This is a genomic window from Nocardioides szechwanensis (assembly GCF_900103935.1).
GTDB lineage: Bacteria > Actinomycetota > Actinomycetes > Propionibacteriales > Nocardioidaceae > Nocardioides > Nocardioides szechwanensis.
Genome location: NZ_FNIC01000001.1, coordinates 158,683 through 271,193 on the forward strand (window position 1 = coordinate 158,683; position 112,511 = coordinate 271,193).

General features: G+C 71.3%; 110 protein-coding genes (2 of these 110 only partly in view). 68 read left to right on the top strand and 42 right to left on the bottom strand.

Going from position 1 to position 112,511, the window contains the following annotated elements; genetic code table 11:
• The 13 genes from tsf to BLR90_RS00845 all read left to right on the top strand — a co-directional run.
• Positions 1-76, top strand: partial view of a translation elongation factor Ts gene (gene tsf / locus BLR90_RS00785; RefSeq protein WP_091021681.1) — the 3' end only. 737 nt of this gene lie to the left of the window's left edge; only the last 76 of its 813 coding nucleotides appear in the window; its start codon lies beyond the left edge, outside the window; it ends in the stop codon at positions 74-76.
• 212 nt (positions 77-288) lie between these two features.
• Complete coding sequence (gene pyrH, locus BLR90_RS00790) at positions 289-1,002, top strand: UMP kinase (RefSeq protein WP_091021683.1); 714 nt, start codon at positions 289-291, stop codon at positions 1,000-1,002.
• Between the two features lie 37 nt (positions 1,003-1,039).
• Entirely contained in the window at positions 1,040-1,594 is a 555-nt protein-coding gene (gene frr, locus BLR90_RS00795; RefSeq protein ID WP_218029325.1) for a ribosome recycling factor, read from the top strand.
• A 22-nt stretch (positions 1,595-1,616) separates the two neighbouring features.
• Positions 1,617-2,492 carry a phosphatidate cytidylyltransferase gene (locus tag BLR90_RS00800; protein ID WP_091021686.1) on the top strand — a complete coding sequence of 292 codons (876 nt, stop codon included), beginning with the start codon at positions 1,617-1,619 and terminating at the stop codon, positions 2,490-2,492.
• A complete protein-coding gene (locus tag BLR90_RS00805) occupies positions 2,489-3,004 on the top strand; it encodes a histidine phosphatase family protein (RefSeq protein ID WP_170254225.1) in 516 nt (171 codons plus the stop codon). Before BLR90_RS00800 ends, BLR90_RS00805 begins: the two co-directional genes overlap by 4 nt.
• A gap of 35 nt (positions 3,005-3,039) precedes the next feature.
• Complete coding sequence (locus tag BLR90_RS00810) at positions 3,040-3,357, top strand: hypothetical protein (RefSeq protein ID WP_091021690.1); 318 nt, start codon at positions 3,040-3,042, stop codon at positions 3,355-3,357.
• A 2-nt stretch (positions 3,358-3,359) separates the two neighbouring features.
• Positions 3,360-4,145: a prolipoprotein diacylglyceryl transferase gene (locus BLR90_RS00815; protein ID WP_091021692.1), complete on the top strand. Its 786-nt coding sequence runs from the start codon at positions 3,360-3,362 to the stop codon at positions 4,143-4,145.
• Positions 4,142-5,740 (top strand): radical SAM protein, encoded by a 1,599-nt coding sequence (locus BLR90_RS00820; protein WP_218029321.1) that lies wholly within the window; start codon positions 4,142-4,144, stop codon positions 5,738-5,740. Before BLR90_RS00815 ends, BLR90_RS00820 begins: the two co-directional genes overlap by 4 nt.
• Complete coding sequence (locus BLR90_RS00825) at positions 5,737-6,045, top strand: hypothetical protein (protein ID WP_218029320.1); 309 nt, start codon at positions 5,737-5,739, stop codon at positions 6,043-6,045. Before BLR90_RS00820 ends, BLR90_RS00825 begins: the two co-directional genes overlap by 4 nt.
• A gap of 37 nt (positions 6,046-6,082) precedes the next feature.
• Entirely contained in the window at positions 6,083-6,478 is a 396-nt protein-coding gene (locus tag BLR90_RS00830) for a hypothetical protein (RefSeq protein ID WP_143016066.1), read from the top strand.
• On the top strand, positions 6,475-6,837 hold the full coding sequence (locus BLR90_RS00835) for a hypothetical protein (protein ID WP_091021698.1): 363 nt from the start codon (positions 6,475-6,477) through the stop codon (positions 6,835-6,837). Before BLR90_RS00830 ends, BLR90_RS00835 begins: the two co-directional genes overlap by 4 nt.
• Before the next feature lie 41 nt (positions 6,838-6,878).
• On the top strand, positions 6,879-8,006 hold the full coding sequence (gene rlmN / locus BLR90_RS00840; RefSeq protein ID WP_091021700.1) for a dual-specificity RNA methyltransferase RlmN: 1,128 nt from the start codon (positions 6,879-6,881) through the stop codon (positions 8,004-8,006).
• 87 nt (positions 8,007-8,093) lie between these two features.
• Entirely contained in the window at positions 8,094-9,269 is a 1,176-nt protein-coding gene (locus BLR90_RS00845; RefSeq protein WP_091021702.1) for a glycosyltransferase family 4 protein, read from the top strand.
• 85 nt (positions 9,270-9,354) lie between these two features.
• On the opposite strand, the gene BLR90_RS00850 is transcribed toward BLR90_RS00845, so the two are convergent.
• Both BLR90_RS00850 and BLR90_RS00855 read right to left on the bottom strand, forming a co-directional pair.
• Entirely contained in the window at positions 9,355-10,437 is a 1,083-nt protein-coding gene (locus BLR90_RS00850) for an LOG family protein (RefSeq protein WP_091021704.1), read from the bottom strand.
• Between the two features lie 30 nt (positions 10,438-10,467).
• Complete coding sequence (locus BLR90_RS00855) at positions 10,468-11,352, bottom strand: serine protein kinase RIO (RefSeq protein ID WP_091021706.1); 885 nt, start codon at positions 11,350-11,352, stop codon at positions 10,468-10,470.
• Positions 11,353-11,577: 225 nt separating this feature from the next.
• Here BLR90_RS00855 and BLR90_RS00860 point away from each other — a divergent pair, with 225 nt between their 5' ends.
• A complete protein-coding gene (locus BLR90_RS00860) occupies positions 11,578-13,035 on the top strand; it encodes a M1 family metallopeptidase (protein ID WP_091021708.1) in 1,458 nt (485 codons plus the stop codon).
• 15 nt (positions 13,036-13,050) lie between these two features.
• On the opposite strand, the gene BLR90_RS00865 is transcribed toward BLR90_RS00860, so the two are convergent.
• Positions 13,051-14,406 (bottom strand): NAD(P)/FAD-dependent oxidoreductase, encoded by a 1,356-nt coding sequence (locus BLR90_RS00865; RefSeq protein WP_091021709.1) that lies wholly within the window; start codon positions 14,404-14,406, stop codon positions 13,051-13,053.
• Positions 14,407-14,423: 17 nt separating this feature from the next.
• Positions 14,424-14,897 carry an Lrp/AsnC family transcriptional regulator gene (locus BLR90_RS00870; protein WP_091021712.1) on the bottom strand — a complete coding sequence of 158 codons (474 nt, stop codon included), beginning with the start codon at positions 14,895-14,897 and terminating at the stop codon, positions 14,424-14,426.
• A 159-nt stretch (positions 14,898-15,056) separates the two neighbouring features.
• On the opposite strand from BLR90_RS00870, the gene BLR90_RS00875 reads away from it, so the two are divergent.
• The 5 genes from BLR90_RS00875 to BLR90_RS00895 are packed head-to-tail and all read left to right on the top strand — an operon-like array spanning position 15,057 to position 20,636.
• Positions 15,057-16,277, top strand: coding sequence for a polyamine ABC transporter substrate-binding protein (locus BLR90_RS00875; protein WP_371863146.1), 1,221 nt, complete (start codon positions 15,057-15,059; stop codon positions 16,275-16,277).
• 6 nt (positions 16,278-16,283) lie between these two features.
• Positions 16,284-17,402 (top strand): ABC transporter ATP-binding protein, encoded by a 1,119-nt coding sequence (locus BLR90_RS00880; protein ID WP_091021715.1) that lies wholly within the window; start codon positions 16,284-16,286, stop codon positions 17,400-17,402.
• Positions 17,399-18,313: an ABC transporter permease gene (locus BLR90_RS00885; RefSeq protein WP_245715079.1), complete on the top strand. Its 915-nt coding sequence runs from the start codon at positions 17,399-17,401 to the stop codon at positions 18,311-18,313. The genes BLR90_RS00880 and BLR90_RS00885 overlap by 4 nt, the downstream gene beginning before the upstream one ends.
• A complete protein-coding gene (locus BLR90_RS00890) occupies positions 18,313-19,125 on the top strand; it encodes an ABC transporter permease (RefSeq protein WP_091021717.1) in 813 nt (270 codons plus the stop codon). Before BLR90_RS00885 ends, BLR90_RS00890 begins: the two co-directional genes overlap by 1 nt.
• Positions 19,122-20,636: a CoA-acylating methylmalonate-semialdehyde dehydrogenase gene (locus BLR90_RS00895; protein WP_091021718.1), complete on the top strand. Its 1,515-nt coding sequence runs from the start codon at positions 19,122-19,124 to the stop codon at positions 20,634-20,636. The genes BLR90_RS00890 and BLR90_RS00895 overlap by 4 nt, the downstream gene beginning before the upstream one ends.
• Positions 20,637-20,686: 50 nt before the next feature.
• Here the strand turns inward: BLR90_RS00895 and BLR90_RS00900 are convergent, their stop codons facing one another.
• Both BLR90_RS00900 and BLR90_RS00905 read right to left on the bottom strand, forming a co-directional pair.
• Positions 20,687-21,640 (bottom strand): hypothetical protein, encoded by a 954-nt coding sequence (locus tag BLR90_RS00900; protein WP_091021720.1) that lies wholly within the window; start codon positions 21,638-21,640, stop codon positions 20,687-20,689.
• A gap of 109 nt (positions 21,641-21,749) precedes the next feature.
• The gene (locus BLR90_RS00905) at positions 21,750-23,120 is read right to left on the bottom strand and encodes an aspartate aminotransferase family protein (RefSeq protein ID WP_091021722.1); all 1,371 of its coding nucleotides are present in this window, start codon (positions 23,118-23,120) and stop codon (positions 21,750-21,752) included.
• A gap of 112 nt (positions 23,121-23,232) precedes the next feature.
• Here BLR90_RS00905 and BLR90_RS00910 point away from each other — a divergent pair, with 112 nt between their 5' ends.
• The 3 genes from BLR90_RS00910 to BLR90_RS00920 all read left to right on the top strand — a co-directional run bounded on the left by BLR90_RS00910 (position 23,233) and on the right by BLR90_RS00920 (position 27,700).
• Positions 23,233-24,864: an amidohydrolase gene (locus tag BLR90_RS00910; RefSeq protein WP_091021724.1), complete on the top strand. Its 1,632-nt coding sequence runs from the start codon at positions 23,233-23,235 to the stop codon at positions 24,862-24,864.
• Positions 24,865-24,934: 70 nt separating this feature from the next.
• Positions 24,935-26,368: a gamma-aminobutyraldehyde dehydrogenase gene (locus BLR90_RS00915; RefSeq protein ID WP_091021726.1), complete on the top strand. Its 1,434-nt coding sequence runs from the start codon at positions 24,935-24,937 to the stop codon at positions 26,366-26,368.
• A 123-nt stretch (positions 26,369-26,491) separates the two neighbouring features.
• Positions 26,492-27,700: a saccharopine dehydrogenase family protein gene (locus BLR90_RS00920; RefSeq protein ID WP_091021728.1), complete on the top strand. Its 1,209-nt coding sequence runs from the start codon at positions 26,492-26,494 to the stop codon at positions 27,698-27,700.
• A 6-nt stretch (positions 27,701-27,706) separates the two neighbouring features.
• On the opposite strand, the gene mraY is transcribed toward BLR90_RS00920, so the two are convergent.
• Positions 27,707-28,792 carry a phospho-N-acetylmuramoyl-pentapeptide-transferase gene (gene mraY, locus BLR90_RS00925; RefSeq protein WP_091021730.1) on the bottom strand — a complete coding sequence of 362 codons (1,086 nt, stop codon included), beginning with the start codon at positions 28,790-28,792 and terminating at the stop codon, positions 27,707-27,709.
• A 191-nt stretch (positions 28,793-28,983) separates the two neighbouring features.
• Here mraY and BLR90_RS00930 point away from each other — a divergent pair, with 191 nt between their 5' ends.
• From BLR90_RS00930 to BLR90_RS00950, 6 genes are all read left to right on the top strand, one after another.
• Positions 28,984-29,544, top strand: coding sequence for a hypothetical protein (locus BLR90_RS00930; RefSeq protein WP_091021732.1), 561 nt, complete (start codon positions 28,984-28,986; stop codon positions 29,542-29,544).
• 65 nt (positions 29,545-29,609) lie between these two features.
• Positions 29,610-31,079 carry an amidohydrolase family protein gene (locus BLR90_RS00935; protein ID WP_091021733.1) on the top strand — a complete coding sequence of 490 codons (1,470 nt, stop codon included), beginning with the start codon at positions 29,610-29,612 and terminating at the stop codon, positions 31,077-31,079.
• Between the two features lie 40 nt (positions 31,080-31,119).
• Positions 31,120-31,407 carry a globin domain-containing protein gene (locus tag BLR90_RS21360; RefSeq protein ID WP_245715080.1) on the top strand — a complete coding sequence of 96 codons (288 nt, stop codon included), beginning with the start codon at positions 31,120-31,122 and terminating at the stop codon, positions 31,405-31,407.
• Positions 31,404-31,586 (top strand): globin family protein, encoded by a 183-nt coding sequence (locus tag BLR90_RS21365; RefSeq protein WP_245715081.1) that lies wholly within the window; start codon positions 31,404-31,406, stop codon positions 31,584-31,586. The genes BLR90_RS21360 and BLR90_RS21365 overlap by 4 nt, the downstream gene beginning before the upstream one ends.
• Positions 31,587-31,639: 53 nt before the next feature.
• The gene (locus tag BLR90_RS00945) at positions 31,640-35,146 is read left to right on the top strand and encodes an ATP-binding cassette domain-containing protein (protein ID WP_091021734.1); all 3,507 of its coding nucleotides are present in this window, start codon (positions 31,640-31,642) and stop codon (positions 35,144-35,146) included.
• 146 nt (positions 35,147-35,292) lie between these two features.
• Entirely contained in the window at positions 35,293-35,667 is a 375-nt protein-coding gene (locus tag BLR90_RS00950; RefSeq protein WP_091021735.1) for a PaaI family thioesterase, read from the top strand.
• A gap of 141 nt (positions 35,668-35,808) precedes the next feature.
• Here BLR90_RS00950 and BLR90_RS00955 read toward each other — a convergent pair whose 3' ends face one another.
• The 4 genes from BLR90_RS00955 to BLR90_RS00970 all read right to left on the bottom strand — a co-directional run bounded on the left by BLR90_RS00955 (position 35,809) and on the right by BLR90_RS00970 (position 39,974).
• Entirely contained in the window at positions 35,809-36,369 is a 561-nt protein-coding gene (locus BLR90_RS00955) for a hypothetical protein (protein WP_218029319.1), read from the bottom strand.
• A gap of 311 nt (positions 36,370-36,680) precedes the next feature.
• On the bottom strand, positions 36,681-37,235 hold the full coding sequence (locus BLR90_RS00960) for a M15 family metallopeptidase (protein ID WP_091021736.1): 555 nt from the start codon (positions 37,233-37,235) through the stop codon (positions 36,681-36,683).
• Between the two features lie 137 nt (positions 37,236-37,372).
• Entirely contained in the window at positions 37,373-38,557 is a 1,185-nt protein-coding gene (locus BLR90_RS00965) for a saccharopine dehydrogenase family protein (protein WP_091021737.1), read from the bottom strand.
• Between the two features lie 28 nt (positions 38,558-38,585).
• Complete coding sequence (locus BLR90_RS00970) at positions 38,586-39,974, bottom strand: serine hydrolase domain-containing protein (RefSeq protein ID WP_091021738.1); 1,389 nt, start codon at positions 39,972-39,974, stop codon at positions 38,586-38,588.
• Between the two features lie 88 nt (positions 39,975-40,062).
• On the opposite strand from BLR90_RS00970, the gene BLR90_RS00975 reads away from it, so the two are divergent.
• On the top strand, positions 40,063-40,674 hold the full coding sequence (locus BLR90_RS00975) for a TetR family transcriptional regulator (protein WP_091021739.1): 612 nt from the start codon (positions 40,063-40,065) through the stop codon (positions 40,672-40,674).
• Positions 40,675-40,730: 56 nt separating this feature from the next.
• On the opposite strand, the gene BLR90_RS00980 is transcribed toward BLR90_RS00975, so the two are convergent.
• A complete protein-coding gene (locus BLR90_RS00980; protein WP_143016067.1) occupies positions 40,731-41,648 on the bottom strand; it encodes a hypothetical protein in 918 nt (305 codons plus the stop codon).
• The gene (locus BLR90_RS00985; RefSeq protein WP_091021741.1) at positions 41,635-42,375 is read right to left on the bottom strand and encodes a hypothetical protein; all 741 of its coding nucleotides are present in this window, start codon (positions 42,373-42,375) and stop codon (positions 41,635-41,637) included. Before BLR90_RS00985 ends, BLR90_RS00980 begins: the two co-directional genes overlap by 14 nt.
• 228 nt (positions 42,376-42,603) lie before the next feature.
• Between BLR90_RS00985 and BLR90_RS00990 the strand changes: the two genes are divergently transcribed.
• The 3 genes from BLR90_RS00990 (at position 42,604) to BLR90_RS01000 (ending at position 45,373) form a co-directional block, all read left to right on the top strand.
• Positions 42,604-43,122, top strand: coding sequence for a Dps family protein (locus BLR90_RS00990; protein ID WP_091021742.1), 519 nt, complete (start codon positions 42,604-42,606; stop codon positions 43,120-43,122).
• Positions 43,123-43,219: 97 nt separating this feature from the next.
• The gene (locus BLR90_RS00995) at positions 43,220-44,449 is read left to right on the top strand and encodes an HNH endonuclease signature motif containing protein (RefSeq protein WP_091021744.1); all 1,230 of its coding nucleotides are present in this window, start codon (positions 43,220-43,222) and stop codon (positions 44,447-44,449) included.
• Positions 44,450-44,485: 36 nt separating this feature from the next.
• Positions 44,486-45,373: a M15 family metallopeptidase gene (locus tag BLR90_RS01000; RefSeq protein WP_245715082.1), complete on the top strand. Its 888-nt coding sequence runs from the start codon at positions 44,486-44,488 to the stop codon at positions 45,371-45,373.
• A gap of 163 nt (positions 45,374-45,536) precedes the next feature.
• Here the strand turns inward: BLR90_RS01000 and BLR90_RS01005 are convergent, their stop codons facing one another.
• The gene (locus tag BLR90_RS01005; protein ID WP_091021746.1) at positions 45,537-47,345 is read right to left on the bottom strand and encodes an N-acyl-D-amino-acid deacylase family protein; all 1,809 of its coding nucleotides are present in this window, start codon (positions 47,343-47,345) and stop codon (positions 45,537-45,539) included.
• A 69-nt stretch (positions 47,346-47,414) separates the two neighbouring features.
• Between BLR90_RS01005 and BLR90_RS01010 the strand changes: the two genes are divergently transcribed.
• Genes BLR90_RS01010 through BLR90_RS01020 form a run of 3 tightly spaced genes read left to right on the top strand, consistent with a single transcriptional unit; the run spans position 47,415 to position 50,318 of the window.
• Complete coding sequence (locus tag BLR90_RS01010; protein ID WP_091021748.1) at positions 47,415-47,687, top strand: DUF3311 domain-containing protein; 273 nt, start codon at positions 47,415-47,417, stop codon at positions 47,685-47,687.
• Complete coding sequence (gene mctP, locus BLR90_RS01015) at positions 47,684-49,372, top strand: monocarboxylate uptake permease MctP (protein WP_281245365.1); 1,689 nt, start codon at positions 47,684-47,686, stop codon at positions 49,370-49,372. Before BLR90_RS01010 ends, mctP begins: the two co-directional genes overlap by 4 nt.
• Positions 49,373-49,412: 40 nt before the next feature.
• The gene (locus BLR90_RS01020; protein ID WP_091021750.1) at positions 49,413-50,318 is read left to right on the top strand and encodes a homocysteine S-methyltransferase family protein; all 906 of its coding nucleotides are present in this window, start codon (positions 49,413-49,415) and stop codon (positions 50,316-50,318) included.
• A 1-nt stretch (position 50,319) separates the two neighbouring features.
• On the opposite strand, the gene gabT is transcribed toward BLR90_RS01020, so the two are convergent.
• Positions 50,320-51,639 carry a 4-aminobutyrate--2-oxoglutarate transaminase gene (gene gabT, locus BLR90_RS01025; protein ID WP_091021752.1) on the bottom strand — a complete coding sequence of 440 codons (1,320 nt, stop codon included), beginning with the start codon at positions 51,637-51,639 and terminating at the stop codon, positions 50,320-50,322.
• Between the two features lie 30 nt (positions 51,640-51,669).
• On the opposite strand from gabT, the gene BLR90_RS01030 reads away from it, so the two are divergent.
• The 5 genes from BLR90_RS01030 (at position 51,670) to BLR90_RS01050 (ending at position 57,671) form a co-directional block, all read left to right on the top strand.
• Entirely contained in the window at positions 51,670-52,773 is a 1,104-nt protein-coding gene (locus tag BLR90_RS01030) for a 1-deoxy-D-xylulose-5-phosphate reductoisomerase (protein ID WP_218029318.1), read from the top strand.
• The gene (locus BLR90_RS01035) at positions 52,770-54,131 is read left to right on the top strand and encodes a M50 family metallopeptidase (protein ID WP_091021754.1); all 1,362 of its coding nucleotides are present in this window, start codon (positions 52,770-52,772) and stop codon (positions 54,129-54,131) included. The genes BLR90_RS01030 and BLR90_RS01035 overlap by 4 nt, the downstream gene beginning before the upstream one ends.
• A gap of 177 nt (positions 54,132-54,308) precedes the next feature.
• Positions 54,309-55,460 carry a flavodoxin-dependent (E)-4-hydroxy-3-methylbut-2-enyl-diphosphate synthase gene (gene ispG / locus BLR90_RS01040; protein WP_091021756.1) on the top strand — a complete coding sequence of 384 codons (1,152 nt, stop codon included), beginning with the start codon at positions 54,309-54,311 and terminating at the stop codon, positions 55,458-55,460.
• Positions 55,461-55,479: 19 nt separating this feature from the next.
• Complete coding sequence (locus BLR90_RS01045; protein WP_091021758.1) at positions 55,480-55,965, top strand: hypothetical protein; 486 nt, start codon at positions 55,480-55,482, stop codon at positions 55,963-55,965.
• Positions 55,962-57,671, top strand: coding sequence for an NAD-binding protein (locus BLR90_RS01050; protein ID WP_091021760.1), 1,710 nt, complete (start codon positions 55,962-55,964; stop codon positions 57,669-57,671). Before BLR90_RS01045 ends, BLR90_RS01050 begins: the two co-directional genes overlap by 4 nt.
• On the opposite strand, the gene BLR90_RS01055 is transcribed toward BLR90_RS01050, so the two are convergent.
• Positions 57,661-61,329 (bottom strand): tetratricopeptide repeat protein, encoded by a 3,669-nt coding sequence (locus tag BLR90_RS01055; RefSeq protein WP_091021761.1) that lies wholly within the window; start codon positions 61,327-61,329, stop codon positions 57,661-57,663. The two genes, BLR90_RS01050 and BLR90_RS01055, sit on opposite strands and share 11 nt — an antisense overlap.
• Before the next feature lie 73 nt (positions 61,330-61,402).
• Here BLR90_RS01055 and BLR90_RS01060 point away from each other — a divergent pair, with 73 nt between their 5' ends.
• The 3 genes from BLR90_RS01060 to BLR90_RS01070 are packed head-to-tail and all read left to right on the top strand — an operon-like array spanning position 61,403 to position 64,467.
• Positions 61,403-62,251, top strand: a complete 849-nt coding sequence (locus BLR90_RS01060; RefSeq protein WP_091021763.1) for a GNAT family N-acetyltransferase — start codon at positions 61,403-61,405, stop codon at positions 62,249-62,251.
• A gap of 20 nt (positions 62,252-62,271) precedes the next feature.
• Complete coding sequence (locus BLR90_RS01065) at positions 62,272-62,634, top strand: DoxX family protein (protein ID WP_091021765.1); 363 nt, start codon at positions 62,272-62,274, stop codon at positions 62,632-62,634.
• Positions 62,635-62,694: 60 nt separating this feature from the next.
• Positions 62,695-64,467, top strand: a complete 1,773-nt coding sequence (locus tag BLR90_RS01070) for a proline--tRNA ligase (protein ID WP_091021767.1) — start codon at positions 62,695-62,697, stop codon at positions 64,465-64,467.
• A 61-nt stretch (positions 64,468-64,528) separates the two neighbouring features.
• On the opposite strand, the gene BLR90_RS01075 is transcribed toward BLR90_RS01070, so the two are convergent.
• Together BLR90_RS01075 and BLR90_RS01080 are read right to left on the bottom strand one after the other, a co-directional pair.
• A complete protein-coding gene (locus tag BLR90_RS01075) occupies positions 64,529-65,224 on the bottom strand; it encodes a DUF8091 domain-containing protein (RefSeq protein WP_091021769.1) in 696 nt (231 codons plus the stop codon).
• Positions 65,221-65,823, bottom strand: coding sequence for a TetR/AcrR family transcriptional regulator (locus tag BLR90_RS01080; RefSeq protein ID WP_091021771.1), 603 nt, complete (start codon positions 65,821-65,823; stop codon positions 65,221-65,223). The genes BLR90_RS01075 and BLR90_RS01080 overlap by 4 nt, the downstream gene beginning before the upstream one ends.
• A gap of 54 nt (positions 65,824-65,877) precedes the next feature.
• On the opposite strand from BLR90_RS01080, the gene BLR90_RS01085 reads away from it, so the two are divergent.
• The 3 genes from BLR90_RS01085 (at position 65,878) to BLR90_RS01095 (ending at position 68,512) form a co-directional block, all read left to right on the top strand.
• Entirely contained in the window at positions 65,878-66,732 is an 855-nt protein-coding gene (locus BLR90_RS01085) for an alpha/beta fold hydrolase (RefSeq protein WP_091021772.1), read from the top strand.
• 10 nt (positions 66,733-66,742) lie between these two features.
• On the top strand, positions 66,743-67,447 hold the full coding sequence (locus BLR90_RS01090; RefSeq protein ID WP_091021774.1) for an HAD family hydrolase: 705 nt from the start codon (positions 66,743-66,745) through the stop codon (positions 67,445-67,447).
• A gap of 147 nt (positions 67,448-67,594) precedes the next feature.
• Positions 67,595-68,512, top strand: coding sequence for a zinc metalloprotease (locus tag BLR90_RS01095; RefSeq protein WP_091021776.1), 918 nt, complete (start codon positions 67,595-67,597; stop codon positions 68,510-68,512).
• Between the two features lie 142 nt (positions 68,513-68,654).
• Here BLR90_RS01095 and BLR90_RS20820 read toward each other — a convergent pair whose 3' ends face one another.
• Both BLR90_RS20820 and BLR90_RS20825 read right to left on the bottom strand, forming a co-directional pair.
• Positions 68,655-69,089 (bottom strand): ferritin-like domain-containing protein, encoded by a 435-nt coding sequence (locus BLR90_RS20820; RefSeq protein WP_170254224.1) that lies wholly within the window; start codon positions 69,087-69,089, stop codon positions 68,655-68,657.
• Complete coding sequence (locus BLR90_RS20825; RefSeq protein ID WP_170254223.1) at positions 69,086-69,595, bottom strand: hypothetical protein; 510 nt, start codon at positions 69,593-69,595, stop codon at positions 69,086-69,088. Before BLR90_RS20825 ends, BLR90_RS20820 begins: the two co-directional genes overlap by 4 nt.
• A gap of 91 nt (positions 69,596-69,686) precedes the next feature.
• Between BLR90_RS20825 and rimP the strand changes: the two genes are divergently transcribed.
• Positions 69,687-70,193: a ribosome maturation factor RimP gene (gene rimP, locus BLR90_RS01105; RefSeq protein WP_091021780.1), complete on the top strand. Its 507-nt coding sequence runs from the start codon at positions 69,687-69,689 to the stop codon at positions 70,191-70,193.
• Positions 70,193-71,173, top strand: coding sequence for a transcription termination factor NusA (nusA, locus tag BLR90_RS01110; protein ID WP_091021782.1), 981 nt, complete (start codon positions 70,193-70,195; stop codon positions 71,171-71,173). The genes rimP and nusA overlap by 1 nt, the downstream gene beginning before the upstream one ends.
• 87 nt (positions 71,174-71,260) lie before the next feature.
• Here the strand turns inward: nusA and BLR90_RS01115 are convergent, their stop codons facing one another.
• Entirely contained in the window at positions 71,261-71,860 is a 600-nt protein-coding gene (locus tag BLR90_RS01115) for a histidine phosphatase family protein (protein WP_091021784.1), read from the bottom strand.
• Between the two features lie 92 nt (positions 71,861-71,952).
• Between BLR90_RS01115 and BLR90_RS01120 the strand changes: the two genes are divergently transcribed.
• The 6 genes from BLR90_RS01120 to BLR90_RS01145 all read left to right on the top strand — a co-directional run bounded on the left by BLR90_RS01120 (position 71,953) and on the right by BLR90_RS01145 (position 78,582).
• Positions 71,953-72,234 carry a YlxR family protein gene (locus BLR90_RS01120; RefSeq protein WP_091021786.1) on the top strand — a complete coding sequence of 94 codons (282 nt, stop codon included), beginning with the start codon at positions 71,953-71,955 and terminating at the stop codon, positions 72,232-72,234.
• 124 nt (positions 72,235-72,358) lie between these two features.
• Positions 72,359-75,181, top strand: a complete 2,823-nt coding sequence (gene infB, locus BLR90_RS01125) for a translation initiation factor IF-2 (RefSeq protein ID WP_091021788.1) — start codon at positions 72,359-72,361, stop codon at positions 75,179-75,181.
• Positions 75,182-75,262: 81 nt separating this feature from the next.
• Positions 75,263-75,739: a 30S ribosome-binding factor RbfA gene (gene rbfA, locus BLR90_RS01130; RefSeq protein WP_091021790.1), complete on the top strand. Its 477-nt coding sequence runs from the start codon at positions 75,263-75,265 to the stop codon at positions 75,737-75,739.
• The gene (gene truB, locus BLR90_RS01135) at positions 75,736-76,602 is read left to right on the top strand and encodes a tRNA pseudouridine(55) synthase TruB (RefSeq protein ID WP_091021792.1); all 867 of its coding nucleotides are present in this window, start codon (positions 75,736-75,738) and stop codon (positions 76,600-76,602) included. The genes rbfA and truB overlap by 4 nt, the downstream gene beginning before the upstream one ends.
• A 29-nt stretch (positions 76,603-76,631) precedes the next feature.
• Positions 76,632-77,567, top strand: a complete 936-nt coding sequence (locus BLR90_RS01140) for a bifunctional riboflavin kinase/FAD synthetase (RefSeq protein ID WP_091021794.1) — start codon at positions 76,632-76,634, stop codon at positions 77,565-77,567.
• 1 nt (position 77,568) lies between these two features.
• A complete protein-coding gene (locus BLR90_RS01145) occupies positions 77,569-78,582 on the top strand; it encodes a hypothetical protein (RefSeq protein ID WP_091021796.1) in 1,014 nt (337 codons plus the stop codon).
• Here BLR90_RS01145 and BLR90_RS01150 read toward each other — a convergent pair.
• From BLR90_RS01150 to BLR90_RS01165, 4 genes are read right to left on the bottom strand one after another with little or no spacing between them, the layout of a single operon-like run.
• Positions 78,579-78,836, bottom strand: coding sequence for an HPr family phosphocarrier protein (locus tag BLR90_RS01150; RefSeq protein WP_091021799.1), 258 nt, complete (start codon positions 78,834-78,836; stop codon positions 78,579-78,581). The two genes, BLR90_RS01145 and BLR90_RS01150, sit on opposite strands and share 4 nt — an antisense overlap.
• Before the next feature lie 26 nt (positions 78,837-78,862).
• Complete coding sequence (locus tag BLR90_RS01155) at positions 78,863-80,929, bottom strand: PTS fructose transporter subunit IIABC (protein ID WP_091021801.1); 2,067 nt, start codon at positions 80,927-80,929, stop codon at positions 78,863-78,865.
• Between the two features lie 5 nt (positions 80,930-80,934).
• Positions 80,935-81,894 (bottom strand): 1-phosphofructokinase family hexose kinase, encoded by a 960-nt coding sequence (locus tag BLR90_RS01160; protein ID WP_091021802.1) that lies wholly within the window; start codon positions 81,892-81,894, stop codon positions 80,935-80,937.
• A complete protein-coding gene (locus tag BLR90_RS01165; RefSeq protein WP_245715083.1) occupies positions 81,891-82,664 on the bottom strand; it encodes a DeoR/GlpR family DNA-binding transcription regulator in 774 nt (257 codons plus the stop codon). Before BLR90_RS01165 ends, BLR90_RS01160 begins: the two co-directional genes overlap by 4 nt.
• Positions 82,665-82,757: 93 nt before the next feature.
• Here BLR90_RS01165 and ptsP point away from each other — a divergent pair, with 93 nt between their 5' ends.
• The gene (gene ptsP / locus BLR90_RS01170; protein ID WP_091023138.1) at positions 82,758-84,449 is read left to right on the top strand and encodes a phosphoenolpyruvate--protein phosphotransferase; all 1,692 of its coding nucleotides are present in this window, start codon (positions 82,758-82,760) and stop codon (positions 84,447-84,449) included.
• 315 nt (positions 84,450-84,764) lie between these two features.
• Here ptsP and BLR90_RS01180 read toward each other — a convergent pair whose 3' ends face one another.
• Positions 84,765-86,921, bottom strand: a complete 2,157-nt coding sequence (locus BLR90_RS01180) for a molybdopterin-dependent oxidoreductase (RefSeq protein ID WP_245715084.1) — start codon at positions 86,919-86,921, stop codon at positions 84,765-84,767.
• Positions 86,922-87,093: 172 nt separating this feature from the next.
• Between BLR90_RS01180 and rpsO the strand changes: the two genes are divergently transcribed.
• From rpsO to BLR90_RS01195, 3 genes are all read left to right on the top strand, one after another.
• Entirely contained in the window at positions 87,094-87,369 is a 276-nt protein-coding gene (gene rpsO, locus BLR90_RS01185) for a 30S ribosomal protein S15 (protein WP_091021809.1), read from the top strand.
• Between the two features lie 259 nt (positions 87,370-87,628).
• Complete coding sequence (locus BLR90_RS01190; protein ID WP_091021811.1) at positions 87,629-89,878, top strand: polyribonucleotide nucleotidyltransferase; 2,250 nt, start codon at positions 87,629-87,631, stop codon at positions 89,876-89,878.
• Between the two features lie 116 nt (positions 89,879-89,994).
• Positions 89,995-91,272 (top strand): M16 family metallopeptidase, encoded by a 1,278-nt coding sequence (locus BLR90_RS01195; protein ID WP_245715085.1) that lies wholly within the window; start codon positions 89,995-89,997, stop codon positions 91,270-91,272.
• A gap of 4 nt (positions 91,273-91,276) precedes the next feature.
• Here the strand turns inward: BLR90_RS01195 and BLR90_RS01200 are convergent, their stop codons facing one another.
• From BLR90_RS01200 to BLR90_RS01210, 3 genes are all read right to left on the bottom strand, one after another.
• A complete protein-coding gene (locus BLR90_RS01200; RefSeq protein WP_091021815.1) occupies positions 91,277-91,813 on the bottom strand; it encodes a hypothetical protein in 537 nt (178 codons plus the stop codon).
• Entirely contained in the window at positions 91,810-92,424 is a 615-nt protein-coding gene (locus BLR90_RS01205; RefSeq protein WP_091021817.1) for a sigma factor-like helix-turn-helix DNA-binding protein, read from the bottom strand. Before BLR90_RS01205 ends, BLR90_RS01200 begins: the two co-directional genes overlap by 4 nt.
• Before the next feature lie 83 nt (positions 92,425-92,507).
• Complete coding sequence (locus tag BLR90_RS01210; RefSeq protein WP_091023140.1) at positions 92,508-93,023, bottom strand: class I SAM-dependent methyltransferase; 516 nt, start codon at positions 93,021-93,023, stop codon at positions 92,508-92,510.
• A gap of 111 nt (positions 93,024-93,134) precedes the next feature.
• On the opposite strand from BLR90_RS01210, the gene dapB reads away from it, so the two are divergent.
• Both dapB and BLR90_RS01220 read left to right on the top strand, forming a co-directional pair.
• Positions 93,135-93,890 carry a 4-hydroxy-tetrahydrodipicolinate reductase gene (gene dapB / locus BLR90_RS01215; RefSeq protein WP_245715086.1) on the top strand — a complete coding sequence of 252 codons (756 nt, stop codon included), beginning with the start codon at positions 93,135-93,137 and terminating at the stop codon, positions 93,888-93,890.
• 137 nt (positions 93,891-94,027) lie between these two features.
• Positions 94,028-95,632 (top strand): M4 family metallopeptidase, encoded by a 1,605-nt coding sequence (locus tag BLR90_RS01220; protein WP_091021819.1) that lies wholly within the window; start codon positions 94,028-94,030, stop codon positions 95,630-95,632.
• Between the two features lie 228 nt (positions 95,633-95,860).
• Here the strand turns inward: BLR90_RS01220 and BLR90_RS01225 are convergent, their stop codons facing one another.
• A complete protein-coding gene (locus BLR90_RS01225; RefSeq protein WP_091021821.1) occupies positions 95,861-96,919 on the bottom strand; it encodes a zinc-dependent dehydrogenase in 1,059 nt (352 codons plus the stop codon).
• A gap of 255 nt (positions 96,920-97,174) precedes the next feature.
• Here BLR90_RS01225 and BLR90_RS01230 point away from each other — a divergent pair, with 255 nt between their 5' ends.
• Positions 97,175-99,088 (top strand): PTS mannitol transporter subunit IICBA, encoded by a 1,914-nt coding sequence (locus BLR90_RS01230; RefSeq protein ID WP_245715087.1) that lies wholly within the window; start codon positions 97,175-97,177, stop codon positions 99,086-99,088.
• A 32-nt stretch (positions 99,089-99,120) separates the two neighbouring features.
• Here the strand turns inward: BLR90_RS01230 and BLR90_RS01235 are convergent, their stop codons facing one another.
• The 5 genes from BLR90_RS01235 to BLR90_RS21375 form a co-directional block, all read right to left on the bottom strand.
• Positions 99,121-99,420, bottom strand: a complete 300-nt coding sequence (locus BLR90_RS01235; protein WP_091021824.1) for an AzlD domain-containing protein — start codon at positions 99,418-99,420, stop codon at positions 99,121-99,123.
• The gene (locus tag BLR90_RS01240) at positions 99,417-100,118 is read right to left on the bottom strand and encodes an AzlC family ABC transporter permease (protein ID WP_091021826.1); all 702 of its coding nucleotides are present in this window, start codon (positions 100,116-100,118) and stop codon (positions 99,417-99,419) included. Before BLR90_RS01240 ends, BLR90_RS01235 begins: the two co-directional genes overlap by 4 nt.
• Positions 100,115-100,660: a GNAT family N-acetyltransferase gene (locus BLR90_RS01245; RefSeq protein WP_091021828.1), complete on the bottom strand. Its 546-nt coding sequence runs from the start codon at positions 100,658-100,660 to the stop codon at positions 100,115-100,117. The genes BLR90_RS01240 and BLR90_RS01245 overlap by 4 nt, the downstream gene beginning before the upstream one ends.
• A 23-nt stretch (positions 100,661-100,683) precedes the next feature.
• A complete protein-coding gene (locus BLR90_RS21370; RefSeq protein WP_245715088.1) occupies positions 100,684-100,983 on the bottom strand; it encodes an AAA family ATPase in 300 nt (99 codons plus the stop codon).
• A 93-nt stretch (positions 100,984-101,076) separates the two neighbouring features.
• Positions 101,077-101,424: an AAA family ATPase gene (locus tag BLR90_RS21375; protein ID WP_245715089.1), complete on the bottom strand. Its 348-nt coding sequence runs from the start codon at positions 101,422-101,424 to the stop codon at positions 101,077-101,079.
• Between the two features lie 51 nt (positions 101,425-101,475).
• Between BLR90_RS21375 and BLR90_RS01255 the strand changes: the two genes are divergently transcribed.
• Positions 101,476-102,483: an aldo/keto reductase family protein gene (locus BLR90_RS01255; RefSeq protein WP_091021829.1), complete on the top strand. Its 1,008-nt coding sequence runs from the start codon at positions 101,476-101,478 to the stop codon at positions 102,481-102,483.
• Here BLR90_RS01255 and BLR90_RS01260 read toward each other — a convergent pair.
• Both BLR90_RS01260 and BLR90_RS01265 read right to left on the bottom strand, forming a co-directional pair.
• Positions 102,480-103,286, bottom strand: a complete 807-nt coding sequence (locus BLR90_RS01260) for a hypothetical protein (protein WP_091021831.1) — start codon at positions 103,284-103,286, stop codon at positions 102,480-102,482. The two genes, BLR90_RS01255 and BLR90_RS01260, sit on opposite strands and share 4 nt — an antisense overlap.
• On the bottom strand, positions 103,283-103,867 hold the full coding sequence (locus BLR90_RS01265) for a DUF3043 domain-containing protein (protein WP_091021833.1): 585 nt from the start codon (positions 103,865-103,867) through the stop codon (positions 103,283-103,285). Before BLR90_RS01265 ends, BLR90_RS01260 begins: the two co-directional genes overlap by 4 nt.
• Before the next feature lie 150 nt (positions 103,868-104,017).
• Between BLR90_RS01265 and BLR90_RS01270 the strand changes: the two genes are divergently transcribed.
• The 3 genes from BLR90_RS01270 to pspAB all read left to right on the top strand — a co-directional run bounded on the left by BLR90_RS01270 (position 104,018) and on the right by pspAB (position 106,369).
• The gene (locus BLR90_RS01270; protein ID WP_091021835.1) at positions 104,018-104,779 is read left to right on the top strand and encodes a PspA/IM30 family protein; all 762 of its coding nucleotides are present in this window, start codon (positions 104,018-104,020) and stop codon (positions 104,777-104,779) included.
• Positions 104,780-104,856: 77 nt separating this feature from the next.
• The gene (htpX, locus tag BLR90_RS01275; protein WP_091021837.1) at positions 104,857-105,786 is read left to right on the top strand and encodes a zinc metalloprotease HtpX; all 930 of its coding nucleotides are present in this window, start codon (positions 104,857-104,859) and stop codon (positions 105,784-105,786) included.
• 10 nt (positions 105,787-105,796) lie between these two features.
• Complete coding sequence (gene pspAB, locus BLR90_RS01280) at positions 105,797-106,369, top strand: PspA-associated protein PspAB (RefSeq protein ID WP_091021839.1); 573 nt, start codon at positions 105,797-105,799, stop codon at positions 106,367-106,369.
• Between the two features lie 6 nt (positions 106,370-106,375).
• Here the strand turns inward: pspAB and nadA are convergent, their stop codons facing one another.
• Together nadA and BLR90_RS01290 are read right to left on the bottom strand one after the other, a co-directional pair.
• Positions 106,376-107,560, bottom strand: a complete 1,185-nt coding sequence (gene nadA / locus BLR90_RS01285) for a quinolinate synthase NadA (RefSeq protein ID WP_091021840.1) — start codon at positions 107,558-107,560, stop codon at positions 106,376-106,378.
• A gap of 29 nt (positions 107,561-107,589) precedes the next feature.
• Positions 107,590-108,471 (bottom strand): GNAT family N-acetyltransferase, encoded by an 882-nt coding sequence (locus tag BLR90_RS01290; protein ID WP_091021842.1) that lies wholly within the window; start codon positions 108,469-108,471, stop codon positions 107,590-107,592.
• A 34-nt stretch (positions 108,472-108,505) separates the two neighbouring features.
• Here BLR90_RS01290 and BLR90_RS01295 point away from each other — a divergent pair, with 34 nt between their 5' ends.
• The gene (locus BLR90_RS01295; protein ID WP_091021844.1) at positions 108,506-109,591 is read left to right on the top strand and encodes a glycerate kinase family protein; all 1,086 of its coding nucleotides are present in this window, start codon (positions 108,506-108,508) and stop codon (positions 109,589-109,591) included.
• A gap of 175 nt (positions 109,592-109,766) precedes the next feature.
• Positions 109,767-110,129 (top strand): iron-sulfur cluster insertion protein ErpA, encoded by a 363-nt coding sequence (gene erpA, locus BLR90_RS01300; RefSeq protein WP_091021845.1) that lies wholly within the window; start codon positions 109,767-109,769, stop codon positions 110,127-110,129.
• A gap of 120 nt (positions 110,130-110,249) precedes the next feature.
• Here the strand turns inward: erpA and BLR90_RS01305 are convergent, their stop codons facing one another.
• On the bottom strand, positions 110,250-110,480 hold the full coding sequence (locus BLR90_RS01305) for a hypothetical protein (protein ID WP_091021846.1): 231 nt from the start codon (positions 110,478-110,480) through the stop codon (positions 110,250-110,252).
• A gap of 63 nt (positions 110,481-110,543) precedes the next feature.
• Here BLR90_RS01305 and BLR90_RS01310 point away from each other — a divergent pair, with 63 nt between their 5' ends.
• The gene (locus tag BLR90_RS01310; protein WP_091021848.1) at positions 110,544-111,524 is read left to right on the top strand and encodes a carbohydrate kinase family protein; all 981 of its coding nucleotides are present in this window, start codon (positions 110,544-110,546) and stop codon (positions 111,522-111,524) included.
• A gap of 4 nt (positions 111,525-111,528) precedes the next feature.
• Here BLR90_RS01310 and BLR90_RS01315 read toward each other — a convergent pair whose 3' ends face one another.
• On the bottom strand, positions 111,529-111,765 hold the full coding sequence (locus BLR90_RS01315) for a sulfurtransferase TusA family protein (protein WP_091021850.1): 237 nt from the start codon (positions 111,763-111,765) through the stop codon (positions 111,529-111,531).
• Positions 111,762-112,511: the 3' portion of a cysteine desulfurase family protein gene (locus BLR90_RS01320; protein WP_091021852.1), read on the bottom strand. Its footprint extends 396 nt past the window's final position; the window shows 750 of its 1,146 coding nt (coding positions 397-1,146); the start codon falls outside the window, past its right edge; the stop codon is at positions 111,762-111,764. Before BLR90_RS01320 ends, BLR90_RS01315 begins: the two co-directional genes overlap by 4 nt.

Here is a 112,511-nt window from a genome sequence, read left to right on the forward strand (position 1 = left end):
GAAGAGCGTCAAGACCGTCCTCGACGAGTCCGGCACCACCCTCAAGCGATTTGCTCGCTTCGAGGTCGGCGCGTAACCGAACGCACCTGGGCACGCACTGGGCTCGTTGTCGTCGGTCGACGGGGGGCTCCGCCCAAACCTCGCCTTCCCTCCTCCGCCTTGCCCAGCACGCACCCAGGCACGTTCGGCGATAGGGTCAGGGCACCAGACCATGCACGACAAGGAGGCCGGTTCGATGAGTGGAAGTCAGCTCATCGGACCGGCCTCACTCATGCGAAGGGAACCTGTGTGACCGGCTACAAGCGTGTCCTGCTCAAGCTCTCCGGCGAGGTCTTCGGCGGCGGCAAGGTCGGCGTCGACCCGGACGTCGTCCAGGGCATCGCCCGTGAGATCGCCGCCGTCCAGCGCGCCGGCATCCAGATCGCCGTCGTCACCGGTGGCGGCAACTTCTTCCGCGGCGCCGAGCTGCAGCAGCGCGGCATGGACCGCGTGCGTGCCGACTACATGGGCATGCTCGGCATCGTCATGAACTGCCTGGCGCTCCAGGACTTCCTCGAGAAGATGGGCATCGACACCCGGGTCCAGACGGCGATCACGATGGGCCAGGTCGCCGAGCCCTACATCCCGCGCCGCGCGATCCGGCACATGGAGAAGGGCCGCGTCGTGATCTTCGGCGCCGGCATGGGCATGCCCTTCTTCTCCACCGACACCGTCGCGGTCCAGCGCGCGCTCGAGAGCCGCTGCGAGGTGGTGCTCTACGACAAGTCGGGCGTCGACGGCATGTACACCGCCGATCCCAAGCTGGACCCCACGGCGACCAAGATCGACGAGATCACCTACGACGAGGCGATCCTCCAGGGCCTCCAGATCATGGACCAGACGGCGTTCACGCTCGCCAGCGAGAACAAGCTCCCGATGATCGTGTTCGGCATGGCCGAGGAGGGCAGCATCCTGCGCGCCGTGCAGGGTGAGAAGATCGGGACCCTGGTCCACCCGGGCTGACCACGAGCGCGACGCGACGAGCAAAGGAACCACCGTGATCAACGACATCCTCAACGAGGCCGACAGCAAGATGGACAAGTCGGTCGAGGCCACTCGCGAGGAGTTCGCGGCCATCCGGGCAGGTCGCGCGCAGCCCAGCATGTTCAGCAAGATCGTCGTCGACTACTACGGGTCCCCGACGCCGCTCCAGCAGCTGGCGTCGTTCACCGCACCCGAGGCGCGGATCATCCTGGTCGCCCCCTACGACATCGGCGCGATCGGCAACATCGAGCGGGCCATCCGCGACTCCGACCTCGGCGTCAACCCGTCCAGCGACGGCAAGATGCTGCGCTGCGTGTTCCCCGAGCTGACCGAGGAGCGCCGCAAGGAGTACATCAAGATCGCCAAGGCCAAGGCCGAGGACGGCAAGGTCGCGATCCGCAACCTGCGCCGCACCGCCAAGCAGAACCTCGAGAAGCTCGAGAAGGACGGCGACGTCGGCAAGGACGACGTCACCGGCGCGGAGAAGCGGCTCGACGCGACGACCAAGAAGCACACCGACGCCATCGACGAGATGCTCAAGAACAAGGAGGCCGAGCTGATCGAGGTCTGAGACCTCCTGGGCTCCACCTCCGATGACAGACACCTCCCCGGCGGCTCCTCCGCAGAAGGACCACGGTCGCGCGGGCCGGGACCTGCCGGCGGCGATCGCCTCCGCCGTCGTCCTGCTCGCCGCGATCGCGGCTTCCCTGTTCTTCTGGAAGCCCGCCTTCATGGTGATCGTCGTGATCGCCGTCGTCGTGGCGATCTGGGAGCTGCGCCGTGGGCTGTCGGCCAAGGGGATCGACATCCCCGAGGAGCCGCTGATGCTCGGCGGCGCGGTGATGGTCGTGGTCGCCTACCTGTACGGCGCGCCGGCGCTGGTGACCGCCACCGCCGTCACCGCCCTGGTCACGATGCTGTGGCTGCTGCGCCGCGGCATCGACGGCTACGTCAAGAACGCCAGCGCCTCGGTGTTCACCCTGGTCTACGTGCCGTTCCTCGGCTCGTTCGTCGCCCTGCTGCTCGCTGAGGGTGGCCTCGGCGGCGCCGGGCTGGACGACGACGGCGTCGCCGGCATCATCACCTTCATCCTGGTCACGATCTGCTCCGACACCGGCGGCTACGTCGCCGGCGTGCTGTTCGGGAAGCACCCGATGGCGCCGGTGATCTCTCCGAAGAAGTCCTGGGAGGGCTTCGCCGGATCTCTGCTCGCGACCATCGGCGCCGGCATCGTGCTCGTGGTCTACCTTCTCGACGGCGACTGGTGGGTCGGCGCGTGCCTCGGCGTCATCGTGGCCGTGATGGCGACCCTGGGAGACCTCTGCGAGTCGGTCATGAAGCGCGACCTCGGAATCAAGGACATGAGCCAGGTGATCCCCGGCCACGGCGGCCTGATGGACCGGCTCGACTCGTTGCTGGCGACGATCGCCCCGATCTGGCTGCTGCTGCACTACCTCGTCTTCGCGTGACCCTGTTCCTGGTCCGCCACGGGCGTCCGCTCGTCGACCGCGACCGTCCGGCCGCGGAGTGGGAGCTCGACCCCGCCGGCTTCGACGACGTCTGGGCGCTGCGCGAGTCGGAACGACTGCCGCGCCGCGCGACGTGGTTCTGCTCCCCGGAGCCCAAGGCGATCGGCACCGCCCAGCTCCTGACCGAGGGCGAGGTCGGCGTCGTCGACGACCTGCGCGAGCACGAGCGGCTCTCCACCGACTGGATAAGCGACTTCGAGGCCGTCGTACGGCGGGGGTTCGCCCACCCCGACCTGTCGGCCCACCCCGGCTGGGAGCCGCTGAGCTCCTGCCGCGACCGCGTCGTGCCCGCCGTACGACGGATCCTCGACGTGCACTCCGGCGAGGACGTCGTGCTGGTCGGGCACGGCACCGCGTGGACGGTGACCGTCGCCGACCTCACCGGCAGTGCGCCCGACCTGGACCGGTGGGCGGCGCTGTCCATGCCGGACCTCCTCGTCGTCCCGATCTGACGGTCTCGGCGCCCTCCGGGTGCCATGCTGAGCGCATGACGCAGCCCCTGCCGGAGCCCAAGCAGATTCGCGCCTGGCCGATCATCGGTGGGTTGGTCCTGGGTGTGGTCGTCTGCTGGGTCTGGATCACCGTGGCGCTCTTCGTCGGCTTCGGCGCCTCCTACGGCTACGACAACAACGCGGCTGCCATCGCGGCGGTCGCGCTCGCGGGCCTGCCGGTCGTGCTCGGCATCGTGTTCCTGGTCGTCCCGCGGACCCGGCAGCTCGGAGCCGGGTTCCTGATGGGCATCTCGATCGGCTTCATCGCCGGTGCCGGCGTGTGTGCCTCGTTGTTCGTGCCGGGGACGTTCTGAGGATGTACCCCACCCTCGGGCCCGTCCCGACCCACGAGCTCTTCGTGCTGCTCGGTGTCCTCGCCGCCGGTGCCGTCTTCGCCGTCGAGGCGCGCCGACGCGGCCAGACCGACGAGCGCCTCGCGTTCGTGATCCTCGGTGCGGTCCTCGGCGGCGCGATCTTCATGCGGATGGGCACCTGGCTCCAGCATGTCGACCTGCGCGACAACGCCTCGCTCGCCGAGCAGTGGCTCTACGGCAACCGCTCCATCCTCGGTGGCCTCGTCGGCGCGTGGCTGGGGGTCCACGTGGCCAAACGCCTCACCGGCTACCGCACCCGCACCGGCGACCTCTTCGCACCCGCGGTCGCGCTGGGCATGGTGATCGGCCGGGTCGGCTGCCTGCTCACCGAGACCCCCGGCACCCCCACCGCCGGCGGCTGGGGGATCACCATCGACGCGGCCGCCGCCGAACGCACCGGCGCCCCCGCCGGGGTCGGCCTGCACCCGTCGTTCGTCTACGAGATCGTCTTCCACCTGGTCGCGTTCGCCGTCCTGTGGTTCTGGCTGCGCCACCGTTCGCTGCCGCCGGGGGAGTCGTTCGTCTGGTACGTCGCGTCGTACGGCGTGTTCCGCTTCCTGGTGGAGTTCGTCCGCGGCAACGAGGTCGCCTGGGAGGGCCTGACCCGGCCGCAGCTGTTCCTGCTCGCGACCGTCCCGCTGGTGCTCGCCCGGATCGCCTACCAGGTATGCCGTGGTGCCTACCGTGACGCGCTCGCCCCCGCCGACCGAGAGCGGGTCCCCGCATGACCACGCCCCCCGAAGCCCAGGTCACGCAGGTGACCAGGGGAGCCGGGATGCCGCTGCGCGGCGACCGGATCCACCGCTACGTCAACGCGTTCTGTCCGCTGTGCCACGAGGAGAAGCCCGACCGGGCGCTCGCCGACGTGCGCCGCCTGTCGGGCTGGCTGGTGGAGCGCGGCGACCGGATCTGGCTCGAGCGCGGCTGCCCCGACCACGGCCTGGTCCGCACGATGTACGACGAGTCGCCCGAGATCCTGCGCTACCTCGAGGAGTGGACCGCGCCCACCAAGGTCCACGAGCCCGACCTGCGCGGCAACTTCAAGCCGGTGCCCTCGGCCTACGAGGACGGGCTGCCGGAGATGCAGACCCAGCACACCTGCATCCTGCTCGAGGACCTCCTCGACCACTGCAACCTCAAGTGCCCGACCTGCTTCGCCGAGTCATCGCCGGCGCTCGCGTCGGTCGCCTCGCTGGAGCAGGTGCTCGCCTCGATCGACGCGCGCCTGGCCCGCGAGAACGGCCGGATCGACGTGCTCATGCTCTCGGGCGGCGAGCCGACGCTCTACCCGCAGCTCGCCGAGCTGCTCGACGCCGTCACCGCCCGGCCCGTCGTACGGATCCTGATCAACACCAACGGCCTGCTCGTCGCCCAGGATGACGCCCTCCTGGCGCTGCTCACCAAGCACCGCGAGCGGGTCGAGATCTACCTCCAGTACGACGGCGGGTCGGCCGAGGCGTCGACCTACCACCGCGGTGCCGACATCCGGCGCTTCAAGGACCGCGCGATCGAACGGCTGTCGGCCGCGGGCATCTTCACGACGCTGACGATGACGGCCGCGCTCGGGGTCAACGACGACGAGATCGGGTTCGTGCTCAAGCGCGCCCTCGACACGCCGTACGTCGGTGGCGTCACCATCCAGCCGGTCTTCGGCAGCGGGCGCTCGGGCACGATCGACCCCCTCGAGCGGCTGACCCACACCGGGGTGCTGTCGCGGCTGGAGGCGCAGACCAACGGCGTGGTCACCTGGCGCGACCTCACGGCGCTGCCGTGCTCGCACCCGCACTGCTGCTCGGTGGGCTACCTGATGCGCGACGACTCCGGCACGTGGAGCTCGCTCACCAAGCTGATCGGGCACGACCGGCTCAAGCAGTGGCTCGACCTCGAGCCCGACCTGCTCGCCAACCGGATCGCCGACGACACCATCCCCGACGCCATGCGGCAGATCGTGAAGGGCTCGCTGCTCGACCTGCTCTCGGAGCAGTCGTCGCTCTCGCACCCCTCGATGGGCACGATCTGGCGCGACATCTGCCAGAACTGCGACCTCGGCATCGGCACCCTCACCGCCCTCGCGTCCAGCAAGCTGCCCGGTCAGCACCAGCGGCTGCGCCGGATGCTGGGGGAGCGGGTGCTGCGGGTGACGGTCAAGCCGTTCATGGACATGGACACGATGATCGAGGAGCGGCTCACCCAGTGCTGCGTGCACGTCGCCACGGTCCACGAGGAGACCGCCGCCCACCAGTGCGCGCCCTTCTGTGCCGTCCAGGCGTGGGCGCCGCTGAGCCGGACCCGCATCTCGACCGCGACCGGCGGCCGGCCGTGAGCCACGACCCCCGCATGGTGGAGCCGCAGCGCGTGGCCGCCGGCGACGGGCCGGGCGACGAGGCGCCGTACGACCCGCTGCGGCTGTGCATCTTCGCCACCGTCGCGCTCATCGCGTGGCTGCTGGGCCCGGTCGCCGTGGTCGGCTTCGCCGCGGTGGGCTTCGCCGGCTACTGGCGGGCGCGCCGGGCCGGGCTGCTCCGGTCGCGCTGCAAGCTGGGCGACACCCGGATCGTGCTGGTCTACCTGGCCGCCGTGGCCGCCGTCGGCGCGGCCGGGATCGCGCTCGGCTGGTGGGTGTGGTGACCCCGGCTCCCGGCTCCACCGGACCTAGAGTGAACGCGTGAGCGACCACCCCCCTCCGCCGTACGGCGGTCCGCCGCCGGGCCAGTGGGGCCCGCCCGGCCAGTGGGGCGCTCCGCCGCCCCCGCGACCGCCCGGTGGGCTGCCGGTGTGGGGTCAGGTGCCGACCGGCGCCGGGATCGGGCTCGTGATCCGCGGGGTGCTGATGGGTGTGGTGCTCGCGATCCTGGCCACGAGCGGCTCGGCGGACATCTCCGGCGAGACCATCTTCGCGCTCGTCGTGCTCGTCCCCCTCGCGTGCCCCGTGCCACTGTTGTTCTTCCGCCACACGCGGATGTGGGCCGTCGGCCTGCTGATCGGCATCGGCCTGACGACCATCTCGCTCGCGGGTGCCTGCGCGCTCATCATCAACGGACTGTCGGAAGGCGCCGTATGACCACCGACCACCCTCTCGACAACGGGATCGACGACGAGCCCACGACCCGACCGCCCGACTGGTGGCACCGCGACCACCCGACGTTCACCGCCCTGACCGGGTTCTTCACCGGGCTGGCGTTCGTGATCGTGATCCCCGGGGCGTTCGCTGCGATCCTGAGCGCGCTCTTCGACTACGAGACCGCCGAGGACCTCTTCCCGTTCGTGGTGCTCACGCTGGCCGTGCCGATCGGGCTGCTGGTGGCGCCGCGGACGCGACGCTTCGGGCGCTACCTGCTGATCGGCATGGTGACCACGCTGCTCGTCGTAGTGGGTGTGGCCGCGTTGGTGCTCTGGGTGCTGGTGAGCCGCGAAGGCTGACGTTTTCGCCGGGTCCTCGCGCGGTGGGACACTGGTCGCCTATGTCCGAGCCGATCAAGACCCTCCCGCTCGTCTTCGACGAGCCCCGCGGCCGCAAGAAGCCTCCGCGCCACCTCGCCGACCTCACGGCCGTCGAGCGCAAGGAGCTGCTGGAGGAGCAGGGACTGCCGGGCTTCCGCGCCAAGCAGCTCTCGACCCACTACTTCTCACGCCTGGTCGACGACCCGGAGCAGATGACCGACCTCCCGGCCGGCCAGCGCGCCGAGCTGGTCGAGGCGCTGCTGCCGACGCTGATGACGCCGCTGCGCACGATGGAGGCCGACAAGGGCACCACCCGCAAGACGCTGTGGCGGCTCTTCGACGGTGCGCTCGTCGAGTCGGTGCTGATGCGCTACCCCGGTCGGGTCACGATGTGCGTGTCCAGCCAGGCCGGCTGCGGCATGGCCTGCCCGTTCTGCGCGACCGGCCAGGGTGGCCTCCAGCGCAACATGTCCACCGCCGAGATCGTCGAGCAGGTCCTGGCGGGCGCCCGTGCGCTGGCCCGCGACGAGGTGCCCGGTGGCCCCGGACGCGTCTCCAACGTGGTCTTCATGGGCATGGGTGAGCCGCTGGCCAACTACAAGGCCGTGATCGGCGCCGTACGCCGTCTCGTCGACCCCTCGCCCGACGGCCTGGGCATGTCCGCGCGTGGCATCACCGTCTCGACCGTCGGCCTGGTGCCGCGGATCAACCAGCTGACCGAGGAGGGCATCCCGGTCACGCTCGCGCTGAGCCTGCACGCGCCCGACGACGAGCTGCGCAACGAGCTGGTCCCGATCAACACCCGCTACTCCGTGGCCGAGACGGTCGAGGCCGCCTGGAACTACGCCCGGGTCACCAAGCGCCGCGTCTCCATCGAGTACGCCATGATGCGCGGCATCAACGACCAGGCCCATCGCGCCGACCTGCTCGGCGACGTCCTCAACTCCTACGGCGACTGGGGCTGGGTCCACGTCAACTTGATCCCGCTCAACCCGACGCCCGGCTCCAAGTGGACCGCGTCCGACCCGGCCGACGAGCGCGAGTTCGTCCGCCGGCTCGAGGCCAAGGGCATCTCGACCACCGTGCGCGACACGCGTGGTCGCGAGATCGACGGCGCCTGCGGCCAGCTGGCCGCCACGGAGGCCTGAGCCGCACCACCGTCGTACGGGCGACGTTCACGCGACAGCCACGCGGGGCTCGACCGCTGTTGCGGGGGCGCTCCTAGCGTCAGAGCCATGGCCGAGCTGCTCGCGCTGCCCTCCCAGACCGCCCTCACCGACCGACCCCTCCGCGTGCTCGTGGTCGCGGAGTCCTTCCTGCCGCAGGTCAACGGCGTCACCAACTCGGTCCGGCGGGTGCTCGAGCACCTCGAGGCCGAGGGTCACCACGCCGTGCTCGTGGCGCCCACGGGTCCGGAGTCCTACTCCGGCTTCCCAGTGGTCCACGCCCGGGGCGCCAACCTGCCGCTCTACCCCGACTTCCGGATCGGGCTCGAGACGCGTCGTCGGCTGAGGTCGGTGATGGAGCGGTTCCGTCCCGACGTGGTCCACATCGCCTCGCCGGCGACGCTCGGCTACCAGGCGGCGAAGGCCGCCCAGCACCTGGGGATCCCGACGGTGGCGATCTACCAGACCGACCTGGTCGGGTTCGCCGAGCGGTACGACGTACCGGGTGGCGCGCGGGCGATGGCGGCGCTGACCCGGCGGATCCACACCCGGGTCGACCTGACCCTGGCGCCCTCCTCGGCGAGCCTCGCGCAGCTGCGCGACCTCGGGATCCCGGGCACCTCGTTGTGGCCGCGCGGCGTCGACGCCCAGACCTTCCACCCGGTGTGGCGCTCGCCGGAGCTGCGTCAGCGGCTCGCCCCCGACGGCCGGCTGCTCGTGGGCTACGTCGGCCGGCTCGCGCCCGAGAAGGAGCTCCACCTCCTGACCCACCTGGCGGACGACCCGCGCTACGCGCTCGTGGTCGTCGGCGGCGGCCCGGAGGAGCAGCGGTTACGCACCCTGCTCCCCGGTGCTGCCTTCCTCGGCGTCCTGCACGGCGAGGACCTGAGCCGCGCCTACGCGTCCCTCGACGTCTTCGTGCACACGGGCCGGCACGAGACCTACTGCCAGTCCGCGCAGGAGGCGCTCGCCTCCGGCGTCCCCGTCGTGGCGCCGCGGGCCGGGGGACCGGTCGACGTCGTCCGGGACGGGGTCGCGGGCTACCTCTACGAGCCCGGCGACGGCCGCGACCTCGCGGCGTACGTCGACCGCCTGGCCTCCGACAAGCTGCGCCGCCGGGTCATGGGCCTGGCCGCCCGTCGCAGCATCGGCGACCGCACCTGGGGCTCGGTCAACACCGCACTCGTCGACCACTACCGCGATGTCGTCGCCACCCGCCGTACCCCCCAGCGCCTCGTCGGTTGACCCGTCACAAACTCGCAGGATCTCCCATTGACCCGTCCGAAACTTTCGGGCGGGTCAACACGAATTTGCGTCAGTTTGTGACGGGTCAACCTGTTACCACGGCGACCGCCTCGTCCACGGTGTCGACGAGGTGCACGTGGTCTTCCATGGCGCGGCCGCGGGCGAGCCGCTTGAGCAGCGGCCAGGCGGGGACGGTCTCGGTCCAGTGCTCGCGGCCGACCAGGACCATCGGGGCGACCGAGGACTCGTCGGCGTAGTAGTTCTCGCAGCCGTCCTGGAAGATCTCCTGCACCGTGCCGCCGGCGCCGGGCAGGAAGACGATGCCGGCGTCGCAGACCTCGAGCAGGATCGCCTCACGGGTCGAGTTGCGGAAGTACTTCGCGATCGCGGTGGCGAACAGGTTGGCCGGCTCGTGGCCGTAGTGCCAGGTCGGGATGCTGAGGCTCTCGCAGCCCGCGCCGAACCGGTCGAGCACCGCGCGGGCGCTCGTGACCCAGGCGTCGACCGAGGGGTGGTACGACGGCGCGGCAGCCAGCAGCGACACCGCCTCGTCCAGCGCCTCGGCCGGGTGCTGCGCGAGGCGCGCCCCCAGGTTGCCGGCCTCCATCGCGCCCGGGCCGCCGCCGGTCGCCACCACCAGGTCCCGGCCGAGCCCGGCACCGAGCCGCACCGCCTCGGCGTACGTCGGCTCGCCCCGCACCAGCGCGTGCCCGCCCATGACCCCGACCAGTCGGCGTCCGCTGGTCCACGCGAGCAGGGCGTGGTCGATGGCGTGGTCGTGCAGGGCCCGGGCGAGGGTGGCGTCCTGGCCCGGGTCCTCCTGCGACCAGGCGTAGGCGGTGGCGTCGAGACTGGCGGCGTAGGGCGTGGCGTCGTAGAGCTCGTCGGGCGTGTAGAGCTCGCCGCGGTAGACGTCGACCGGCACCCGGCCGATCGCGGGCAGCACCAGCGCGCCCGCGGCCTCGACCTGCTCGGCCGCACCGGGTGCGAACGTGCAGCCGAGGAACGTCGCTCCCGACAGGTCGCGCGCGAGCAGCGCGCCGGACCTCTCGGTGAGGTCCAGCGCGTGCAGCCGCCAGCCGGAGAGCTGCCGCGCGCCCTCGGCCAGGCGCCGGTCGAGATCGGTCAACGACTCGACGCGGACGCCGCGGCCTCGGGTGCGCTTCACACCGGCGAATCTACTGTCCGGGGCCGCCGGTCAGAACGCGTGTGCCATCAGCTCCCCGAACAGCTCCTGCTCGTCCACGGCGAGTCCCTTGTGGCGGAACCAGCCGCAGATGTTGGTGCAGTCGCGCATCAGGAAGTCCAGACCCGCGGCGTTGCCGACGAGATCGACGACCTGAGGAAGATCGATGATCACGAGCCGCTCGCCCGCGGCGAGGATGTTGTACGCCGACAGGTCGCCGTGCACGACGCCCTGCTGCACCATCGTCGCCATCGCGTCCCGCAGCTGCTCGAAGTACGACGTCAGCAGTGCGGGAGACGGCCGGGTCTGGGCCAGCCGCGGGGCGGTCTCGCCGTCGACGGTGACCCACTCCATCAGGATCTCGGTGCCGTCGATCTGGACGGGGTAGGGGACCGGCAGCCCGGCCAGCCACATCCGGTTGAGCGCGTTCCACTCCGAGACCGCCCACTCGCCCGCGGCGACCTGCTTGCCCCACGTCGACTTGCGCTTGAGCGCGCGCTCGTCGCGGGACCGCTTGGTGCTGCGGCCCTCCGTGTAGGTCGCGGAGCGGTGGAACGTGCGGTGCTCGCTGCTCCGGTAGCGCTTGGCCGCCATCACGACCGAGCGTTCCGGCTCCAGCGGATCGCAGCGCTCCAGCAGGAAGACGTCGGCCTCCTTGCCGGTCTTGAGGATGCCGAGGTCGGTGTCCACGGCGCCCTGGGAGGTGACCAGCCAGTCGGGCCGGGGTTCCGGGCCGCGGCACAGCGGCTCGACGGAGAGCCAGGTGGACCAGCGCTGGGCGGGGTCCTCGAGCTCGTCGTACGTCGCGAAGTCGAAGACGAAGGACGGGTCGAGCTCGTCGGGGGTGGGTTCAGCGATCGGTGGAAACGTGAAGGGACTGTCGTCCGGGAGAGACATGGGTGTCGGTGCTCCAGAGATTCGAGAGGGAGTGGTCTGCGGACAGGCCAAGGACAGTCATGGACATGTCAGCTCCTCTCGACGAGCACCGGCACAGCGCCGACAGCTGGCACCAGGGTGATCCACGGTCGTCCCCCCGGGCAACTGATTTAAGGAAAGTTTCGGAGGGCTCGGGACCGGTGTGTCAGGGAGCAGGTGGGTCCCCGGCTTCGCTAGGTTCGGGTCATGCAGCCTGACGGGTCGGGCGCGCGTGGCCGGCGGCTCTCGGCGTACGCCGTGGCCCTGCCCCTTCTCCTCGCGCTCGTCACGTCTATCGGGCTGGGGCCGACCTCGGCCTCGCTCGCGGACGAGCCGGCGCCGGTCGGCGGCTCCGGCATCGGCGACGGCTACTTCCCGCTCGACGGCAACGGCGGCATCGACGTCCAGCGCTACGAGGTCCACGACCGCTACGAGTTCCTCAGCCGGCGGCTGAGCGGCTGGACCCGGCTGACCGTCACCGCCACCGAGCCGTTGGCCGCGTTCAACCTGGACCTGCTGCTCCCCGTGCGCTCGGTCTCCGTCGACGGCGCGGAGGCCCCGTGGTCGCGCCCCAACCGGCACGAGCTCCAGATCGCACCCGTGACGCCGATCGCCACCGGCCAGACCTTCGACGTCGTGGTGGAGTACGTCGGTCGCCCCGGCCGGATCGGTTGGCGCGGTGAGTCCAACTGGGTCGCCAGCGACCACGAGGTGGTCGCGGTCAACCAGCCGCACATGGCGGCCTGGTGGTTCCCCTCCAACGACCATCCCCGCGACAAGGCGGTGATCGACGTCTCGATCACCGTGCCGCGGCGCAAGAGCGTCGTCTCCAACGGCGAGCTCGTCGGCCGGGTGGTCCACGACGGCCTGGCCACGACCCGGTGGCGCTCCGAGCAGCCGATGGCGCCCTACCTCGCGTTCTTCGCGGCCGGCCCGTTCCAGGTCGAGCGCGGCACCCACCAGGGTCTTCCCTGGCTGGTGGCGGTGTCGCGGTCGGTGCCGGTCGGCGACTTCGAGCGGTCCCTGCGTCTCATGCGGCGCTCCGCGCGGCTGACCCGGTGGCTGGAGTCCCAGCTCGGCACCTACCCGTTCGGCTCGGTCGGCGGCGTCACCACCAGCCTCAACCCCGGCTTCGCCCTGGAGAACCAGGGCCGGCCGGTCTACCCCGTCATGGCCGGCGGCGGCCGCACGATCGTCGTCCACGAGCTCGCCCACCAGTGGTTCGGCAACTCCGTGTCCGTCCAGGACTGGAGCGACATCTGGCTCAACGAGGGGGCGGCGACCTTCATGGAGGTCCGCCACGCGGAGACGCACGGCGGCCCCAGCGGCCAGCAGTGGCTGGAGTCGCTCTACGACGAGTGCTTCCACGACACACAGTTCTGGCGGCTCCGGCTCGACGACCCCGGCCCCGGCCGGATCTTCGACACCGCGGTCTACGAACGCGGGGCGATGACGTTCCAGGCTCTGCGCCACAAGATCGGCGAGGAGCCGTTCTGGCGCCTCATGCGCCGCTGGGTCGCCGACAACCGCGGCGGCAACGCCTCGACGGCCGACTTCGAGGCGCTCGCCGAGCAGGTCGCCGGCACTCCGCTGGACGAGTTCTTCGACGTCTGGCTGCGCGGTACGACGCGCCCGGGCCGCACCGCGGCCAACGGCCTCGGCTGAGCGGCGTCTCAGGAGTCAGCCGAGCAGCGGCGCGACGGCCCTTGCCACCACGCTCTGACGTCCGGTCAGACGCTCCTCCGCGTCGGCGACGGTCATCGCGCGCAGCCCGGCGTTGATGCCGAGCCACCGCAGCGGCTCGGGCTCCCACGCGCGCGAGGCGTGCCCGACCCACGGCAGCCGGGTCAGCTCGGTGTCGCGGCCGAGCACCAGGTCGCGCAGGGTCCGCCCGGCGAGGTTGGACGTCGCCACCCCGTCCCCGACATAGCCGCCGGCCCAGCCGAGACCGGTGGCCGGGTCGACGCCGACCGAGGCGCACCAGTCGCGCGGGATCCCGAGTGGCCCGCCCCACGCATGGGTGACCTGGGTGCCGGCGAGCACCGGGAACAGCTCGACCAGCGTCTTGAGCAGCCGCGCGTGCACGCCCCGGTCACGGTCGTAGCCCGGCCTGATCCGCGACCCCAGGTGGTACGGCGCCCCACGGCCGCCGAACGCCAGCCGCCCGTCGGCGGTGCGCTGGCCGTAGATGATCAGGTGCCGGTGGTCGGTGAAGGTCTCGCGCTCGCGCAGCCCGATCTCGTCCCAGACGGCGTCGGTCAGCGGCTCGGTCGCGATCATCAGCGAGTAGACCGGCGCCACCGCCCGCCGTCGCCCGGGGAGCAGGGCGGTGAAGCCCTCGGTCGCCCGCAGCACGTGCCGCGCCCGTACCGTCCCCCGGTCGGTCACCGCGGCCCCGGGCTCGATCGAGGTGACCCGCGTGCCCTCGAAGACCTCGACGCCGCGGCCCTCGACCGCGCGGGCCAGCCCGCGCACGAGCCGGGCGGGCTGGATGACCGCGCAGTCGGGCGTGTAGGTCGCCCCCAGGATCGCGCTCGCCCCGACCCGGGCCGAGGCCTCCGCCCCCTCCATCAGCCGTACGTCGGTCTCGTCGCGGCCCCAGGTGCGCGCGGCCGCGACCTCCTGCTGTGCCCGCTCCCACTGGGGCCCGCTGCGGGCCAGGGTGATCGTGCCGCCCTTGGCGACGTGCGCGTCGATGCCCTCGGCGGCGGCGACCCGCACCACCTCGTCGACGGTCGCGCGCATCGCCGCGTGCTGCGCCAGCGCGCCCGCGCGGCCGCCCAGCCCGGCGAGGGTGGCGGGCGAGGCCGGGAAGAGCGCCGAGCACCAGCCGCCGTTGCGCCCGGAGGCACCGAAGCCCGCGACCTCGCTCTCGAGCACCGCGATCCGCAGCGCCGGGTCGGCCTCGGCGAGGTAGAAGGCGGTCCAGAGCCCGGTGAAGCCGGCCCCCACGATGGCGACGTCGACCTCGCGGTCACCGTCGAGCGGCGCCCGGGGAGCCCAGGACTCACCGGCGGTCGCGTGCCACAGCGACAAGCCGGCGTACCGAGAGCTCAGCGAACGCCCCAGGAGTAGGTCTGCTTGCGGAGCTTGAGGTACATGAAGGTCTCGGTGGACACGACGCCCTCGAGGGAGCGGATCCGGCTGGAGATCAGGTCGAGCAGGTGCTCGTCGGTCTCGCAGACGACCTCGACCAGCAGGTCGTAGCGCCCGGCCGTGATCACGACGTAGTCGACCTCGTCGAGCTCGGCCAGGGCGTCGGCGACGCCCTCCAGGGGCCCGCTGACGGTCACGCCGATCATCGCCTGGCGCGCGAAGCCGAGCTGCAAGGGATCGGTGACGGCCACGACCTGCATGACCCCGCTCTCGACCAGGCGCTGCACGCGCTGGCGCACCGCGGCCTCGGAGAGCCCGACCACCTTGCCGATCGAGGCGTAGGAGCGCCGGCCGTCCTGCTGGAGCTGCTCGATGATCGCCTTGGAGACCTCGTCGAGGGCCACGCCGGTCCGCTCCTGCTTGCGCGTCATGGCGCCGATCCTTGCAGTCGCGTCGCCAGGGGCCAAGAAGTACGCAGGAATTCGTTGCGATCGTGTTTCGTGCCAACGGTTTCCCTTGTTTGCGGTGCCTGCCTCTGAAACTATCCACTCTCAGAGGCCCCGATCGCCACAGGAGGTACGTGCATGTCCGTGGATCCGGCACGAATGGACGCGCTGATGCGTCTGGCCCGTCTGAGCAACGGCGACCGCTCGGGTGTCGGACGGCGGACGTTCCTGCGGGGCGCGTCCCTCTCCGCGCTGGCGGTGGGCGTGCCGGGGCTGCTGAGCGCCTGCGGCACCGACTCCCAGACGCAGACCACCGACAGCTGCAAGAGCACCGACATCTCCGCCGACGAGCCGGTCCTCAACTTCGCCAACTGGCCGGAGTACATCGACGTCAAGGGCAAGGCTATGCCCAGCCTCCAGGCGTTCGAGGGCGAGTCGGGCATCACGGTCAACTACAACGCGGAGATCAACGACAACAACGAGTTCTTCGGCAAGGTCAAGGACCAGCTGGGTGCCTGCGAGCCCACCGGCCGCGACATCATCACGCTGACCGACTGGATGGCGGCACGCCTGATCGGCTACGGCTGGATCCAGGAGCTGGACAAGGCCAACCTTCCCAACGTCGAGGCCAACCTCAAGGCAGACCTGAAGTCGCCCACCTGGGACGAGGATCGCGCCTACAGCGTCCCGTGGCAGAGCGGCCTGACCGGTATCGCCTACAACGCCAAGTACACCGGCGAGATCTCCAGCTTCGAGGAGCTCATGACGCGCCCCGACCTCAAGGGCAAGATCAGCCTGCTCTCGGAGCTGGGCGACACGATGTTGTTCATGCTGCTGCTGGAAGGGGCCGACCCGAGCGACTTCGACTCCGAGGAGTGGGACGCCGCCATCGCGCGGCTCGAGGGCTACGTGGGCTCCGGCCACATCCGCAAGTTCACCGGCAACAACTACATCCGCGACCTCAACGCCGGCAACCTGGTGGCCTGCGAGGCGTGGTCCGGCGACGTGATCGCCATGCAGTACGACAACCCCGACATCAAGTGGGTCGTACCCGAGGAGGGGCTCGGCATCTGGTCCGACAACATGCTGGTGCCCAACCGCGCCGACCACAAGGCCAACGCCGAGAAGCTCATGAACTACTACTACGAGCCGGAGGTGGCGGCCACGCTGGCCGCCTGGGTCAACTACATCTGCCCGGTCGAGGGCGCCCAGGAGGCGATGGAGAAGATCGACCCGTCGCTCGTCGACAACCCGCTGATCTTCCCGGACGACGAGTTCCTGGCCAACGCCTACGGCTTCATGGGCCTGGAGGACAAGGTCCGACAGCAGTACGACAAGGACTTCGCCCGGGTCATCGGGGCCTGAGGACAGATGAGCGGCGACCTGACCCTGACGTCCGTCACCAAGTCGTTCGGCAGGTTCACCGCTGTCGACGACCTCTACCTCACCATCCCCGAGGGGTCGTTCTTCGCCCTGCTGGGGCCGTCCGGTTGTGGAAAGACCACGACCCTGCGGATGGTGGCCGGGCTCGAGGAGCCCACGGCCGGCACGATCACGTTGGGCGAGCAGGACATCACCCGGCTGAAGCCCTACAAGCGGCCCGTCAACACGGTGTTCCAGAGCTACGCGCTCTTCCCGCACCTCACGATCGCGCAGAACGTCGCCTTCGGCCGTCGCCGCCAGGGCCACAAGAACGTGGACTCCGAGGTCGAGAAGATGCTGGAGCTCGTGGAGCTGCAGGCGATGGCCAAGCGGCGGCCGGCCCAGCTCTCCGGCGGCCAGCAGCAGCGCGTCGCCCTGGCTCGTGCCCTCATCAACCAGCCGCAGGTCCTGCTGCTCGACGAGCCCCTGGGCGCGCTCGACCTCAAGCTGCGTCGTCAGATGCAGATCGAACTGAAGCGGATCCAGACCGAGGTGGGGCTCACCTTCGTCCACGTCACCCACGACCAGGAGGAGGCCATGACCATGGCCGACACCGTGGCCGTGATGAACGGCGGGCGGATCGAGCAGCTGGGCGCGCCCGAAGAGCTCTACGAGGCGCCCGCCACCACCTTCGTCGCCAACTTCCTCGGCCAGTCGAACCTCGTGGCCGGCAAGGTCGTCGGCCGGGACGGCTCCGTCATCCATCTGGACGTGGAGGGCACCGCCATCACGGCGGGATCCGCCCGCGCCCGCTCCGACGAGGGTGACGTCTGGGTCGGCGTACGGCCCGAGAAGGTCTACATCAGCGAGAAGGACGAGGAGCGCGGCGACGAGCTCAACTGCCTGGTGGGAGGTGTCGTGAGCGACGTGAGCTTCGTGGGAGTCAGCACCCAGTACCTCGTGCGCATGCCTTGGGGTCAGGAGCTCACCGTCTTCGAACAGAACACCGGCAACCGCGAGCGCTTCCGACCCGGCGACCCCGTCGACCTGCTCTGGCGCCCCGAGCACACCTTCCTCCTCGACGCCTCCCAGGACGCGGCCGCCGGGGTGGACCGGGAGGGCGAGTGAGCGGCGCCAGGGACCTGCCGGCCGCGCCGGTCGACAAGGCCTTGCCCGGGCACAGCGACGAGGACACCCGTCGCCGGGGGCCGGCCGGCTACCTGCTGATGCTGCCCGGTGGGCTGTGGCTGGCGCTGTTCTTCGTCGTGCCCACCGTCACGCTGGTCAGCACCAGCCTCTACGACCCCTCGGGGTCGCTGGCCCTCGGCTACCAGATGACCGGGCACTGGCAGAACTACACACAGTCGCTCTCCGACTACTCGCCCCAGATCGTCCGGTCCTTCCTCTACGCCCTCATGGCCACCGCCGCCTGTGTGCTGCTGGGCTTCCCGCTCGCCTACGCGATCGCCTTCAAGGCCGGCCGCTGGAAGTACGTGATGCTGGTGGCGGTGATCGCCCCCTTCTTCACCAGCTTCCTCGTGCGCACCCTCGCCTGGCAGTACCTCCTCGGCGACAACGAGTTCCTGGTCTCGATGCTGCGCAAGGTCCACATCCTCGGGTCCGACGGCTACCTGCTCGACACGCCGTTCGCGGTGGTGACGGGGCTGACCTACGGTTTCCTGCCGTTCATGGTGCTGCCCCTCTACGCGTCGCTGGAGAAGATCGACCCGCGGCTCCTCGAGGCCGGCGCGGACCTCTACGCGTCACCCCTGTCCGTCTTCCGCCACGTGACGCTGCCGCTGGCGATGCCGGGCCTGGTCGCCGGCACGCTGCTGACCTTCATCCCCGCGTCGGGCGACTACATCAACGCCGAGCTGCTGGGCAACCCGCGCACCCGCATGGTGGGCAACGAGATCCAGGACCTCTTCGGAGCCGGTGACTACCCCACGGCGGCGGCGCTGTCGGTGACGCTGATGGTGGCGATCGTCGTACTGGTCCTGGTCTACGTACGGCGCGCCGGTACCGAGGAGCTGCTCTGATGGGCCGCGCCGGACGCTGGCTGGGAGAGCACCTCCTGCTCTTCCTGGGACTGCTCGTGCTGCTCTACATGTTCGTGCCGGTCTTCGTCGTGATCCTGATGTCCTTCAACGATCCGGCCAGCCGCAACAGCTACACCTTCGACGGGTTCACGCTGCACAACTGGGCCAACATCTGCGAGCCCTACCAGATGTGCTCCTCGCTCGCCCTCAGCCTGCGGATCGGCTTCTTCGCGACGCTCGGCGCGACGCTGCTCGGGACGTTGATGGCGTTCGCGATGGCACGCCACCGCTTCCGCGGCCGCGGCGCCGTGAGCCTCTTCATCTTCCTGCCCATGGCCACCCCCGAGATCGTGATGGGCTCCTCGCTGCTGGCGCTCTTCGTGAGCAGCGGGGCCGCGGGGATCCTCGGCTTCTGGACGATCTTCATCGCCCACGTGCTCTTCTGCCTGTCCTTCGTGGTGGTCACGGTGAAGGCCCGGCTGGCCGGGCTCGACCCGCGCCTGGAGCAGGCCGCGATGGACCTCTATGCCAACGAGTGGCAGACGTTCTGGCGGGTGACCTTCCCCCTGGTCTTTCCCGGCATCCTCGCCGCGGCGCTGTTGTCGTTCTCGCTGTCCTTCGACGACTTCATCATCACCAACCTCAACGCCGGCCAGGAGGTCACGTTCCCGATGTTCGTCTGGGGCGCGGCCCAGCGGGGCATCCCTCCTCAGATCAACGTGATCGGCACGATCATGTTCGTCGTCGCGCTGGTGATCGTCGCGTCCGGCGAGCTCGGCAGTCGCCGCCGCGCGGGCAAGCTGGGGACATGACGAAGCCGAAGCTGTACGACGTGGTGCCGCACTGGCGGGCCGGCTCGGCGTGGGCGGGCTCGGGTGAGCGCCGTGGCGATGTCTACGACCCGGCGACCGGTGCGGTCGCACGGCAGGTCGCGTTCGCGTCGGGTGACGACGTCTCCTCGGTGGTGGCGGCCGCCGTCGACGCGGGCCGGGAGTGGGCGGCGGCGTCGCTGACGCGGCGTACGTCGGTGCTGTTCGCGTTCCGCGAGGTGCTCGCGAGGCGGCGCTCGGAGGTGGCCGCGGCGATCACCGCCGAGCACGGCAAGGTGCTCGACGACGCGCTCGGCGAGGTACAGCGCGGCCTGGAGGTCGTGGAGTTCGCGTGCGGCGCGCCGCACCTGCTCAAGGGGTCGTTCAGCGACGGGGTGTCCGGCGGCGTCGACGTCTACTCGATCCGCCAGCCGCTCGGTGTCGTTGCAGTGATCTCGCCGTTCAACTTCCCGGCGATGGTGCCGCTGTGGTTCGTGCCGGTCGCGATCGCGTGCGGCAACGCGGTGGTGCTCAAGCCGTCGGAGAAGGACCCGTCGGCCTCCCTGCTGCTGGCCGAGATGTGGGCCGAGGCGGGCCTGCCGGCCGGGGTGTTCTCGGTGCTCCAGGGCGACAAGGTCGCGGTCGACGGGCTGCTCACGCACCCGGACGTGAAGGCGGTGTCGTTCGTCGGGTCCACCCCGATCGCCCGCTACGTCTACGAGACCGGCACCACCCACGGCAAGCGAGTGCAGGCTCTCGGCGGCGCCAAGAACCACATGGTCGTACTGCCCGACGCCGACCTCGAGGCCGCCGCCGACGCCGCCGTCTCGGCCGGCTTCGGGTCCGCGGGGGAGCGGTGCATGGCGATCTCCGCGCTGGTCTGCGTCGACCCGGTCGCCGACGCGCTGGTGCCGCTGATCGCCTCGCGGATGGCTGCGTTGGTGACCGGTGACGGCCGGAGTGGCTGTGACATGGGGCCGCTGGTGACCGGCGCCCACCGCGACAAGGTGGCCGGCTATGTCGCTGCTGGCATCTCTTCCGGGGCTTCGCTGGTGGTCGACGGGCGCTCGGTCGTGCCGTCGGGGTCGTCGGGCGGGTTCTGGCTGGGGCCGACGCTGTTCGACCGGGTGACGCCCGGGATGTCGATCTACGACGAGGAGATCTTCGGCCCGGTGCTGTCCGTCGTCCGGGTGGCGACGTACGACGAGGCGCTCGCGCTGGTCAACGCCAACCCCTACGGCAACGGCGCCGCGATCTTCACCCACGACGGCGGCGCCGCCCGGCGTTTCCAGCGCGAGGTCGAGGTCGGCATGGTCGGCATCAACGTCCCGATCCCGGTGCCGATGGCCTACTACTCCTTCGGCGGCTGGAAGTCCTCGCTCTTCGGCGACACCCACGCCCACGGCACCGAGGGCGTCCACTTCTTCACCCGCGGCAAGGTCGTCACCTCCCGCTGGCCGTCGCCCGACTCCCCGCGCCCCGGCGTCGACCTCGGCTTCCCGCAGCACACGTGACTGACCGCCGAGTCGGCGTAGATCTCCCGCCGAGTCGGCGTAGATCTCCTTCAGACGAAGTAGCGACGTGCGCCCAGTGACGCGCGGGCGATGTCGTAGGCGGCCCGCAGGCGCTGCTCGGCGTCCTGGTGGTGCCCGAAGACGTTGTTGCGTCGGAGGACCTCGACCATCCATCCGCGTTCAGAGCTGAGCCACGCGCGCCGCTCGGTGTCGTGGGCGACCTGGCCCGGGCTGCTGTGCCATTGCTCGCCGTCGTACTCGGCGGCGAGCAGAAGGTCCTCCAAGCCGAAGTCCAGGATGAAGACGACGACACCGTCGACGATGACCGGGATCTGCGTCGTGGGTCGTGGAAGGCCGGCAGCGTTCCAGCGTCGACGGGAGGCGCTCTCGCCGAACGACTGCGAGCCCCCGTCCGCCTGCGGAGCGAGCCCGCGCAGGCCGACTACACCGCGTCGCCGCTTGAACCTCTCGATCTCGGAAAGCAGCTCCTGATGGTCAACGCCCAGCGCGAGCATCGCGTCCATGCCCGCGAGACGCAGGTCGTCGGTGGGTTGCAGCCGGCCGAGGTCGAGAGCCGTGCGCAGCGGTGTGGTCACGACGATGCCGTGCACGACCATGAGGTCGCGCTCGAGCATCTCGCGCTCCCCGCTCACAGTCAGCTCGTTGCGCAGGCGTCCATGGTCGCTGGGCCGGAAGCAGGACACGGGCGGTACAGCGAGGTGCTCATTCGGTGCCATCGCGTTGGGGGCGCCGTGGAGCCAGGCTGCGGTCCGATCGGTCATGACGCAGTCGCCCGGCACGACAAGTGCGAGTGCGTCGCAGCGAAGCTCGATCGAGTCCGGCACGGCGTCAGCGACGTACACCCCGGCGACCAGACGGCGTAGGTAGCCGGTCTGCGTGAGTGCGTAGAGCAACTTGTCCTTGACGCCGGCTTCGCGAGCGTCCTGTGTGGTGAACGGTCGGTCCAGCGGCAGCAGCGTCGGTGCGTCGTCGTACGAGGTCATCCTCTGGACGTGCCCTGCGAGCGCCGTCGATACGCCACGAGTTGGTCGGCCTGTGGACAACCCTCGGACTGGCAGGGAGATCTGCGCCGACTCGGCGGGCACTAACAGGTCAGAGCAGCGACCCCGCCTTGTCGAGGACGACCCGCAGGATCTGCTCGATCTCGTCGAAGTGGGACTGGTCGCAGATGAGCGGGGGAGACAGCTGGACGACGGGGTCGCCACGGTCGTCGGCGCGGCAGTAGAGGCCCTCGGCGTAGAGCGACTTGGAGACGAAGCCGAACAGCAGGCGCTCGCACTCCTCGGCGGTGAACGTCTCCTTGGTGTCCTTGTCCTTGACCAGCTCGATGCCGTAGAAGTAGCCGTCGCCGCGGACGTCGCCGACGATCGGCAGGTCCTTGAGCCGCTCGAGCGTCGCGCGGAACCCGTCCTGGTTCGCCAGCACGTTGTCGAGGACCTTCTCCTCCTCGAAGATCCGCAGGTTCTCCAGGGCGACCGCGGTCGAGACCGGGTGCCCGCCGAACGTGTAGCCGTGGGCGAACATCGCGCCCGGCTCCAGGAACGGCTCCATCAGGCGGTCGGAGGCGATCATCGCGCCCAGTGGCGCGTAGCCCGAGGTGATCCCCTTGGCGCAGGTGATCATGTCGGGCAGGTAGCCGTAGCGCTCGGCGCCGAACATGTGCCCCAGCCGCCCGAACGCGCAGATGACCTCGTCGGAGACCAGCAGTACGTCGTACTCGTCGCAGATCTCGCGGACCCGCTGGAAGTAGCCCGGGGGCGGCGGGAAGCAGCCGCCGGCGTTCTGGACCGGCTCGAGGAAGACCGCGGCGACGGTGTCGGGGCCTTCGTTCTCGATCGCGACCGCGATCTGGTCGGCGGCCCACAGGCCGAACGCCTCCAGGTCGTCGGCCCGCTCGGGCGCGCGGTAGAAGTTGGTGTTGGGCACCCGGAACGTCGAGGGCACCAGCGGCTCGAACTGCTGCTTGAGCCCCGGCAGCCCGGTGATCGAGAGCGCGCCGGCGGTGGTGCCGTGGTAGGCGATCGCGCGGCTGATGACCTTGTGCTTCATCGGCTTGCCGGTGAGCTTGAAGTAGTTCTTCGCGAGCTTCCACGCGGTCTCGACGGCCTCGCCGCCGCCGCTGGTGAAGAAGACCCGGTTGAGGTCGCCGGGGGCGTACGACGCCACCTTCTCGGCGAGCTCGATCGCGTTGGGGTGGGCGTAGGACCACAGCGGCATGAACGCCAGCTCCTTGGCCTGCGCCGCCGCGGCCTCGGCGAGCTCGGTGCGCCCGTGGCCCAGCTGGGAGACGAAGAGCCCGGCGAGCGCGTCGAGGTACTTCTTGCCCTTCGCGTCCCAGATGTAGGCGCCCTCACCGCGCACGATCACCGGCACGTCGGCGTCGGCGTAGGAGCCGTGCCGGGTGAAGTGCATCCACAGGTGGTCCTTGGCGGCGCGCTGCAGGTGGTCGTAGTCCAACGTCATGCCCCCATGGTGCTGCCCTCCCGGCCGAGTCGCAAGTGAATCCTCTGTGAAACGGCCGAATTTCGACGGAATCCGTTGCCGCGAGGTAACAAGGGCCTGCTAGACATGCGCCATGTCGACGAACGGGGCAACCACCGTGCTGCGGGGCGGCACCCTCTTCGACGGTCAGCAGTACGTCGGTCCGGGCACCGTCGTCGTCCGCGACGGCCGGGTCGCGGCCGTGCTCGGCCCCGACGACCCGGGCCCGGCGGGCGCCGAGGTGATCGACGTCGCGGGGGGACTGGTCGCGCCGGGGTTCGTCGACGCGCACGTGCACGCGGTGCAGGGCGGGCTGGAGCGGATCCGTTGTGACCTCTCCGAGCTCGACGGCCGCGACGCCTACCTCGACCACATCCGCACCTATGCGACACAGCACCCCGAGCTGCCGTGGATCCTCGGCGGTGGCTGGGCGATGTCGGCCTTCCCCGGAGGCAAGCCGACCGCCGCCGACCTCGACCGCGTGGTGCCGGACCGACCGGTGTTCCTGCCCAACCGCGACCACCACGGCGCCTGGGTCAACACCCGGGCCCTCGAGATCGCGGGCATCGACGCAAGCACGCCCGACCCGCCGCACGGACGCTTCGAGCGGGACGCCGACGGCGCGCCGACCGGCACGCTCCACGAGGGCGCCATGCACGCGGTCGCCCGCCACGCCCCGGCGACCGGCGACGACGAGTACTACGCCGCGCTCCTCGCCGGCCAGGCCTACCTCCACTCGCTCGGCGTCACCGGCTGGCAGGACGCGATCATCGGCGCCTACGCAGGCATGGACGACCCCGGCCCGACCTACCTGCGGGCGGCCCAGCGCGGCGACCTCACCGCCCACGTGGTCGGCGCGCTCTGGTGGGACCGCGAGCGCGGCGAGGAGCAGATCGCCGACCTGGTCAGCCGCCGCGAGGCGTTCACCCACGGCCGCTTCCGCGCCACCAGCGTCAAGGTCATGCAGGACGGCGTCGCGGAGAACGGCACTGCCGCGCTGCTGACGCCGTACCTCGACAGGTGCGGGCACCCCACCACCAACACCGGCCACTCCTTCGTCGACCCGCTGATCCTGCGCCGCGCCATCACCCGCCTCGACGCCGAGGGCTTCCAGGTCCACGTCCACGGCATCGGCGACCGCGGCGTCCGCGAGGCGCTGGACGCCTTCGAGGGGCTCGACCCCGCTGCCGACCGGCGGCACCAGATCGCGCACCTCCAGCTGGTCCACCCCGACGACGTACGCCGCTTCGCCGACCTCGGCGTCGCGGCCGACATCCAGGCGCTGTGGGCCTGCCTCGACGAGCAGATGGTCGACCTGACACTGCCGGTGCTGGGGGAGGAGCGGTCGCGGTGGCAGTACCCCTTCGGCGACCTCCACCGCGCCGGCGCCCGCCTGGTCGCCGGCAGCGACTGGCCGGTCAGCACGCCCGACCCGCTCCAGGCGATCCACGTCGCGGTCAACCGCACGGCGTACGGCGAGAGCGGGCCGGCCGGCGAGCAGCCGTTCCTGCCCGAGCAGGCGATCGACCTGGCCACCGCGTTCGCCGCCTACACGTCCGGCAGCGCCTGGGTGAACCACCGCGACGACGCCGGCCGCCTCGCCCCGGGCGCTGTCGCCGACCTGGTGGTGCTCGACCGCGACCCCTTCACGGGACCGCCGGGAGAGATCGGCGCCGCCCGGGTCGTGTCCACCTGGGTGGACGGAACCCCCGTCTATCAGGCCTGAGCCAACGAAATCCGTGGGATGGACAGGGCAACCCCTACAGATTCCGTTGCTCTGTCATTAGGCTCCCCGCATGACCGACCTGACCTTCAAGAACGTCGTCAACGGTGAGCTCGTCGACTCGGCCTCGGGCGAGACCTACGAGGTCATCGATCCCAGTACCGGCGAGGTCTACGCCAAGGCGCCGATGTCGGGGGCCGAGGACATCGACCGCGCGTACGCCGCCGCCGACGCCGCGTTCGCCGGCTGGGGGGACACGACGCCCCAGGAGCGGGCGCGTGCGCTGCTCCACATCGCCGACGCGATCGACGCGCGCGCCGACGAGCTGGTCAAGGTCGAGTCGCGCGACACCGGCAAGCCGCTCGGGCTGACCGCCTCGGAGGAGCTGCCGCCGAGCTCCGACCACTTCCGCTTCTTCGCCGGCGCCGCGCGGGTGCTGGAGGGGAAGTCCGCCGGCGAGTACATGAGCGACCACACCTCCTTCATCCGCCGCGAGCCGATCGGCGTCGTCGGGCAGGTCACGCCCTGGAACTACCCGCTGATGATGATGATCTGGAAGATCGCCCCGGCGCTCGCCGCCGGCAACACCGTCGTACTCAAGCCCAGCGACACCACGCCCGCGTCCTCGACGCTGCTGGCCGAGATCTGCCAGGAGTTCCTGCCGCCGGGCGTGCTCAACGTCGTCTGCGGAGACCGCGACACCGGGCGTGCGCTGGTCGAGCACCGGACGCCGCAGATGGTCTCGATCACCGGCTCGGTGCGCGCCGGCATGGAGGTCGCGGGCGCCGCGGCAGCCGACGTGAAGCGGGTCCACCTCGAGCTCGGGGGCAAGGCGCCGGTGATCGTCTTCGACGACGCCGACGTCGAGAAGGCCGCCGCCGCGATCGCCGAGGCCGGCTACTTCAACGCCGGCCAGGACTGCACCGCAGCCACCCGCGTGCTGGCCGGACCCGGGGTGTACGACGACTTCGTCGCCGCGCTCGCCGAGCAGGCGAAGGGCATCCGCACCGGCATGCCCGACGACGAGGACGTCCTCTACGGCGCCCTCAACAACGCGACCCAGCTCGACCGCGTCGCCGGGATGGTCGACCGCCTGCCCGATCACGCCAAGCTCGAGACCGGTGGCGCGCGCCAGGGCGAGGCCGGCTACTTCTACACGCCGACCGTGCTGTCCGGCCTCAAGCAGGACGACGAGCAGATCCAGGACGAGATCTTCGGCCCGGTGATCACCGTGCAGAAGTTCGGCGACGAGGCCGAGGCGCTGCGCTGGGCCAACGGCGTGCGCTACGGCCTGTCGGCGTCGGTGTGGTCGAAGGACCACGGCACCGCGATGCGGATGTCGAAGCGCCTCGACTTCGGCGTGGTCTGGATCAACACCCACATCCCGTTCGTCTCCGAGATGCCGCACGGCGGCTTCAAGCACTCCGGCTACGGCAAGGACCTGTCCATGTACGGGCTCGAGGACTACACCCGGATTAAGCACGTCATGTCCTACATCGGCGGCTAGGCGCCGTGAAACGCGGCGCCTGGCTGCGTTGTCGTCGCTCGACGGCCCGCTTCGCTCAAAGGCCGCCTTCGCTCCTCCGCCTTGCCATGCACCACGTTTGACGACGCCTAGAAGGGCTACATCATGAGGATTCTCCTGGTCGGCGCCGGCGGCGTCGGCTCCGCGTTCACCGCGATCGCGGCGCGCCGCGACTTCTTCGAGGCGATCGTGATCGCCGACTATGACCCGACCCGCGCCGAGAAGGCGGCCGCCGTGGACCCGCGGTTCACGGCCGGGCAGATCGACGCCTCCGACGCGGCCTCGGTCACCGCGCTGTGCCAGGAGCACGGCATCACCCACGTGATGAACGCCGTCGACCCGATCTTCAACATGCCGATCTTCGAGGGCGCCTTCGCCGCCGGCGCCGACTACCTCGACATGGCGATGTCGCTGTCCAAGCCGCACCCCGAGGCGCCGTACGAGAAAACCGGCGTCAAGCTCGGCGACGAGCAGTTCGCGGTCGCTGACCAGTGGGAGAGCGCCGGACGCCTGGCCCTCGTCGGCATCGGCGTCGAGCCCGGGCTCTCCGACGTGTTCGCGCGGTACGCCGCCGACCACCTGTTCAGCGAGATCGACGAGCTCGGCACCCGCGACGGCGCCAACCTGGTGGTCACCGACGACGACGGCAACGAGATCTTCGCGCCGTCGTTCTCGATGTGGACCACGATCGAGGAGTGCCTCAACCCGCCGGTCATCTGGCAGGACGGTGCCTGGTTCACGACGCCGCCGTTCAGCGAGCCGGAGGTCTTCGACTTCCCCGAGGGCATCGGCCCGGTCGAGTGCGTCAACGTGGAGCACGAGGAGGTGCTCCTGATGCCGCGCTGGGTCGACTGCAAGCGCGCGACCTTCAAGTACGGCCTCGGCGACGAGTTCATCAACATCCTCAAGGTGCTGCACACCCTCGGACTCGACAGCACCGAGAAGGTACGAGTGAAGGGCGTCGAGGTCAGCCCGCGCGACGTGGTCGCCGCTGTGCTGCCCGACCCCGCCACCGTCGGTCCTCGCATGAAGGGCAAGACCTGCGCCGGCCTGTGGGTCACGGGCAAGGGCAAGGACGGCGCCGACCGGTCGACGTACCTCTATCACGTGGTCGACAACGAGGAGACGATGCGCGAGTACGGCCACCAGTGCGTGGTCTGGCAGACCGCGATCAACCCCGTCGTCGCCCTCGAGCTGCTCGCCAACGGCACCTGGAGCGGGGCCGGCGTCCTCGGCCCGGAGGCCTTCGACGCCGTACCGTTCCTCGACCTGCTCACCGAGTACGGCAGCCCGTGGGGGATCAAGGAGCTCTGAGCCGGGTCAGCCCAGCCAGTCGGCGTAGAAGATCCCGAGGCCGGCCACCACGCACAGGCCCGCGATGATCCAGAAGCGGATGACCACGGTGACCTCGTCCCAGCCCAGGTGCTCGAAGTGGTGGTGGATGGGGGCGATCCGGAAGATGCGGCGCCCGGTGCCGGTGAGCCGCCTGGTGAGCTTGAAGTAGCTCATCTGCAGGAGCACCGACATCGTCTCGAGCACGAAGAGCCCCGCGATGACGGCCATCAGGAGCTCGGTCCTCGACATGATCGCCAGGCCGGCCAGCGCACCTCCGATGGCGAGCGAGCCGACGTCGCCCATGATGATCCGGGCCGGGTTGGCGTTCCACCAGAGGAAGCCGATGCAGGCCGTGGCGATGGCGGCCGAGAAGACCGCGAGGTCGAGGGGGTCGCGCGCCACGTAGCACTGGGACTCCACCACGCTCGGCCGGAGCGACCCGCACTGATGGTTGTTCTGCCAGAAGTTCACGACCGTGTAGGCGCCGAACACCATGGCCGAGGTGCCGGCCAGCAGGCCGTCGGCGCCGTCCGCGAGGTTGGCGCCGTTGGAGGTCGCCGTCACGATGAACCAGATCACCAGCAGGACCACGACCAGGGGCAGCTTGATCCCGAAGTCGTGCGTGGCGGAGAGGTACTGCGACGCGGGCCTGACGCCGCGTTCGTCGGCGAAGTACTGCGTCGCCAGGAGCCCGAACCCGAGAGCGACCACCGTCTGCCCGGCCATCTTGACGCGGCTGGTCAGCCCCTGGTTGTGCTGGGTGTAGACCTTGATGAAGTCGTCCGCGAACCCGACGACTCCGCAGCCGAAGAACAGCAGCAGCAGGAGCCAGACACTGGCGGTGGGCCGACTCCCGGTCAGCAGCGTGGCGATGAGGTACGCCGCCGTGGCGCTCGCCAGGACCACCAGCCCGCCCATGGTCGGCGTGCCCTGCTTGACGTGGTGCGTCGTCGGGCCGTCGTCCCGGATCGGCTGGCCGAAGCCGTGCCTCGTGAACCAGCCGATGGCGAGTCGGGTCCCGAGCAGGGAGAAGATCACCGCCAGCGCGCTGCTGAGCAGGATGGCCCGCATGTGGTTTCTCTCTCAGCCTTGGGGATGGTCGACCGCCGCGGGCAGCAGAACCACCCGCGCACATTGTGTGCCATGAAGGTCCCCGGCTCGTCGACCCACACGCGCAACATCCTGGGACGCATCCGCGTCCCAGGGACATGAACGGCTCGCTTACTCCTGCGTGGCTCCTGACCACGGCGTGCCTGTGTGGCGTGCTCACCGGCTGCGCCAGTGAGGGGAACGGCAGCACTTTCTCGCCGACCCTGGCGTCGTCCAACGCCGAGGCTGGAAGCAGTTCGGTCGTCCCGCCGGGAAGCGTCCCGTGGAGCGCCCGTGACGACTTCGACGCGTGGCACCCGCCGTTGCCGCCCGGCCAGGACTTCTGGCCGACAGAGCCGCCCAGCCGCTGGCCAGACCTTCGGGTCCGCCTGGTGATTCCGGACACCGCGTACGCGGGCCAGACCGTCGAGTACGCGGTGCTGATCCGGAACGAGTCCCAGCAGGTCGTCGACCTCCGCCCCTGCGGCGGCTATCGGCAGGAGGTGCAAGTCGTCGGGGCGGGACTGGCCGCCGAGCCCGTGGAGGGCGGCGAGTCGCGGTTTCGCCTGAACTGTGACGAGTCGCCCCGACTCCGGCCCGACGAGCAGCGCAGCTATGCCATGCGCCTCGTCGCACCCGAGGGCCTGTCGGGCGACGAGATCCTGGTCACCTGGGGGTTCATCGACAACCTGCCCGACTTCGAGGCTCAGCAGTGGCTGGTGTTGTCGCACTAACCTGTCGAGCGGGGTTGGTGGGCTTCGCCAAGAGTGCGCGCAGGCCGCTCGCCTAGGTTGGCCGGGTGAGCACCCCCGTCCTGCTGACCGGTGGCACCGTCGTCGACCCCGAGCGCGGTACGACGACGGGCCAGGACGTGCTGGTGCGTGACGGCAAGGTCGCCGAGCTCGGCTCGGTGGCGGCGCCCGAGGGCGCGATCACCCTCGACGTCACCGGCCTCGTGGTCGGGCCGGGCTTCGTCGACCTGCACAGCCACGTGCACTCGGTCGCCGGCCAGCGGCTCCAGGCCTACGACGGCGTCACGACGGCCCTGGACCTGGAGGCCGGGCTGATCCCGGTCGCCCGCGCCTACACCGAGGCCGCGCAGCAGGGACGGCCGCTGCACTACGGGTTCTCGGCGTCGTGGGGCGGCGCGCGCGCCAAGGTGCTGCTCGGAACCGAGCCCGACGCCACCCTCGAGACTGGGCTGGGCGTGCTCGGCGAGCGCGGCTGGCAGCGCGGGTCGAGCCCGCGCGAGCTGGCCGACAGCCTGGCCCTGATCGAGCACGAGCTCGGCGACGGGGCTCTCGGCATCGGCATCCTCCTGGGCTACGCCCCGCGCCTCGACCCCGAGGAGTACCTCGCCGTCGCGCGCCTCGCCGCCGCCGCCAACAGACCGACGTACACGCATGTGAGGGAGCTGGTCGAGGCCGACCCCACGACCCCGATCGACGGCTCCGAGGAGGTCGTGCGCGCGGCCGCCGAGACCGGCGCGGCGATGCACCACTGCCACGTCAACAGCACCTCGCGACGCCACGTCGACCGGGTGCTCGCGACGCTCGAGCGCTCTCGCGCCGAGGGTTCGCGGGTCACCGTCGAGGCTTATCCGTACGGCGCCGGCGCCACCGCCGTCGGCGCGGCCTTTTTGGAGCCGGCGCGGCTCGGGGCCTGGGACATCGGGCCGTCGAGCATCGTGATGCTCGGGACCGGCGAGCGCGTCCGCGACGAGCGGCGCCTGCTCGAGCTGCGTGCGGACTCGCCGGGCGCGCCGTGCATCATCGAGTTCCTCGACGAGACCGACCCGCTCGACGCGGCCCTGCTCCGCCGCTCGCTCGAGCACCCCGACGCGATGGTCGCCAGCGACGCGATGCCCGTCTACTGGCCCGACGGCGCCCGTGACAGCCGCGAGTGGCCGCTGCCGCCGGGCGGTTCGACGCACCCGCGCACGGCCGGCACGTTCCTGCGGGCGCTGCGGATGATGGTGCGCGAGCAGGGCGCCTGGAGCTGGCCGGAGGCGTTCCGCCGCTGCTCCTACCTCCCGGCACAGGTGCTCGCGGAGACCACGGACGCCGTACGCGGCAAGGGCCGCCTGTCCGTCGGCGCCGACGCCGACCTCGTCGTCCTAGACCCCGACGCGGTCACCGACCGCGCGACGTACGCCGACCCCACGCGGCCGTCGTACGGCGTCCGGCACCTGCTGGTCGACGGGCACCTGGTGATCCGCGACGGCGATCTCGACACCTCGGCCTACACCGGTCGCCCGGTTCGCGCTTGAGGGGCGGCGGGCCGCGCTGCCCGCGTGGCACGATCTGGCCATGGTGGACGAGGAGCCGACGCTCTACGACTGGGCCGGTGGCCAGGAGGCGCTGCGGCGCCTGATCGACTGCTTCTACGACCGGGTGGAGGCCGACGACCAGCTGAGCCGGTTCTTCCCTGGCGGGGTCACCGAGGAGCACCGCGCGAACGTCACCGACTGGTGGGCGGAGGTCTTCGGCGGACCGGACGCCTACACCCGCGACCGCGGCGGCTACGAGAACATGCTCGCCCACCACCGCGGCTCGGCATCACCGCCGAGCAGCGGCACCGGTTCGCCTCCACCATGAGCCTGGCCGCCGACGACGCCGGGCTGCCCGACGACCCGGAGTTCCGCGCGGCCCTGGTCGGGTACGTCGAGTGGGGCACCCGGCTCGCGCTCCAGAACTCCCAGCCCGACGCCGACGTCGTCGAGCACGCGCCCGTCCCGCGCTGGGGCTGGGGCGTCGCCCCGCCCTACCAGCCGTAGCCGCCGATATTGGGGCGACGACTGTCGGTGCGGCCACGTAGCGTCGTACCCCTATGACCACGACTCTCGGCGCCGACCGTCCCACGAGCACCCCGGCCGCCGACCATCCCGCGCGGGGGGCGGCTGTCGACTGGCGCCGGCTCCGCGGACCGGTCGCGGTGTGGGCGCTGGTGGCCTGCCAGGTGGCGGCGATCGGTACGTCGCTCGGCTCGCTGGTCGCCGGCAAGCTCGCCGAGGACGCAACGGGTCGGCTGGTCGGCATCCTTGCGCTCTGCGTGGTGGGCGCCGCGGTGCTCGACACGGCTGCGCGCACGCTGTGGGCGGGCGTGGTCGACCGCGCGGAGGGGCACCTGCGCTCCGACCTGCTCGACGCGGCGATGCACCAGCCGCTGTCGGCGCTCACCGAGCAGGCGGTCGGCGAGGTGCTCGACCGGGTTGACGACGACACCCACGAGGTCGGCACCCTGCTGCGGCAGAGCGCCTGGATGGCGATCCGTACGACGCTCGCCGCCGGCCCGCTCTGGATCGTCGCCGGCGTCACGTGGTGGCCGGCGTTCATCCTCTTCCCGATCACCGGGTGGGCGGCGCTGGCCGTCGTCCGCCCCCTGCTGCCGGAGATCTCCACCCGCAAGGTGGTCGAGGAGGCCGCGTGGACCGACCACGCCGCCGCGCTCGAGGAGGGCATCGCCGGACGTGACGACATGCGGGCCAGCGGCGGCCAGGCCCACGTGCTGCGTCGCTGCACCGAGCTCGCTGCCAAGGTGCACGAGCTCTTCGACGCGGTGCTCCGGCTCGAGGCCACGGTCACCCGGCGCACCGGCACGATGCTCCACGCCGTGCTCGCCGCCACCGCGGTGGGCGGCGTCGCGCTCGTCACCACCGACCACCTGTCCACGGCCTCGCTGGTCACGCTGTTCCTGGTGACGACGATGTTCGTCGGCCAGGTCGACCAGCTGGCGCGGCACCTGCCCGACCTCCAGGCCGGCTTCGGGGCCGTGCTCCGGCTGCGCGGCCTGCTCGGCGCGGAGCGCGAGCCCACCGGCGGCCTGCCGGTGCCCGAGGGCCGGCTCGACGTCCACTTCTCCGACCTGCACTTCGCGTACGCCGAGGGGCGGTTCGCCCTGCGCGACGTCGAGCTCGAGGTCCCGGCCGGCACCACCACGGCCCTGGTCGGGCGCACCGGCTCCGGCAAGTCCACGCTGGCCGCGCTGCTGTCCCGGGCGGTCGAGCCCGAGCGCGGCACGGTCTTCCTCGGCAACGTCGATGTACTCGACCTCGACCTCAACTCGCTGCGCTCCGCCGTCGGCGTGGTCACGCAGCGCACCGAGATCCTCGCCGGCACGCTGGCGGAGAACATCGCGCTCTTCGAGGACCTCCCGCGAGACCGCATCGTCGCCGCCGTCGTCGAGCTCGGCCTCGACGACTGGGTCGCCGGACTCACCGAGGGTCTCGACACCCTGCTCGGCCCCGGGGGCACCACGCTGTCGGCGGGGGAGGAGCAGCTGGTCGCGTTCGCCCGGCTGCTGGTGCGCGACGTCAGCGTCGTCGTACTCGACGAGGCCACCGCCCGGATGGACCCCGTCACCGAGGCCGCCGTCGTCCGCGCCTCCGAGCGGCTGCTCTCCGGGCGCACCGGCCTGCTCGTCGCCCACCGCCTCTCGACCACCGAGCGCGCCCAGCAGGTCGCCGTCCTCGACGGCGGCCGCGTGGTGCAGCGCGGTCTGCGCCACGAGCTCGCGGCCGCGGCCGGACCGTTCCGCTCGCTGCTCGAGGCCTCCGCCGAGGAAGACCGGGCCGCGCCCGTCGAGGCGTCCACCAGCCAGGTCGGCACCGCCCGCCGTGTGGGGGAGCCGCCGGCCCCGCCGGAGATGGAGCCCGTCCCGAGCCTGACGCGCGCCACCTGGTCGGCGCTCGTCATCGAGCCCCAGTGGGGCGCCCTGAGCATCTTCATCTTCCTGGCCTCCGCGCTCTGTGGCGCCTTCGGCGCGGTCACCGGCTGGATCTGGGGCCACCTGGTCGTCGCGCTCCAGCGCGGCGAGACCCCGACCATGCTCACGATGTACGTCGTGGTGTCGCTGATCGTCTCCCCGCTGCTGCTGGCCGAGGCGATCCGGCTCTACCCGCGCTGGTGGATCGCGGTGTTGCTGCGGGTCAGGATGACCGTCCTGGCCGGGCAGACCGACCAGCGCCGGCTCAACCGCACCCCTCCCGGCGAGGTGGTCGCCCGCACCATGGACGCCGACCGGATCGCGCGCTACGCCGACCGCTGGGTCGACTTCGTCAATGGCCTGGCGATCGCGGCGATCACCGCGATCCTCGCCCAGAGCTGGCTCGCCGGCGGCGTTCTGCTCGCCGTCATGGTCGCCTCCGCCCTCGCCTCGTCACTGGGCCGCAAGGTCGCCGGTCGCTCGGCGGCATCGTCGGCCAAGGCGCGGGCCGGGTTCGGCCGCTCGCTGGTCTCGGCCCTCGACTCCGTACGCACCGTCAAGCTCGCCGCCTCCACCCCGAGCGTCCACGGCCACCTGCGCAAGGTCGACAGCGGCCGGGTCGACGCCGCCGTACGCGAGCACCGCGTGCAGGCCCTCCTCGACGGCGTACCCATCGTCATGGTCCAGGGCGGCGTCGTCGCCGCTTGGGGCGTGATGGTCGCCGGCGGCTGGGGCCTGGCCACGGCGCTGCTGGTGGCCGGCGCGGTCAACGGCTTCGACTGGTTCGGCCGGGTCGCGGGCGCGGTCGTCACCGAGGCCCCGGGCACGCGTGCCTGGATGCAGACCACCAGCCGGCTCGCCGGCGGCGGTGACCTGATGCATCTCCCGCCCGGCGTCGACCTGGTCCACGGCAAGGCCCCCGGGCCCACGCCCGACCCCCGCGACCCGCTACACACCCTCGAGCTGGTCGGCCTCTCCGCCATCCACGACGACGGCACCATCGGCGTCAGCGACGTCGACCTGACCGTCGGCTCCCAGGAGCTCGTCCTGCTCCTCGGTCAGGTCGGCTCCGGCAAGTCCAGCCTGCTCTCCACCCTTGCCGGCCTGGTCTCCAGCACCGGCGAGATCCGCTGGAACGGCGTCCGCGTCGACGATCCCGAGACCTTCCTGCGCCCCGGCCGGGTCGCCCACGTCGCCCAGGTCCCGCGCGTCCTGTCGGGCACCTTCACCGACAACGTCCGCCTCGACCACCCGGACCGCGACGTCCTCCCCGCCCTCGAGGCCGCCCGGATGATGCTCGACGTCGACGCCGCCGGTGGCCCCGACTCCCTCGTCGGCCACCGCGGTGTCCGCCTCTCCGGCGGCCAGGTCCAGCGCCTCGCCCTGGCCCGCGGCCTCGCCGCCGACGCCGAGCTCCTCCTCGCCGACGACGTCTCCTCCGCCCTCGACGCCGCCACCGAGATCGAGCTCTGGTCCGCCCTCCGCGCCCGCGGCGCCACCGTCATCGGCGCCACCAGCAAACGCGCCGCCCTCGCCCAGGCCGACCGTGTCGTCGTCCTCGCCGAAGGCCGCGTGGCTGCTGTCGGGCCGTGGGCGGAGCTTGCGCCGGACTGGGGCCACCTCGCGGGGTAGGCCCCCCGGACGTCATACGAAAAGTGGATGCGACTCCACGATTCGTATGACGTTACGGCGGAGTCGGTTGCGTTCCCGACGAGCATCTGTACGCCGGGTCGCGTCCGCGCCAGAGTGCCTAGCGTCGCTGCGGGTACCGCCCGCCCATGCCCGACAGCGACCCCGGCTTCACCGCCCTCATCGGTGCCCCCGCCCCCACGGCCAACGACGGCGAGGCGCGCCTCGAGATCGACGTCGACGACCGCCACCTCAACCCCTCCGGTGCCGTCCATGGTGGCCTGCTCGCCACTCTGGTCGACATAACCATGGGCGCCGCGGTCCGCAGCGCAGCCGATGGCGAAGGCGCCGCCACCAGCCAGCTCTCCGTCACCTACCTCCGCCCCGGCAAGCCAGGAAAATTGGTGGTGACGGCCACCGTGCGCAAGCGTGGCGAGAACCTCACCGTCTGCGAAGCCGACATCGCCCAGGACGGTCAGTCGCTGGTCCACGCGCTAGCGACCTTCGCGCTTATCGACAGGTAACAACCTACGGAACTTGACCATGACGGAGTGGCCGTTGCCGCTGTCGCGGCGTTTGCGGCGGAAGGACGCGCTGAGGCGCCACTCGCGTGACCAATCGCAGCCTCGCCGAGTTCCGTTATGAGGAACTGCTCGAACGAACCCTCAGACGTGTCCGCTGAGCTGGGCCAATCGCACAGCGAGGGCGTCGACCATCGCGCTGGACTTCTTGGAAGAGATGGCCGAGTTGCGGTCGCCGCCCTGGCTGGAGACCGGGAGCACGTCGACCGAGAGCTTCGCGCTGCCGGCCAGGGCCCGGAGTTCGTCGAGCTTGGCGGCGAAGGGTGAGCCGCTGCCGGGGGAGTAGTAGTCGACGACGTCGTCCAGGTCGTCGGCGTACAGGTCGGCCTTGGTCACGGCGATGACGAGCCAGACCGGCCGGTCGCGGCGTACTGCCATCGAGGCGATCCGGTGCGCGGTGATCGCCCAGTCCTCGAGCTCGGCGGCGAGCTGCTCCTCCAGGGTGGCCGTGGCCGCTCCGGTGGTACCCGCCGGTCGCCGCGGGGTGGCGTAACCGTTGGCGACCACGTGGATGACCCCGTCGACCGGCTCGTCGTGGAAGACCTCGTCGAGGGCGCCCAGGCGCGTGGCCGCGTTGTCGCCCGGCACCACCAGGAAGCGGAAGCCCTTCAGGCGGGAGGAGCGACGGGTACGTCGCTCCATCACCCGCCGAGCCGACCTCGGTCACGCCGTTGTTGGCGGTACGGCGGGCCAGGCGGTCGACGAGCTGGCTCTTGCCGACGCCGGTCATCCCCGTGACCGCGACGGTTGGGAACCTCCGCCGGAACAGGTGGCCCATCCGCTCGGGGGCTGACGCGAGACCGGTCAGCACGGTGCCGGCGATGGTGGCTCCGAGGGCGGCGCGACCCGAGCCGGGCAGGATCGTCCGGAGCCGGGTGGCGGGGTGGGACACGGTGCCTCCTGAAGCGCATTCTCGAGCGTGCTGGCACGTCCGAGCCTACGTTCCGCCGTGATCCTCAGCTGCGGCTGCTGCCGTCGGGCAGCATCTCGGGGCACTCGCCGCCGGGGGTGGTGGCCAGCTCGTAGTGCCACGCCTCGTTGGCGAAGGTCTGGCACAGGCCGTAGTCAGACCCGTGCTGGCTGAGCCAGCTCATGGCATCGGTGGGGCCGAGGTCGACGGCGCCGCCGGTGACGTGCGCGGAGGTGTCGGGGGTGGAGACCCAGCGGAGGGCCTCTTCCTCGCTGCCGTACTCGTCCACGGCTTCGTCGAAGAGACGTTGCTGCTGCTCGCGGCTGCGCCAGCCGCTGGTGACGCTCATCGGCACGCCGTCGTCGCGCGCGTCGCTCGCCGCGGCCTGGACGGCCTCGAGCAGGTCGGCGTCGAGGTTGCCGATCGTCGGGTCGTCGACGTCGTACGGGTCGTGGGGACCGGACTTGGGCGGGAGGTCGCGGGGTGCCTGCGGCTGGTGGTGGTCAGCCCGCTGCGGCTGGGCGTGGGGGAGCTCCTTGTACGGCTCCGGCTCCGTGGTGCCGGCGCTCGAGAGCGCGAGGACGAGCAGCGTTGTTGCCACGAGGCCATGGGTTCGAGTGAGATGAATGGTCACCTCATCCACGGTGCCGAGCGGGCCGCTCGCAGACCTCCGTCGCAGGTGCCGAGCCGCCCACCCGGAGGACAGCCCGTCTCCTCCGTACGGGGTGGGCCGGTCGGCTACCCGGGCTGGTGGGGGGCCACGACCTCGAAGCGGACCCCGGCACGTTCGAGACGCGCGGTCAGGGCCGTGCCCATCGCCTGGGCGGTGGTGACCTGCCCGGCGGTGGACGGGTTGTCGTCGAGCGCCAGGCACAGCGCGCTCTCGGCCAGCGCGATGCCCGAGAGGTCGTAGGGATCCATCCCGCTCACCCGCGCATGGACGGTGGTCGGGCCGGCCTCGGCGATCATGTCGACGGTGAACGTCGAGCGGCCGCGGACCTCGTCGGACGGCCCGGTGCCCGACGGAAGCCGGCGGGTCAGGAACCGGCGTACGGGCGCGATCTGAGCGGCCGCGACCGCGACCCCGACGCCGCCCAGGGCGCCGACGAGCACCGGCGCGCGCCGGATGCCGGCCGCGTGGGAGTAGGAGAAGTCCGGTCCGAAGTCCGCCATGGCCGCCCCGCTGCGCGCGACGATCTCCTGGTCGATGGCGGGCAGGGGGAGCAGCCAGCACCCGAGCAGCGGGTCGCGTGAGGGCCGCAGCGTCACCGGGCGCGACCGTCGACCATCGGCCGGGGCAGGCTCCACGGCGGCGCGCTCCCGAGCCGCTGCCCGCATCTGCGGGATCCGCGAGGCGACCCCGAGGAGCGAGGCGAAGGTGCCGCCCGAGACGCCGCCCTCGGCCCGCACCACGCCGCGCAGCCGCACCGGTCGATCGGTGGTGGGCAGCTGCCGGACGGTGAACAGCGCGCCCAGGTCATGAGGCACGGAGTCGAAGCCGCACGAGTGGACGAGGCGGGCCCCGCTCGCGAGCGCCGTGGCGTGGTGGCGCAGGTAGGTGCGGTCCACGAACTCCGGCTCGCCGGTCAGGTCGACGTAGTCGGTGCCGACAGCCGCGCAGGCCGCGACCAACGGGTCGCCGTGCTCGAGGTAGGGGCCGACCGCCGCGATCACGACGCGGGACCGCTCCGCCAACACCTTGAGCGCCGTCGCGTCGTGGCTGTCGACCACCACCAGTTCCAGGTCTGCCAAGCCTGGCGCGATCGCGGCGAGGCGGTCCCGCAGCGCCGACAGCTTCTCCGCGCTACGTCCCGCCAACGCCCATCGCAGGTCGGCCGGGGCGGTGCGGGCCAGGTGCTCGGCGGCGAGGGTCCCGGTGAAGCCGGTCGCGCCCACCAGGACGACATCGAGGTCTCGGGTCACGCCCCGATGCTAGGGCCTGACGGTCACGTCAGACGCGCTTGTGCGCCCGGCCTCCGAAGTGCAGGTACGTCGGGCGTCCGCCGACGTCGTCGGGGTTGAAGAAGGCGGCGAGCAGGTCGGCGTCGGCGATGGGGAGCTTGAGCATGAAGGAGTCGTCGCGGGCGACCGGCACCAGCGGCAGGTCGATCATCGGGGGCCAGCCCTGGTCCTGGGCGACCCCGTGCGAGGGCGTCACGGTGGCCATCAGGCGGCCGTCGTCGTCCGCGTTGATCTCGAAGGTCAGGCCCTCGCGCTGGTAGGTGCCCGTGTAGCGGTCGGGCTCGGCCACCCGGGAGTCCTCGAGGGTCGCGGGGTCGGGGCGCGGGGCGACGCCGAGCCGGCGGCCGAAGAGCCAGTCGGCGAGCTCGCGGTAGAGGTTGAGGGCGCTGTCGACGTTGGTCTGCAGGCAGAAGCCGAAGCGCTCCTCCGGAGCCACGCGCATAAAGGCGTTCTGGCCGATCGAGTTGCCGTCGTGGCCGACGACCGAGACCTCGCCCCAGTGGTCGAGGATCCAGCCGAGACCCCAGCCCTGACCGAGCACGGAGTCGTCGACCAGCTCGACCTGCTGCACGAGCATGCTCGCGGCGAGCTTCTCGTCCAGCAGTCGGGTGCCGTCGGGGGCGACGCCGCCGTCGAGGTGCAGCTGGGCGAACTTGAGTACGTCGCCTGCCGACGCGATCACCGCGCTGCCCATCGGCGAGAACGCGCGCCACAGGCCCCAGGTCGGGCTGACCACCAGCTTGGCCGGGTCGGCCGGGTCGGCCACGTGGCCGACTGAGGTCGGGTGCACGATCGCCTCGTCCGCGAACGAGACCGTGTGCTCCAGCCCGAGGGGCGCGAAGATCCGGTCGCGCAACGCGTCCTCGAACGTCGTACCCATGAGCACCTCGACGATCCGCCCCAGGATCGAGAAGCCACTGTTGCTGTAGCTCCAGATCACGCCCGGGGGAGCGATCTGCGGCAGGTCGGCGCACCCGGCGACGTACTTCGCCAGCGCATCGTCGCCGCGGCCGGTGTCGGTGAAGTGGTCGCCGTCGAAGCCGCTGGTGTGGGTGAGCAGGTCGCGCGGGGTGACGGTGTCGCGAGCGTGGTGGTCGGCGACCTCGAAGTCCGGCAGGTAGGTGCGGATCGGGGTGTCCAGGTCGAGCTTGCCCTCGTCGACCAGCATCATCACCAGCGTCGCGGTGTAGAGCTTGCCGATGGAGCCGGGCAGGAAGAGCGCGTCGGGGGTGGCCGGCTGGCCGGTGCGGAGGCTGAGTACGCCGGCGGCGACCTCGGTGACGGAGTCTCCGTCGAGTACGGCGAGCTGGGCGCCGGGCACGTCGTACTTCTCGATGAGCTCGGCGAGCTTCTGCTCGAGTTCGGGCTGCGTGAACATCGGGTCTCCCTCATTGGCTGAACCTACAGTGTAGGTCTCACCATACCTACACTGTAGGTATGGCTGTCAATGACGTTATGCTCCGGCTGTGGCGGCGCTGACGCGAGAGCGGATCCTGGCCTGCGCGGTGGCCATGGCCGACCGCGACGGGCTCGACGCGGTGACCCTGCGTCGGATCGCGGGGGAGCTGGGCGTGCACGTCACCTCGCTCTACAACCACGTGCCCACCCGCGACGCCATCACCGACGGGATCGTCGACTCCCTGCTGGACCAGGCGCACCTGCCGACGACTCCGGTCGAGTGGGAGGAGTGGGTCCGCACCTTCTTCGAGGGGATGGGGGCCATGGCCACCCAGCACCCCGGCGCGTTCGCGGCGCTGTCGCGCCGCCCGGTCCAGGGCGCGCATGCCGCCGCTTCGTTCGAGGTGGCCCTCGCCGCCTTCGGCAAGGCCGGCCTCTCGCCGGTGGACTCCTACAACGCCGTGAAGGCAACCGCCCTCACCGCCCTGATGGTGGGGCTGGAGATGAGCGCTGCGGCTCGTGGCGAGATGCTCGAGACCGCTATCGAGGACCTGCCGGAGGAGAGCTTCCCGCAGTTCCACGCGCTCGAGGGTCACGACGCGACCGCCGCCTGGTCGTTCACCCTGGAAACGCTGGTCGCTGGGCTGCGGGTGCAGATCTCCGAGCGGACCGCCGATTGAGTCAGGCTTGCCAACGAGGGTAGGGGCTGTGAGCCCGGTGTTTGGTTGGAGGCGGCCTACTCGACCGCCCCAGGCGATAAGAGTTCTCGGACGAGCCCGGCGATGGCGTCGCAATCGGCCTCTTGCAGCATCTCGTCCGCAACCGCCTCTTCGCACGTGGTCAACAGGGCTGTGAGTTCTTCGATCAACGCTGCCCGTCGTTCGCGCGAACCCGCTGTAGGGGATGGAGGGGCAGATTCGGCCGATGGCGACGGGCAATCGCTTGTGACCGACGAGGGCAGCGGCCCAGCAGAGCGCGCCTCCCCGCAGGTCTTGACCAACTCGAGCGAACTTTGCGGTTCACTCGTGACGTAGTCCGCGGATAGCGCGAAGCCCATGAGGCCGAGGATCACGGTGAGGTAGCAGAGCCATGCCCGACGGTCACTGACCACTCTGGTGGCATTGCGACGAACCACCACCAGCCGAGCCCGGGCCAAAGCGCGGTCGATCTCACCCTGGACCTCGTTGGTGCGGGCAGCGGTACGCGCGCGCTGATCCTCCGAAGTCGCCCGTGCTGCGACCCGACGCAGACTCATCGCGTGCTCGTCGAGGGCCAGCAACGTGCTGAAGCCGAACTTCTGCGCAGCTTCCCCAAAAATGACGTTCACATCGGTCTTCGCTTTACCGAGCTGCTCTTCGTCCAGCGAGGCGGTGAGCACGACCGGCTCATTCACCCCCATCAGCCGGACAGCGACGATGAGTGCCCCTACTGCTGCTGCGACGAGACAGGCCACAGCTGCCAGAACCCACTTCTCCTCGCCGTGGTCCCAGCCAGCCAGATCGGCAGCCTTGGTTAGCCCGACTCCGCCGGTTCCGAGCGTGGCGAGGGCAGCGAGCGCCTTGCCGAACAGATCGATCCGACCGCGTATTGCGTCGGTCATCTTGTCGACATCGGCGACTCGGAGTGTGGGAGTCGCGTCGTCACCGTCTGACATCGGTTTCCCCTTGGCGGACGGTGCTTGTGGTCGCGGACTGGCGCTCTCCTGAAGGACTGGCCGGGGCAGCGGGCGACTCTGCGGAGCTGCTTGTGTCACTGGCGATGGAGATCTCATCAACCCGTCGTCGCAACCCCAGGACCATCTCAGTCAGGACATCAAGCTCTTCGGCGAAGGAAGTGGCGCCCGCGTCCTTCTCGCCGATCGAGAGGTGATTCGTTGCTGTCGTGAGGGACTTCTGAGCTCCCATCAGTCGCCCGATCGCCAACCTGACGCCGTGTTTGTCCGCGTCCGGCACCCGAGGTCGTGCGGACGGCGGGGGCGTGACGTCAGGTTCGTTCGGGTCCTCGACAGAGTCCTCGGCGTCGTCGAGGGCGAGTGAAGATTCCGCAGGCTCCTTGGGGGCCAACCCCCTGCGCACCATCGCCCGGCGCCGGAGGTCCTCGCATTCACGTGACAGGTCCGTGGCGACTTCAGCGAGGACGCCGGCAAGTCGCTGGTTAGTTGCCTGCTCGTGCTTAGCCAGGCCCGACCCGGAAGGCCTTCCCGCAGCATGAAGTCCTTCCGCCGCACGGGTGAGCGCCTTCCCTGCCGCGCTCAGCCGCCCTACGACGAGGCTCCACGTGGCGCTGTCCAACAGGCCGGCCGGCTGTTGCCCGTCTGCTGGCCGGTCAATCAGCTCGGCGAGCCAGACGATCAACTCTTCAACATCGCTCTTCAGGGACACCGTAAAGCCCCTCTCAATTTGCTTACGGCGACCAAAGACACATTTCCGCCTGTTGAGGACAGCTTCGCCGCTGCCGCCAACGGCGACCGGCGCTGTCAGGTCCGCTTGGCGCGGGGTGTGACACGCCGCGGCGCGCCGCAGGGCAGGCTCTCCTTACTGGAATCATTCAAGAAAAGGCGAGATGATGGTCGGGTAGCAACGACGTACGCAGACGACGAGAGGTGCACCATGACCCAGACCCTGAACCCCCAGCACACCGCCCACCCGGCCTTCCAGGCCAGCCCGCAGCTCGGCGGTCACCTCCAGCAGCTGCTCGTGGACCTCACCGACCTCCACCTGCAGGGCAAGCAGCTGCACTGGAACGTCGTGGGCAAGAACTTCCGCGACACCCACCTGGTGCTCGACGAGGTCGTCGACGCGGCCCGTGAGTTCTCCGACGTGGTCGCCGAGCGGATGCGCGCCGTCTACGTCACCCCGGACGCGCGCTCGAAGACCGTTGCCGCGACCACGAGCCTGCCCGATCTGCCCACTGAGGAGATCGACACCGCCGACACGGTCGACGCGATCGTGGCCTCGCTCTACGCGACGGCCGGTACGACGCGTCGTATCCACGACGAGGTCGACGCCGAGGACCCGACGACCGCGGACATCCTGCACACGATCCTCGAGCGGCTCGAGCAGCTGGCCTGGATGATCGACGCCGAGAACCGCGTCGCCAACAACAGCATCCCTCGCTCGCACGTCTGAAGCACCCGAAGGTAAAGTCTCAGAAAGTTCCGAGAGGGCCTGTGGACAAGGGGTTCTGAGGCCTTCGGCTGTCGGTGCGTGGTGCTGGGATAGGAACATGACAAGCACCGGACGTCGCACCGATCGGGACCACCCGATCGTCGCTGCGATGTCCGCGATCGAGGCCGAGCTCGACGAGGTTCAGCACGCGCCGGCGTGGTCGCTGAGCGACGACGACACCCGTCGCGCGCTGCTCACCGCGACCCGGCTTGCTGCCCGCCTGTCCGCCCTTGAGCTCAAGGTCGCCGCGCACGCAGACAGCAACCGCGTCGGAGACGCGTCCGGTGCGACCTCGGCCGGGGTGTGGTGGGCCAACGCGAGTCGGATGACTCAGGCCGAAGCAGCGCGCAAGGTCAAGCTCGCCAGAGCGCTGGAGCATCACGAGCCCGTCAGCGAAGCACTCGCGGCCGGTGGACTCCTCGTCGACCAGGCCAGGGTGATCACCGCAGCCGTGGACGCGCTGCCCGACACGGTTCAGCCTGAGGTCCGCGCTCAAGCACGTGGTCACCTCCTCGGAGCCGCGGCGCACTACGACGCGCGTGCGCTGCGGATCCAGGGCCGGCGGATCCTCGACGTCGTCGCCCCCGAGATCGGCGAGGCCGAGGAGGCCAGACAGCTCGCCGCCGAAGAGAAGAAGGCGGAGCAGGCCGCCCGGCTGACCATGCACGACGACGGCCACGGCCAGACCTTTGGCCGGTTCATGATCCGAACCGCCGAGGCCGACATGTTCCGCAAGGCGCTCCAGGCGATCGCGTCACCGAAGGCCGGCGGACAGGGGTTGTCCCCGCACGGGATGGGTCTGGCGTTGATGGAGCACATCCGTCGTTACCCGACAGGCAAGCTCCCCACCGCCGGCGGCGTAAGTGCCACGGTCGTGGTCACCATGACCCTGGAGACCCTGATGGGTGGGCTCAAGGCGGCCCAGCTCGACACCGGCACCAGGATCAGCCCTGGCCTCGCGAGGAAGCTCGCGTGCGAGGCCGGGGTCATCCCCGTCGTCCTCGGCGGCAGGTCCGAGGTCCTCGACGTCGGCCGCAAGCGCCGCTTCCACACCAAGGCCCAGCGGATCGCGATGGCGGTGCGCGACAAGGGCTGTGCCGCGATGGGCTGCGAACGCCCGACCTCGGCCTGCCACGCCCACCACCTGGTCCAGTGGTCGAACGGCGGCGGCACCAGCGTGGAGAGCGGCGTGCTTCTCTGCGCGAGACACCACACACTGGCCCACCACGACGACTACGAGGTCATCCACCACCCCGTCGGCAAGATCAGCTTCATCAGGCGGGAGTGAGCGGCAGTTGCCCGGCCACGTGCGAAGGTGTTGTGGGTGACCACCTCCGCCGTACGGCTGTCGCTGGCAGGTCTTCTGGCCGCCGGCGCCCTGTCGGCGTGCGACCTCGGGCGCGCCGTGGAGCCGCGATCCGCGGAGAGCCCGTCGACCAGCGTGCCCTCGGGCTCGACCCCCGAGCCCCAGCCCGATCCTGCTCCGCAGCGACCCCCGCCCCTGGGGACGGTGCCGCCGGCGTGGCTCGGGAGGCGCGTCCTGCCGCAGACCCCGGAGGGGTACGGCGAGGTCCGGCCGACGCCGCGGGTGATGCGGGTACGGCGGTGGAACACGCCCGATACGGTCCCGCCGCTGACGGGCGCCGGCTTCCAGGCGCTCGTGGCCGACCCGGCGCCGGATGACGCGATCAGTCGCTCGACGTGGCGGGCCGGCTGTCCGGTCGACCGGACCGAGCTGGCGTGGGTGCGGATGACGTACTGGGGCTTCGACGACCGCCGCCACTCGGGCGAGCTGCTGGTCAACGGGGCGGTGGCCGACGACCTGGTCGAGGTCTTCCGCCACCTCTACGAGGCGAGGTTCCCGATCGAGTCGATGGGGATCGCGCGGCTCGCCGAACTCGACGCGCCGCCCACCGGCGACGGCAATGCCACCGGGGCGTTCGTCTGCCGACCGGTCACCGGTGGGACGGAGTTCTCCCAGCACGCCTACGGGCTCGCGGTCGACCTCAACCCTTTCCAGAACCCCTATCTCCGGGGCGACGTGGTGCTGCCCGAGCTGGCGTCGGCGTACCTCGACCGCGGCTGGGTCCGCCCCGGGATGGTCACCGACGACGGGGCGGTCGTGCGCGCGTTCGCGTCAGTCGGCTGGGGCTGGGGCGGCGCCTGGTCGAGTCTCAAGGACTACCAGCACTTCAGCCTCAACAACCGCTGACTCTGCTGACGAGCGTCGAGCTGCGCGAGGACATCGGCGAGGAAGGCTCCGCGGTGGGGGATCCCGACGCACTTTCGGAGCAGTAGCGACCCCACGTAGTGAGGCGCCCCGGGGACCCACTGCGTAAGTGGGTGCGAGGCGCCTCGTAAGACAAGACCAAGGTCTAGTCCACCCGGGCCGGAACCGCAACCATGGTTGAACTTGCAACCGGTCGTACGGCGGGTGTCTTCTCCTCGGCGCGCAGGAAGCGGCCCGTCCGCTCCTTCCCGAGTACGTCGGTCGCGTCACCGTCGCGCCACACGGTGCGGCCGGCGACCATGACCAGCGGGACGGTGGCGTCGTTGCGGTTGACCATGCGCGAGAGGTTGTCGTACTGAGCGACCGGCGCCTCGTGGTACTCGTCGAGAGTCGAGTCCAGGTGAGCCGGGTCGAGCAGGAACAGGTCGGCGCGGTGGCCGACGCGCAGGTGGCCGGCGTCGATGCCGTACCAGTCGGCGAGCTCGCCGGTGAGGCGGTGCACGGCGTGCTCCATGGAGAGGAACGGGCGGCCGGCGACCTCGGCGTCGTGGACGTGCCGGAGCAGCCGGAGGCCGAAGTTGTAGAAGGACATGTTGCGCAGGTGGGCGCCGGCGTCGGAGAAGCCCATCTGGACGCCCGGGCTCTGCGCCATCTTCTTGAGGATGTCGGGGCGGTGGTTGGAGATCGTGGTGCGCCAGCGGATCGCCGTACCGTGCTCGAGCACGAGGTCGAGGTAGGCGTCGACGGGGTGCAGGCCGCCGCGGTCGAGGCCGACCTGGCCGAACGACTTGCCGATCACGGAGGCGTCGGGGCACTCGACGATCTCGGCGTCGAAGAAGTCGCGGTGCCAGACCCGCGGGCCGTACTTGGAGTCGTAGTCCTTGCGGAAGCGGCGGCGGTAGTCCTCGTCGCGCATCAGCTCGTCGCGGGCGATCTTCTCCGACAGGTGCAGGGCGGCGGCGCCGGAGCCGAACTCCTCGAAGATGACCAGGTCGATGCCGTCGGCGTAGACCTCGAACGGCACCGGCAGGTGCTGCCACTTGAAGTCGGCGCCGGCCTTGTTGACCGTCGCGGCGAGGAGGCGCATCAGGTGGATGATGAACGGGATCGCCTTGATGTCGGCGGCCGAGAGCAGGCTGGTCTTGAGGGGCTTGGTCTTGCCGAAGCCGATCGAGCCGAGCGCCTGGGTGACGATCGTGTGCGGGTGGCTGGCGTCGGGGCCGGCCTGGAGGGCGCGCCCGCGCGAGCGGAGGATCTTGCGCAGTCCGCGCATCTCGCGCCACTTGGCGTACGTCGAGGGCAGGGTGCGCGAGCGGCAGACGTCGCCGTCGAGCTTGTCGAAGAGCAGCTGCTGGGCCGACATGCCGACGAAGCCGGCGTCGAGCGCCTCGGTGAGCATGTCCTCCATCCGCTGCTGCTCGCGCCTTGAGGGGCGGACGTTCTTGCGGGTGGCCTGGTCGAGCCCCATGGTGGCGGTGCGCATGTCGGAGTGACCGATGAACGCGGCCAGGTTGGGGCCGAGCGGCAGCGACTCGAGCGCCTCGACGTACTCCTGGGCCGACGACCAGGTCTTGGCCTCCTGGACGGCGCGGATGACGTGCTTGCGGGGGATCGCCTCGACCCGGCCGAACAGGTCACCGGCGTCGACCGCGCCGACGTGGACGGTCGAGAGCGAGCAGGAGCCGAGCAGGATCGTGGTGACGCCGTGGCGCAGCGACTCGGGCAGGTGCGGGTCGTTGAGCACCTCGACGTCGTAGTGCGTATGGATGTCGACCATGCCCGGCAGCACCCACTTGCCGGCGGCGTCGACGACCTCGGGGCAGCCGGTGGCGTCGAGCGGCTCCGCCGACACGGCCGCGACGTGACCATCGCGGATCCCCAGGTCGCGGACCGCCGAGGGCGCTCCCGTCCCGTCGAACCAGCGGCCGTTGCGGATGATCACGTCAAAGGTCATGCACGGATCGAACCGGAGTCTTTGACACGCGTCAAGCCGTGAGCGCGATCACAGGTAACGTCGCGCCGCATGAGTCTCGGAAAAGACACATCTCGTTCCGGCACGCCTGACGTCCCGGTCACCGACAAGCGCAAGATCGCCGCAGCCGGGGTGCTGCTGCTGATCCCGGTGGTGGCCCTGCTGTGGGTCGACACCTACGCCAGGGAGGACCCGAAGCTCTTCGGCTTCCCGTTCTTCTTCTGGTACCAGTTCATGTGGGTGTTCATCTGCTCCGCGATGACCTGGGCGGCCTACAAGCTCACGCTCTCGGCCCGTGCGCCGCGCAAGGGTGACGACCAGTGACGGCGCCGGTGACGGTCATGGTGACCGGCGGCGGGGTCAACACCGTCGCGCTCGCCGTCCTGATCGCGCTCTTCCTGGTGGTGACCGTCCTCGGCTTCTACGCCTCGCGCTTCAAGCGCGCCGAGAGCCTCGACACCCTCGACGAGTGGGGGCTGGGCGGGCGCAAGTTCGGCACCTGGATCACGTGGTTCCTGCTCGGCGGTGACCTCTACACGGCCTACACGTTCGTGGCGGTGCCGGCGGCGATGTTCGCCACCGGTGCGGTCGCGGGGTTCTTCGCGGTGCCCTACACGATCATCCTCTATCCGATCATCTTCATCTTCATGGCGCGGCTCTGGTCGGTCAGCCACCGTCACGGCTACGTCACCACGGCCGACTTCGTCCGCGGCCGGTACGACGACCGCTCGCTGTCGCTGGCCGTCGCGATCACCGGCTTCCTCGCGACCATGCCCTACATCGCGCTCCAGCTCGTCGGCATCCAGGCGGTGCTCGAGGTGGCCGGGGTCGGCGGTTCCGACAACATCATCGCCAAGGACGCGCCGCTGCTGGTGGCCTTCGCGGTGCTGGCCGCCTACACCTACTCGTCGGGGCTCCGCGCCCCGGCGGTGATCGCGTTCGTCAAGGACATCCTGATCTACGTCGTGATCATCGTCGCGGTCGTCTACCTGCCCTCCGAGGTCGGCGGCTGGGACGCGATCTTCGGCGCCGCCGAGGAGAAGATGACCACGACCAACGAGGTGACCGGCGCGCCCCAGGGCTCGTTCATCCCCGGCTCCGAGGCGATGTGGGCCTACGCGACGCTCGGGCTCGGCTCGGCGCTCGCGTTGTTCATGTACCCCCACTCGATCACCGCGAGCCTGTCGTCGGGCAGCCGCGACACGGTACGCCGCAACGCCGCGCTGCTGCCGGCGTACTCCTTCGTGCTGGGGCTGCTCGCCCTGCTCGGCTGGGTCGCCATCGCCGCCGGCACCGACCCGACCGGCCTCGACGGCGAGATCAACCCGCAGCTGGTGGTCCCGCAGCTGTTCGAGGACTTCTTCCCGGCCTGGTTCGCCGGGGTGGCGTTCGCCGCGATCGCGATCGGGGCGCTCGTGCCGGCGGCGATCATGTCGATCGCGGCGGCCAACACGTTCTCGCGCAACATCTACAAGGAGTGGCTGAAGAAGGACGCGACCCCGGCGCAGGAGGCCAAGGTCTCCAAGCTGGCGTCGTTGGTGGTGAAGGCGTTCGCGCTGGTGTTCGTGCTCACGCTCGACCGCCAGAACGCCATCAACTTCCAGCTGCTCGGCGGCATCTGGATCCTCCAGACGTTCCCCGCGATCGTGTTCAGCCTCTACACGCGGTGGTTCCACCGCACCGGGCTGCTGGTCGGCTGGGCGGTCGGCATGGTCTACGGCACCTACCAGGCCTACCAGGCGATCAACCCGATCACCGGCAAGCACTTCGGCAGCCCGCTCGACCCGATCCCGGGCATCGGCGACCTCGGCTACATCGCGATGACGGCGTTCGCGCTCAACCTGCTGGTCACGGTGGTGCTGACGCTGGTGCTCCGGGCAGCCAACGTCTCCAACGGCAGCGACGCGACCGAGCCCGGCGACTACTACGCCGACGCCCACGACCCGCGGGTGAGATACGACCTGGAGCACCAGGACGACCCGTGGCGCGGGGAGCCGCAGGCGAAATAGTGGTCGACATCCGCACGGAATTTCGGCCTATCGTGACGCCATGCCCGCACCCTTCCTGCTCAGTGGCCACGACTGGGTGACCGACGGTGGCCTCGAGACCGACCTGATCTTCCTCAAGGGCGTCGACCTGCCCGAGTTCGCGGCGTTCCCGCTGGTCGACGACCACGCCGGGCGCGCGCTGCTGACGTCGTACTTCCACGACTACGTGGCGATCGCGGAGGCGGCGGGCGCCGGCGTCGTGCTGGAGACGCCCACCTGGCGGGCCAACCCGGACTGGGCGGCGCTGGTCGGCTACGACGCGGTCGCGCTCGACCGGGTCAACCGGGCGTCCGTCGACCTGGTCCGCGCGGCCGTGGCCGGCGCGGAGCGGGCGATCGTCAGCGGGTGCGTGGGTCCGCGAGGTGACGGCTACGTCGCGTCGACGACCGAGGCCGACCAGGCTGCCGACTACCACCTGGCCCAGGTCACGTCGTTCGCGGCCGCCGGGGTCGACGTGGTGCACGCGATGACGCTGTCGACCGTCGCCGAGGCGGTCGGCGTAGTCCGCGCGGCGCGCTCGGTCGGGGTGCCGGTGGCGATCTCGTTCACGGTCGAGACCGACGGCCGGCTGCCGGACGGTACGCCGCTGGGTGAGGCCGTCGGGTCGGTCGACGCCGCCGCCGCGCCTGACTGGTACGGCGTCAACTGCGCCCACCCCACCCACGTGGCACCCGCCTTCGACGGGGGCGGCTGGCAGGAGCGGGTCGCCGCGCTGCGGCCCAACGCGTCGACGATGACCCACGCCGAGCTCGACGCGATGGAGGAGCTGGACAGCGGCGACCTCGGGCTGCTGGTCTCGTCAGCCGCGTCCGCGCGGGCTGCCCTGCCGTCGGTGTCGGTCGTCGGTGGCTGCTGCGGCACCGACAGCCGCCACGTCGCTGCCCTGTGGGGCGTGGGCGGGGCGTGACCTAGGCGGTGGCGGCGAACGCCTCGGCCACCACGTCGAACGCCTCGGCCAGGAGCGCGTCGGAGATCGACAGCGGCGGCAGGAAGCGGAAGACGTTGCCCCAGGTGCCGCAGGTGAGGACGACGACGCCGTGGGCGTGGCAGTGCGCCGCCACGGCGGCCGCGCGGGCGGCGTCCGGGGTGGTGGTGCCGGGGGCGCACAGCTCGATCGCCATCATCGCGCCGCGGCCGCGGACGTCGCCGATCACGGCGTACGTCTCCTGGAGGTCGGCGAGCCGGCCGGCCATGGTGACGCCGATCTCGCGGGCGCGGGTGACGAGGTCGTGCTCGCGCATCTCCTCGAGCGCCCCGAGGGCGGCGGCGCACGCGACCGGGTTGCCGCCGTAGGTGCCGCCGAGGCCGCCGACGTGGACGCTGTCCATCAGCTCGGCCCGGCCGGTGACCGCGGCGAGGGGGAGCCCGCCGGCGATGCCCTTGGCGGTGGTGACCAGGTCGGGGACGACGCGCTCGTGGTCGCTGGCGAACCAGTCGCCGGTGCGGCAGAAGCCCGACTGGATCTCGTCAGCGACGTAGACGACGCCGTTGGCCGTGCACCAGGCGGCGAGCGCGGGCAGGAAGCCCGGGGCGGGTACGACGAAGCCGCCCTCGCCCTGGATCGGCTCGATCACGACGCACGCGAGGTTGGCGGCGCCGACCTGCTTCTCGAGCACGTCGATCGCGCGCGCGGCCGCCTCCTCGCCGGACAGGCCGTCGCGGAACGGGTAGGACATCGGCGCGCGGTAGACCTCGCCCGCGAACGGCCCGAACCCGTTCTTGTAGGGCATGTTCTTCGCCGTCATCGCCATCGTCAGGTTGGTGCGCCCGTGGTAGGCGTGGTCGAAGACCGCGACCGCGTCCCTGCCGGTGGCCACGCGGGCGATCTTGACGGCGTTCTCGACCGCCTCGGCGCCGGAGTTGAAGAGCGCCGACTTCTTGGCGTGGTCGCCCGGGGTGAGCTCGGCCAGCTCGGCACACACGTCGACGTACCCGTCGTACGGCGTGACCATGAAGCAGGTGTGGGTGAACGCCGCGACCTGCTCCTGCACCCGTCGTACGACGGCCGGCGCGGCGTTGCCCACCGTGGTGACCGCGATCCCGGAGCCGAGGTCGATCAGGTGGTTGCCGTCGACGTCGACGAGCACACCGCCACCGGCCTCGACGATGAAGACCGGCAGCGTGGTGCCGACGCCGTCGGCGACGTGCTGCTTCTTGCGATCGAGCCGGGCCAGCGACTCCGGCCCGGGGATGGCGGTGACGAGGCGGCGTTCCTGCGCGATGCTCATGGAGGGACATTAGTGCGGGAGGATGGTCTGGTGAGAGACGTTGTGATCCTCGGCTCGACGGGGTCGATCGGCACCCAGGCCCTCGACCTCGTGCGCGCCAACCCCGACCGGTTCCGGGTCGTGGGGCTGACCGCCGGCGGGTCCAACCCCGAGCTGTTCGAGCGGCAGGTCGCGGAGTTCGCGCCGGCGTACTCCGGCCTCTTCTCGGGACTGGGTGAGGACGCCTCCGTCGAGGCCGCCTCCCGGCCTGCTGACGTCGTACTCAACGGCATCACCGGTGCGGTCGGCCTGCGCCCGACGCTCGCGGCGCTCGACGCCGGGACGACGCTGGCGCTGGCCAACAAGGAGTCGCTGATCATGGGCGGCCCGCTCGTGCTCGAGCGCGCCAAGCCCGGCCAGATCGTGCCCGTCGATTCCGAGCACAGCGCGCTCGCACAGTGCCTGCGCGGTGGGACCGCCGACGAGGTGCGGCGCCTGGTGCTGACCGCCAGCGGCGGACCGTTCCGCGGCCGCACCCGCGAGGAGCTGGCCGACGTCACGCCCGAGCAGGCGATGGCCCACCCCACCTGGGACATGGGCCCGGTGATCACCATCAACTCCGCGACCCTGGTCAACAAGGGGCTGGAGGTGATCGAGGCGCACCTGCTGTTCGGCATCCCGTTCGACCGGATCGAGGTCGTGGTGCACCCGACCAGCGTCGTGCACTCGATGGTGGAGTTCGTCGACGGCTCGACGCTCGTGCAGGCCAGCCCGCCGACGATGCTGATCCCGATCGCGCTCGGGCTCGCGTGGCCCGACCGGGTGCCCGATGCGGCGCCCTCGGTCGACTGGACGCGCCCCGAGACGTGGGAGTTCTTCCCGCTCGACGACCAGGCGTTCCCCGCGGTGTCGCTAGCCCGGGACGCCGGCGAGCAGGGCGGGACCGCCCCGGCGGTCTACAACGCCGCCAACGAGGTCTGCGTGGAGGCGTTCCGCGCCGGCCGGCTCGCTTTCAACGACATCGTGCCGAGCGTGGCCGCCGTCCTTGCACGCCACGACGTACTCTCGGGGGAGACGCTCACCGTCGACGACATCCTCGATGCCGACGCCTGGGCGCGCACCGTGACCAGCAGCCTGATCGGGGAGACCGCGTGACCGCCCTCTACTACGTCCTCGGCGTCGTGCTCTTCGTGGGCGCGATCCTGGTCTCGATCGGGCTCCACGAGCTCGGCCACATGATCCCGGCGAAGAAGTTCGGCGGGAAGGTCACCCAATACTTCATCGGGTTCGGCCCCACCGTCTGGAGCAAGCAGGTCGGGGAGACGGAGTACGGCGTCAAGGCGATCCCGCTCGGCGGCTACGTCAAGATCGTCGGGATGCTGCCCCCCGGCGCCGACCAGCTGGCCGACGAGACGACCGTCGACGCCGATGGCAACACCGTCACCCGGGTCCGTAAGTCCAACACCGGAATGTTCACCCAGCTGATCTCCGACGCGCGCGCCGCGGAGTGGGAGCTGATCAAGGACGAGGACACCGAGCGGCTGTTCTACAAGCTGCCGTCGTGGAAGAAGGTCGTCGTGATGGCGGGCGGCCCGACCGTCAACATCCTGATCGCGTTCTTCATCTTCTGGGGCGTCTTCGCGACCTACGGCCAGAAGTCCGTCGAGGCCGAGGCCGGTCCGCCGGTGCTCGACTCCGTCTCCGTGTGCGTCCTGCCCTACGCGGAGGAGGGTCGCGAGTGCACCGCCGACGACCCGCGCACGCCGGCCATCGAGGCGGGCCTCGAGCCAGGTGACGTCATCACGTCGTTCAACGGCACCCCGGTCTCCGACTGGGACCAGCTGCGTGAGCTGATCCGCGGCAACGAGGACGGCGAGGCGGTGATCGGCTACGAGCGCGACGGTGCCGCCCTGACGGGGACGACCAGCACCACCGTCGAGGCCCGGCCCACCTCCCAGACCGACGAGACGCTGACCCAGGTCGGCTTCCTCGGGGTCACCCCGACGCAGCGCATCGTCACCGAGACCGGCGGCCCGATCTACACCGTGCGCGAGATGGGCGGGATGGCCGTCGAGACGGTCAAGGCGCTCGCCACCCTGCCGGTCAAGGTCTGGGACGTCGCGCAGGCGATCGTCGGGCTCGAGGAGCGCGCCGTCGACAGCCCCGTGAGCATCGTCGGTGGCGGCCGTCTCGCTGGCGAGACCGTCTCCCACGACACCTTCCCGGTCACCGAGAAGGCTGTCTTCCTGCTGATGCTGATCGGCGGCTTCAACTTCTTCATCGGGATGTTCAACTTCATCCCGCTGCTGCCCCTCGACGGCGGCCACATCGCCAGCGCCGTGTGGGAGGGCGTACGCCGCCGGATCGCCCGGCTGCGCCACCGCCCCGACCCGGGCTACGTCGACGCCGCCAAGCTGCTCCCGGTCGCCTACGTCGTCGCCTCGGTGATGCTGGTCATGGGCCTGGTCCTGATCGTCGGCGACCTCGTCGTACCGCTGCACCTGGAGGGGTAGCGCCGTCGGTTGCGGGTCGGCGGATCTCAGCATCTGCTGAAATCGCCGTCGTTCCGGGGAGTTGCAACCCCCCGGAACGACAGCGAAAGGTCCAGAACCGCCCGCCGGCAGCCGCGGCGCGCGAGGTCACATCCGGCGACTGAGGTTTCGCGCACCCTGGCCAGTAGCCTGGGAGGCATGACCGCCATCAGCCTCGGCATGCCGGAGGCGCCGCCTCCCGTGCTCGCTCCGCGCCGCAAGACCCGCCAGATCCAGGTGGGCAAGGTCGGGGTCGGAAGCGACCACCCGGTGTCGGTGCAGTCGATGACGACGACGCTCACCTCCGACGTCAACGCCACGCTCCAGCAGATCGCCGAGCTGACCGCGACCGGCTGCGACATCGTCCGGATCGCGTGCCCGAGCCAGGACGACGCCGACGCGCTCGCCGAGATCGCGCAGCACTCGCAGATCCCGGTCATCGCCGACATCCACTTCCAGCCGAAGTACGTCTACGCCGCGATCGACGCCGGCTGTGCGGCGGTCCGGGTCAACCCGGGCAACATCCGCAAGTTCGACGACCAGGTCAAGCAGATCGCGCGGGCCGCCCAGGACCGCGGTACGTCGATCCGGATCGGCGTCAACGCCGGGTCGCTGGACCCACGGCTGCTGGAGAAGTACGGCAAGGCCACGCCCGAGGCGCTCGTCGAGTCGGCCAAGTGGGAGGCCGGGCTCTTCGAGGAGCACGGCTTCCGCGACTTCAAGATCTCGGTCAAGCACAACGACCCCGTGGTGATGGTCCGCGCCTACGAGCTGCTCGCGGCCGAGGGTGACTGGCCGCTCCACCTCGGCGTGACCGAGGCCGGGCCCGCGTTCCAGGGCACGATCAAGTCCGCGACCGCGTTCGGGGCGCTGCTCAGCAAGGGCATCGGCGACACCATCCGGGTCTCCCTGTCTGCGCCTCCGGTCGAGGAGGTCAAGGTCGGCATCCAGATCCTCCAGTCGCTCAACCTGCGCCCGCGCAAGCTCGAGATCGTCAGCTGCCCGAGCTGCGGCCGCGCCCAGGTCGACGTCTACACGCTGGCCGAGCAGGTCACCGCCGGGCTCGAGGGCCTCGAGGTCCCGCTCCGCGTGGCCGTCATGGGCTGCGTCGTCAACGGTCCCGGCGAGGCGCGCGAGGCCGACCTCGGCGTCGCGTCCGGCAACGGCAAGGGCCAGATCTTCGTCAAGGGCGAGGTGATCAAGACCGTCCCCGAGTCGCAGATCGTCGAGACCCTGATCGAGGAGGCCATGCGCATCGCCGAGGGCATGGAGGCTGTCGACGGCGCCGAAGCGCAGGTCACGGTCAGCTAGAGCCGCTAGCCTCCGCAGCATGGAGCTGCGCGTCGGCGTGTCCGGCCACCGCCACCTCGCCGATCCCGGCGCCGTGGCCACGGCGGTCGACGCCCTGCTCGACGAGCTCATCGAGGCCGACACCACGCTGGTCGCGGTCTCCAGCCTGGCCGAGGGTGCGGATCGGGTCGTCGCCGAGCGCGTGCTCGCCCGCGGCGGGTCGCTCGACGTCCACCTGCCGCTGCCGCCCGACGACTACGCCGAGGACTTCCCGGCGACCACAGCCGAGTTCGACGCGTTGCTCGCCGCGGCCCGCAGCGTGACCGTCGTACGACAGGACGGCGGCAGCCGCGAGGCCGCCTACGAACGGGCCGGCCTCGCCGTGCTCGACGGGTGCGACGTACTGCTGGCGCTGTGGGACGGCGGGCCCGCACGCGGGCGAGGGGGTACGGCGGAGCTGGTGGCCGAGGCGCGGCGACAGGGCCGGCCGGTCCGCGTGATCACGGTCGAGCGAGCCGCCCCATGAGGCTGCTGCGCAGCTCGCGCGGGCGCTGGTACGCCCTCGCCGCCCTCTGGGTCGTCGTGCTGGTGCTCGGCATCGGCGGCTTCCTCCAGCAGGCCGACGACGCGGGGGAGCCGAGGCCGTTCCTCGACACGCTGTACCTGACGCTCCAGCTCGCGACGCTCGACTACTCCGGCAGCTCCGGGCCCATGAACTGGCGTCTCGAGGTGGCCCGCTTCACCGTCCCGATCATGGCCGCCAGCACGGTGCTCCAGACCGCGTCGGTGGTCTTCGCCGCCGAGGTCAACCGCTGGCGGATCTCCCGCTCCCACGGCCACACCGTCGTCGCGGGTCTCGGCGAGGTCGGTCGGCGCCTGGCCCGCAGCCTGGCCGACGCGGGGGAGCGGGTCGTCGGCATCGACCCCGACCCGGCCCACGTCGACGCGGTCCGAGGCTCCGACGACCGGATCGCCGTGATCGTCGGCGACCCGACCGACCCCGCCACCCTGGCCAGGTTGCGCGTCGAGCGCGCCCGCCGGCTCGTCGTCGCGACCGGTGAGGACGCCACCAACGTCGCCGTCGCGACCGCCGCGGCCCAGGTGGCCGACGGCAACCGGGGCCGCCGTACGGCGTTGCGGTGTGCCGTCCAGCTCAGCGACGCCGAGCTCGCGACCGTCCTGCGCACCGCCGACCTGGACGCCCACGGCGCGGTCCGGATCGGCTACTTCAGCCTGCACGAGCGCGCCGCGCGGGCACTGCTGTCGGAGAACCCGCCCTTCGAGGGCGACAGCCACCGACCGATGGTCATCGGGCTGGGCCGCTTCGGGCGCAGCCTGGTGCTCGCGCTCGGGCAGCAGTGGGCGCACCAGCACTCGCACTCCAAGCTGCCGCTGACCCTGGTCGACGCCCACGCAGGCGGCCGCTGGGCGGAGCTGTCGCTGCGCCACCCCGGCCTGGCCCAGGTGGCGAGCCCGACCCTGATCGAGGTCGACCTGGGCAGCCCCAGCGGTGCGGGCATGGAGCAGCTCGCCCGGGCGCTCGAGGAGCAGGCGCCGACCTGGGTCGCGATCGTGGTCGACGACGAGCCCCTGGCGCTGGCCAACGCGGTCTTCCTCCAGCAGCGGCTGCCCCGGGGTGCCGTCCCGATCGTGGTCCGGATGGGCTCCGCCGCCGGCCTCGGCACGCTCGTCGACCCGGTCTCCGGCTCGGAGCGCTCCTTCCCCGGCGTACGCGTCTTCCCGCTGCTCGACCGCACCTGCACAGTCGCCTCGATCGAGGGCGGCGTCCGCGAGCAGCTGGCCGAGGCGGTGCACGAGGACTACCTCGCGAGCCTCGACCCGGCGAGCACGGCGAGCGAGCTGCGCCGCCCCTGGGCTGCGCTCGACGACGACGAGCGCGACCTCAGCCGGCGCCGCGTCGACGGGATCATCGACGACCTCGCCGCCGTCGGCTGCGAGCTGGTGCCGCTGCGGCGCTGGGGCGCGCCCGAGCTCGCGTTCACCGACGAGGAGACCGAGCGGCTGGCGTCGCGCGAGCACCAGCGCTGGTACGACGACCGCACGGCCGCCGGCTGGACCCACGGCGACGTCCGCGACAACGACACGTTGCGCAACCCGCTGCTGGTGCCGTGGGAACGGCTCGGCGACGACGCGCGGCGCGACAACCTGGAGGCCGTCCGGGCGCTCCAGCCGATGCTCGCGCGCGCCGGCTTCGAGGCCGTCAGGAGCTGAGCCGGGCGATCATCTGGTCGAGCTGCTGCACGACCGGCGCCAGGCCCCACTGGGTCGCCATCGCGCGCGCCTCCTGGAGGGCCGTCAGCGCCTCCGTGGTCCGGCCCAGGTTGCCGAGCACCTCGCCGCGGTTGGCGGTCGCGAACAGCACGCCCTGCGCGTTGCCGGTCGCCCGCGACAGCGCGAGCTGCTCGTCGAGGCACGCCAGCGCCCCGGCGAGGTCGCCCTGCTGCTGGAGCACGATCGCGCGGTTGCCGACACAGGCCGCGAGCCCGACCTGATCGCCGGTGCGCCGGCAGATCTCCTCCTGCCGGTCGAGCAGGGGTACGGCGGTCGCGAGCTCGCCGCGGCCCATCAGGAGCAGTGCCCGCTCACCGAGCGCCCGCTGGAGACCCGCCTCGTCGCCGGTGCGGGTGCACGCCTCGGCCAGTGACTCCCACACCGGCTCGGCCTCGGCCTGCCGGCCCGACTGGTAGAGCAGCTCGACCGCCTTCGTCAGCACCTGCACCCGCTGGGCGTCGGCGCCGGACGTCGCACACTGGGTGCCGCAGTCGAGCAGGTCGGCGATGGCCGCCGGCACGTTGCCCAGCATCTGGTGCACCTGCCAGCGGTTGTTGAGCAGCGGTACCAGCGTCGCGGCCAGCCCGAGCGAGCGCAGGACCGGCTCGGCCTGCGCGTAGTGGGCCAGGCTCGCCGGGAGGTCGTTGCTCACGATGTCGACAGCGGCCAGGTTGACGTGGGCGACGGCGACCGCGGCCCGGTCGGCGAGCTGGGTGGCGAGCGTCAGCTCCTCGGTGTGCGAGGACCGCGAGCCGGGGAGGTCGCCCAGCTCGCGCTGGGCCATCCCGAGGGAGCCCAGGGCGAGCACCGCCGGCTGCGTCGCGTCGGCGCCGCGGGCGATGAGCAGGGCCTCGGTCGCGACCCGGCGCGCGTCCTCCCAGCGGCCCTCGTCGATGGCCTGGCGGGCCTGGACGTCGAGCACCCGCGCCAGCAACGGCTCGTCCGAGAGTTGACGGGCCAGCAACTCCGCCTCGGCCGCGCGCTGTGCCCCCTCCGGGAACCGTCCCAGCTGGCGCAGCGTGGTCGACTCGGTCACCAGCGCCTCCACCTGCGAGGTGCGGTCGCCGCGCTCGGTGGCGTCGGCACGCCAGGCCTCGATCCCCGCCAGTGCGGTCAGCGGGTCACCGAGGTCGCTCGCCACGGCGGCCTTGCCGGCCAGGGCCAGGCCGACCCCGCGGCGGTCGCCGACCGAGCGGGAGAGCGACTCCTGCTCCTCCATCAACGCCAGCGCGGCGTCGTACTCACCACCCGCGCGGAGCGCGCCCGCCAGGTTGCCGAGCGCGGCCTGGACCGCGGCCGGGTCATCGAGCACCCGCGCCAGGTCGAGCGACTCGCGCAGCGCGGTGACGGCGCCGTCGAGGTCGCCCTGGGTGCGCAGGCACAGGCCGAGGTTGCCGAGCGCGGCCTGGAGCACGCGCTCGTCCTCCGCGGGCCGGGCCAGGGCGACGGCCTCGCGGTCGGTGGCGACCGCCTCGTCCAGCTCGCCCTGGGCCTGGAGGGCCGCACCGAGGTTGAGCAGCGAGGCACGGAGCCGGGCGTGCACGCGGCCGCCGGGCTCGGTGTCGGCGGCCTGGGTGCGGTAGGCCGAGACGAGGTAGCGGTGGAGCGTGAGGGCCTCGGCGGGGTGGCCGGCGTCGGTGACCAGCCGGGCCACCGCCCAGGCCTGCTCGTCGTGCTCGGCGGGCCGCTCGATGACCGCGCGGTAGGCGTCGACCGTGGAGCGCCCCGACTCCTCGGCGCGCGCCCAGAGCCGCCGCAGGTCCTCGGGGGCGAGCGGGTAGGCGAGGTCCAGGAAGTCGAGCCGCGACAGGGTGGCGACCAGCCCGTCGAGGTCGCCGGCAGCGAGCTGCTGCCACGGCAGCTCCTCCGCGACGCGCGGACTGAGCGGCCGCGCGGCGAAGTACGACGCCAGGTCGGCGTGCGCGCGCCGCTGCTCCTCGGGCCCAGCCAGGTAGCGGTCGGCGACGGCCCGGCGGTGCGCCTCGGTCGCGAACCCGATCCGCCCCGAGCGGGTGATCAGTCCGGCCTCGGCGGCGATCACCAGCGGCGACCACACGGCGGACGGCAGGGGCTCTGGCCCCTCATCGGTGGCGCCGAGGAGGTCGAGCAGCTCGGGCTCGGTCAGCCCACGCCGCGCGGACCACACGGCACGGAAGGCGTCGCCGACGAGCCCCGGACGGTCCTGCTCGAAGTCGTGCTCGTAGCGGGCCAGCACCAGCTCGAGCAGGTCGTCGACGGTCTCCGCCGCGAGGTAGCCGGCGATCACCTCGCCGAGCGTGAAGTGGTCGCCGTGCTGGCGCAGCTCGTCGAGCACGGTGCGCAGGTAGAGCACGTTGCCCGTGTGTGGCGAGCGGGTGAGCGTCTCGACGTGGACCGGGCCGAGCCCCTTGGACCGCCGCGCCAGGAACGTCCCGACGTACGCCGCGCGCTCGGCCTCGGTGAGCGGCGGCAAGTCGAGCACCGGCCAGCCGCGGCGCAGCGCCTCGTCGACGGGCCGGTGGCCGGCGGTCGTCACGACCACCCGGAGGTTCGTCGGCAGCTCCGGCGGCAGCCACGTGAGGTCGGGGGCGCCGTCGGTGTCGGTGAGCAGGTCGGCGCCGTCGACCACGAGCAGGGTGCGCTGCTCGGCACCACCGAGCGCGGCGAACAGGGCGGCCCGGCAGCCGGCGGCGTCGTCCGGCAGCGCCGGCGCGTCGGGCGCCAGGGCGGCGACCACCCGGGCGGCCAGCGCGCGCCAGTCGGCGGCGTCCGAGGTGGCACTCACGTGGTGGCGCACCGTGAGGTCGTCGGGGTGGGCGGCGGCCCAGGCGTCGAGCCAGGTCGCGACCTGCGGGGTCAGGTCCGAGCCCTCGTCGGCGCGCACGACCAGCGGGGGAGCGATGCCCTCCGCGTGCTCGTGCAGGCGGGCGGTCAGGTCCGGCCGCTCGATGCTGCCGAGCGCGCGCGCCCGCCCGAACGCGAGGTGGGCCTCGTCCTCGCGCTGCACCGGGTCGGGGGCGTCGCTCGCGGGGAAGAGCCGGTCGACCAGTGCCGTGAGCTCGGCCAGCACCTGGCGGCCGAGCTCGGCGGGGTCGGCGTAGTCGGCGTGCGGGTGGGCGGACCGACGTACCCGCTCCTTGAGGTCCTCCAGCCGCTGCCGGGCCTCCGGTGGCTCCTCGTCGCGGGGATCGGGGTCGGCGGCCAGCAGGTGGAAGAACGCGTGACCTGCCGCGTCGGCGTCGTTGAGCACGCCGTGCAGGACCTCGAGCTCGGTGACCGAGGTCCCCGGTAGGTCACTCAGCCACGGCAGCTGCTCGGCCAGCCCGGTGGGGATCTCCTCGGGGACCCAGCCGTAGCGCCGGCCCAGCAGGCCGAGGAAGTAGGGCCGGCTGCGGTCGATCTCGGCGAGGCAGATCGGCAGGACCGCGCCCTCGGCCTTCTGCTCGTCGGTGACGCCCCACCGCAGGTCGACCTCGGACCACGCGACCCCGCGCTCCTCGCAGAGCCGGCGCAGGCGGGGGAAGACGCGCTTGACGAGCTCCTCGCGCTCCGCCTGCATGTCGCGGAACGTCGAGGACACGAAGACCCGGATGGCCCGCTCAGCCGACTGTCCAGCCATCCGCGCAGCATGGCAGAGGTGCGCCCCAGGCGTCTCGGCGTCGCAGCGCTGCTCGTCGGCTTAGAGTCTCCCCGTGACGACGACCACCCGCCACGGCGTACGCCCCCTGGGCTCAGCCGACCTGGAGGCGTTCCTGGAGCTGGCCGGCCAGGACCCCGTCGTCAACGTCTTCGCGCTCCACCGCGCACGCACCACCAGCCTCGAGCCGCGCTGGCTCGGCGGCGAGGTCTGGGGACGCTTCGCCAACGGCGAGCTGGTCGCGGCCTGCCACGTGGGCGCCAACCTGGTGCCGATCCAGGCCTCCACCGACGACGCCCGGGCGTTCGCCGAGCGGGCACTGACCCGTAGCCGCAGCGTCTCGACCATCGTCGGGCCGCACGACGCGGTGAAGGACTTCTGGCACCACGTCGCCCACACGTGGGGCAAGCCCCGCGAGATCCGCTGGCTCCAGCCCCACCTGGTGATCGACGGCCCGCCGCTGGTCGAGTCCGACCCGCGGGTCCGCCGTACGACGCGGCAGGACATGCCGGTGCTCTACCCGGCGTGCGTGTCGATGTACACCGAGGAGGTCGGCGTCTCCCCGGAGAGCGGCGGCAGCTCCGACCTCTACCGCGCCCGCGTGACTCAGCTGACCAGCCGCGGCTGGTCGTTCGCGCGGATCGAGGGCGGCCGCGTGGTGTTCAAGGCGGAAGTCGCCTGCGCCACGAACGACGCCGCGCAGATCCAGGGCGTGTGGGTGCCGCCCGACCGCCGCGGCGAGGGGCTGGCCATCGCCGGCATGGCCGCGGTCGTCGACTTCGTGCAGGCCGAGATCGCGCCCACCGTCTCCCTCTACGTCAACGAGTGGAACGAGCCGGCCCGCCGGGCCTACAAGGCGGTCGGCTTCCGCGAGACGGCCCGCTTCTCGACCGTGATGTTCTGAGGCCTCAGTAGGGTCGCGGTGTGTCCCTCACCCCGAGCGTCAAGGTCCTGGCCGGCATCTTCGCCGTCAGCGGCACCGTCCACCTGGTCAAGCCGCAGTTCTACGAGCAGATCATGCCGAGCTGGGTGCCGGCGCACCGCGAGGTGATCCTGGCCAGCGGCGCCGCCGAGCTCGCCCTGGCCGCCGGCCTCCTCGCGCCGAGGACCCGGCGCCTCGCGGGCTGGGGGAGCGTGGGCCTGCTCCTCGGTGTCTTCCCGGCCAACGTCAAGATGGCCACCGACGCGTCGAAGACCCACAACACCGGCCTCAAGGCCGCGGCGTTCGGCCGGCTGCCACTTCAGTGGCCGATGATCAAGGCGGCGTACGCCGCCACGAAGGGCTGACGCGACCGCCCGACCGGAACTGGGTCGCAGCGCCGCAGAGCCCGGAAGTAGCCTGACCGCATGATGATGCGGATGTCGAGCCTGTTCCTGCGGACCCTGCGTGAGGATCCCGTGGACGCCGAGGTCCCGAGCCACCGGCTGCTGGTGCGCGCGGGCTACATCCGCCGCGCCGCCCCGGGCATCTACACCTGGCTGCCCCTGGGCCTGCGGGTACTGCGCAAGATCGAGGCCATCATCCGCGAGGAGATGGACGGCATCGGCGCCCACGAGCTGTCGTTCCCTGCGCTGCTGCCCAAGGAGCCTTACGAGGCCACGGGCCGCTGGACCGACTACGGCGACGGGATCTTCCGGCTCCAGGACCGCAAGGGCAACGACTACCTGCTCGGGCCCACGCACGAGGAGATGTTCACCCTCGTCGTGAAGGACCTCTACAACTCCTACAAGGACCTGCCGCTCTCGATCTACCAGATCCAGACGAAGTACCGCGACGAGGCGCGCCCCCGCGCCGGGCTGCTGCGCGGGCGCGAGTTCATCATGAAGGACTCCTACTCCTTCGACATCGACGACGCCGGCCTGGAGGCCAGCTACCAGCGGCACCGCGACGCCTACATCCGGATCTTCGACCGCCTCGGGTTCGAGTACGTCATCGTCAAGGCCACCGCCGGTGCGATGGGCGGCTCCAAGTCCGAGGAGTTCCTCGCCCGGGCCGCCGTCGGCGAAGACACCTACGTGCGCTGCACCCACTGTGACTACGCCGCCAACGTCGAGGCGGTCCAGGTCCGCCCGCCCGCGCCCGTGCCCTACGACGACGCCCCGGCCGCGCACGCCGAGCTCACCCCCGGCACCCCCACCATCGACACGCTGGTCGCCCACCTCAACCAGGCGTTCCCGCGCGACGACCGCCCCTGGGCGGCCGCCGACACGCTCAAGAACGTGCTCGTGATGCTCAAGCACCCCGACGGCACCCGCGAGCCCCTCGCCATCGGCCTGCCGGGCGACCGCGAGGTCGACCAGAAGCGCCTCGAGGGCCAGCTGGAGCCGATCGAGGTCGAGGCCATGGACGAGACCGAGCTGCGCTCTCACCCCACGCTGGTGAAGGGCTACATCGGCCCCGGCGCGCTGGGCGAGAAGAGCGCGTCCGAGATCCGCTACCTCGTCGACCCCCGCGTCGTCGAGGGCACCCGGTGGGTCACCGGCGCCGACATCGACGGCAGCCACGTGCTCGACCTGGTCGCCGGGCGCGACTTCACGCCCGACGGCACGATCGAGGCGGCCGACGTACGCGACGGCGATGCCTGCCCCAACTGCGACGAGGGCACCCTCGAGTCCGCGCGCGGCATCGAGATGGGCCACATCTTCCAGCTCGGTCGCCTGTACGCCGACGCCCTCGACCTCAAGGTGCTCGACGAGAACGGCAAGCTCGTCACGGTCACGATGGGCTCCTACGGCATCGGGCCGTCGCGGGCGGTGGCCGCGATCGCCGAGGGCACCCTCGACGACATCGGCCTGTGCTGGCCCCGCAACGTCGCGCCCGCCGACGTTCACATCGTCGCCGCAGGCAAGGACCCGGACATCTTCGCGGCCGCCGACCGGATCGCCCACGAGCTCGACGGCCTCGGCGTCCAGGTGCTCTACGACGACCGCGCCGGCAAGATCAGCCCCGGAGTGAAGTTCAAGGACGCCGAGCTGATCGGGGTCCCGACGATCGTCGTGGTCGGCAAGAGCCTGGCCGAGGGCGGCACCGTCGAGGTCCGCGACCGCCGTACCGGCGAGCGCGAGGACGTCCCCGCCGAGCGCGTCGTCGACCACCTGGTGGCCATCGTCCGCGCCTGATTGTGGAAGGACTTTGTCCTTCCATTGGGAGTACTCGCTGCGCTCGTACTCCCGTCAGAGCTCACCGAGGCGTGGCGCGGTGCAGGGGGGTGGGGCCGCGGCGGCCGGCGGGCTCGATCAGCTCCATCAGGCGCAGGCAGTAGGCGACGCGCTGGGCCAGCCCGGTGGGAGCCCCGATCAGGCGGCCGAGCTCGGCGGTCGAGAACGGCTGGGCCGGCAGGTCCGCGCCCAGCAGCCCCAGCGCGTCGCGCGGCTCCCGCAGCTCGTGGCGCCCGACCACCTCGGCGAGGTGACGCACGCCGGGGTCGCGGGTACGCCGCCCCGAGCGGCTGCGTGTCGGCTCCGGTGCCCGCACGTGGTCCTCGCGGCACAGCAGCACCTCGACCACGAGGTGGGGGTGGCCGATCAGCGACGGGAACGACACCAGCTTGTCGAAGACCTCGAGCACGCCGGCCTTCTTGGGGGAGCGGCGCTCGGAGAGGATCACCCCGTCGGCGTCGACCCGCACGATCCGGCGTACGGCGGGGACGGGGTGGACGATCCGCATCCGGTGCTGGTCGAGCAGACCGTCGAGCTTGGGCCCGAGCGGCGCGAAGCCTCCGGTCTGGATCTCGACCAGCTCGCCGTCGGCGCGGACCAGGTCGACCACCCAGCGCCCGACCGGCACCTCGAACGCGTCACCGGGCCGCGAGAGCCACTGCTTGACCGCCGCGTGGAGCGGTCCCTCCCCGAGCGTGCCGATGCCGCCCGAGGTCACGGCACGACCAGGCCGTCGACGAGGCGCACCAGCGCGGCGCGGACGTCGGCGGTGGCCTGCGCCCGGTCGTCGGCGCGTGCGGCGAAGAGAGCCGCCTCCTCGAGCGCACCCACCAGCACATGGGCCAGCGGGAGGACGGGCTGTGGCGGGAGGCGGCCCGCGTCCAGCAGCCCCTGGACGACGGCCTCGACCAGCCCGACGCCGTACCGGCGGCCGATCTCGCGCCACCGCTCCCACCCGAGCGCGGCCGGTGCCTCGATCAGCACGATCCGGTGCACCTCGGGATCGGCGCACGCCGCGAGCCAGCCGTCGATCCCGTCGTGGAGGGTGGCCACAGGATCGCCACTGCCACCGTCCCCGAGCGCGGCGGCGAGACGAGCCGCGATCTCCGCCTCCACGGTCTCGAAGACCGCCGCGAACAGGTCGGTCTTGCCCGCGAACTGGTGGTAGAGCGCGCCCCGCGTCACCCCGGCAGCCCGGGCGATCTCGTCGGTCCCGACGGCCGCGAAGCCCCGCTCGGCGAACAACGGCCGGGCCGCGGCGACCAGGGCGGCGCGGGTCGCCGCCGTACGTGACGCCTGGGTGCGCTTGCTTTCCATACAGTCCGTCCGTAAGTTACGTGCAACGTGTACGGAAACTCTACCGGAGCCGAGATGACCCAGCAGACGATCGACCTGCCCGCAGGCACCATCCACTACCGCATCGCCGGCCCGGAGGGCGGCCGCCCGGTGGTGTTCGTGCACGGCTTCCTCGTCGACGACACCCTCTGGGCCGACGTGCCCGAGCGACTGGCCGCGCGCGGCCTGCGGACGTACGCGGCGACCTGGCCGCTGGCGTCCCACCGCACGCCGATGCACCCCGACGCGCCGCTGTCACCGCGCGACGTGGCCCGGATCATCCTGTCCTTCCTCGACGAGCTCGACCTGCGCGACGTCGTCCTGGTGGGCAGCGACACCGGGGGAGCGGTGTGCCAGTTCCTCCTCGACGAGGACGCCTCCCGGATCGGGTGCCTCGTGCTGACCAACTGCGACGCCTTCGACGTCTTCCCGCCGTTCCCGTTCAACCTGCTCTTCCGGCTCGGGCGCCATCCCCGCCTGTCCTGGGTCGCGCTCCAGCCCTTCCGCTGGGCGAGGGTGGCCAACGGCCCCCTCGGCTTCGGCCTGCTCACGCGCCGCCCGATCGCGTCCGAGGAGAGCCGGCGGTGGCTCGCGCCCAGCCTGACCAGTGACGCCGTACGACGTGACACGGCGCGGTTCCTGCGCGGCTGGCGGACCGCCGACCTGGCCGACGTCGCCACCCGGCTGCACCGCTTCGAGCGGCCGGTGCTGCTGGCCTGGGCCCCGAAGGACCGGTTCTTCAAGATCCGGCTGGCCCACGGCCTCCGCGACACCTTCCCCGACGCCCGGCTCGTGGAGATGGGCGACGCCCGGACCTTCGTCTCGCTTGACGAGCCCGCCTGGCTCGCCGACGAGATCGCGGGCTTCGTGGGTGTCGGCGACTCGTCCTAGGGTTTCCGCCATGCCCGACATCGACGCCGTCATCTTCGACTGGGGCGGCACCCTCACGCGCTGGCACGACATCGACTTCCACGCCGAGTCGCTGGCGCTCGCCCAGGCGGTCGTCGACGTCGACCACGACGTCGAGGCGTCGCGGGCCCGGCTGCACCAGGCGGGCAGCACGATCTGGGGCCGCTCGCGCGACCGCCAGCAGAGCTCGACGGTGGCCGACCTGTTCGCCGAGGCCGGCCTGTCCCACGACCCCGAGCTGCTCTCCGCCTACTACGACTTCTGGGAGCCGCACACCTACACCGACCCGACGGTCGCGCCGCTGTGGGAGGCGCTGCGGGCCGACGGGGTCAAGGTCGGTGTGCTGTCCAACACGATCTGGCCGCGGGACTTCCACGAGGCGATCTTCGAGCGAGACGGCGTACGCCACCTGATCGACGGCGACGTCTACACCAGCGAGATCCCGTGGACCAAGCCGTCGCCCCGGGCCTTCCAGGCCGCGCTGGACGCCGTCGGCGCCACCGACCCCGCCCGGTGCGTCTACGTCGGTGACCGGCTCTTCGACGACATCTGGGGCGCCCACAACGCCGGACTGCGGGCCATCCACGTCCCGCACAGCGCGATCCCGCCCGAGCAGGTCGGCCACACCGAGGGGGAGCCCGACGCGGTGGCCCACGACCTGGCCGACGTCCTCGCGATCACGCGCGGCTGGGCCTGACCGCACGACACAGGTTTCTGCAACTTTGTGCACCGCAACTTTCCGCAGCGCGAGGATCTGGCGTCCGCGGGGGGTCAGACGGGAGAGTCAGCGGCGAAGCCGCTCGGACTCGGTCGGGCGGCACCGGACGAAACGGACCATCCCTCCATGCGCACTCTCGGACTACGGCTCCTTGCCCTGAGCACCCTCACGGCGGCACCCCTCTTCCTGACCACCCTCCCCGCCTCGGCGCTCACCGCGGATCCGGCCGGCGCCGCCTCCTGCGCCGAGCAGGAGGTCTCCTCGTCGGCCAAGGGCGGCCGGGGGGCCGACCACCGCGACATCAGCGCTGCCGAGCAGCGCGAGATCGCCATCCGCACCCACCGGATCCTCAAGCGCCAGGGCGGCACGTCGTCCCTGGCGGCCGGGGGCTCGGTGCCCGTCTACGTGCACGTGATGGCCTCCAAGTCCGGCGCCGGCAATGTCACCGACACCCAGATCGCGCAGCAGATCCAGGTCCTCAACACGACGTACGGCGGCGGGGAGTCGGCCGCGGCCGCCAACACCGGCTTCACGTTCACACTCGCCGGCACCGACCGCTTCTACAACGACACCTGGCACCGCGACGGCTCGAGCAGCAAGTACCGCAAGGCCACCCGCCAGGGCGGCGCCGACGCGCTCAACATCTGGCTGGTCGACTTCAGCTACCTCGGGATCGCCACCTTCCCGTGGGACTACAGCCGCAACCCCGGCATCGACGGCATCCGCGTGCAGTACTCCTCGCTGCCCGGCGGCAGCGCCGCCAACTACAACCTCGGCGAGACAGCCACGCACGAGGCCGGCCACTGGCTCGGGCTCTACCACACGTTCCAGGGCGGCTGCACGGCCACGAACGACGAGGTGAGCGACACCCCCGCCCAGGGCAGCCCCACCAACGGCTGCCCCGCCGGCCGCGACTCCTGCTCGCTGCCGGGCCTGGACCCCATCCACAACTACATGGACTACAGCTACGACAGCTGCTACGACCAGTTCACCACCGGGCAGAGCACCCGGATGGACCAGATGTGGGCGGCCTACCGCGCCTGAGGCTATTGCAGGTTCGTGCATTGCAAGGATGTGTAGTTCGCAGGTGGTTCCGTGAAGTTCGGCTCTGTTGCATGATTTTCCCGGAGAGAGCGGATACCTATCCCACCTCAGGTAGTTCTCTTCACGGCCTCTGTCCCAGGCCTCAGCGGTCCGCGTGCTCGTCGCTTCCGGGGAACATCTCGGGCGCTCCCCGGAAGGCGAGTTCGCGGACCGCTGTCATTTGCAGCGACCGCAGCGCCCAGGCGCGCTGGTCGCCCGTCGTGCTGGCCACCAGGAACGCGTACGTCGTGGCGCAGTCGCGCTCCAGCCGCAGCGCGCGCCGGGTCACGGCCTCGACCGTGCTGAGGTCGACCGGCACCTCGTAGGCCACCTCGGCCGCCACGGGCTGCTCCCCGAGGTCGGTGATCGTGCGGGTCAGCTGGTCGCGTCGGGCGCGGTGGGCGGCGTAGGTGTCGGACACCGCGGCGAAGAGCTCCGGTGCGGCCGTCTGCGACGTCTGGGCGCCGAGGACCCCGAGCACGTAGACCGCCGCGTGCTCAGCGGCCAGCGTGGTCTGGAGGGCGGCGAGCTCGCTCATGGGCGCTCCGCGGGCAGCACGGCGAGCCGTTGGGCGACCGCGGCCGACATCGACGCGAGCAGCCGGGCCAGCGCGCCACTGGTCGCGGCCAGGCAGGCCTCCTCGAGGCGGCGCTGGTGCGCCCGCTCCCGGCGGCGCAGCGACCGGAGCGCCTCGCCCCGCGAGACGATGCGGGGTCCCGGCTGGGTGGGGGCCTCCGCCTGCGGCGACTCGAGGGCCTCCGCGTGGGCGAGGTGGAGCTCCCGGAACGACGTGGTCGCGCGCCGGACGTCCGGGGCGCGGGTCGCGACCGCCGGGGCGCCCAGCATCACCACCAGGTCGGCGACGACCTGCTCGACCAGCACCGTGTCGGCGTCGGCGGGCGGCTCGGTGGGGGAGCCGTCCGGGGTGGGGTCGCTGCGTGGGTCGAGGTCCTCGACGTCGCACGCCGCCACGCCGGCGGCCAGCGCGCCCAACGCCACCCCGAGCGCCGTACGGCGGGTGGTGGCGGTCGCACGGTCGGGCACGCCGCGACCCTATCTCCGGTGTCCGGCGGCGGCGCGGCGAGCCGCTATCGTGGGCCATGCATCACCACAACAACACAGGGAGGTCGCGCAGATGAGCGCCAAGCAGGCCGATACACAGGCCCGGATCGAGGCGGAGCTCGCCAGCCCCCTGCGCAACCTCGATCTGGACATCGAGGCCGTCGAGATCACTCCGGCCGGCAAGCGTCGCGTGCTGCGCGTCGCGATCGACAAGGACGGCGGGGTCACCCTCGACGACGTCGCCGAGGCCACCAAGGCCATCGACGCCACGCTCGAGTCCTCCGACGTCATGGGCGAGCACCCCTACACGCTGGAGGTCACCTCCCGTGGGGTCGACCGGCCGCTGACCCTGCCGCGCCACTGGCGCCGCAACGTCGACAGGCTGGTCAAGGTCACGACCGCCGACGACGCCTTCACCGGCCGGATCGTCGGTTACGACGAGGACCGCGCGAGCGTCGACGTGGCCGGCGTCGTACGCGAGGTCGCCTACGCCGACGTCGAGAAGGCGCTCGTGCAGGTCGAGTTCAACCGCAAGACCACCGTGACCGAAGCAGAGCTCGAAGAAGAGGACGACGCCTGATGGACATCGACATGAGCATCCTGCGGATGCTGGAGCGTGAGAAGGAGATCTCCTTCTCCGTACTGGTCGAGGCGATCGAGCAGGCCCTCCTCACCGCCTACCACAAGAGCCCCGGCGCCCGGGAGAAGGCGCGGGTCACCCTCGACCGCAAGAGCGGGCACGTGACCGTCCTCGCCACCGAGGTCGACGAGGAGGGCAACGTCGTCGGCGAGTTCGAGGACACCCCCGACGGGTTCGGCCGGATCGCCGCGACGACCGCGAAGCAGATCATGCTCCAGCGGCTGCGCGACGCCGAGGACGACATCCGGTTCGGTGAGTTCGCCGGCAAGGAGGGCGACATCATCTCCGGCGTCATCCAGCAGGGCCGCAACCCCGACGACGTCATGGTCGACCTCGGCAAGCTCGAGGCGCTGCTGCCCGTCGGCGAGCGCGTGCCCGGCGAGGACTACCAGCACGGCACCCGGATCAAGTGCCTCGTGGTGTCCGTGCGCAAGGGCATGCGCGGTCCGCAGATCACGCTCTCGCGTTCCCACCCCAACCTGGTCAAGAAGCTCTTCGCCCTCGAGGTCCCCGAGATCGCCAGCGGTGTCGTCGAGATCAAGGCGATCGCCCGCGAGGCCGGCCACCGCACCAAGATCGCGGTCATGACCGAGGCCCCCGGGGTCAACCCCAAGGGTGCCTGCATCGGCCCCATGGGCCAGCGCGTGCGCAACGTGATGTCGGAGCTCCACGGCGAGAAGATCGACATCGTCGACTGGTCCGACGACCCCGCCACCCTGGTCGCCAACGCCCTCTCGCCGGCGCGGGTCAGCTCCGTCGAGGTCGTCGACCTGGCCGCCCGCTCGGCCCGCGTCGTCGTCCCGTCCTTCCAGCTCTCCCTCGCCATCGGCAAGGAGGGCCAGAACGCCCGCCTCGCCGCCCGCCTCACCGGCTGGCGCATCGACATCCACGGCGACGAGGAAGCTGCCGAAGACAGCTGACCGGATTTCGCGTTGACCCGCCTGAAACTTTCGGGCGGGTCAACGACATTCTTGGTCAGTTTCGGGCGGGTCAACCTTCAGGAGCAGTCAGTCTTCGGGGGCGGGGTCCCAGGACCGGCAGACCCAGCCGTCGTCGTCGGCCTCGATCTCGATGGTGGCGCAGTTGTGGATGCGGTGCGGGCCGGAGTCGAGGTGGGCGAGGAGCGGTACGGCGAGACGCAGCGCGCCGCCGTGGCTGACCACGAGCACGGTCTCGCCGCGGTGCGCGTCGACGATCTCGTCGAGCACGCCGCGCATCCGGGCCACCACGTCGGTGCCGGACTCGCCGCCGGGGATCCGCAGGTCGAGGTCGCCGGCCAGCCACGCGCCGTACGGTGCGGCGCACGGGTCGGTGTCGCGCGGGCTGCCGGCCAGGTCGCCGAGGTCGAACTCCACCAGGTCGTTGCGCGTCGTCACGCCCACGCCGAGCCGGGCTGCCGCGATCTCGGCCGTCTGCACGGCGCGGGCGAGCGTGCTGGTCCACACGTGCGCGACCCGGCGCCCGGACAGGCGGTCGGCCAGCCCGGCGGCCTGCTCACGGCCGACGCGCGTCAGCGAGCCACCCTCGACCTCCCAGGTGCTGGACTCGTACTCCGCCTCGCCGTGCCGGGCGAGGACGAGCGTGGTGGCGCACTGCAACGACGACATGGCTCGATTGTGCCCGCCGGGCACGCCCGGTTCGGTGATGTGAGCGGAGTTGGCTAGACTCGTCTGCGGTGGTCCACCGAAGCACTCCCCTCATGTCGACAGATCCTGTTCGCACGTGCGTGGGGTGCCGCCAGCGGGCCGCCAAGCGTGAGCTGTTGCGGGTGACTGTCGGCTCGGACGCGCACGGCCAGCCGGCCGTCGTACCCGATCCGGACGCCACCGCACCCGGCCGGGGCGCGCACCTGCACCCCACTGCCGAGTGTTACGACCTCGCCGTACGGCGGAGAGCGTTCACCCGTGCCTTGAGGCACGATGGAGCGCTGTCCACCACGCCGGTGGGGGACTTCTTCGCCTCACGCGCAGACCCACAGTGACGAAACCGACCAGAAACTGGAGCAGCAGCTCATGAGCACTCGATGAGTAACTCCCGATGAGTTTGCAACACCACTAAAGGTCTCGCAGCACCGCATGACGCGGGTCGAGGCCAGAAGGAGAAACGTGGCTAAGACCCGAGTACACGAACTCGCGAAAGAGTTCGGCGTCGAGAGCAAGTTCGTTCTCGAGAAGTTCAAGGAGATGGGTGAGTTCGTCAAGTCGGCGAGCTCCACTGTCGAGCTCCCCGCGGAGATGCGTTTCCGCAAGGAGGTAGGCGAGTCGCTCAAGGCCGCCGCCCCTGCCGCTCCCGCCGAGGAGAAGGCAGCCCCCAAGCCGCCCCCGCGCAAGCCCGGCCCGGCCAAGAAGGCCGCTGCGCCCGAGGAGACCGCTCCCGAGCCGGCCCCCGAGCCCACGCCTGCCCCGGTCGTCGAGGAGGCACCTGCGGCTCCCGCCGAGCCCGCCGCCCCCGCCGAGCCCGAGGCCCCTGCCGCCGCGTCCGCCGACGCGGCCGCTCCCGCACGCCCGAAGGCGCCGTCCCCGACGCCGCGTCCCGTCGGCAAGCCCAGCGGTACGCCGCGTCCGGGCAACAACCCGTTCTCGTCCAGCCAGGGCATGGGCCGGCGCCCGGCCCCGCCGAAGACGGACCCGGCCGCCGACGAGGTGCCCGGGGACAGCCGCGACACCCGCGACGCCCGTCCGCCCCGTCCCGCCGCCGCGCGCGACGGTGGTGCCCCGGCTCGTCCCGGTATGCCGCGCCCCAACCCGGCGATGATGCCCAAGTCTCCCTCCACCTTCGGTGGCCCCGGTCGCGGTGGCCCCGGCGGTCCCGGTCGCGGTGGCCCCGGTGGGGCTCCCGGTCGCGGTGGCCCCCCCGGTGCCCCCGGTCGCGGTGGCCCCGGTGGTGCTCCGGGCCGTGGCGCCCCCGCTGGTGCGGGTGCTCCCGGCGGTCGTCCCGGTGGTTTCGGCCCCAGTGGCGGCGGTCGTCCCGGTGGCGGCAACCGTCCCGGCCAGCGTGGCCAGACCCAGGGTGCCTTCGGTCGCCCCGGTGGCCCGTCGCGCCGTGGTCGCAAGTCGAAGCGGGCACGTCGCCAGGAGTTCGAGGCCATGGAGGCTCCGACCCTGGGCGGCATGCGTGTCCGCAAGGGCAACGGCGAGACCGTGCGTCTCGCCCGTGGTGCCTCGCTGACCGACTTCGCCGACAAGGTGGGCGTCGACGCGGCACAGCTCGTGCAGATGCTCTTCCACCTCGGTGAGATGGTCACCGCGACCGAGTCGGTCAACGACGCGACGCTCGAGCTGCTCGGCGAGGAGCTCAACTACACCGTCGAGGTCGTCTCGCCCGAGGACGAGGACCGCGAGCTGCTCGAGTCCTTCGACCTGGAGTTCGGCACCGACGAGGGCGACGAGAGCGATCTCGTCATCCGTCCGCCGGTCGTCACGGTCATGGGTCACGTCGACCACGGAAAGACCAAGCTCCTCGACGCGCTCCGCAACGCCAACGTGGCCGGCAAGGAGGCCGGTGGCATCACGCAGCACATCGGTGCCTACCAGGTCTCCACCGAGGTCGACGGCAACGAGCGCCGGATCACCCTGATCGACACCCCCGGTCACGAGGCGTTCACCGCCATGCGTGCCCGTGGTGCCCAGGCGACCGACATCGCGATCCTCGTGGTGGCGGCCGACGACGGCGTCATGCCGCAGACGGTGGAGGCGCTCAACCACGCCCGCGCCGCCGGCGTCCCGATCGTGGTGGCGGTCAACAAGATCGACAAGCCCGACGCCGACCCGACGAAGGTCCGCGGCCAGCTGACCGAGTACGGCCTGATCCCCGAGGAGTACGGCGGCGACTCGATGTTCGTCGACGTCTCGGCCAAGTCGGAGCTCAACCTCGACAAGCTGCTCGAGGCTGTCGTCCTGACCGCCGACGCGTCCCTGGACCTGCGGGCCAACCCCAACCAGGACGCCCAGGGTCTGGTCGTCGAGGCGCACCTCGACCGTGGCCGCGGCCCGGTCGCGACCGTCCTCGTCCAGCGCGGAACACTCCGGGTCGGAGACTCGATCGTGGCGGGCGCCGGCTACGGCCGCGTGCGCGCCATGCTCGACGAGCACGGTGACAACATCGAGGTCGCCGACCCGTCGCGTCCCGCGATGGTCCTCGGTCTCACCGCGGTGCCTGGCGCAGGCCAGAACTTCATCGTGGTCGAGGACGACCGGATGGCCCGACAGATCGCCGAGAAGCGTGAGGCGCGCGAGCGTGCCGCCATGCAGGCCAAGCGTCGCGTCCGCCGCACCCTCGAGGACTTCATGGCCTCCATGGAGAAGGGCGAGAGCCAGGAGCTCAACCTCATCCTCAAGGGCGACGTGTCCGGCTCGGTCGAGGCTCTCGAGGACGCCCTCGCGCAGATCGACGTCGGCGACGAGGTCAGCCTGCGGGTCATCGACCGCGGTGTCGGTGCGATCACCGAGACCAACGTCGACCTCGCGGCCGCGTCCGACGCCATCATCATCGGCTTCAACGTCCGGCCCCAGGGCAAGGCAGGCCAGATGGCGGACAAGGAAGGCGTGGAGATCCGGTACTACTCGGTCATCTACAACGCCATCGAGGAGATCGAGGCAGCGCTCAAGGGCATGCTCAAGCCGGTCTACGAGGAGTCGACCCTGGGCCAGGCGGAGATCCGTGCGATCTTCCGCTCGTCGAAGCTCGGCAACATCGCGGGCTGCATGGTCACCTCGGGTGTCATCCGCCGCAACGCCAAGGTCCGCATCCTGCGCGACAGCAAGGTGATCGCCGACAACCTCGACCTGGGCTCGCTCAAGCGCGAGAAGGACGACGCCTCCGAGGTCCGCGAGGGCTTCGAGTGCGGTCTGGTGGTCAAGAACTTCCAGGACATCAAGGAAGGCGATGTCGTGGAGGCCTTCGAGATGCGCGAGATCGCCCGCACCTGATCCACACCGTCGAGTCGGCGCAGATCTCCCCAGGAGATCTGCGCCGACTCGGCACATTTCGCATTTGAGAGAGTAGGAAGCATGACCAGCCCACGCGTGCGCAAGATCGCCGACCGGATCCACGTGGTCGTGGCCGAGATGCTGGAGCGACGGATCAAGGACCCGCGGCTCGGGTTCGTGACCCTCACCGACGTCCGGCTCACCGGCGACGGGCAGCAGGCGACGCTCTTCTACACCGTTCTGGGCGGCGAGGAGGAGCGGGCCAACACCGCCGCGGGGCTCGAGTCGGCCAAGGGCGTGCTGCGCTCCGAGGTGGCCAAGCAGCTCGGCACCCGCACCGCACCGACGCTGACGTTCATCCACGACGCCCTCCCCGAGGAGGCGCGCGCGCTCGACGAGGTGCTCGCCCGGGCCCGCGCCGCCGACGAGGCCGTGGCGGCGCTGCGCGGCACGACGTACGCCGGCGAGGCCGACCCGTACAAGAAGCCCCGTGAGGACGAGGTCGGCGACGACGCTGACGTCGACGCCGAGCTCGACGAGGACGACGCCCCGAAGTGACGACCGAGTCCGGTCTCGTCGTCGTCGACAAGGCCCCGGGCATGACGTCGCACGACGTCGTCGCGCGCGTACGCCGGCTCGCCGGCACCCGCAAGGTCGGTCACGCCGGCACGCTGGACCCGATGGCCACCGGCGTGCTGGTGCTCGGGATCAACCGGGCCACGCGCCTGCTCGGCCACCTGATGCTGACCGAGAAGGGCTACGACGCCACGGTCCGGCTCGGGGTCGCGACCACGACCGACGACGCCGAGGGTGAGGTCGTCTCCACCGCGTCCACGGCCGGCGTGACCGAGGACGCCGTGCGCGCCGCGCTGGCGACGTTCGTCGGTGACATCGAGCAGGTGCCGACCGCGGTGTCGGCGATCAAGGTCGACGGCAAGCGCGCCTACCAGCGGGTGCGTGACGGCGAGCAGGTCGAGCTGAAGGCGCGGCCGGTCACCATCCACGAGCTGAGCGTCGGGGAGGTCCGCCTCGGCGACGACCATGTCGACGTCGACGTCTCCCTGCGCTGCTCGAGCGGCACCTACGTCCGGGCCATCGCTCGCGACACCGGCGCGCTGCTCGGCGTCGGCGGCCACCTCACCGCGCTGCGCCGTACGGCGGTCGGGGAGTTCGACCTGGCCGCCGCCGCCACCCTGGACGGGCTGTCCGACGAGTTCCGGCTGGTGCCCATCGCCGAGGCCGCCCGGGCGAGCTTCCCGGGCGTCGACCTCGACGACGCGCAGGCCGCCGACGTCCGCTTCGGCCGCGCCCTTGACCTCGACCTGGACGGCCTCACGGCGGTCTTCGCGCCCGACGGCACGTTCCTCGCGCTCTACGAACCGAAGGCCGGCACCGCCCGAGCCGCGGCGGTCTTCGTCTGATCCCGCGGGCACGCCGATAGGGTCGGGGAGTGCAGATCTGGCGCTCCCTCGACGAGATCCCCGACGACCTCGGTCCCACCGCAGTCGTCATCGGCAACTTCGACGGCGTCCACCTCGGCCACCAGCGGGTGCTGGCCCGTACGCGGACCCTCGCCGACGAGCAGGACCTGACCCTCGTCGCGGTGACCTTCGACCCCCACCCGATGGCTGTGCTGCGGCCCGAGCACGCGCCCTCGATGCTCACGACCGTCGAGCGCCGCGCCGAGCTGCTGGCCGAACGAGGTGCCGACGCCATGCTGGCGCTGCCGTTCGACCTGTCCGTCGCCGCGTGGCCGCCGGAGGAGTTCGTGCAGCGGGTGCTGGTCGGCGCCCTCGGTGCCGCGGTCGTGGTCGTGGGCGCCAACTTCCGCTTCGGCAGCCGCGCCGCCGGCGACGCCCGCACCCTGGCCGAGCTGGGGGAGACCCACGGCTTCGCCGCGGAGGGCATCGCGCTCGACGCCGGGCCGATGGTGTGGTCGTCCACCTATGTGCGCACCTGTCTGGCCACCGGCGACGTCGCCGGCGCCGCCGAGGCGCTGGGGCACCCCTACGCGCTGCGCGGTGTCGTCGTACGGGGGGACCAGCGCGGCCGCGAGCTCGGCTTCCCCACCGCCAACGTGCCCGCCAACGGGCTCACCGCCGCACCCGCCGACGGCGTCTACGCCGGTCGGCTGCGCCGCCTCGACACCGGCGAGACCTACCCCGCGGCGATCAGCGTCGGCACCAACCCGACCTTCGACGGCGTGCGCGAGCGCCGGGTCGAGAGCTATGTCCTCGACCGCACCGACCTCGAGCTGTACGGCGTCGAGGTGGAGGTGTCCTTCGTCGACCGGCTGCGCGGCATGGTCGCCTTCGAGTCCGTCGAGAAGCTGGTGGAGCAGATGGACGACGACGTACGACGTGCGCGCGAGATCGTGGGCGGCTGACGTGTCGCACCACGCACCCGCCGGTGACCCGATCGCCGCGACCGACGCGTGGTTCCTGACCCACGGGCTCACCTACTTCGTGCCCGAGAAGCGAGCGTCGGTGCGCGCGGCACTGCGGCCGCGGCGGATCGTGCCGTTGCTCGCGGTGACGGTCCTGGGCGCAGCGGCGGTGGCTGTGACTCTCTCGCTGGTCGTCGACGGCGAGAGCTATCTCCCCGCCACGCTCTGGACGCTCTTCGGGGTGGTGGCCGCCTGGTACGCGCTCACGGCGCTGGAGGCTGGTTCGATCGTCTCCTGGGCGCTGGCCCGCACGTTCGGCAGCCTGCGCACCCTGCTGCCCATGATGACCCGGGCGCTGCCGATGCTGCTGGTCTTCGTGACCTTCCTCTTCATCAACGCGGAGGTCTGGGAGGTGGCGTCGTGGCTCGGCACCGGGGAGCTCTGGCTCGTCGCGCTGCTCTTCGGCACCCTGGCCGGGGCGTTCCTCCTGGTGCGCCTGCCCGAGGAGGTCGACCGGACCGACGACCACGTCGACGAGGCGCTGCTGCTGCAGTCGACCGCCGGGACCCCGCTGGAGAGCCTGACGCGGGATCTGGTCGACGACCCCGACGCCGACCCGGCGTCGTACGCCGAGGTGGGTGGCTACGAGCGCTGGAACCTGATCCTGGTGCTGGTGGTCATCCAGGCCACTCAGGTGCTGCTGCTGGCGGTCACGGTCTTCGGCTTCTTCATGCTGTTCGGGTCGTTGATCATGGACCCGCACATCGTCGAGAACTGGACCGGTGGCCCGCCCGACAGCATCCCTCACCTGGACCACGTCTCGGCCGAGCTGGTCAGGGTGTCGGTGTTCCTGGCGGCGTTCTCGAGCCTCTACCTCACCGTCTCCACGGTCACCGACGAGACCTACCGCGAGCAGTTCTTCGGCAGTGTGATGCGTGAGATGGAACGAGCCGTCGGCGTGCGCGCGGTCTATCTCGCGCTGCGCGACCGACGGCCCGTCCCAGAGGTCGACTAGGCGTCGAGGTCCTTCTCGACCAGCGCCACGATCACGTCGACGTCGGCCTCGTTGTCGCCGGAGACCTCCACGGTGTCGCCGTTGCCGGCGCCCAGGGTCATCAGCAGCAGCGCCGAGCTCGCGTCGACCGGCTCGTCACCGGGGATGCCGATCAGGACCTCGGAGCCGAGCTCGTCGGCGGCCTCGGAGATGATCGCGGCGGGGCGGGCGTGCAGGCCGACGGCGGAGCCGACTTTGACGGACTTGGTGGGCATGGTTCTCCTTCGTTGGGCGGGGTGGTTCAGACGGTGGCGAGGTCGGTCTTGGGGGTGCCGATGGACTTCAGGGCGATGACCGCAGCTGCCCCGACCAGGACGCCGGCGACGAGCGCGATCATGAACCCGAGCACGCCGTCCACCGCGAACAGTACGAAGATGCCGCCGTGCGGTGCGCGGACGCTGACCTCGAACGCCTGGGACAGGCCGCCCGTGACCGCACTACCGAGCATGATGGCGGGGATGACCCGCAACGGGTCGGCCGCGGCGAACGGGATCGCGCCCTCGGTGATGAAGGACGCCCCCAGCGCCCAGCCGGCCTTGCCGTTCTCGCGCTCGGGGATGGTGAACAGGCCCGGGCGGACGACGGTGGCGAGCGCCAGGGCGATCGGCGGCACCATGCCCGCCAACATCACGGACGCCATGATCTTGAGCTCGGGCGCGTCGGCGGCCAGCGAGGCACCGCCCACGCCGACGGCGGCGAAGCTGTAGGCGACCTTGTTGAGCGGGCCGCCCATGTCGAAGGCCATCATCAGGCCGAGGATCACGCCGAGGATGATGGCGCTGCTGCCGGTCATCGAGTTGAGGCCGTCGGTGAGCTGGGTCATCAGCCAGTTGATCGGCTTGCCGAGCACCACGATCATCAGGAGTCCGGCGATGATCGCCGTCAGGAGCGGGATGACCAGGACCGGCATCAGGCCGCGGGCCCAGGTGGGCACCTTCCAGCCGGCGATCCAGTGCGCGATCACACCGGCGAGCACGCCGCCGACGATGGCGCCGAGGAAGCCGGTCGCCGGGAAGGCGACGCCCTCGGGGTCGGCGACGTTGAACAGGTTGGCGGCCAGGCCACCCATGACGAAGCCGGGCGCGATGCCCGGGCGGTCGGCGATCGCATAGGCGATGTAGCCGGCGAACGCCGGGATGAACAGCGCGAACGCGGTCTTGCCGATGATGAAGAAAAGGGCGCCGAGGTAGGCCATCAGTCCGGAGCCGAACAGGGCGTGCTCGAGGCCGAGGGCCTCGGGGTCGGGCAGGTCGAAGATCGTGTTGTTGACCGCGATGTCGCCGTACGGGCCGACGATCTCGTAGCCGCCGAGCAGGAACGAGAGCGCGATCAGCAGACCGCCCGCGGCGACGAACGGGATCATGTAGGAGACGCCGGTCATGAGCACGCGACGGGTGCGTCCGCCCCAGCTCTCGTTGGCGCCGCCGCCCTCGCCGGCGGTGACGGTGCCCTCGACGCGGGGAGCGTTGGGGTCGTCGGCGTAGCGGAGGGCCTCGGCGATCATCTTGTCGCCCTCGTCGATCGGGCGCTTCACGCCGGAGGAGACGACCGGCTTGCCGGCGAACCGGCCCCGGTCGCGTACGCCGACGTCGACGGCGAAGATCACCGCGTCTGCCGCGGCGATGGTGGCGGGCGCGAGCGGCGTCGAGCCGGCGGAGCCCTGGGTCTCGACCTGGATGTCGACCCCGGCCCGCTCGGCGGCCGCCTCGAGTGCCTCGGCGGCCATGTAGGTGTGGGCGATGCCGGTCGGGCAGGCGGTGACCGCGACGAGGGCACGTCGGCGCTCCGGTGCGGGTGCGGAGGACCCGGCGGCGGCCGCGGGCGCTGCGGGGGCCGCGGCCTTGGGCGCGGGTGCCGGGGCGTCGACGACCTCGGCCACGAGCGCCACGACCTCCTCGGGCGTCGCGGCCTCGCGCAGGCCGTCGGTGAACGCCGGCTTCACCAGGGCGCGGGCCAGCTTGGTGAGGATCTGCAGGTGGGTGTTGTCGCCACCGGCAGGCGCCGCGATCAGGAAGGCCAGGTCGGCCGGACCGTCCTTGGCGCCGAAGTCGACCTTGGGCTGGAGCCGCGCGAACACCAGGGTCGGGACGTCCACCCCGGTGGTACGGCAGTGGGGGATGGCGATGCCGTCCTTGAGGCCGGTGGGCGACTTCTCCTCACGGGCGAGGGCGTCGGCGACGATCGCGTCGACGTCGACGGCGCGGTCGGCCTGGGCGACGACGCCGGCCAGGGCGCGGATCACCTCGGTCTTGTCTGAGCCCAGGTCCGCGTCGAGGCGGACCAGGTCGGTGGTGATCAGGGCGTTCATGGGGTTCATCCTCGGTGGGCTAGAAGGACCTCGCGAACCTGCACGAGGCTCGGGTGGACCTGGGAGGGGCGGGGAATGGTCGTGCCGGGCAACCCGGCTGCCGCGCTGCCGTAGGCCACGGCAAGAGCGAGTCGTTGGTCGGGGGGCAGGTGCTGCAGGTCCCCGAGGAGGTAGCCGAAGAGGCTGGAGTCACCCGCGCCGACGGTGCTGACCACCGTGGTGGGCGGGGGAGTGGCGTGCCAGGCGCCGGCGGCGTTGACGAGCACCGCGCCGTGGGGCCCGAGGGTCACGAGCACCTCGTCGACACCGGCGGCGACCAGCGAGGTCGCGGCCGCGGCGGCGGCGGCCGGGTCGGCCTCGAGGGCTACCGGGTCGTCTCCGGTGAAGGAGGCGAGCTCCTCGCCGTTGGGCTTCATCAGGTGCGGTGCGCCGTGGGCCAGCCGGTCGACCAGCGACCGCAGAGGTGCGTCGCTGGTGTCGACGGCCACGCGGGCCCGGCCGCGGCGCAGGGTGGCCACGAGATCGGCGTACCACTCGTCGGGTGCGCCCGGCGGCAGCGAGCCGGCCAGGACCACCCAGTCGGCGCTGGCGGCCTGTCGCGCGACGGCCTCGGCCAGGTCGGCCAGGTCGCCGGAGGTGACGGTGGGGCCCGGACTGTTGAGCTTGGTGGTCGTGCCGTCGGGCTCGCTGATCGTGATGTTGACGCGCATCGCGCCGGCCGGGCGGACGGCCTCGCTCGGGATTCCGGCGGTCCGCAGCTCGACGACGAACGGGTCGTCGTGCTCGGCGGGGAGCACGGCGAGCGTCGGGACCTCGGCCTTCATCGCGGCCCGCGAGATGTTGACCCCCTTGCCACCGGCCTGCGACGTGACCGTCTCGGCCCGCTGGACCGCGCCACGGCGCAGCTTGCCGGCCAACGTCACCGTGCGGTCGATGCTGGGGTTGGGCGTGAGGGTGACGATCATGCGATCACGACCTCGACGTCGGCGCGCTCCAGCGCGGTGCGGATGTCATCGGGGATGCCGGCATCTGTGACCAACGTGTCGACGTCGTCGAGGGTGGCGAAGCGGACGGCGAGCTCGCGGCCCAGCTTGCTCGAGTCGGCCAGTACGACGACCCGTTGCGACGCCCGCACGAGCGCCCGCTTGGTGGCCGCCTCGTCGCGGTCGGGGGTGGTCAGGCCGTGGTCGACCGAGAGCCCGTTGGTGCCGAGGAACACGAGGTCGGCGCGCAGGTCGTCGAGGGCGGCCACGGTGTCGGCGCCGACCGCGGCCTGCGTCGTGGAGCGCACGCGCCCGGGCAGCAGGTGCAGCTCGACCTGGGGGTAGGACACCAGCCGGGCCGCGATCGGGACGGCGTGGGTCACGACCGTGAGCCGGTGGTCGCGGGGCAGGTGGCTCAGCACGCGGATCGTCGTACTGCCCGCGTCGAAGAGCACGGTGCCGCCCGAGCTGGGGAGCAGGGCAACGGCCGCGCGGGCGATCCGGTCCTTGTTCTCGGTGTTGGCGGCGTCGCGCTCACCGAGCCCGGACTCGATCGCGGCCAGCGCGCCGGCCGGCACCGCCCCGCCGTGGACGCGGTGCACCAGGCCCAGCCGCTCCAGCGCGGTCAGGTCGCGCCGGACGGTCTCGGTGGTGACGGCGTACTCCTCGGCCAGTGCGTTGACCGACAGCCGGCCGCGTGCGGCCACCAGCTGGGCGATCGCCTGCTGGCGCTCCTCGGCGTACATTGTCATCAGGCCCGGGCCTCCTTCACTCGCGTCTTTGTATATGTTGTTTTACGTCTGTTTCTGTTGACTGTCAAGCATTCGAGCGTTTTACTTGTGAGCATGCTCACCGACTCACTCTCCTCCCAGGCGACCCTCTCTGGAACCCCCGTCGTGCCCGGTCTGGCGTTCGGTCCAGCCCTCGTGGTGCGAGCTGAGATCTCGCCCGAGGCGGTCCGGCGGTTCGGCGACGGAGGCTTCGCCGACGAGGACGCGGCGCTGGCGGCGTACGACGCGGCGGTCGACACCGTCGCCCACGGTTTCACCACGAAGGCGCAGGCGGCCTCGGGCGCCGCGACCGAGGTGCTGACCGCCAGCGCCGGGCTGGTGCGCGACAAGGGACTGCGCGGCGCGGTGCGCAAGTCGCTGCGTGGGGGACAGCCGCTGCTGGAGTCGGTGCACGCCGCCGTGGAGCAGTTCGTCGTCGTGTTCACGTCCATGGGTGGGCTGATGGCCGAGCGCGCGACGGACCTGCGCGACATCGAGCGCCGTCTGGTCGCCCGCCTGGTCGGTGAGGCCGAGCCCGGCGTGCCCGACCCCGACCACCCGTCCGTGGTCGTCGCCGAGGACCTCGCGCCGGCCGACACCGCCGGGCTGGACCCGAAGGTCGTGCTCGCGCTCGTCACCGAGCGCGGTGGGCCGACCAGCCACACCGCGATCATCGCCCGCCAGCTCGGCATCCCGTGCGTGGTCGGCACCCATGGGGTGATGGACGTCGAGGCCGGCACCCCGATGCTGGTCGACGGCAGGGCGGGCACCGTGCTGCTCAACCCCGACGCCGCCGAGGCCCAGCGCCTCGTCGCGGCCGACCTGAAGGCCCGCGCCGCGCTGTCGTCGTGGATCGGGCCGGGACGCACGGCCAACGGCCTGCCCGTCAAGCTGCTCGCCAACGTGGCCGACGGCCCGTCGTCGTTGTCCTCCTCCGAGGCGCCCGTCGAGGGCGTGGGCCTGTTCCGCACCGAGCTCTGCTTCCTCAACCGGGCCGAGGAGCCGTCGGTCGAGGAGCAGGCCGACATCTACGCCGCGGTCCTCGAGCCCTTCAAGGGCAAGGGCTACGTCGTCGTCCGCACCCTCGACGCCGGCAGCGACAAGCCGGTCGCGTTCGCGACCCACGAGGGTGAGGAGAACCCCGCGCTCGGCGTCCGCGGGCTGCGGCTCTCCTTCGACAACCCCGGTCTCCTCGAGCGCCAGCTCGACGCGATCGCACTGGCGGCCGAGCGCACCGGGACCGAGACGTGGGTGATGGCGCCGATGGTCGCGACCGTCGCCGAGGCGCGTGAGTTCGCCGACTCCGTGCGCAACCGAGGGCTGAAGGCCGGCGTCATGGTCGAGGTGCCCAGCGCCGCGCTGCTCGCGCCGCGGATGCTGGAGGTCGTCGACTTCCTCTCCATCGGCACCAACGACCTGACGCAGTACACGATGGCCGCCGACCGGATGGCCACCGACCTGGCCCACCTCACCGACCCCTGGCAGCCGGCCGTGCTCCAGCTGATCGCGATCACTGCCGAGGCCGGGCGTCACGCCGGCAAGCCCGTCGGGGTCTGCGGCGAGGCTGCCGCCGACCCGCTGCTCGCCTGCGCCCTGGTGGGCATGGGCGTCACGTCGCTGTCGATGGCGGCCGCCGCCGTACGACCGGTCGGCGCCCGCCTGGCCTCGACCACCTTCGAGCAGTGCGAGGACGTGGCCGAGGCCGCCCTCGGCGCCGATGACCCCGCCGCCGGTCGCGCTGCGGTGCTGGCGCTGCTGGCCGGCTGAGCCGGGAGGTTCCGGACCTTTCGCCGTCGTTCCGGGGAGTTGCAACCCCCCGGAACGACGGGGATTTCAGCAGCTGCTGAGATCCGCCGCGCCTACGCCCGCAGCCAGGCGAGCACCGCCCGAACCCGGCGGTGGTCGTCGCCGGCGACGGGGAGGTCGAGCTTGGTGAAGATGCTGTTGATGTGCTCGGCGACGGCCTTCTCGGCCGGCCGCCCTGGTGCTGCTCGGCGACCGCGCCTGGTGGCCCCGGCGACCCGTGACGCCGCGCGGCGTCGAGGTCGAGGTCGAGGATCCGGCGTACGAGCTGGCGACGCGCTAGTGGACAGGCGCCGCACTCACCGTGACGGGTACGCCGTTGAGCGCGGCGTTGCCGGACACGTCGAGACGTTCGGGGTCGGTGAGGTCGTTGATCGAGACCCCGGGCACCCCCTGGGCGTGCGCCAGACGGGTGCCGGCGACCTGGTGGCCGTAGCCGTGGGGGAGCGAGACGACGCCCGGCATCATGTCGTCGACCCCGGTGGCCTCGACCTCGACGGAGCCCACGCGCGAGGTGACCGTGACCCGGGCGCCGTCGGTGAGGCCGCGGGCGGCGAGGTCGTCGGGGTGCATGAGCAGGTGGTGACGCGGCTTGCCGCGGGTGAGCCGGGGGGTGTTGTGCATCCAGGAGTTGCAGTCCTGCTTGTGCCGGCGGCCGATCAGCAGCAGCTCGTCGGCACCGGCCGAGGACCCCGACGCCAGCGAGGTGCGGAGCCGGTCGAAGTCACCGACGACCAGCGCCGGGGCGAGGTCAATCCGCTTGTCCTTGGTCTGGAGCCGCTCGGGCATGGTCGGGCGCAGCGGCCCGAGGTCGACGCCGGCCGGGTTGGCCCGCAGCCGACGCATCGACACCTTGCGCCCGGTGGCGAGCAGGCCGGTGAGCACGACGGCCGGTGACGCGGTCATCCGCGCCCGCGCGATCACTCGCGCCCGCAGCGGCGCGAAGGTGTCGAGCCGCTTCTGCAGCCGGGACGCCAGGGCGCCGAAGATCTGCCAGTCGTGGCGCTGGTCGTCGTCCTTGGCGAACACGGCCGGGGTGTAGCGCGAGGTGTTGCGCACCGCCAGGTTGTGGAAGACGAGGTCGTACTGGTCGCGCTCCAGCGCCGAGGTCGGCGGCAGGATCACGTCGGCGTGGCGCGTGGTCTCGTTGAGGTAGATGTCGACGGCCACCATGAAGTCGAGCCCCTCGAACGCCCGGGCGAGGCTCCGGCCGTCGGGCGTCGACAGGACCGGGTTTCCGGCCATCGTGACCATCGCGCGGATCTGGCCCTCGCCGGGCGTCTCGATCTCCTCGCGCAGCGTCGACACGGGCAGCTCGCCGGCGAACTCCGGGATGTCGCGCACCCGGCTGCGCCAGACGTCGAAGTGGCCCGGCCCGATCACGCGGCGCCCGACGATGTCGACCGCCGGCTCGGGGAACAGCACGCCGCCCTCGCGGTCGAAGTTGCCGGTGAGCAGGTTGAGGCACTGGATCGCCCACTGGCAGATCGAGCCGAAGCCGTGGGTCGAGACACCGATCCGGCCGTACGCCGCCGCGCCGTCGGCGGCCGCGAAGTCGCGCGTGAGCTGGCGGATGACGTCGGCGGGCACGCCGCTCACGGGCTCGGCGCGCTCGGGGATGAACTCTCGGACCAGCTCCTCGACGCGCGCCACGTTGTCGACGTACGACGGCGGCGTGGTCAGGCCCTCTTCGAACAGCACGTGCAGCATCGCCAGGAGGACCACCGCGTCGGTGCCCGGGCGGACGAAGTGGTGGGCGGAGGCCACCTTGGCGGTCTCGGTGCGGCGCGGGTCGATGACCACCACCTGGCCGCCGCGCGCCTTGAGGTCACGCAGCCGCTGCGGGAAGTCGGGCGCCGTCATCAGCGACCCGTTGGACGCCATCGGGTTGGCGCCGAAGACCAGGAAGAAGGAGGTGCGGTCGAGGTCGGGCACCGGCAGCAGCAGCTGGTGGCCGTAGAGCTGCCAGCCGATGAGCTGGTGCGGGATCTGGTCGACCGAGGAGGCACTGAACCGGTTGCGGGTGCGCAGCGACTTCACGAACGCCGTGCCGTGGGTCGCCGAGCCGAGCGAGTGGGCACTCGGGTTGCCGAGGTAGACGCCGACGGCATTGCGGCCGTGCTCGGTGATCGTGGCGGCGAGCCGGTCGGCCACCAGGTCGTAGGCCTCGTCCCAGCCCATCTCCACCCACTCGTCGCCGACCCGCCGGATCGGGCGGCGCAGCCGGTCGGGGTCGGTGTAGACGTCGGCCATCGACACGCCCTTGGGGCAGATGTAGCCGCGGGACAGCGGGTCGGCCTCGTTACCCCGGATCGAGGTCACCGTGCCCCGCTCGATGGTCAGCTCGAGGCCACAGATCGCCTCGCACAGGTTGCACGCCGCGAGGCGGGTGCCGGAGAAGTCGGACGCGACGGGTGACTCGGTCAGGATGCCCACGTCCCGCATCGTGCCACGTCGAGCGCCGCATTTTTGGGCCTGATCGGCCCGCGCGATACGCTTCCTCGGTTGCCCTAGGGCGACACCCCTGCCGTGAAACGGCCGCGGAACGAGAGTGCCCGGGTGAACAGGCCCCGGCGCGCCGCGCAACGAGTGAACCAGAAGGAGCCGCATGTCGATCGGAACCGACGCAGCGACCAAGAAGAAGATCATGGCCGAGTACGCCACGACCGACGGCGACACCGGTTCGCCGGAGGTGCAGATCGCGTTGCTCAGCTACCGCATCGCGCACCTCACCGACCACCTCAAGCAGCACAAGCACGACCACCACAGCCGTCGTGGTCTGCTGCTGCTGGTCGGGCAGCGTCGCCGCCTGCTCAACTACCTGCGCAAGACCGAGATCGAGCGCTACCGCTCGATCGTCGAGCGCCTCGGACTGCGCCGCTGACATCGTTGGGACTCACCGTCAGGTGGGTCCCAACGCTGCATTGCAGGCAGTACGCAACGCAAGATCAGAACGCCACAACTGAACAACACCATCTCAGGAGCGATCCGCGCCACCGCAGGCCCGGTCCTCGGTAGTGATCTTCAGGAGCCCGGTACGCCGGCCTGCTGCGGGTCTCGATCGAAGATCGGCCACCGCCCCAGCAAACTGCCGGGGCATCGTGTGCGCAGTCGCGGATCGCACCGCGAACAGGAAGATCAACGTGACAGAACCCGTCATCTCCGCCGTAGAGACCGTTCTCGACAACGGCAAGTTCGGCACCCGCACCGTCAAGTTCGAGACCGGGCTCCTCGCCCGCCAGGCCGCCGGTTCGGTGACCGCCTACCTCGACGACGACACCATGCTGCTCTCGGCCACCACGGCCGGCAAGCACCCCAAGGACCACTTCGACTTCTTCCCCCTGACGATCGACGTCGAGGAGCGGATGTACGCCGCGGGCCAGATCCCCGGCTCCTTCTTCCGCAGCGAGGGTCGTCCCGGTGAGGACGCCATTCTCACCTGCCGCCTGATCGACCGCCCCCTGCGCCCGACCTTCAAGAAGGGTCTGCGCAACGAGGTCCAGGTCGTCATCACGGTCATGGCGCTCAACCCCGACCACCCCTACGACGTGCTGGCGATCAACGCCGCGTCGCTGTCCACCCAGCTCTCCGGCCTGCCCTTCTCGGGCCCGGTCGGCGGCGTCCGCGTCGCCCTGATCGAGGGCCAGTGGGTCGCGTTCCCGACCTACAGCCAGCTCGAGAACGCCGTCTTCGACATGGTCGTCGCCGGTCGGGTCACCGACACCGGTGACGTCGCGATCATGATGGTCGAGGCCGAGGCCACCGAGCAGACCTGGAACCTCGTCCAGAGCGGCACCCAGGCCCCGACCGAGGAGGTCGTCGCCGGCGGTCTCGACGCGGCCAAGCCCTTCATCAAGCAGCTGTGCGAGGCCCAGGCCGAGCTGGCCAAGGAAGCCTCCAAGCCGCTTCAGGAGTTCCCGGTCTTCCTCGACTACGAGGACGACGTCTACGACGCCGTGTTCGCCGCCGCCTCCGAGGGCGCCACGTCCGCGCTGGTCATCGCCGACAAGCTCGAGCGCGAGGCCGCCCTCGACACCGTCAAGGCGTCGCTGCTCGACCAGATCGGCGCCCAGTTCGAGGGTCGCGAGAAGGAGATCGGGGCCGCGTTCAAGTCGGTCACGAAGTCCCTCATGCGCGCCCGCGTGCTGCGCGACAAGGTTCGCATGGACGGCCGCGGCCTGGCCGACATCCGCCCGCTGCACGCCGAGGTCGGCGTGATCCCGCGCGTCCACGGCTCGGCCCTGTTCGAGCGCGGCGAGACCCAGATCCTGGGTGTCACCACGCTCAACATGCTCACCCTCGAGCAGAAGCTGGACACGCTCTCCCCGGAGAAGTCGCGCCGCTACATGCACAAGTACGTCTTCCCGCCGTTCTCCACCGGCGAGACCGGTCGCGTGGGTTCGCCCAAGCGCCGCGAGGTCGGCCACGGTGCGCTCGCGCGCCGTGCGCTGCTCCCCGTCCTGCCGACGCGCGAGGAGTTCCCCTACGCGATCCGTCAGCTCTCCGAGGCCATGGGCTCCAACGGGTCCACCTCGATGGGCTCGGTCTGCGCCTCGACCCTGTCGCTGCTGCAGGCCGGTGTCCCGCTCCGGGCCCCCGTCGCCGGCATCGCGATGGGTCTCATCTCCGGTGAGGTCGACGGCAAGACCGAGTACGTCGCGCTGACTGACATCCTCGGTGCCGAGGACGCCATGGGCGACATGGACTTCAAGGTCGCCGGCACCCCGGAGTTCGTCACCGCGCTCCAGCTCGACACCAAGCTCGACGGCATCCCCGCCGAGGTCCTCGCCGCTGCCCTCAACCAGGCCAAGGACGCCCGCACGGCGATCCTCGCGGTCATGAACGAGGAGATCAGCGTCCCCGAGGAGATGTCGGTGCACGCGCCGCGCATCATCACGGTCCGCATCCCGGTCGACAAGATCGGTGAGGTCATCGGCCCGAAGGGCAAGGTGATCAACCAGATCCAGGACGACACCGGCGCGTCGCTGTCCATCGAGGACGACGGCACGATCTACATCGGTGCGACCAACGGCGAGGCGGCCGAGGCGGCCCGCCAGGCCGTCAACGCGATCGCCAACCCGACCATGCCCGAGGTCGGCGAGCGCTACCTCGGCACGGTCGTCAAGACGACCAACTTCGGTGCGTTCGTCTCGCTGATGCCCGGCAAGGACGGCCTGCTGCACATCAGCAAGCTGCGTGGCCTGGCCGGCGGCAAGCGCGTCGAGGCCGTCGAGGACGTCCTGTCCGTGGGCCAGAAGGTCCAGGTCGAGATCGCCGAGGTCGACGACCGCGGCAAGCTCTCGCTGATCCCCGTCGTCGAGGACGCGGCCGACGAGGCCGGGTCTTCGGACGCCGAGGCTGGCGCCGACACCGGGGCCACGGACACCGAGTGACCAACGCTTCACCGTCGACCCGCCCGGAGCCTGCTTCGGGCGGGTCGACGCCTTCTCGGGGGGCCGGCCGTTCGGCGGGCGCCCAGCAGGTCGGCTCCACCCGCACCCTGCTGACCGTGCGCGACGGTGACGGTCAGGTGACCTCGCGCGTACGTCGTACCGTGCTGCCCGGCGGTCTCCGGGTCGTCACCGAGCAGCTCGCCGGCGTCCGCTCCGCGAGCGTCGGCGTCTGGGTCGGGGTCGGCTCGCGCGACGAGGCGCCCCAGCTGCACGGCTGCTCCCACTTCCTCGAGCACCTGCTGTTCAAGGGCACCCAGGAGCGCACCGCACTCGACATCTCCATCGCCCTCGACGCCGTCGGCGGGGAGTTCAACGCGTTCACCGCCAAGGAGTACACCTGCTTCCACGCGCGGGTGCTCGACGAGGACCTCTCGCTGGCCATCGACGTGCTGGGCGACATGATCACCAGCTCGCGGATCGACGACGAGGACGTCGAGGCGGAGCGCGACGTGATCCTCGACGAGATCGCGATGCACGACGACGACCCCGACGACGTGGTCCACAACCTCTTCGCCGAGCAGGCCTGGGGCGCCGCGTCGCCGCTGGGTCGGCAGATCGCCGGCACGGTGGAGTCGATCGAGGCCATGACACGCGCCCAGATCGTGCGCTTCTACCGCCGCCACTACCGCGCTCCCAACATGGTGGTCTCGGTGGCCGGCAACCTCGACCACGCCGCCGTCGTACGCCGCGTACGCCGTGCGTTCGGCCGCCGCGACTTCCTCAGCGGCGCCTCCACCCCGGCCCCGCCGCGCGCCTCGCGCCGTCCGGCCCGGGTGTGGCCCGGCACGGTCACGGCCAGCCGGCCCTTCGAGCAGGTCAACCTGGTCCTCGGCATGGAGGCACTGGCGCGCCACGACGACCGGCGGTTCGCCCTCGGCGTACTCAACACCGCGCTGGGCGGTGGCACCTCGAGCCGGCTGTTTCAGGAGGTGCGCGAGCGCCGTGGGCTGGCCTACTCGGTGTTCTCGTTCGCGAGCCACTACGCCGACTCCGGCGTGGTCGGTGTCTCGGTGGGCTGCCTGCCCTCCAAGCTCGACGAGGTCCTCGCGACCGTCCGCACCGAGCTGTCCAAGCTCGCCGCCGACGGGATCACCGAGGAGGAGCTCGCCCGCGGCAAGGGTCAGCTCCGCGGGGGACTGGTGCTCGGACTGGAGGACTCCGGCTCGCGGATGTCGCGCATCGGCAAGGCCGAGCTGGTCCACGACGAGCTGCTCGGGATCGACGAGGTCCTCGCCAAGATCGACGCCGTCACCCTGGACGAGGTGCGAGAGGTCGCCGCCGCGGTGTTCTCCGCTCCGGAGATCCTCGCCGTCGTCGGTCCTGAGGGCGGCTGACCCCCTACGTCAGCAGCAGGACGACGCCCGCGCACCCGGCCGCCCAGAGCACGCTGGTGAAGGTTCCGATGATGAACCGCTCGGCGGTGCCCGGGTTGTCCTGGCTGCGCAGCTCGGGGTAGCGCCCCAGCCCCTTGAGGGCCAGGGCGAGCGCGACGCCGCTGGGCCAGCCGGCCAGCAGGCTCCCCACGATCGCGAGACGCTCGAGGGCGCCGATCCACGCGCCCCCACGCAGCACCGTGCCGGCGTCACGCATGGAGGGCTGCCCCGGGTCGTCGTGCCGGTCGATGAACGCGAAGACCCACCCGGTGACCGGTCCGCCGCCCATCACGGCGAGCAGCACGGCCAGGGTGACGCCGATCCCGGTCGGGGTCTCGTCGGTGACGTGGGCCGGGGCGGCGACCGCCAGCGCGGCGACGACGAGCACCAGCGAGATCGGTGGCCAGATCTGGCGCCCGGCCCGGGTCCAGCCCCAGCCGGCGGCGACCACCCCGGCACCGAGCAGGGCGAGGACCAGGCTGCCGGCCTCGGTGGCGGTCATGATGTCGCCTCCGGGGGTTCCATCAGCTGGGTGGCGAGGTAGGTCACGAGCTCGCGGGCACGGCGGCCCTCGACGATGCCGGCGGGCTGGGCGCGCTGGCTGACCGCGGACTGGCTGATCCCGAGGCGGCGCCCGGCCTCCTCGTAGGAGAGACCCTCGCCCTCGACCAGGTCGGCGACCTCCCAGCCCCGCGGCGTACGACGTGCGAGCACCGCGGCCCAGAGCCAGAGAGTGGTCTCGAGGGCGCGCGCCGGCCCGGCGCCGGTGCCGTCGACGACCCGGATGTGCCAGGGGCTGCTCTTGGCGGAGGTGACCGCCTCGCGGGCGTGGAGGAACGCCTCGCCCCGCCCGGCCCGGGTGGAGTCGGGCAGCGGCTCCTCGACCCGGCCGAAGCCGAGGCCGATGTTCCAGCGGCCGGCGCGGAGCAGCAGCTCGATCGCGCGGGTCAGCGCGGCGGGGTCGTCGAGGACCCCCTGCATCTCGTCGCCCGCGGTGCGTTCGAAGGGGCGCAGCAGGGGGAGCGCGCTGAGGCTCTCGATGGCGGTGGGGACCAGGTCGGGGCCGGTGCGGCTGTCGTTCTGGTCGGCCGTGAGCACTGCCGGGACCATCATCCTCACCTCCACATCAGGCTTGTTCCTGATGTCCACCCTACATTAGGTCACAGACTAATATCTAGCCTGATAAGGCAGGGGGCTTATCGGCGCCCGATGATGCCGACGACCGCGGGCTGCTTCTGGTCGATGACCGACACGCGGAAGCCGCCACCGGTGAGCGCCGCCGAGGCGCGCTCGAGGATCCGGGGCACCTCCTCGGGGCGGGTGGCCTCGTAGAACAGGAAGACCGAGCCGCCCGGCAGGACGCGTTCGTGCAGCAGCGCCACCTCGTCGACGCAGTCACGCACCCAGAACAGGTTGACGTTGAACGCGAAGACCTTGGTGAGCCGCTTCACGGGCACCCGCAGCGTGGCCAGGTCGATCTGGCGCACGGTGAGCCGCCCCGACTCGATGTGGACCGCGTTGCGGCGCTTGGTCCGGTCGACCCCGGACTCGGAGCGGTCGATCGCGAAGAGCTTGCCGCTGACCAGGCGCCCGCAGATCAGCTCGGCGGCGGCGCCTGGGCCGCAGCCGATCTCGAGGACGTGGTCGGTGGGCTGGACGTCCATGAAGTCCACGGCCCAGCGGATCCTCGTCGGGATGGTGTTCGCCGGCATGGCCCCACACTGCCAGAAGCAGGGGTCACCGTGCACCGGTGCCATGCCGACGCGGCAGTCGTGATCGTCACGCCGGGTTTCGATCGGTGGGGGGTTCGCTAGGTTGGGGGCGTGGCCGAGAAGATCAGGGTGGGCGTGCTGGGAGCACGCGGCAAGGTGGGCGCCGAGGTGTGCGCCGCGGTCGAGGCCGCCGCCGACACCGAGCTCGTGGCGGCAGTCGACCAGGGAGACCCGATCGGGTCGCTCGTCGAGGGCGGGGCGCAGGTCGTCGTCGACTTCACCCACCCCGACGTGGTGATGGACAACCTCGCGTTCTGCATCGACCACGGCATCCACGCGGTCGTCGGCACCACCGGCTTCGACGACGAGCGCCTCGCGGTCCTCCGCGACCGGCTCGCGGCGGCCCCGGGCGTCGGTGTCCTGGTCGCCCCCAACTTCTCCATCGGCGCGATCCTGATGATGCGCTTCGCCACCGTCGCCGCGCCCTTCTACGAGTCGGTCGAGATCGTCGAGCTGCACCACCCCGACAAGGCCGACGCACCCTCCGGCACCGCACGTCGTACGGCGGAGCTGGTGGCAGCCGCGCGCCGCGAGGCCGGGCTGCCGGCTCCGCCCGACGCCACGACCACCAGCATCGAAGGTGCGCGGGGCGCCGACGTTGCCGGGATCCGCGTGCACGGACTCCGGGTGCGCGGCCTGGTCGCCCACCAGGAGGTCATCCTGGGCGGGGTGGGGGAGACACTGACGATCCGGCACGACTCGATGGATCGCGCGTCCTTCACCCCGGGCGTCCTGACCGGGGTCCGCCAGGTCGCCGCCCACCCCGGGCTCACGGTGGGGCTCGAGCACTTCCTCGATCTCGCCTAAGTTCCTGTTACCCGGAGTTTCCTGCATCTTTGTGCAGTGCAGGTACGTGCAGTGCCTCAGGACTGCCCGCGAACGCGTTTCCTTGCCAGAGTGCTCCCAGCGACGTCGACTCGGTGACGTCCCGTTGAGAGGAAAGCATGCGCACGACACTCGGACTCGCCGCGGCAGCGGCACTGGCGGCCGGCACCCTCGGCCTCCAGACCCCCACCAGTGCCTCCGGATCGGCTGATCGTCGACCGGACCTGGCCACCTCCGCCGTCCAGGCACTCCAGCACCACCCCGTCGCCGCCCTGCCCTCGGCAGAGCAGGAGTTCCACGTCGTCGACACCGTCGTCGACCGCGACGGCAGCACCCACGTCCGGATGGACCGCACGGTCGCCGGCCTCCCCGTCCTCGGTGGCGACCTCGTCGTCCACCGCGGCCCCAACGCCGGATGGCGCGGCGTCAGCCAGACGCTGCGGGTCCCGCTCACCCTCTCGACGAAGCCCACCGTGGCCAAGCTCGCGGCCAAGAACCGCGCGCAGCGCCCGGCCGCGGCCACCGACGGCATCCGCAACCTCCGCGCCGCCGGTGCCCCGCGGCTGGTCGTCGACGCGCTCGCCGGCACGCCCCGACTGGCCTGGGAGATCACGACCCTCGGCCGCCACACCGACGGCACCCCCAGTCGGCTGGCCACCTACGTCGACGCCCGCAGCGGCTCGGTGCTGCGGCGCGAGGAGCAGATCCAGACCGCCGACGGCTCCGGACAGTCCCTCTACAGCGGCACCGTGGCGATCCAGGTGACGCAGTCGGGCTCGACGTACACCCTCACCGACCCCACCCGCGGCAGCTCCAAGACGACCGACATGCAGAACAAGGAGGACTCGATCTTCTGCCAGATCTTCGGGTCCGGCTGCAGCAACGGGGTCGCCTACTCCAGCCCCGACACGTCCTTCGGCACCGGCTCCAACGCCAACCGTGAGTCCGCGGCCGTCGACGCCCACTACGGCGGCGCGGTCACGTTCGACTACTTCAAACTGGTCCACGGCCGCAACGGCATCTTCGGCAACGGCACCGGTGCCCCGAGCCGGGTCCACTACGGCAGCGGCTACGTCAACGCCTTCTGGGACGGCACCAAGATGACGTACGGCGATGGCGACGGCACCGAGTTCGGTCCGCTGGTCTCGCTCGACGTCGCCGGCCACGAGATGAGCCACGGCGTCACGGAGAACACCGCCGGGCTGACCTACTCCGGTGAGTCGGGCGGTCTCAACGAGGCCACCTCCGACATCTTCGGCACCATGGTCGAGTTCTACGCCGCCAACGCCAACGACCCCGCCGACTACCTGATCGGCGAGGAGTTCGACCTGGCCAGCCACTCCGGCTTCCGTCGCATGGACAACCCCATCGCCGACGGCAGCTCGCCCAACTGCTGGAGCAGCAACACCAAGAACCTCGACGTCCACTACTCCTCGGGCGTCGGCAACCACTTCTTCTACCTGCTGGCCGAGGGCTCGGGTGCCAAGACGATCGGTGGCACCGCCCACAACTCGCCGACGTGCAACGGCTCGACCGTCACCGGCATCGGCCGCGACGCGGCCCAGAAGATCTGGTTCCGCGCACTGGACGTCTACATGACCTCGGGCACCACCTACGCCCAGGCCCGCACCGCGACGCTCAACGCCGCGACCGACCTGTACGGCGCCGCGAGCACCCAGCGCAGCGCCGTCGCCGCAGCTTGGAGCGCCGTCAGCGTGAGCTGAGCGCTTCACATGGGGAGAGGGGCCCGTGCCGGACGGAACCGGCGCGGGCCCTTCGCCTGTCCGACCACGGTGGTTGAGGTGAGAGCGAAGCGAGCCTCGAAACCATCTTCCGTTGGGGGCTGCTCCGCGCCTCTGCCTGGGTTTCGACGCGCCCGTCACGGCCTCGCAGGCTCGGCCGTGGGGCTTGCTCAACCTCCCCGTCGGACGCCGTAGGACGACTCCGTCGTCCTACGGCTCGACGGTGACCTTGATCGCGGCGCCGCGCTTGACGATGTCGAACGCGTCGAGCACCCGCTCGAGGGGGATGTGCTCGGTGATCAGGTCCTTGACCGGGACCTGGCCGGTGGAGATGTACTGCAGCGCCCGCTTGTTGTGCTCGGGCGCGGAGCCGTTGGCGCCGTGGATGTGCAGCTGGCGGTAGTGCACGACGTTGGAGTCGAGCGTGATCGTCGGGTCGGTCTTGGGCAGACCGCCGAAGAACGAGATCCGGCCGTTGCGGGCGGCCATCGCGATGGCCTGCTCCTGGGTGACGTTGGCCGCGGTCGCGGTGATGATCACGTCGGCGCCACGGCCGCCGGTGAGCGCCATGACCCGCTCGACGACGTCGACCTCGGCGCCGTTGATGACCTCGTCGGGCTGGACGGCGTCGGCCGACATCTTGAGCCGCTCGGCGTTGACGTCGATCAGGATGATCTTGCCGGCCTTGTGCACGCCGCGGGCGATCCGGATGTGCATGCAGCCGATCGGGCCGGCGCCGAAGACGACGACCGAGTCGCCCTCCTCGATGCCGAGCAGCTCCTGGGCGTTGATCGCGCAGGCGAACGGCTCGGCCGCGGAGGCCTCGTCGTAGCCCACGTTGTCGGGGATCCGGTTGAGCCCGTCGACCTTGAGCACCTGCTGGGGCACGATCATGTACTCGGCGAACCCGCCGTCGTACTGGTAGCCCACCGAGGTCTGGTTCTGGCAGACGGCCATCCAGCCCTTGTTGCACTCGTAGCAGTCGCCGCACGGCACCGCCGCGATCACCTGGGCGCGGTCGCCGACCTGCCAGTCACCGCCGTACGTCGCCTGCACGTCGGCGCCGACTTCGACGACCTCGCCGGCGATCTCGTGACCGATCGTGCGCGGGGGAGTGAGGTTCTGGTGGCCGTTGTAGAAGATCTTGACGTCCGTGCCGCAGGTCGAGCAGTTCTTGACCTTGAGCTTGATCTCGTCCGGACCGCACGTGGGTTCGGGGACGTCCTCGATGCGCACGTCCTCGGGCGCATAGAACCGCAGGGCCTTCATCGTGTCCTCCAGGAGGTTGTAGCACGGGTGATTGCTCGCGAGCGTACCGCATATGTGTGGGTACATGTCTGAATATGTTGCTTTGGTCCCTTGACGGAGCGAATCGGGGGGGAATATAAAGGTATACAAAGATCGTGATCGGCATCACAGCCGGTCGGTTTCCAGGGAGACGCAATGTCAACGACGACTCAACCGGCCCCCGCTACCAGCGGGGCCCGACTCCACGTTCAACGGTTCGGCACGTTCTTGTCGAACATGGTCCTGCCCAACATCGGGGCGTTCATCGCCTGGGGCCTGATCACCGCCCTGTTCATCGAGGTCGGCTGGATCACCCTCATCGGCGACAAGATCTTCGGCTACGAAGGCGGCTACGGCTTCGTCGAGGACCTTGGCGCCTGGGGCTCCGGCGCCGACCAGCCCGGGATCGTCGGCCCGATGATCACCTACCTGCTGCCGATCCTGATCGGCTTCACCGGTGGCCGGATGATGTACGACGGTGACGTCCGCGGTGGCGTCGTCGGCGCCATCGCCACGACCGGTGCGATCACCGGCACCGACGTGCCGATGTTCCTCGGCGCGATGATCATGGGCCCGCTCGGTGGCTGGTCGATGAAGAAGATCGACGCGCTGTGGGACGGCAAGATCAAGCCCGGCTTCGAGATGCTGGTCAACAACTTCTCGGCCGGGATCTGGGGCATGATCCTGGCGATCTTCGGGTTCCTCGTCGCGGGGCCGTTCGTCAAGGCCTTCTCCAACGTGGCCGAGGACGTCGTTGACTTCCTGGTCGACAACAGCCTGCTGCCGCTGACCTCGATCTTCGTCGAGCCGGCCAAGATCCTGTTCCTCAACAACGCCATCAACCACGGGGTGTTCACCCCGCTCGGCACCACCGAGGCGGTCGAGGACGGCAAGTCCATCCTGTTCCTGATCGAGGCCAACCCCGGCCCCGGACTCGGGCTGCTGCTCGCCTTCGCCGTCTTCGGCACGGGCATCGCGCGGGCCTCCGCGCCGGGCGCCATGCTCATCCAGTTCGTCGGCGGCATCCACGAGATCTACTTCCCGTTCGTCCTGATGAAGCCCAAGCTGATCCTCGCGGTCATCGCGGGCGGCATGACCGGCGTGCTGACCAACGTCATCTTCGACTCCGGGCTCCGCGCTCCTGCGGCACCAGGCTCGATCATCGCCGTGTGGCTCCAGGTGCCGGCTGACAGCTTCATCGGGGTGACGCTCTCGGTGGTCTCCTCGGCGACGGTCACGTTCCTGGTCGCGGCCTTCCTGCTCCGTATGGACCGGGACTCCGACGAGGGTGACCTCGCCGCCGCGGCCGCCAGCATGGAGTCGATGAAGGGCAAGAAGTCGTCGGTGGCCGGTTCGCTCGGCGCGACCTCGACCCCCAGCGGTCGGATCAGCTCCATCGTGTTCGCCTGCGACGCCGGCATGGGCTCGTCGGCCATGGGCGCCTCGGTGCTGCGCAAGAAGATCCACGGCGCGGGCTTCCCGGAGGTCACGGTCGTCAACAAGGCGATCTCCAACCTCACCGACACCTACGACCTGGTGGTGACCCACCAGGACCTCACCACCCGGGCGAAGCAGAAGACGGGCTCGGCGATCCACGTGTCGGTCGACAACTTCATGAACAGCCCGCGCTACGACGAGATCGTCGAGCTGGTCGAGAAGGCCAACGGGGCCGGCGGTTCCGTCCCCGCCACGGCTGACTCGGACGACCCGGGCGTCGGCGTGCTGCTCGACCCCGAGTCGATCGTGCTCGACGTCCCGGTCGAGGACCGGGCCGCTGCGATCACCCGGGCCGGGCACCTGTTGCTCAACGCCGGCGCCGTCGATGCGGCGTACGTCGACGCGATGCATGACCGCGAAGCCTCGGTCTCGACGTTCATGGGCAACGGTCTCGCGATCCCGCACGGCACCAACGAGGCGAAGTCGTCGGTGCGCCGCACCGCGATCTCGTTCGTGCGCTACACGGACGCGGTCGACTGGAAGAACAAGCCGGTGAAGTTCGTCGTGGGCATCGCCGCCCTCGGTGACGACCACCTCAAGCTGCTCGGCCGGATCGCCGAGGTCTTCCTCGACGACGCCCAGGTCGCGCGGCTCGAGGCGGCGCGGACGCCGGAGGAGATCCTCCAGGTGCTCGGAGCCGTCCAGCCGGTCTGACGCGTGGTGTTCGGTGCCGCTTGCGGCGGTGCTCAGAGGAGGCGCAGCAGCGCCGCCGCTGCCGCGGCACCGAACACCACCACCAGGAACGGAGCACGAACCAGCAGCAGCCCGACCGCCACGGCGAGGGCTGCTGCTCGTGCGTCGAGGACCAGGTCAGGCCCCCGGGTGAAGACCTGGATCGCGATCAGGGCCGCGAGCAGAGCCACCGGGATCAGGTCGGCCACCCGCGCCACCACCGGTCGCTCCAGCACCCGCGAGGGCACCGAGAGCCCGGCGAGCTTGAGCAGGTAGCACCCGACTCCCGCCGCGAGGATCGCCAGCCAGGTCACCGCCGCACCTCCCAGCGCCCTAGCGCGCCGACCAGCAGGGCGACCCCGCCGGCCACGAGCACCGGCACCCCGGCCGCGGTCACGGGCACCATGCCCAGGGCCACCATGGCCGCCAGCAGTCCGACGAGCAGGTTGCGGCGCTCCCTCAGTCGTGGCCAGAGCAGCGCGAGGAACGCCGCACCGACGGCGGCGTCGAGGCCGTAGGTCCGCGGGTCCCCGATCGCCGTACCCGCCACGGCGCCGACGAGGGTGAAGAGGTTCCACAGCACGAAGATGCTCAGCCCGGTGGTCAGGAAGCCGGTGCGGGCGCCGGGCGTCGTCGTCCGGGTCACGCTCATCGCCGTCGACTCGTCGATGAGCAGGTGCGCGGCGGCCAGCCGGCGGCGTCCCGTCCAGACCAGCAGCGGCGCCAGGCGCAGGCCGTAGAGGGTGTTGCGGGTGCCGAGCAGCAGGGCGGTCAGCGCGCCGGAGAGGGGCGCGCCGCCGGAGGCGAGGACGCCGACCAGGGCGAACTGCGAGGCGCCGGTGAACATCAGGAGGGACAGGACGCAGGTCTGAGCCACGTCGAGTCCGGAGGCGACCGAGACCGCGCCGAACGAGATGCCGTAGGTGCCGGTGGCGAGCCCGACCCCGAGGCTGTCACGCACGATCTGGCGGTGGTCCTCGGGCTCACCGCTCCCGGCGAGCCCCTCACTCATGAGAAGGCCGTGTGGAGCCGCACCTGCTTGACCAGCGTGGTGCCGCTGCCGTCGAGGTCGAGCGTGCGGTGAGCGCCGTCCGGGGCCCAGCCGGCCTCACTGAGGAAGACCCGCAGGGCGTCGTCGGTGGCCACGGTCCAGGTCACGGCCCGGCCGAAGCGGTCGGCGAGCAGGGTGTCGATGGCGGCCTGGAGCAGCCGCGAGCCGTGGCCCTTGCCGCGCTCGCCCGGGTCGACGGTGAGCTCCTGGAGCTCGCCGTCGGCGACCGGGTCGCAGTCGGGGTCGGTCGCCGGCCCGGTGATCGTGAACCCCACGACCCGGTTGCGCTCCAGCGCCACCAGGACGCGGTTGCGGGCGTCCTGCGGCTTGCGCAGCGACTCCTGCCACGCCGCCGTCGCGGCCGCCACGTCGCTGGGCAGCGCCTCGGCCGGCACCAGACCGGCGTACTGCTCCTGCCACGTGCGCAGCTGCAGCGCGGCGATGGCGCCCGCGTCGTCGCTCCACGCGATGCGCACGGACACGTCGGCGGTAGGGCTGCTCACCGCAGCATCCTGCCACCCGCCGCTCAGTCGTCGACGAGGTGGCGCAGGTAGACGTCAGGGCGATCAAGGAAACGGCGCCAGTGATCGACGAGCTGGAGGTCCTGCCACGCGGTCTCCCGCAGCCCCCATTCGCCGACCTCGAGGATCCGGGCGCCCGGCAGCGCGGCCAGCACGGGGGAGTGGGTCGCGCACAGCACCTGCCCGCCCGCGGCGGTGACCCGCTGGAGTACCGCGATCAGGGCCAGGGTCGAGGAGAACGAGAGGGCGGCCTCGGGCTCGTCGAGGCAGTAGAAGCCGTCGGACCGGAAGCGGTGCTCCAGCACCGCGAGGAACGACTCGCCGTGACTGAGCTCGTGGAAGACCGGGTCGTTGCTGCCCCCGAGGTCGTCGCGGCTGATCTCCTCCAGGTAGGTGTACTAGCCGTGCATCGTCTCCGCCCGGAGGAAGAACCCCCACTTGCTGGCCGCGAGACCACGCCGGACGACGAGGGCGTCGCGCAGGGGTGACTCCGTCTTGCGGGTGGAGTGCCGGCTGTGGGTGGAGCCGCCCTCCGGGGAGAGGCCGTAGGCCGCGGCGACGGCCTCGACCAGCGTGGACTTGCCCGAGCCGTTCTCGCCGACGAGGAACGTGACTCCGCGCGCGAGGTCCAGGCCGTCCCGCGCCAGGTGTCGCACCGCGGGCAGCGACATCGGCCAGTCGCGCTCCCGCAGGCCGTGACCGGGCGCCACCTCGACCCGGCGTACCGGCGGCTGGTCGAAGTCCACGCGCCCAGGGTAGGTGTGCGGCGTTGGGGCCGCCCTCCTAGTGTCGGGGGCATGGAGATTCGTAACCTCGGAGCAAGCGGCCTGAAGATCTCGGCCATCTCGTACGGCAACTGGCTGACCCACGGGTCCCAGGTAGAGGAGGACGCCGCGCTGGCGTGCGTGCGGCAGGCCCTCGACGAGGGGATCACCACCTTCGACACGGCCGACGTCTACGCCAACACCGCCGCGGAGACCGTGCTCGGCACAGCCCTCAAGGGCGAGCGCCGAGAAGGCCTCGAGATCTTCACGAAGGTCTACTGGCCCACCGGCCCGGGCAAGCACAACGACCACGGGCTGTCGCGCAAGCACATCATGGAGTCGATCAACGGCTCGCTGGGGCGGCTCGGCACCGACTACGTCGACCTCTACCAGGCGCACCGCTACGACCACGAAACCCCGCTCGAGGAGACGATGGAGGCCTTCGCCGACGTCGTCCGCGCCGGCAAGGCGCTCTACATCGGGGTGTCGGAGTGGCGTGCGGAGGAGATCCGCGCCGCCCACGCGCTGGCCCGCGAGCTGCACGTCCCCCTGGTCTCCAACCAGCCGCAGTACAACATGCTGTGGCGGGTCATCGAGGCCGAGGTAGTGCCGACCTGCGAGGAGCTCGGGATGGGCCAGGTCGTCTGGTCGCCGATCGCGCAGGGCGCGCTCACCGGCAAGTACAAGCCGGGCGAGCAGCCGCCGGCCGGGTCGCGGGCCACCGACGACAAGGGCGGGTCGAACATGATCTCGCGCTGGCTGAAGGACGACGTGCTCGAGCGCGTGCAGCGGCTCCAGCCGATCGCCGACGAGGCCGGCCTCAGCCTGGCCCAGCTCGCCGTCGCGTGGGTGCTGCAGAACTCCAACGTGTCGAGCGCGATCATCGGCGCCAGCCGCCCCGAGCAGGTCACCGAGAACGTCAAGGCCGCCGGCGTGAAGCTCGACGAGTCGACCCTGACCTCGATCGACGAGGTGGTGGGCGACGTCGCCGAGCGCGACCCGGCCAAGACCCAGTCGCCGGCCCGGCGAGACTTCGGCTAGGCGCGGCTTCGGCTGAGCGACACCGCGCCGCCGATGGCCAGCACCAGCCCGGCCACCACGGCGGCGGTCCACCCGTCGCGTACGCCGTCGCCGAGCCACGCCACGCCGACCAGCGACGGCACCAGCATCTGCCCGACGATCAGCGGCGCCGTCGTGCTGGTGACCTGGCTGGAGTGCATACCGGAGGAGTAGACCCAGAACGACACCAGGCCGAAGATCGGCACCGCCAGCGCGGTGACCACGACGGCCGGCTCGACGGGCAGCCCGACCCCACGGACCGCGATGGCGGAGCCGGCGTAGCCGAGGCCGGCCAGGGCGCCCAGGGCGGCCCCGCCCCAGCCGCGGGTGAACGCCGCGACGACGCACAGGGCGACCACGCCCAGCGCCACCGGGATCGCGAAGCTCCACGTGGTCAGCACGTCGCCGGGGCTCCCGGAGCCCAGCGAGAGCAGGACCAGGCCGGCCGTCACCGCGAGCACGCCGCCCCAGTTGCTGGCCCCGAGCTCGTCGCCGACGCGCCGCGACGCCAGCGCGGTCACCGGCAGGGAGAGCGACACCAGGGTCTGCGCCAGGTAGAGCGGCAGCAGCCAGATGACCACGGCGTGCAGGACGAACCCGCCCAGGTAGGCCAGCACCACCAGCATCGTGATCGGGTCGCGCACCGACTGGGCGACGAACCCGGCGAGGTGCGTGGGGCGCGGCCCCACCCGGCGTACGGCGTGCGCCTGGGCGACCGCGGCGACGCCGAACAGGGCGGCGGCTGCCAGCCCGGTCAGCAGGCCGAGTGCCTGCTGGTCGGTCACGTGTAGTGCTCGGGGAGCTCCTGGCCGATCTTGACCTTCGACTTGGGCATGCGCATGAACTTCATCTGCATGGCCCGGGTGATCGTGTAGTAGGTCGTGCCCTTGAGCGGCTCACCCGGGAAGCGGCGCGTGAGCTCCTTGCGGATCTTGCGGCGCAGCAGGAACAGGTCGGCGATGACCAGCAGCAGGGTCCCGAACAGCAGCGCGTTGCCCATGCTGCGCAGGTCCGAGCTGCCGGAGTAGCCGAGGACCATCGTGACGACGAGCAGCGGGATCATCAGCTCGACCACCGAGAAGCGGGAGTCGACGAAGTCGCGGATGAAGCGGCGTACGGGGCCCTTGTCGCGCGCCATGAAGTAGCGCTCGTCGCCGGACTTCATCGCGGCCCGGACCTTCTGGCTCGACTCGACGCGCGCGGAGCGTTGCATCGCGGCCACCTCCTTACGCGTGCGCGGCACCTTGGCGCGGGCCTTCGCCGCGGCCTCGGCCTCCTTGCGCGTGGGGGTGGGGCGACCCTTGCCGCCCTCCTTGGTCAGGGTGGGCTCGGTGGCAGAGGCATCGGACTTGCTGCGACGGAACAACGAAGGGCCTTCGGCGAGGTGGTGGGACGGACTGGAGTCAGGCTCAGCCTACCCGCGTGGTCGCGGTGCTGACCGCCGGAGTCGTAGGCTGGCCGGGCATACCCACAGCACCGCGATGCACCCACCGCTCCACCTCGAGAGGGACCACCGATGAGCCTCATGAAGCGCCTCAGCCTGATCTTCAAGTCCAAGGCCAGCAAGGCTCTGGACCGGGCCGAGGACCCGCGGGAGACCCTGGACTACAGCTACCAGCGCCAGCTCGAGCTGTTGTCGAAGGTACGTCGTGGCGTGGCCGACGTGGCGACCAGCCGCAAGCGGGTGGAGCTGCAGGTGGCCCAGCTCGAGCAGCAGTCCACCAAGCTGCAGGATCAGGCCGAGAAGGCGCTGCGCATGGACCGCGAGGACCTCGCCCGCGAGGCGCTGACCCGCCGGTCCGGGCTGACCGGGCAGATCAACGACCTCAAGGCCCAGCACGCCAACCTCCAGGGCGAGGAGGAGAAGCTCACCCTGGCCCAGCAGCGGCTGCAGGCCAAGGTCGAGGCGTTCCGCACCCGCAAGGAGACGATCAAGGCGACCTACACGGCCGCCGAGGCGCAGACCCGGATCGGCGAGGCCATGTCGGGCATCGGCGACGAGATGGGCGACGTCGGCCAGGCGATCCAGCGCGCCGAGGACAAGACCGCCCAGATGCAGGCACGCGCCGGCGCGATCGACGAGCTGATCGCCTCCGGCGCGCTCGACGACGCGTCCTCGCTCAACGCCGGTGACGACATCACCCGCGAGCTCGAGGCGATGAGCTCGCAGGCCGAGGTCGAGGCGGAGCTCGCGCGCCTCAAGGGCCTCACGGCCGCGCCCGCCCCCGACGCGATCGAGTCCGCCGAGCCCGAGGGTGGGGGCGAGACGCCCCGCTGACTGGTCGCTGACCCGCCCACAGCGGGCTCACAGCCGCCTCTCGGCCGGCGCTTGGTCGGCGCGGCCACAATGGAGCCATGGCTCGGACACGGTTCGTCGGCGACGCGGGGCTCACCGCCCGGATGACCCTGGTGATGTTCCTGCTCGGTGGGCTCTTCGTGGCGCTGATCGTCGGGCTGGCGCTGGTCGTGGGCAACGCCGGCGGCCTCGGGCTGGGCATCCTGATCGGCATCGTCGGCATCGGGGTCGCGGTCTACCAGTGGGCCTCCTCCGACAAGGTGGCGATGCGCGCCATGCGCGCCCGGGAGGTCAGCCCGCAGGAGGCTCCCGAGCTGCACGCCATGATCGACCGCCTCTGCACGCTGGCCGACATGCCCAAGCCGCGCGTCGGCATCGCCGACACCGACGTACCCAACGCGTTCGCGACCGGGCGCTCACCCGACCGTGCCGTCGTGTGCGTCACCACCGGCATCCTGCGGGTGCTCACGGCCGAGGAGCTCGAGGGTGTGCTCGCCCACGAGCTCTCCCACGTGGCTCACCGCGACGTCCTCGTGATGACCGTCGCCTCGTCGGCCGGGATCGCGGCCGGGATGCTCACGCAGGGGGCGCAGTACGGCGGCCTCGGCTTCTTCGGCGGCCGGCGCGACAACAACGGCGGGATGCCGGTGTGGCTGCTCGTGCTGATCGTCAGCCTGGTCGTCTACGCCGTCAGCTTCGTGCTGCTGCGGCTGCTCTCGCGCTACCGCGAGCTGTCGGCCGACCGGGCCGGCGCCTACCTCACGCTGCGGCCCGGCGCGCTCGCCTCGGCCCTGCAGAAGATCACCGGCGAGATCAACCAGATCCCCCAGCGCGACCTGCGCCAGGTGGGCGCGGCCAGCGCGCTGTGCATCGCCCCCGCGGTCGCCGGTGTCTCGCTGCGCACGCTCACCTCGACCCACCCGTCGCTCGAGCAGCGGCTCGAGCAGCTCGCCAGGATCCAGGCCGAGCTGGGCCGGCCCGCCGTATGAGCGCCGTCTGATGGGGCTCTGGCAGGCGATCACCGGACGCACGCGGCCCAAGCAGGCCGACCTCGACGCCCTCTTCCTCATCCCGAGCGCGGCGATCACCCTCCAGACCGCGATCGGGCTGACGCCGACCGGGGTCGGCTCGGTCTGCTACCGAGCCGCGGCCGGCGCGGGCTTCGCCGACACCCAGCAGGACGTCGTCGCGCTGATCACCGGTGCCGTCGACGCTCCCGAGGTCGCCGTGACCGGTGACGAGTTCGGCTTCACCTGGCTGACCGTCCACCGCGAGGCCTCCGACGTCGGCGGGCTGTGCACCGACCTCCACGCGGTCAACACCACCCTGGAGGCCGAGGGCTTCGGGCCCTCCCTGCTGTGCTCGCTGGTCCCGTTCGCCGACTCGTCGGGCCGCCGGGTCGGCCTGGTCTACCTTTACAAGCAGGCGTCGTTCTACCCCTTCGCGCCCAGCGGCCCGCAGCAGCGCGACAACCTGCTCGAGATCCAGGTCCGCGACACCCTGGCCGCCGAGATCCCGATCGAGCAGGACCTCTCGCGCTGGCTGGCCCTGTGGGGCGCGCCCGGCCTGTGAGCCGCCTCAGTCGCGGTGGGACTTGCCCGGCAGGTCGAGCATCCGCTGCAACGCCACCAACGCGTGGCGCTCGGTCTCGTCGTCGACGTCGATCTGGTTGACCACCATGCCCTTGACCAGCGACTCCAGCGCCCACACCAGGTGGGGGAGGTCGATCCGGTTCATGGTGGAGCAGTAGCAGACGTTCTTCTCGAGGAAGACGATGTTCTTGTCCGGGTGGTCGTTGGCGAGCCGCTTGACCAGGTTGAGCTCGGTGCCGATCGCCCACGACGAGCCGGCCGGGGCCGCCTCGATCGTCTTGATGATGAACTCCGTGGAGCCGACCAGGTCGGCCTTGAGGACCACCTCGTGGGTGCACTCGGGGTGCACCAGGATCTGGATGCCGGGGACGGTCGCGCGCAGCTTGTCGACGACCTCGGGCGTGAAACGGCCGTGCACCGAGCAGTGGCCCTTCCACAGGATCATCGTGGCGTCGGCGAGCTGCTGGGTGGTCAGGCCGCCGTTGGGCTTCTGCGGGTCCCACACGACGCAGTCGTCGAGGGTCAGGCCCATCTTGAGCACGGCCGTGTTGCGGCCGAGGTGCTGGTCGGGGAAGAACAGGACCTTGCCGCCGCCGTCGAGGTGCGCCTTCTGGTCGAAGGCCCACTCCAGCGCCATCTCGGCGTTGGAGGAGGTGCACACGATGCCGCCGTTGCGGCCGCAGAACGCCTTGATGTCGGCGCTGGAGTTCATGTAGGTGACCGGTACGACGGCGTCCTGGACGCCGGCCTCCGCGAGGGCGTCCCACGCGTCCTCGACCTGGCTGAGCACGGCCATGTCGGCCATCGAGCAGCCGGCGGACAGGTCGGGCAGGACGACCTTCTGGTGCGGCCCGGTGAGGATGTCGGCCGACTCGGCCATGAAGTGGACCCCGCAGAACACGATGTACTCCGCCTCGGGGCGGCCGGCCGCGTCGCGCGCGAGCTTGAAGGAGTCACCGGTGACGTCCGCGAACTGGATGACCTCGTCGCGCTGGTAGTGGTGGCCCAGCACGAACACCCGCTCGCCGAGCGTGTCCTTGGCGGCCCGGGCGCGCTCGACCAGCGCCGGGTCGGACGCCGGCGGCAGGTCACCCGGACACTCCACACCCCGCTCGGACGTCAGGTCGACGCCGCGGCCGAGTGGCAGGAGGGGGAGGTCGACGGTGGTCATGGCTCGATCCTAGTTCGGTAGGCGGAGCCTCAGAGGAGGGCACCGTTGTGAACGTACGGCGAGGGTGGCGTCATTCCCCGGAGCCCGAGGTAGCCCTCCGCGTGCAGCTCCAGGCGGACCGCCATACCGATGTCGACGGCCCACTCGTTGGCCGCGGTCAGGTGGGGGATGGTCTGCTCGGCGGGGCCGTCGGCGATCACCGCCCACAGCAGCCGGGACGCCGTGCCCCGGTTGGTCGCGGCGAGCAGCTGGAGCCGGCTCTGGTCGTCGACGTAGGCGTAGCCCGAGCCGGTGGTCGAGTCGGACACCAGCAGCCGCCACATGCCCTGCATCAGCGCGTGGTCGGGCCCGTGTGCCGCCCCACGGACCTGCCGGTCGATCGAGTCCAGCTGGTCGGTGTCGCCCGGTGTGCCCTCGCGGACCTTCTCCACGACCGGGATCGCGGTCCGGTCGACGGTGCCGGTGAGGAACATCTGCGGGTGCAGCGAGAAGCCGGCCAGCCGGTAGCGCCGCGCCGACCTGGGGTCGCTGCCCGCGGACAGCATCCCGCGCAGGCAGCCCCGGCCGTGGTGCATCGCCGCCTCCAGCAGCTGGCGCCCGATGCCGCGTGACTGCGACCCCGGCCGGACGGCGTACGTCGCGAGGCACCAGGTCTTGTCGCGCACGAACGAGGTGGCCATCCCGATCATCCCGGTGTCGTCGTCGGCGACCCAGCAGCCACCGGGATCGGTCTCCACGAAGTGACGGGTGCGGACCACCCACGCCGCGCGCCGCGCCTCGGAGCGGTCCTGTGGCTCGGGCCAGGAGCGGCGCTGCATGCGCTGGTCCAGGTCGAGGAAGCTCTCCCCGCTCAGGCGCTCCACGACGGGCACGTCGTCGGGACGCATCGGCCTGATCGTCACCTCGGTCATGTCCCGACCCTAGGAGTCGGACAGGATGGTCCGCATGCGAGTTCTCGTGGCGCCCGACAAGTTCGCCGGCACCCTCACCGCCGTCGAGGCGGCCGCCGCCATCGCCGAGGGCTGGGCACGCCGCGCGCCGGGCGACGAGCTGGACCTCGCGCCGATGTCCGACGGTGGCCCCGGCTTCGTCGACGTCCTCCACGCCGCCCTCGGGGGTGAGCTGCTGGCCGTGACCGTCGAGGGCCCGTTCGGGACACCGACCCCGGCCACCGTGCTGGTCGCCGACGGCACCGCCTACATCGAGACCGCCCAGGCCTGCGGCATCCAGCTGACCAAGGGCGAGGGCGCCGAGCTGGCCACCACCATCGGGGTGGGCGAGCTGCTGATCGCGGCCCTCGACACCGGTGCCCACACCGTCGTCGTCGGCCTCGGGGGCAGCGGCACCAACGACGGGGGCGCCGGCCTGCTCGAGGCGCTGGGCGCCACCGCCGACGTCGAGCTCGGCTGCGGCCCCATGAACCTGGACGGCATCCGGTCCGTCGACCTGGCGCCGGCCCGGGCCCGGGTGGGCGACGTGGTGCTCGTCGCGGCCACCGACGTGGACACGACGCTGACCGGGCTGTTCGGCGCCACCAAGACGTTCGGCCCCCAGAAGGGGCTGGCCGAGGACATGATGCTCCTGGTCGACGGCTGCCTCGAGCAGCTCGCCGTCGCCACTGACCGTCGTACCTCGCTGGAGAAGGGCGCCGGAGCCGCCGGAGGTCTGGGCTTCGCCCTGATGCTCCTCGGCGCGACCCGGGCACCGGGCATCGAGCTGGTCGCCGACGCCGTCGACCTGGCGGCGCGTGCCGGCAAGGCCGACCTGGTCGTGACCGGCGAGGGAGCCTTCGACTTCTCCAGCCGTTCCGGCAAGGTGCCGTACGGCGTCGCCACCATCGCCCAGGACGCGTTGCGGCCGTGCGTGGCGCTGGCCGGGCAGGTGCTGGTCGGCTCGCGGGAGATGCGCGCCCTCGGCGTGGAGTCGGCGTACTCGCTGGTCGACCTGGTGGGGGAGGAGCGCGCGTTCGCCGATCCCGCGGGGTCCCTGGCGGCCCTGGCCGAACGGACCGCACGCACGTGGTCAAGGTGAAACGACTTCGTCGTTCCATTGGGAGTTGTGGAGTGACTTCGTCACTCCATTGGGAGTACTCGCTTCGCTCGTACTCCCGGTCAGGCATGAGGGTGTCGGCGGGGGCAGAGGAATAACCCCCGGTGTGCGACCATTGAACTGGTAAGAAACCCGCACACTGACTGGGAGTCACCACATGACTGAGCAGCTCGAGACCATCGAAGAGCGCCGCACCGACCAGATCAACCTGAGCCCGGTCGCTGCCACCAAGGTGAAGAGCCTCCTCGAGCAGGAGGGACGCGACGACCTCCAGCTGCGCATCTCCGTGCAGCCCGGCGGCTGCAGCGGCCTTCGCTACCAGCTGTTCTTCGACGAGCGCACGCTCGACGGCGACGTCGTCACCGCCTTCGAGAGCGTCAACGTCGTCGTCGACCGGATGAGCGTCCCCTACCTCAACGGCGCGATGATCGACTTCGTCGACAGCATCGAGAAGCAGGGCTTCACCATCGACAACCCCAACGCCACGGGGTCCTGCGCGTGTGGAGACTCCTTCCACTGAGCGCAGCAAGACCCAAGCAACAGCCCCCGCCGTGACTCACGGCGGGGGCTGTTTCGTCCAACAGGCCCGAAAAGGGAGAGGAGTAGGGCCTGTCGACACTCGGCTCAGTCGGTCAGTCGGTCAGTCGAGGTGGAGCTGGAGCGCGTTGGCCAGCCGGGTGGCGGCGTCGGAGATCCGGATCTCCCGCTTGGGGATCTCGCGCGGGAAGTCCTCGAAGTGGATGCTCGGCGCCGGCAGCACGGCGCTCTCGGCGGCACGAGCCAGGCGGGCCTCGAAGCGGAGGTTGCGGCTGACCGCTTCGCAGTCGGCGTGCATCTCCTGGGGGCTCGTGAGCTCCTCGTATGGCGTCATGGTCCGACGCTAGGGGCTACTGCCGCGTAGCCCCAGCAGTACCCGTCGGTAGTGTTCCGTGTCATGACGTCTGGGTCTCTGCTGATCGCCGGTTCCATCGCGACCGACCACCTGATGACCTTCGGCGGCAAGTTCGCCGACTCCCTGGTGGTGGAGCAGCTCGACAAGCTCTCGGTCTCGTTCCTGGTCAACGACCTCGAGATCCGCCGGGGTGGTGTGGCCCCCAACATGTGCTTCGGCATGGGACGCCTCGGCCTCCGGCCGGTCCTGGTCGGCGCCGCCGGCGAGGACTTCTCCGACTACCGCTCCTGGCTGGAGCGCCACAACGTGGACTGCCAGTCGGTCCTGATCTCCTCGAGCCGGCACACCGCGCGCTTCGTGTGCACCACCGACGCGACCATGGCGCAGTTCGCGTCGTTCTACCCCGGCGCGATGAGCGAGGCCCGGCTGATCGAGCTCCAGCCGATCGTCGAGCGGGTCGGGACCCCGACCTACGTGCTGGTCGGAGCCGACGACCCCGACGCCATGCGCCGCCACACCCACGAGTGCCGCCAGCGGGGCTACCCGTTCATCTCCGACTGCTCCCAGCAGCTGGCCTTCTCCGACGGCGAGCTGATCCGCGACCTCATCGACGGCGCCGCGATCCTGTTCTCCAACGAGTACGAGTCGCACATGATCGAGCAGAAGACCGAGTGGTCGGCCGACGAGATCCTCGCGCGGGTCGGGACCCAGGTCACCACCCTCGGCGCCCAGGGTGTCCGGATCACCAGCAAGGACGCCGAGACGATCGAGGTAGCGGCCGCCAAGGACGTCGTGGCCGTCGAGCCCACCGGTGTAGGCGACGCGTTCCGTTCCGGCTTCATCGCGGGCCTCAGCTGGGACCTCGGCCACGAGCGGGCGGCCCAGGTCGGCTGCGTGCTGGCGGCGTACGTCGTCGAGACGGTCGGAACCCAGGAGTACACGTTCACCCACGAGCAGTTCGTGGCCCGCGTGGAGCACTCCTACGGCGCCGAGGCCGCGGCCGACGTCGCCGCCCACCTCTAGGTCCCTAGGAGAGCCGCCGCACCACGAACCGCGGTGACCCGTCGTCGGCGGAGTCCTCACCGACGTACTCCTGGCCGCGCATCCGGCACCACGCTGGTACGTCGTGCCGCGCGGCCGCGTCGGTGGCCACCACCGCCACCAGCTCACCCACGGCGACGTCGGTGAGGTGTCGCGCCAGCTCGATGATCGGCAGCGGGCAGAGCAGCTCACGACAGTCGAGCTCCAGCGCGGGCGCGGTCACAGCCCCACGTCCGCGCGGATCTCGGCGACCGCGCCGGGCAGCACCGCCAGGAAGGCCTCGACGTCGGCTTTGGTGGCGTCGCGGGTCAGCGAGAGCCGCAGGTTGCCGTGCGTGAGCGCCCCCATGGCCGCCAGCACGTGGCTCGGCTCGAGCGTCGAGGCCGTGCAGGCCGACCCGCTGGCCACGCCGAAGCCGCGCCGGTCGAGGGCGTGCACCAGCGCCTCGCCGTCGACGTACAGGAACGAGAACGTCACGAGGTGGGGGAGCCGGTCGACCGGGTCGCCGACGACGTCGGTGTCGGGGATCGCGGTGACCGCCGCGCGGACCCGGTCGACGAGCCGCGCCTGGCGAGCGCTGGTCTCGTCGCGCTCGGCGACCACGGCCTGCAGCGCCGCGGCGGCGGCCAGGGCAGCGGGCACGTTCTCGAAGCCGCTGGCGCGGGCGTCGACCCGGTCGTCATGGGGGAAGGGGGAGACCCAGCGGGCGCCCTTGCGGACCAGGAGCACGCCCACCCCGGCAGGCCCGCCCCACTTGTGCGCCGAGGCGGCCGCGGCGGACCACCCGTCGGGCAGGGGCGTGCGCCCGGCGGAGGCGCAGGCGTCGACGAACAGCGGAGTGCCGTCGAGCCGGGCGGCGACCTCGGCGACCGGCTGGGTGGTGCCCACCTCGTGGTTGGCCGACTGCACGGCCACGACCGCCGTCGGCCCGGCCCCGGCGGCGGCGATGACGTCGTCGACGCCCACCCG

Excerpts from the sequence above, each read along its gene's own strand:
- BLR90_RS00800 (WP_091021686.1), top strand. The coding sequence starts at position 1,617 with ATGACAGACACCTCCCCGGCGGCTCCTCCGCAGAAGGACCACGGTCGC.
- BLR90_RS00810 (WP_091021690.1), top strand. The coding sequence starts at position 3,040 with ATGACGCAGCCCCTGCCGGAGCCCAAGCAGATTCGCGCCTGGCCGATC.
- BLR90_RS00815 (WP_091021692.1), top strand. The coding sequence starts at position 3,360 with ATGTACCCCACCCTCGGGCCCGTCCCGACCCACGAGCTCTTCGTGCTG.
- BLR90_RS00820 (WP_218029321.1), top strand. The coding sequence starts at position 4,142 with ATGACCACGCCCCCCGAAGCCCAGGTCACGCAGGTGACCAGGGGAGCC.
- BLR90_RS00835 (WP_091021698.1), top strand. The coding sequence starts at position 6,475 with ATGACCACCGACCACCCTCTCGACAACGGGATCGACGACGAGCCCACG.
- rlmN (WP_091021700.1), top strand. The coding sequence starts at position 6,879 with ATGTCCGAGCCGATCAAGACCCTCCCGCTCGTCTTCGACGAGCCCCGC.
- BLR90_RS00845 (WP_091021702.1), top strand. The coding sequence starts at position 8,094 with ATGGCCGAGCTGCTCGCGCTGCCCTCCCAGACCGCCCTCACCGACCGA.
- BLR90_RS00855 (WP_091021706.1), bottom strand. The coding sequence starts at position 11,352 with ATGTCTCTCCCGGACGACAGTCCCTTCACGTTTCCACCGATCGCTGAA.
- BLR90_RS00860 (WP_091021708.1), top strand. The coding sequence starts at position 11,578 with ATGCAGCCTGACGGGTCGGGCGCGCGTGGCCGGCGGCTCTCGGCGTAC.
- BLR90_RS00870 (WP_091021712.1), bottom strand. The coding sequence starts at position 14,897 with ATGACGCGCAAGCAGGAGCGGACCGGCGTGGCCCTCGACGAGGTCTCC.
- BLR90_RS00880 (WP_091021715.1), top strand. The coding sequence starts at position 16,284 with ATGAGCGGCGACCTGACCCTGACGTCCGTCACCAAGTCGTTCGGCAGG.
- BLR90_RS00890 (WP_091021717.1), top strand. The coding sequence starts at position 18,313 with ATGGGCCGCGCCGGACGCTGGCTGGGAGAGCACCTCCTGCTCTTCCTG.
- BLR90_RS00895 (WP_091021718.1), top strand. The coding sequence starts at position 19,122 with ATGACGAAGCCGAAGCTGTACGACGTGGTGCCGCACTGGCGGGCCGGC.
- BLR90_RS00900 (WP_091021720.1), bottom strand. The coding sequence starts at position 21,640 with ATGACCTCGTACGACGACGCACCGACGCTGCTGCCGCTGGACCGACCG.
- BLR90_RS00905 (WP_091021722.1), bottom strand. The coding sequence starts at position 23,120 with ATGACGTTGGACTACGACCACCTGCAGCGCGCCGCCAAGGACCACCTG.
- BLR90_RS00910 (WP_091021724.1), top strand. The coding sequence starts at position 23,233 with ATGTCGACGAACGGGGCAACCACCGTGCTGCGGGGCGGCACCCTCTTC.
- BLR90_RS00915 (WP_091021726.1), top strand. The coding sequence starts at position 24,935 with ATGACCGACCTGACCTTCAAGAACGTCGTCAACGGTGAGCTCGTCGAC.
- BLR90_RS00920 (WP_091021728.1), top strand. The coding sequence starts at position 26,492 with ATGAGGATTCTCCTGGTCGGCGCCGGCGGCGTCGGCTCCGCGTTCACC.
- mraY (WP_091021730.1), bottom strand. The coding sequence starts at position 28,792 with ATGCGGGCCATCCTGCTCAGCAGCGCGCTGGCGGTGATCTTCTCCCTG.
- BLR90_RS21360 (WP_245715080.1), top strand. The coding sequence starts at position 31,120 with ATGGTGGACGAGGAGCCGACGCTCTACGACTGGGCCGGTGGCCAGGAG.
- BLR90_RS21365 (WP_245715081.1), top strand. The coding sequence starts at position 31,404 with ATGAGCCTGGCCGCCGACGACGCCGGGCTGCCCGACGACCCGGAGTTC.
- BLR90_RS00945 (WP_091021734.1), top strand. The coding sequence starts at position 31,640 with ATGACCACGACTCTCGGCGCCGACCGTCCCACGAGCACCCCGGCCGCC.
- BLR90_RS00950 (WP_091021735.1), top strand. The coding sequence starts at position 35,293 with ATGCCCGACAGCGACCCCGGCTTCACCGCCCTCATCGGTGCCCCCGCC.
- BLR90_RS00970 (WP_091021738.1), bottom strand. The coding sequence starts at position 39,974 with ATGTTCACGCAGCCCGAACTCGAGCAGAAGCTCGCCGAGCTCATCGAG.
- BLR90_RS00980 (WP_143016067.1), bottom strand. The coding sequence starts at position 41,648 with ATGTCAGACGGTGACGACGCGACTCCCACACTCCGAGTCGCCGATGTC.
- BLR90_RS00990 (WP_091021742.1), top strand. The coding sequence starts at position 42,604 with ATGACCCAGACCCTGAACCCCCAGCACACCGCCCACCCGGCCTTCCAG.
- BLR90_RS00995 (WP_091021744.1), top strand. The coding sequence starts at position 43,220 with ATGACAAGCACCGGACGTCGCACCGATCGGGACCACCCGATCGTCGCT.
- BLR90_RS01005 (WP_091021746.1), bottom strand. The coding sequence starts at position 47,345 with ATGACCTTTGACGTGATCATCCGCAACGGCCGCTGGTTCGACGGGACG.
- BLR90_RS01010 (WP_091021748.1), top strand. The coding sequence starts at position 47,415 with ATGAGTCTCGGAAAAGACACATCTCGTTCCGGCACGCCTGACGTCCCG.
- BLR90_RS01020 (WP_091021750.1), top strand. The coding sequence starts at position 49,413 with ATGCCCGCACCCTTCCTGCTCAGTGGCCACGACTGGGTGACCGACGGT.
- gabT (WP_091021752.1), bottom strand. The coding sequence starts at position 51,639 with ATGAGCATCGCGCAGGAACGCCGCCTCGTCACCGCCATCCCCGGGCCG.
- ispG (WP_091021756.1), top strand. The coding sequence starts at position 54,309 with ATGACCGCCATCAGCCTCGGCATGCCGGAGGCGCCGCCTCCCGTGCTC.
- BLR90_RS01045 (WP_091021758.1), top strand. The coding sequence starts at position 55,480 with ATGGAGCTGCGCGTCGGCGTGTCCGGCCACCGCCACCTCGCCGATCCC.
- BLR90_RS01050 (WP_091021760.1), top strand. The coding sequence starts at position 55,962 with ATGAGGCTGCTGCGCAGCTCGCGCGGGCGCTGGTACGCCCTCGCCGCC.
- BLR90_RS01055 (WP_091021761.1), bottom strand. The coding sequence starts at position 61,329 with ATGGCTGGACAGTCGGCTGAGCGGGCCATCCGGGTCTTCGTGTCCTCG.
- BLR90_RS01070 (WP_091021767.1), top strand. The coding sequence starts at position 62,695 with ATGATGATGCGGATGTCGAGCCTGTTCCTGCGGACCCTGCGTGAGGAT.
- BLR90_RS01080 (WP_091021771.1), bottom strand. The coding sequence starts at position 65,823 with ATGGAAAGCAAGCGCACCCAGGCGTCACGTACGGCGGCGACCCGCGCC.
- BLR90_RS01085 (WP_091021772.1), top strand. The coding sequence starts at position 65,878 with ATGACCCAGCAGACGATCGACCTGCCCGCAGGCACCATCCACTACCGC.
- BLR90_RS01090 (WP_091021774.1), top strand. The coding sequence starts at position 66,743 with ATGCCCGACATCGACGCCGTCATCTTCGACTGGGGCGGCACCCTCACG.
- BLR90_RS01095 (WP_091021776.1), top strand. The coding sequence starts at position 67,595 with ATGCGCACTCTCGGACTACGGCTCCTTGCCCTGAGCACCCTCACGGCG.
- BLR90_RS20820 (WP_170254224.1), bottom strand. The coding sequence starts at position 69,089 with ATGAGCGAGCTCGCCGCCCTCCAGACCACGCTGGCCGCTGAGCACGCG.
- rimP (WP_091021780.1), top strand. The coding sequence starts at position 69,687 with ATGAGCGCCAAGCAGGCCGATACACAGGCCCGGATCGAGGCGGAGCTC.
- nusA (WP_091021782.1), top strand. The coding sequence starts at position 70,193 with ATGGACATCGACATGAGCATCCTGCGGATGCTGGAGCGTGAGAAGGAG.
- BLR90_RS01115 (WP_091021784.1), bottom strand. The coding sequence starts at position 71,860 with ATGTCGTCGTTGCAGTGCGCCACCACGCTCGTCCTCGCCCGGCACGGC.
- BLR90_RS01120 (WP_091021786.1), top strand. The coding sequence starts at position 71,953 with ATGTCGACAGATCCTGTTCGCACGTGCGTGGGGTGCCGCCAGCGGGCC.
- rbfA (WP_091021790.1), top strand. The coding sequence starts at position 75,263 with ATGACCAGCCCACGCGTGCGCAAGATCGCCGACCGGATCCACGTGGTC.
- BLR90_RS01150 (WP_091021799.1), bottom strand. The coding sequence starts at position 78,836 with ATGCCCACCAAGTCCGTCAAAGTCGGCTCCGCCGTCGGCCTGCACGCC.
- BLR90_RS01155 (WP_091021801.1), bottom strand. The coding sequence starts at position 80,929 with ATGAACGCCCTGATCACCACCGACCTGGTCCGCCTCGACGCGGACCTG.
- BLR90_RS01160 (WP_091021802.1), bottom strand. The coding sequence starts at position 81,894 with ATGATCGTCACCCTCACGCCCAACCCCAGCATCGACCGCACGGTGACG.
- BLR90_RS01165 (WP_245715083.1), bottom strand. The coding sequence starts at position 82,664 with ATGACAATGTACGCCGAGGAGCGCCAGCAGGCGATCGCCCAGCTGGTG.
- ptsP (WP_091023138.1), top strand. The coding sequence starts at position 82,758 with ATGCTCACCGACTCACTCTCCTCCCAGGCGACCCTCTCTGGAACCCCC.
- rpsO (WP_091021809.1), top strand. The coding sequence starts at position 87,094 with ATGTCGATCGGAACCGACGCAGCGACCAAGAAGAAGATCATGGCCGAG.
- BLR90_RS01200 (WP_091021815.1), bottom strand. The coding sequence starts at position 91,813 with ATGACCGCCACCGAGGCCGGCAGCCTGGTCCTCGCCCTGCTCGGTGCC.
- BLR90_RS01205 (WP_091021817.1), bottom strand. The coding sequence starts at position 92,424 with ATGATGGTCCCGGCAGTGCTCACGGCCGACCAGAACGACAGCCGCACC.
- BLR90_RS01210 (WP_091023140.1), bottom strand. The coding sequence starts at position 93,023 with ATGCCGGCGAACACCATCCCGACGAGGATCCGCTGGGCCGTGGACTTC.
- BLR90_RS01220 (WP_091021819.1), top strand. The coding sequence starts at position 94,028 with ATGCGCACGACACTCGGACTCGCCGCGGCAGCGGCACTGGCGGCCGGC.
- BLR90_RS01225 (WP_091021821.1), bottom strand. The coding sequence starts at position 96,919 with ATGAAGGCCCTGCGGTTCTATGCGCCCGAGGACGTGCGCATCGAGGAC.
- BLR90_RS01230 (WP_245715087.1), top strand. The coding sequence starts at position 97,175 with ATGGTCCTGCCCAACATCGGGGCGTTCATCGCCTGGGGCCTGATCACC.
- BLR90_RS01240 (WP_091021826.1), bottom strand. The coding sequence starts at position 100,118 with ATGAGTGAGGGGCTCGCCGGGAGCGGTGAGCCCGAGGACCACCGCCAG.
- BLR90_RS01255 (WP_091021829.1), top strand. The coding sequence starts at position 101,476 with ATGGAGATTCGTAACCTCGGAGCAAGCGGCCTGAAGATCTCGGCCATC.
- BLR90_RS01270 (WP_091021835.1), top strand. The coding sequence starts at position 104,018 with ATGAGCCTCATGAAGCGCCTCAGCCTGATCTTCAAGTCCAAGGCCAGC.
- htpX (WP_091021837.1), top strand. The coding sequence starts at position 104,857 with ATGGCTCGGACACGGTTCGTCGGCGACGCGGGGCTCACCGCCCGGATG.
- pspAB (WP_091021839.1), top strand. The coding sequence starts at position 105,797 with ATGGGGCTCTGGCAGGCGATCACCGGACGCACGCGGCCCAAGCAGGCC.
- nadA (WP_091021840.1), bottom strand. The coding sequence starts at position 107,560 with ATGACCACCGTCGACCTCCCCCTCCTGCCACTCGGCCGCGGCGTCGAC.
- BLR90_RS01290 (WP_091021842.1), bottom strand. The coding sequence starts at position 108,471 with ATGACCGAGGTGACGATCAGGCCGATGCGTCCCGACGACGTGCCCGTC.
- BLR90_RS01295 (WP_091021844.1), top strand. The coding sequence starts at position 108,506 with ATGCGAGTTCTCGTGGCGCCCGACAAGTTCGCCGGCACCCTCACCGCC.
- erpA (WP_091021845.1), top strand. The coding sequence starts at position 109,767 with ATGACTGAGCAGCTCGAGACCATCGAAGAGCGCCGCACCGACCAGATC.
- BLR90_RS01305 (WP_091021846.1), bottom strand. The coding sequence starts at position 110,480 with ATGACGCCATACGAGGAGCTCACGAGCCCCCAGGAGATGCACGCCGAC.
- BLR90_RS01310 (WP_091021848.1), top strand. The coding sequence starts at position 110,544 with ATGACGTCTGGGTCTCTGCTGATCGCCGGTTCCATCGCGACCGACCAC.